At 57.5% G+C, this 110,252-nt stretch carries 112 protein-coding genes, 1 tRNA gene and 1 pseudogene; 66 read left to right on the forward strand and 48 right to left on the reverse strand.

The features are described from left to right. Nucleotides 1-279 precede the first annotated feature (279 nt). Nucleotides 280-555 (reverse strand): hypothetical protein, encoded by a 276-nt coding sequence (locus ACTYEO_RS06985; RefSeq protein WP_449323012.1) that lies wholly within the window; start codon nt 553-555, stop codon nt 280-282. A gap of 321 nt (nt 556-876) precedes the next feature. Between ACTYEO_RS06985 and ACTYEO_RS06990 the strand changes: the two genes are divergently transcribed. The 4 genes from ACTYEO_RS06990 (at nt 877) to ACTYEO_RS07005 (ending at nt 2,378) form a co-directional block, all read left to right on the forward strand. Continuing rightward, the gene (locus ACTYEO_RS06990; RefSeq protein ID WP_449323013.1) at nt 877-1,194 is read left to right on the forward strand and encodes a DUF3303 domain-containing protein; all 318 of its coding nucleotides are present in this window, start codon (nt 877-879) and stop codon (nt 1,192-1,194) included. Nucleotides 1,195-1,279: 85 nt separating this feature from the next. After that, nucleotides 1,280-1,654, forward strand: a complete 375-nt coding sequence (locus tag ACTYEO_RS06995; protein WP_449323014.1) for a cupin domain-containing protein — start codon at nt 1,280-1,282, stop codon at nt 1,652-1,654. Nucleotides 1,655-1,686: 32 nt separating this feature from the next. Next, nucleotides 1,687-2,058: a nuclear transport factor 2 family protein gene (locus tag ACTYEO_RS07000; protein WP_449323015.1), complete on the forward strand. Its 372-nt coding sequence runs from the start codon at nt 1,687-1,689 to the stop codon at nt 2,056-2,058. A 56-nt stretch (nt 2,059-2,114) separates the two neighbouring features. Beyond that, nucleotides 2,115-2,378, forward strand: coding sequence for a hypothetical protein (locus tag ACTYEO_RS07005; RefSeq protein ID WP_449323016.1), 264 nt, complete (start codon nt 2,115-2,117; stop codon nt 2,376-2,378). Between the two features lie 65 nt (nt 2,379-2,443). Here ACTYEO_RS07005 and ACTYEO_RS07010 read toward each other — a convergent pair. Continuing rightward, nucleotides 2,444-2,593: pseudogene (locus ACTYEO_RS07010) on the reverse strand (integrase core domain-containing protein); the annotation flags it as partial. Nucleotides 2,594-2,947: 354 nt separating this feature from the next. Between ACTYEO_RS07010 and ACTYEO_RS07015 the strand changes: the two are divergent. The 4 genes from ACTYEO_RS07015 (at nt 2,948) to ACTYEO_RS07030 (ending at nt 7,943) form a co-directional block, all read left to right on the forward strand. Then, the gene (locus tag ACTYEO_RS07015; RefSeq protein WP_449323017.1) at nt 2,948-3,496 is read left to right on the forward strand and encodes a hypothetical protein; all 549 of its coding nucleotides are present in this window, start codon (nt 2,948-2,950) and stop codon (nt 3,494-3,496) included. 216 nt (nt 3,497-3,712) lie between these two features. Next, complete coding sequence (locus ACTYEO_RS07020) at nt 3,713-5,047, forward strand: ADP-ribosylglycohydrolase family protein (RefSeq protein ID WP_449323018.1); 1,335 nt, start codon at nt 3,713-3,715, stop codon at nt 5,045-5,047. A 926-nt stretch (nt 5,048-5,973) separates the two neighbouring features. Beyond that, complete coding sequence (locus ACTYEO_RS07025; protein ID WP_449323019.1) at nt 5,974-6,522, forward strand: recombinase family protein; 549 nt, start codon at nt 5,974-5,976, stop codon at nt 6,520-6,522. Further along, entirely contained in the window at nt 6,522-7,943 is a 1,422-nt protein-coding gene (locus tag ACTYEO_RS07030; RefSeq protein WP_449323020.1) for a hypothetical protein, read from the forward strand. The genes ACTYEO_RS07025 and ACTYEO_RS07030 overlap by 1 nt, the downstream gene beginning before the upstream one ends. A 396-nt stretch (nt 7,944-8,339) precedes the next feature. On the opposite strand, the gene ACTYEO_RS07035 is transcribed toward ACTYEO_RS07030, so the two are convergent. The 3 genes from ACTYEO_RS07035 to ACTYEO_RS07045 all read right to left on the reverse strand — a co-directional run bounded on the left by ACTYEO_RS07035 (nt 8,340) and on the right by ACTYEO_RS07045 (nt 10,983). Further along, nucleotides 8,340-8,765 carry a GFA family protein gene (locus ACTYEO_RS07035; RefSeq protein ID WP_449323021.1) on the reverse strand — a complete coding sequence of 142 codons (426 nt, stop codon included), beginning with the start codon at nt 8,763-8,765 and terminating at the stop codon, nt 8,340-8,342. 269 nt (nt 8,766-9,034) lie between these two features. Next, complete coding sequence (locus ACTYEO_RS07040) at nt 9,035-10,735, reverse strand: hypothetical protein (RefSeq protein WP_449323022.1); 1,701 nt, start codon at nt 10,733-10,735, stop codon at nt 9,035-9,037. A gap of 158 nt (nt 10,736-10,893) precedes the next feature. Further along, nucleotides 10,894-10,983 (reverse strand) — tRNA-Ser (locus tag ACTYEO_RS07045). A gap of 211 nt (nt 10,984-11,194) precedes the next feature. Between ACTYEO_RS07045 and ACTYEO_RS07050 the strand changes: the two genes are divergently transcribed. The 9 genes from ACTYEO_RS07050 to ACTYEO_RS07090 all read left to right on the forward strand — a co-directional run bounded on the left by ACTYEO_RS07050 (nt 11,195) and on the right by ACTYEO_RS07090 (nt 19,366). Continuing rightward, nucleotides 11,195-12,100: an SPOR domain-containing protein gene (locus ACTYEO_RS07050; RefSeq protein WP_449323023.1), complete on the forward strand. Its 906-nt coding sequence runs from the start codon at nt 11,195-11,197 to the stop codon at nt 12,098-12,100. Nucleotides 12,101-12,118: 18 nt separating this feature from the next. Then, entirely contained in the window at nt 12,119-13,306 is a 1,188-nt protein-coding gene (locus tag ACTYEO_RS07055) for a D-alanyl-D-alanine carboxypeptidase family protein (protein WP_449323024.1), read from the forward strand. After that, nucleotides 13,306-13,938, forward strand: a complete 633-nt coding sequence (gene tmk / locus ACTYEO_RS07060; protein ID WP_449323025.1) for a dTMP kinase — start codon at nt 13,306-13,308, stop codon at nt 13,936-13,938. Before ACTYEO_RS07055 ends, tmk begins: the two co-directional genes overlap by 1 nt. Next, the gene (locus ACTYEO_RS07065) at nt 13,935-15,056 is read left to right on the forward strand and encodes a DNA polymerase III subunit delta' (protein WP_449323026.1); all 1,122 of its coding nucleotides are present in this window, start codon (nt 13,935-13,937) and stop codon (nt 15,054-15,056) included. The genes tmk and ACTYEO_RS07065 overlap by 4 nt, the downstream gene beginning before the upstream one ends. A gap of 24 nt (nt 15,057-15,080) precedes the next feature. Next, the gene (locus ACTYEO_RS07070) at nt 15,081-15,887 is read left to right on the forward strand and encodes a TatD family hydrolase (protein WP_449323027.1); all 807 of its coding nucleotides are present in this window, start codon (nt 15,081-15,083) and stop codon (nt 15,885-15,887) included. Nucleotide 15,888: 1 nt separating this feature from the next. Beyond that, nucleotides 15,889-16,686 carry an MBL fold metallo-hydrolase gene (locus tag ACTYEO_RS07075; RefSeq protein WP_449323028.1) on the forward strand — a complete coding sequence of 266 codons (798 nt, stop codon included), beginning with the start codon at nt 15,889-15,891 and terminating at the stop codon, nt 16,684-16,686. Further along, the gene (locus tag ACTYEO_RS07080) at nt 16,687-17,619 is read left to right on the forward strand and encodes an AEC family transporter (protein WP_449323029.1); all 933 of its coding nucleotides are present in this window, start codon (nt 16,687-16,689) and stop codon (nt 17,617-17,619) included. 295 nt (nt 17,620-17,914) lie between these two features. Continuing rightward, nucleotides 17,915-18,562 (forward strand): response regulator transcription factor, encoded by a 648-nt coding sequence (locus ACTYEO_RS07085; protein ID WP_449323030.1) that lies wholly within the window; start codon nt 17,915-17,917, stop codon nt 18,560-18,562. Nucleotides 18,563-18,859: 297 nt separating this feature from the next. Next, a complete protein-coding gene (locus tag ACTYEO_RS07090; RefSeq protein WP_449323031.1) occupies nt 18,860-19,366 on the forward strand; it encodes a hypothetical protein in 507 nt (168 codons plus the stop codon). 24 nt (nt 19,367-19,390) lie between these two features. Here ACTYEO_RS07090 and ACTYEO_RS07095 read toward each other — a convergent pair whose 3' ends face one another. From ACTYEO_RS07095 to ACTYEO_RS07110, 4 genes are read right to left on the reverse strand one after another with little or no spacing between them, the layout of a single operon-like run. Next, entirely contained in the window at nt 19,391-20,176 is a 786-nt protein-coding gene (locus ACTYEO_RS07095; protein WP_449323032.1) for a heme ABC transporter ATP-binding protein, read from the reverse strand. A 3-nt stretch (nt 20,177-20,179) separates the two neighbouring features. Next, the gene (locus ACTYEO_RS07100; RefSeq protein ID WP_449323033.1) at nt 20,180-21,250 is read right to left on the reverse strand and encodes a FecCD family ABC transporter permease; all 1,071 of its coding nucleotides are present in this window, start codon (nt 21,248-21,250) and stop codon (nt 20,180-20,182) included. Continuing rightward, nucleotides 21,247-22,113, reverse strand: coding sequence for a heme/hemin ABC transporter substrate-binding protein (locus ACTYEO_RS07105; protein WP_449323034.1), 867 nt, complete (start codon nt 22,111-22,113; stop codon nt 21,247-21,249). Before ACTYEO_RS07105 ends, ACTYEO_RS07100 begins: the two co-directional genes overlap by 4 nt. Next, entirely contained in the window at nt 22,110-23,180 is a 1,071-nt protein-coding gene (locus ACTYEO_RS07110; RefSeq protein ID WP_449323035.1) for a hemin-degrading factor, read from the reverse strand. The genes ACTYEO_RS07105 and ACTYEO_RS07110 overlap by 4 nt, the downstream gene beginning before the upstream one ends. Nucleotides 23,181-23,431: 251 nt before the next feature. Here ACTYEO_RS07110 and ACTYEO_RS07115 point away from each other — a divergent pair, with 251 nt between their 5' ends. The 7 genes from ACTYEO_RS07115 to ACTYEO_RS07145 all read left to right on the forward strand — a co-directional run bounded on the left by ACTYEO_RS07115 (nt 23,432) and on the right by ACTYEO_RS07145 (nt 29,223). Beyond that, entirely contained in the window at nt 23,432-25,465 is a 2,034-nt protein-coding gene (locus tag ACTYEO_RS07115) for a TonB-dependent receptor domain-containing protein (protein WP_449323036.1), read from the forward strand. Nucleotides 25,466-25,476: 11 nt separating this feature from the next. After that, a complete protein-coding gene (locus ACTYEO_RS07120) occupies nt 25,477-25,926 on the forward strand; it encodes a hypothetical protein (RefSeq protein WP_449323037.1) in 450 nt (149 codons plus the stop codon). Next, on the forward strand, nt 25,923-26,621 hold the full coding sequence (locus ACTYEO_RS07125) for a MotA/TolQ/ExbB proton channel family protein (protein ID WP_449323038.1): 699 nt from the start codon (nt 25,923-25,925) through the stop codon (nt 26,619-26,621). Before ACTYEO_RS07120 ends, ACTYEO_RS07125 begins: the two co-directional genes overlap by 4 nt. Continuing rightward, nucleotides 26,614-27,006 carry a biopolymer transporter ExbD gene (locus ACTYEO_RS07130; RefSeq protein WP_449323039.1) on the forward strand — a complete coding sequence of 131 codons (393 nt, stop codon included), beginning with the start codon at nt 26,614-26,616 and terminating at the stop codon, nt 27,004-27,006. Before ACTYEO_RS07125 ends, ACTYEO_RS07130 begins: the two co-directional genes overlap by 8 nt. After that, nucleotides 27,003-27,377: an ExbD/TolR family protein gene (locus ACTYEO_RS07135; protein WP_449323040.1), complete on the forward strand. Its 375-nt coding sequence runs from the start codon at nt 27,003-27,005 to the stop codon at nt 27,375-27,377. The genes ACTYEO_RS07130 and ACTYEO_RS07135 overlap by 4 nt, the downstream gene beginning before the upstream one ends. After that, the gene (locus ACTYEO_RS07140) at nt 27,374-28,159 is read left to right on the forward strand and encodes a TonB family protein (protein WP_449323041.1); all 786 of its coding nucleotides are present in this window, start codon (nt 27,374-27,376) and stop codon (nt 28,157-28,159) included. Before ACTYEO_RS07135 ends, ACTYEO_RS07140 begins: the two co-directional genes overlap by 4 nt. An 83-nt stretch (nt 28,160-28,242) precedes the next feature. Further along, complete coding sequence (locus ACTYEO_RS07145) at nt 28,243-29,223, forward strand: GDP-L-fucose synthase family protein (RefSeq protein ID WP_449323338.1); 981 nt, start codon at nt 28,243-28,245, stop codon at nt 29,221-29,223. 67 nt (nt 29,224-29,290) lie between these two features. Here the strand turns inward: ACTYEO_RS07145 and ACTYEO_RS07150 are convergent, their stop codons facing one another. The 3 genes from ACTYEO_RS07150 to ACTYEO_RS07160 form a co-directional block, all read right to left on the reverse strand. Then, on the reverse strand, nt 29,291-31,795 hold the full coding sequence (locus tag ACTYEO_RS07150; protein ID WP_449323042.1) for a TRAP transporter permease: 2,505 nt from the start codon (nt 31,793-31,795) through the stop codon (nt 29,291-29,293). Nucleotides 31,796-31,932: 137 nt separating this feature from the next. Then, nucleotides 31,933-32,928 (reverse strand): TAXI family TRAP transporter solute-binding subunit, encoded by a 996-nt coding sequence (locus ACTYEO_RS07155; protein ID WP_449323339.1) that lies wholly within the window; start codon nt 32,926-32,928, stop codon nt 31,933-31,935. Between the two features lie 307 nt (nt 32,929-33,235). After that, the gene (locus tag ACTYEO_RS07160; protein ID WP_449323043.1) at nt 33,236-33,694 is read right to left on the reverse strand and encodes a YidB family protein; all 459 of its coding nucleotides are present in this window, start codon (nt 33,692-33,694) and stop codon (nt 33,236-33,238) included. A gap of 200 nt (nt 33,695-33,894) precedes the next feature. Between ACTYEO_RS07160 and lysM the strand changes: the two genes are divergently transcribed. Continuing rightward, nucleotides 33,895-34,305 (forward strand): peptidoglycan-binding protein LysM, encoded by a 411-nt coding sequence (gene lysM / locus ACTYEO_RS07165; RefSeq protein ID WP_449323044.1) that lies wholly within the window; start codon nt 33,895-33,897, stop codon nt 34,303-34,305. A 59-nt stretch (nt 34,306-34,364) separates the two neighbouring features. Here lysM and ACTYEO_RS07170 read toward each other — a convergent pair whose 3' ends face one another. Both ACTYEO_RS07170 and ACTYEO_RS07175 read right to left on the reverse strand, forming a co-directional pair. After that, a complete protein-coding gene (locus tag ACTYEO_RS07170) occupies nt 34,365-35,708 on the reverse strand; it encodes a sigma-54-dependent transcriptional regulator (protein ID WP_449323340.1) in 1,344 nt (447 codons plus the stop codon). Between the two features lie 2 nt (nt 35,709-35,710). Then, nucleotides 35,711-37,597: a sensor histidine kinase gene (locus ACTYEO_RS07175; RefSeq protein WP_449323045.1), complete on the reverse strand. Its 1,887-nt coding sequence runs from the start codon at nt 37,595-37,597 to the stop codon at nt 35,711-35,713. 114 nt (nt 37,598-37,711) lie between these two features. Between ACTYEO_RS07175 and ade the strand changes: the two genes are divergently transcribed. The 8 genes from ade (at nt 37,712) to ACTYEO_RS07215 (ending at nt 44,665) form a co-directional block, all read left to right on the forward strand. Further along, complete coding sequence (gene ade, locus ACTYEO_RS07180; protein ID WP_449323046.1) at nt 37,712-39,406, forward strand: adenine deaminase; 1,695 nt, start codon at nt 37,712-37,714, stop codon at nt 39,404-39,406. A gap of 61 nt (nt 39,407-39,467) precedes the next feature. Further along, a complete protein-coding gene (locus tag ACTYEO_RS07185; RefSeq protein ID WP_449323047.1) occupies nt 39,468-39,797 on the forward strand; it encodes a hypothetical protein in 330 nt (109 codons plus the stop codon). Between the two features lie 83 nt (nt 39,798-39,880). Continuing rightward, nucleotides 39,881-40,558: a Crp/Fnr family transcriptional regulator gene (locus ACTYEO_RS07190; RefSeq protein ID WP_449323048.1), complete on the forward strand. Its 678-nt coding sequence runs from the start codon at nt 39,881-39,883 to the stop codon at nt 40,556-40,558. Between the two features lie 144 nt (nt 40,559-40,702). Continuing rightward, nucleotides 40,703-41,137: a YeeE/YedE family protein gene (locus ACTYEO_RS07195; RefSeq protein WP_449323341.1), complete on the forward strand. Its 435-nt coding sequence runs from the start codon at nt 40,703-40,705 to the stop codon at nt 41,135-41,137. A 4-nt stretch (nt 41,138-41,141) separates the two neighbouring features. After that, nucleotides 41,142-41,582, forward strand: coding sequence for a DUF6691 family protein (locus ACTYEO_RS07200; RefSeq protein ID WP_449323049.1), 441 nt, complete (start codon nt 41,142-41,144; stop codon nt 41,580-41,582). A gap of 25 nt (nt 41,583-41,607) precedes the next feature. Further along, nucleotides 41,608-42,492 (forward strand): MBL fold metallo-hydrolase, encoded by an 885-nt coding sequence (locus ACTYEO_RS07205; protein ID WP_449323050.1) that lies wholly within the window; start codon nt 41,608-41,610, stop codon nt 42,490-42,492. A 34-nt stretch (nt 42,493-42,526) separates the two neighbouring features. After that, nucleotides 42,527-42,862, forward strand: coding sequence for a TIGR01244 family sulfur transferase (locus tag ACTYEO_RS07210; protein ID WP_449323051.1), 336 nt, complete (start codon nt 42,527-42,529; stop codon nt 42,860-42,862). A 66-nt stretch (nt 42,863-42,928) separates the two neighbouring features. Continuing rightward, complete coding sequence (locus ACTYEO_RS07215; protein ID WP_449323052.1) at nt 42,929-44,665, forward strand: SulP family inorganic anion transporter; 1,737 nt, start codon at nt 42,929-42,931, stop codon at nt 44,663-44,665. 81 nt (nt 44,666-44,746) lie between these two features. Here the strand turns inward: ACTYEO_RS07215 and irrA are convergent, their stop codons facing one another. After that, nucleotides 44,747-45,169 (reverse strand): iron response transcriptional regulator IrrA, encoded by a 423-nt coding sequence (irrA, locus tag ACTYEO_RS07220; protein WP_449323342.1) that lies wholly within the window; start codon nt 45,167-45,169, stop codon nt 44,747-44,749. 191 nt (nt 45,170-45,360) lie between these two features. On the opposite strand from irrA, the gene fabA reads away from it, so the two are divergent. From fabA to ACTYEO_RS07235, 3 genes are read left to right on the forward strand one after another with little or no spacing between them, the layout of a single operon-like run. Next, entirely contained in the window at nt 45,361-45,870 is a 510-nt protein-coding gene (gene fabA, locus ACTYEO_RS07225) for a bifunctional 3-hydroxydecanoyl-ACP dehydratase/trans-2-decenoyl-ACP isomerase (protein ID WP_449323053.1), read from the forward strand. Between the two features lie 38 nt (nt 45,871-45,908). Continuing rightward, entirely contained in the window at nt 45,909-47,138 is a 1,230-nt protein-coding gene (gene fabB / locus ACTYEO_RS07230; protein ID WP_449323054.1) for a beta-ketoacyl-ACP synthase I, read from the forward strand. Between the two features lie 8 nt (nt 47,139-47,146). Then, the gene (locus tag ACTYEO_RS07235) at nt 47,147-47,935 is read left to right on the forward strand and encodes an enoyl-ACP reductase FabI (protein WP_449323055.1); all 789 of its coding nucleotides are present in this window, start codon (nt 47,147-47,149) and stop codon (nt 47,933-47,935) included. An 85-nt stretch (nt 47,936-48,020) separates the two neighbouring features. On the opposite strand, the gene ACTYEO_RS07240 is transcribed toward ACTYEO_RS07235, so the two are convergent. Next, a complete protein-coding gene (locus tag ACTYEO_RS07240) occupies nt 48,021-48,449 on the reverse strand; it encodes an FKBP-type peptidyl-prolyl cis-trans isomerase (RefSeq protein WP_449323056.1) in 429 nt (142 codons plus the stop codon). A gap of 179 nt (nt 48,450-48,628) precedes the next feature. Here ACTYEO_RS07240 and ACTYEO_RS07245 point away from each other — a divergent pair, with 179 nt between their 5' ends. Genes ACTYEO_RS07245 through ACTYEO_RS07255 form a run of 3 tightly spaced genes read left to right on the forward strand, consistent with a single transcriptional unit; the run spans nt 48,629 to nt 51,143 of the window. Further along, complete coding sequence (locus ACTYEO_RS07245) at nt 48,629-49,336, forward strand: haloacid dehalogenase type II (RefSeq protein ID WP_449323057.1); 708 nt, start codon at nt 48,629-48,631, stop codon at nt 49,334-49,336. After that, nucleotides 49,336-50,169 (forward strand): alpha/beta fold hydrolase, encoded by an 834-nt coding sequence (locus tag ACTYEO_RS07250; protein ID WP_449323058.1) that lies wholly within the window; start codon nt 49,336-49,338, stop codon nt 50,167-50,169. Before ACTYEO_RS07245 ends, ACTYEO_RS07250 begins: the two co-directional genes overlap by 1 nt. After that, complete coding sequence (locus ACTYEO_RS07255) at nt 50,166-51,143, forward strand: threonine ammonia-lyase (protein WP_449323059.1); 978 nt, start codon at nt 50,166-50,168, stop codon at nt 51,141-51,143. Before ACTYEO_RS07250 ends, ACTYEO_RS07255 begins: the two co-directional genes overlap by 4 nt. Here the strand turns inward: ACTYEO_RS07255 and ACTYEO_RS07260 are convergent. The 6 genes from ACTYEO_RS07260 to ACTYEO_RS07285 form a co-directional block, all read right to left on the reverse strand. Continuing rightward, nucleotides 51,140-52,360, reverse strand: a complete 1,221-nt coding sequence (locus tag ACTYEO_RS07260) for a TCR/Tet family MFS transporter (RefSeq protein WP_449323060.1) — start codon at nt 52,358-52,360, stop codon at nt 51,140-51,142. The two genes, ACTYEO_RS07255 and ACTYEO_RS07260, sit on opposite strands and share 4 nt — an antisense overlap. A gap of 36 nt (nt 52,361-52,396) precedes the next feature. Further along, nucleotides 52,397-53,743 carry a lyase family protein gene (locus ACTYEO_RS07265; RefSeq protein WP_449323061.1) on the reverse strand — a complete coding sequence of 449 codons (1,347 nt, stop codon included), beginning with the start codon at nt 53,741-53,743 and terminating at the stop codon, nt 52,397-52,399. Next, nucleotides 53,740-54,516 (reverse strand): 3-oxoadipate enol-lactonase, encoded by a 777-nt coding sequence (gene pcaD, locus ACTYEO_RS07270; protein ID WP_449323062.1) that lies wholly within the window; start codon nt 54,514-54,516, stop codon nt 53,740-53,742. Before pcaD ends, ACTYEO_RS07265 begins: the two co-directional genes overlap by 4 nt. A 143-nt stretch (nt 54,517-54,659) precedes the next feature. Then, on the reverse strand, nt 54,660-55,427 hold the full coding sequence (locus tag ACTYEO_RS07275) for an FCD domain-containing protein (RefSeq protein WP_449323063.1): 768 nt from the start codon (nt 55,425-55,427) through the stop codon (nt 54,660-54,662). 98 nt (nt 55,428-55,525) lie between these two features. Continuing rightward, complete coding sequence (locus tag ACTYEO_RS07280) at nt 55,526-56,179, reverse strand: OmpA family protein (protein WP_449323064.1); 654 nt, start codon at nt 56,177-56,179, stop codon at nt 55,526-55,528. 160 nt (nt 56,180-56,339) lie between these two features. After that, entirely contained in the window at nt 56,340-57,188 is an 849-nt protein-coding gene (locus ACTYEO_RS07285) for a methylated-DNA--[protein]-cysteine S-methyltransferase (RefSeq protein WP_449323065.1), read from the reverse strand. A gap of 108 nt (nt 57,189-57,296) precedes the next feature. Between ACTYEO_RS07285 and nth the strand changes: the two genes are divergently transcribed. Beyond that, a complete protein-coding gene (gene nth, locus ACTYEO_RS07290) occupies nt 57,297-57,941 on the forward strand; it encodes an endonuclease III (RefSeq protein WP_449323066.1) in 645 nt (214 codons plus the stop codon). Beyond that, the gene (locus ACTYEO_RS07295) at nt 57,938-58,936 is read left to right on the forward strand and encodes an adenosine kinase (RefSeq protein WP_449323067.1); all 999 of its coding nucleotides are present in this window, start codon (nt 57,938-57,940) and stop codon (nt 58,934-58,936) included. Before nth ends, ACTYEO_RS07295 begins: the two co-directional genes overlap by 4 nt. A 130-nt stretch (nt 58,937-59,066) precedes the next feature. Here the strand turns inward: ACTYEO_RS07295 and ACTYEO_RS07300 are convergent, their stop codons facing one another. After that, nucleotides 59,067-59,885, reverse strand: a complete 819-nt coding sequence (locus ACTYEO_RS07300; protein WP_449323068.1) for a sulfotransferase family protein — start codon at nt 59,883-59,885, stop codon at nt 59,067-59,069. 143 nt (nt 59,886-60,028) lie between these two features. Here ACTYEO_RS07300 and ACTYEO_RS07305 point away from each other — a divergent pair, with 143 nt between their 5' ends. Together ACTYEO_RS07305 and ACTYEO_RS07310 are read left to right on the forward strand one after the other, a co-directional pair. Next, nucleotides 60,029-61,606: a DUF5928 domain-containing protein gene (locus ACTYEO_RS07305; protein ID WP_449323069.1), complete on the forward strand. Its 1,578-nt coding sequence runs from the start codon at nt 60,029-60,031 to the stop codon at nt 61,604-61,606. Nucleotides 61,607-61,620: 14 nt separating this feature from the next. Beyond that, nucleotides 61,621-62,001, forward strand: coding sequence for an HIT domain-containing protein (locus ACTYEO_RS07310; protein WP_449323343.1), 381 nt, complete (start codon nt 61,621-61,623; stop codon nt 61,999-62,001). Here the strand turns inward: ACTYEO_RS07310 and ACTYEO_RS07315 are convergent. The 3 genes from ACTYEO_RS07315 to ACTYEO_RS07325 all read right to left on the reverse strand — a co-directional run bounded on the left by ACTYEO_RS07315 (nt 61,998) and on the right by ACTYEO_RS07325 (nt 64,982). After that, complete coding sequence (locus ACTYEO_RS07315) at nt 61,998-62,741, reverse strand: maleate cis-trans isomerase family protein (RefSeq protein ID WP_449323070.1); 744 nt, start codon at nt 62,739-62,741, stop codon at nt 61,998-62,000. The two genes, ACTYEO_RS07310 and ACTYEO_RS07315, sit on opposite strands and share 4 nt — an antisense overlap. Further along, nucleotides 62,738-63,934, reverse strand: a complete 1,197-nt coding sequence (locus ACTYEO_RS07320) for a M24 family metallopeptidase (RefSeq protein ID WP_449323071.1) — start codon at nt 63,932-63,934, stop codon at nt 62,738-62,740. The genes ACTYEO_RS07315 and ACTYEO_RS07320 overlap by 4 nt, the downstream gene beginning before the upstream one ends. 85 nt (nt 63,935-64,019) lie before the next feature. Continuing rightward, entirely contained in the window at nt 64,020-64,982 is a 963-nt protein-coding gene (locus ACTYEO_RS07325) for an ABC transporter ATP-binding protein (RefSeq protein WP_449323072.1), read from the reverse strand. A gap of 87 nt (nt 64,983-65,069) precedes the next feature. Between ACTYEO_RS07325 and ACTYEO_RS07330 the strand changes: the two genes are divergently transcribed. From ACTYEO_RS07330 to ACTYEO_RS07340, 3 genes are all read left to right on the forward strand, one after another. After that, complete coding sequence (locus tag ACTYEO_RS07330; RefSeq protein WP_449323073.1) at nt 65,070-65,258, forward strand: zinc-finger domain-containing protein; 189 nt, start codon at nt 65,070-65,072, stop codon at nt 65,256-65,258. A 117-nt stretch (nt 65,259-65,375) separates the two neighbouring features. After that, entirely contained in the window at nt 65,376-68,195 is a 2,820-nt protein-coding gene (gene polA, locus ACTYEO_RS07335; RefSeq protein ID WP_449323074.1) for a DNA polymerase I, read from the forward strand. Continuing rightward, entirely contained in the window at nt 68,192-68,788 is a 597-nt protein-coding gene (locus ACTYEO_RS07340) for a pseudouridine synthase (RefSeq protein ID WP_449323075.1), read from the forward strand. Before polA ends, ACTYEO_RS07340 begins: the two co-directional genes overlap by 4 nt. 90 nt (nt 68,789-68,878) lie before the next feature. Here the strand turns inward: ACTYEO_RS07340 and ACTYEO_RS07345 are convergent, their stop codons facing one another. The 8 genes from ACTYEO_RS07345 to gap (ACTYEO_RS07380) all read right to left on the reverse strand — a co-directional run bounded on the left by ACTYEO_RS07345 (nt 68,879) and on the right by gap (ACTYEO_RS07380) (nt 76,908). Continuing rightward, on the reverse strand, nt 68,879-70,171 hold the full coding sequence (locus ACTYEO_RS07345) for a pyruvate dehydrogenase complex dihydrolipoamide acetyltransferase (protein WP_449323076.1): 1,293 nt from the start codon (nt 70,169-70,171) through the stop codon (nt 68,879-68,881). Nucleotides 70,172-70,183: 12 nt separating this feature from the next. Continuing rightward, nucleotides 70,184-71,563, reverse strand: a complete 1,380-nt coding sequence (locus ACTYEO_RS07350; protein WP_449323077.1) for a pyruvate dehydrogenase complex E1 component subunit beta — start codon at nt 71,561-71,563, stop codon at nt 70,184-70,186. 15 nt (nt 71,564-71,578) lie between these two features. Continuing rightward, entirely contained in the window at nt 71,579-72,598 is a 1,020-nt protein-coding gene (pdhA, locus tag ACTYEO_RS07355) for a pyruvate dehydrogenase (acetyl-transferring) E1 component subunit alpha (protein ID WP_449323078.1), read from the reverse strand. A gap of 183 nt (nt 72,599-72,781) precedes the next feature. After that, nucleotides 72,782-73,075 (reverse strand): FtsB family cell division protein, encoded by a 294-nt coding sequence (locus ACTYEO_RS07360; RefSeq protein ID WP_449323079.1) that lies wholly within the window; start codon nt 73,073-73,075, stop codon nt 72,782-72,784. A gap of 138 nt (nt 73,076-73,213) precedes the next feature. Beyond that, the gene (locus tag ACTYEO_RS07365) at nt 73,214-74,389 is read right to left on the reverse strand and encodes a phosphoglycerate kinase (RefSeq protein ID WP_449323080.1); all 1,176 of its coding nucleotides are present in this window, start codon (nt 74,387-74,389) and stop codon (nt 73,214-73,216) included. A 163-nt stretch (nt 74,390-74,552) separates the two neighbouring features. Then, nucleotides 74,553-75,554 (reverse strand): type I glyceraldehyde-3-phosphate dehydrogenase, encoded by a 1,002-nt coding sequence (gene gap, locus ACTYEO_RS07370; protein ID WP_449323081.1) that lies wholly within the window; start codon nt 75,552-75,554, stop codon nt 74,553-74,555. Between the two features lie 156 nt (nt 75,555-75,710). Continuing rightward, complete coding sequence (locus ACTYEO_RS07375; protein WP_449323082.1) at nt 75,711-75,854, reverse strand: hypothetical protein; 144 nt, start codon at nt 75,852-75,854, stop codon at nt 75,711-75,713. 49 nt (nt 75,855-75,903) lie between these two features. Continuing rightward, nucleotides 75,904-76,908 carry a type I glyceraldehyde-3-phosphate dehydrogenase gene (gene gap / locus ACTYEO_RS07380; RefSeq protein ID WP_449323083.1) on the reverse strand — a complete coding sequence of 335 codons (1,005 nt, stop codon included), beginning with the start codon at nt 76,906-76,908 and terminating at the stop codon, nt 75,904-75,906. A 187-nt stretch (nt 76,909-77,095) separates the two neighbouring features. On the opposite strand from gap (ACTYEO_RS07380), the gene ACTYEO_RS07385 reads away from it, so the two are divergent. Then, a complete protein-coding gene (locus ACTYEO_RS07385) occupies nt 77,096-78,070 on the forward strand; it encodes a DUF808 domain-containing protein (protein WP_449323084.1) in 975 nt (324 codons plus the stop codon). Between the two features lie 257 nt (nt 78,071-78,327). Here ACTYEO_RS07385 and tkt read toward each other — a convergent pair whose 3' ends face one another. Continuing rightward, nucleotides 78,328-80,343 carry a transketolase gene (tkt, locus tag ACTYEO_RS07390; RefSeq protein WP_449323085.1) on the reverse strand — a complete coding sequence of 672 codons (2,016 nt, stop codon included), beginning with the start codon at nt 80,341-80,343 and terminating at the stop codon, nt 78,328-78,330. A gap of 259 nt (nt 80,344-80,602) precedes the next feature. Between tkt and ACTYEO_RS07395 the strand changes: the two genes are divergently transcribed. Then, on the forward strand, nt 80,603-81,340 hold the full coding sequence (locus ACTYEO_RS07395; protein ID WP_449323086.1) for a hypothetical protein: 738 nt from the start codon (nt 80,603-80,605) through the stop codon (nt 81,338-81,340). Next, the gene (locus ACTYEO_RS07400; RefSeq protein WP_449323087.1) at nt 81,340-81,762 is read left to right on the forward strand and encodes a cell division protein ZapA; all 423 of its coding nucleotides are present in this window, start codon (nt 81,340-81,342) and stop codon (nt 81,760-81,762) included. The genes ACTYEO_RS07395 and ACTYEO_RS07400 overlap by 1 nt, the downstream gene beginning before the upstream one ends. Nucleotides 81,763-81,774: 12 nt before the next feature. Here the strand turns inward: ACTYEO_RS07400 and ACTYEO_RS07405 are convergent, their stop codons facing one another. Further along, nucleotides 81,775-82,443 (reverse strand): SDR family NAD(P)-dependent oxidoreductase, encoded by a 669-nt coding sequence (locus ACTYEO_RS07405; protein WP_449323088.1) that lies wholly within the window; start codon nt 82,441-82,443, stop codon nt 81,775-81,777. A 143-nt stretch (nt 82,444-82,586) separates the two neighbouring features. Between ACTYEO_RS07405 and ACTYEO_RS07410 the strand changes: the two genes are divergently transcribed. After that, the gene (locus ACTYEO_RS07410) at nt 82,587-83,183 is read left to right on the forward strand and encodes a biotin transporter BioY (RefSeq protein ID WP_449323089.1); all 597 of its coding nucleotides are present in this window, start codon (nt 82,587-82,589) and stop codon (nt 83,181-83,183) included. A 101-nt stretch (nt 83,184-83,284) separates the two neighbouring features. On the opposite strand, the gene purF is transcribed toward ACTYEO_RS07410, so the two are convergent. The 3 genes from purF to radA all read right to left on the reverse strand — a co-directional run bounded on the left by purF (nt 83,285) and on the right by radA (nt 86,896). Next, the gene (gene purF, locus ACTYEO_RS07415) at nt 83,285-84,781 is read right to left on the reverse strand and encodes an amidophosphoribosyltransferase (protein ID WP_449323090.1); all 1,497 of its coding nucleotides are present in this window, start codon (nt 84,779-84,781) and stop codon (nt 83,285-83,287) included. 126 nt (nt 84,782-84,907) lie between these two features. After that, nucleotides 84,908-85,504, reverse strand: a complete 597-nt coding sequence (locus ACTYEO_RS07420) for a CvpA family protein (protein WP_449323091.1) — start codon at nt 85,502-85,504, stop codon at nt 84,908-84,910. 24 nt (nt 85,505-85,528) lie between these two features. Further along, entirely contained in the window at nt 85,529-86,896 is a 1,368-nt protein-coding gene (radA, locus tag ACTYEO_RS07425; RefSeq protein ID WP_449323092.1) for a DNA repair protein RadA, read from the reverse strand. Between radA and ACTYEO_RS07430 the strand changes: the two genes are divergently transcribed. Together ACTYEO_RS07430 and ACTYEO_RS07435 are read left to right on the forward strand one after the other, a co-directional pair. Beyond that, nucleotides 86,871-87,188: a hypothetical protein gene (locus tag ACTYEO_RS07430; protein WP_449323093.1), complete on the forward strand. Its 318-nt coding sequence runs from the start codon at nt 86,871-86,873 to the stop codon at nt 87,186-87,188. The two genes, radA and ACTYEO_RS07430, sit on opposite strands and share 26 nt — an antisense overlap. Before the next feature lie 97 nt (nt 87,189-87,285). Further along, the gene (locus ACTYEO_RS07435) at nt 87,286-88,560 is read left to right on the forward strand and encodes an autotransporter domain-containing protein (RefSeq protein WP_449323094.1); all 1,275 of its coding nucleotides are present in this window, start codon (nt 87,286-87,288) and stop codon (nt 88,558-88,560) included. Here ACTYEO_RS07435 and ACTYEO_RS07440 read toward each other — a convergent pair. The 8 genes from ACTYEO_RS07440 to pyrC all read right to left on the reverse strand — a co-directional run bounded on the left by ACTYEO_RS07440 (nt 88,550) and on the right by pyrC (nt 96,313). Beyond that, on the reverse strand, nt 88,550-89,005 hold the full coding sequence (locus ACTYEO_RS07440) for a paraquat-inducible protein A (RefSeq protein WP_449323095.1): 456 nt from the start codon (nt 89,003-89,005) through the stop codon (nt 88,550-88,552). The two genes, ACTYEO_RS07435 and ACTYEO_RS07440, sit on opposite strands and share 11 nt — an antisense overlap. A 39-nt stretch (nt 89,006-89,044) precedes the next feature. Continuing rightward, a complete protein-coding gene (locus tag ACTYEO_RS07445) occupies nt 89,045-89,746 on the reverse strand; it encodes a DNA repair protein (RefSeq protein ID WP_449323096.1) in 702 nt (233 codons plus the stop codon). A 369-nt stretch (nt 89,747-90,115) separates the two neighbouring features. Beyond that, nucleotides 90,116-90,862 (reverse strand): ABC transporter ATP-binding protein, encoded by a 747-nt coding sequence (locus ACTYEO_RS07450; RefSeq protein ID WP_449323097.1) that lies wholly within the window; start codon nt 90,860-90,862, stop codon nt 90,116-90,118. Further along, entirely contained in the window at nt 90,859-91,644 is a 786-nt protein-coding gene (locus ACTYEO_RS07455) for an MlaE family ABC transporter permease (RefSeq protein WP_449323098.1), read from the reverse strand. The genes ACTYEO_RS07450 and ACTYEO_RS07455 overlap by 4 nt, the downstream gene beginning before the upstream one ends. After that, nucleotides 91,641-92,684, reverse strand: coding sequence for an alanine racemase (alr, locus tag ACTYEO_RS07460; protein WP_449323099.1), 1,044 nt, complete (start codon nt 92,682-92,684; stop codon nt 91,641-91,643). The genes ACTYEO_RS07455 and alr overlap by 4 nt, the downstream gene beginning before the upstream one ends. Nucleotides 92,685-92,797: 113 nt before the next feature. Beyond that, the gene (locus tag ACTYEO_RS07465; protein ID WP_449323100.1) at nt 92,798-94,297 is read right to left on the reverse strand and encodes a replicative DNA helicase; all 1,500 of its coding nucleotides are present in this window, start codon (nt 94,295-94,297) and stop codon (nt 92,798-92,800) included. 234 nt (nt 94,298-94,531) lie between these two features. Continuing rightward, a complete protein-coding gene (locus ACTYEO_RS07470; protein WP_449323101.1) occupies nt 94,532-95,212 on the reverse strand; it encodes an orotate phosphoribosyltransferase in 681 nt (226 codons plus the stop codon). A 60-nt stretch (nt 95,213-95,272) separates the two neighbouring features. Further along, nucleotides 95,273-96,313: a dihydroorotase gene (gene pyrC / locus ACTYEO_RS07475; RefSeq protein WP_449323102.1), complete on the reverse strand. Its 1,041-nt coding sequence runs from the start codon at nt 96,311-96,313 to the stop codon at nt 95,273-95,275. A 187-nt stretch (nt 96,314-96,500) separates the two neighbouring features. Here pyrC and ACTYEO_RS07480 point away from each other — a divergent pair, with 187 nt between their 5' ends. The 8 genes from ACTYEO_RS07480 (at nt 96,501) to ureG (ending at nt 101,849) form a co-directional block, all read left to right on the forward strand. Further along, on the forward strand, nt 96,501-97,334 hold the full coding sequence (locus tag ACTYEO_RS07480; RefSeq protein ID WP_449323103.1) for an urease accessory protein UreD: 834 nt from the start codon (nt 96,501-96,503) through the stop codon (nt 97,332-97,334). A gap of 11 nt (nt 97,335-97,345) precedes the next feature. Then, nucleotides 97,346-97,648, forward strand: a complete 303-nt coding sequence (locus ACTYEO_RS07485; protein WP_449323104.1) for an urease subunit gamma — start codon at nt 97,346-97,348, stop codon at nt 97,646-97,648. A 24-nt stretch (nt 97,649-97,672) separates the two neighbouring features. Then, nucleotides 97,673-98,014 carry a hypothetical protein gene (locus ACTYEO_RS07490; RefSeq protein ID WP_449323105.1) on the forward strand — a complete coding sequence of 114 codons (342 nt, stop codon included), beginning with the start codon at nt 97,673-97,675 and terminating at the stop codon, nt 98,012-98,014. Next, nucleotides 98,011-98,316: an urease subunit beta gene (locus ACTYEO_RS07495; RefSeq protein ID WP_449323106.1), complete on the forward strand. Its 306-nt coding sequence runs from the start codon at nt 98,011-98,013 to the stop codon at nt 98,314-98,316. Before ACTYEO_RS07490 ends, ACTYEO_RS07495 begins: the two co-directional genes overlap by 4 nt. A gap of 53 nt (nt 98,317-98,369) precedes the next feature. Beyond that, the gene (ureC, locus tag ACTYEO_RS07500; protein WP_449323107.1) at nt 98,370-100,079 is read left to right on the forward strand and encodes an urease subunit alpha; all 1,710 of its coding nucleotides are present in this window, start codon (nt 98,370-98,372) and stop codon (nt 100,077-100,079) included. A 13-nt stretch (nt 100,080-100,092) separates the two neighbouring features. Continuing rightward, a complete protein-coding gene (locus ACTYEO_RS07505) occupies nt 100,093-100,536 on the forward strand; it encodes an urease accessory protein UreE (RefSeq protein WP_449323108.1) in 444 nt (147 codons plus the stop codon). Next, nucleotides 100,502-101,170 carry an urease accessory protein UreF gene (locus ACTYEO_RS07510; protein ID WP_449323109.1) on the forward strand — a complete coding sequence of 223 codons (669 nt, stop codon included), beginning with the start codon at nt 100,502-100,504 and terminating at the stop codon, nt 101,168-101,170. The genes ACTYEO_RS07505 and ACTYEO_RS07510 overlap by 35 nt, the downstream gene beginning before the upstream one ends. A gap of 67 nt (nt 101,171-101,237) precedes the next feature. Beyond that, a complete protein-coding gene (gene ureG / locus ACTYEO_RS07515; protein ID WP_449323110.1) occupies nt 101,238-101,849 on the forward strand; it encodes an urease accessory protein UreG in 612 nt (203 codons plus the stop codon). An 18-nt stretch (nt 101,850-101,867) separates the two neighbouring features. Here ureG and ACTYEO_RS07520 read toward each other — a convergent pair whose 3' ends face one another. After that, complete coding sequence (locus ACTYEO_RS07520) at nt 101,868-102,812, reverse strand: phosphoadenosine phosphosulfate reductase (RefSeq protein ID WP_449323111.1); 945 nt, start codon at nt 102,810-102,812, stop codon at nt 101,868-101,870. A 130-nt stretch (nt 102,813-102,942) separates the two neighbouring features. On the opposite strand from ACTYEO_RS07520, the gene ACTYEO_RS07525 reads away from it, so the two are divergent. The 6 genes from ACTYEO_RS07525 (at nt 102,943) to ACTYEO_RS07550 (ending at nt 110,248) form a co-directional block, all read left to right on the forward strand. Further along, entirely contained in the window at nt 102,943-103,842 is a 900-nt protein-coding gene (locus tag ACTYEO_RS07525) for an AAA family ATPase (RefSeq protein ID WP_449323112.1), read from the forward strand. Nucleotides 103,843-103,921: 79 nt separating this feature from the next. Next, nucleotides 103,922-105,187: a vWA domain-containing protein gene (locus ACTYEO_RS07530; protein WP_449323113.1), complete on the forward strand. Its 1,266-nt coding sequence runs from the start codon at nt 103,922-103,924 to the stop codon at nt 105,185-105,187. 21 nt (nt 105,188-105,208) lie between these two features. Then, nucleotides 105,209-106,180, forward strand: a complete 972-nt coding sequence (locus tag ACTYEO_RS07535; protein WP_449323114.1) for an XdhC family protein — start codon at nt 105,209-105,211, stop codon at nt 106,178-106,180. Continuing rightward, complete coding sequence (locus ACTYEO_RS07540) at nt 106,177-107,178, forward strand: molybdopterin-binding protein (protein ID WP_449323115.1); 1,002 nt, start codon at nt 106,177-106,179, stop codon at nt 107,176-107,178. Before ACTYEO_RS07535 ends, ACTYEO_RS07540 begins: the two co-directional genes overlap by 4 nt. Before the next feature lie 102 nt (nt 107,179-107,280). After that, nucleotides 107,281-107,766: a (2Fe-2S)-binding protein gene (locus ACTYEO_RS07545; protein WP_449323116.1), complete on the forward strand. Its 486-nt coding sequence runs from the start codon at nt 107,281-107,283 to the stop codon at nt 107,764-107,766. A gap of 115 nt (nt 107,767-107,881) precedes the next feature. Beyond that, entirely contained in the window at nt 107,882-110,248 is a 2,367-nt protein-coding gene (locus ACTYEO_RS07550) for a xanthine dehydrogenase family protein molybdopterin-binding subunit (protein WP_449323117.1), read from the forward strand. The last annotated feature ends 4 nt before the right edge of the window (nt 110,249-110,252 follow it).

The following is a 110,252-nucleotide window of genomic DNA, read 5'->3' on the forward strand; positions in this document are numbered from 1 at the left end:
CAACACCAAGCGACCACACAGTGCATTGGGCTACCGCCCACCAGCGCCCGAAGCCATCATCCCGATGGACCAAAGGCCGATCATGCACTAACTTTCAAATTGGACCACTCATGTGGGGCTGCTCAGTATCGTTCAGGCACGGCTCATGGCTGGTTAATCCAGATGACCCAAAGGTATGCGTTTAGTGGGGCCGCAGCGGCTCTGAGAGCGTGGCAGGGTGGGGTGTTGAGTACTCAAGGCGTAGTTCACACTATTTCAGTTTGCACGCGACCCGCTTAGTCATCCAATTGTTCGATCAATTAATCCGAAATCTCGATTAGTCGGCATACAGAAAAGACACTGACCATCACTGGCATCAGCCCAAACGGCCCCAATCTGTCGCTTTACCGCCTCTTCTTCGTAAAGATGTTGCCCTTTGTATTCGACAACAAGAATGCGCCCGTCGGTAAGCATCGCTACAAAATCGGGATAGAACTTGGCGTTAGGTAGTTGCAGCCAGAAAGAAGATTTCTTTCCTTCGACATTTCGAATCCCGCCTCCTCCGCCACTTTTCATATTAAATACTTGTTTTAATTTAGTTATTTTCCAAAGCGATAGTCTTACCTACTCTCCAGCCAACTCACAGTGAAGGTGGTTGAACGCAGGTTAAGGCCCAGCGTGGACGCGCAGGTGTGTCATGGCCGTTTGGGCTTGTCGCGCATCTCTAGGGCTGGCCGAGGTGGCGGTCACAGGCGCCATGGTCCGGGCCATCCTTGCCGCGATCCGTCGATTGCGAGCGCCACCGTCATGTGCATGTCGCAGAATCAGGCGATCTTGACGTCAGAGGGTAGGCCACTTGGGGAATGTCGGATCCAATCCAGTGATAGAGCTTAACTAATGGAGGGTAACATGATTTTTATGTGTACTTATCACGTAGATCGGGACAAACAGGCTGATACTCAGGCATTTTTTGCGAACATGACTGATGAGCAAATTGCAGGAGAACATCCCGATGGCGTCACACAAATTGGTCGATGGCATGATGTTCCAAATGGTAATGGCTGGATAGTTGTAGAGGCCAATGATCAAGAAGCGTTAACTTCTTGGATTATGGGTTGGTCAGGGCAATGCACATTCCCAACAGTGACGCCAGTTGTGGAAGACGACACAGCTCGGAAGTTATTAAAGGCGATGCTTGCTTCTCAACAAGGCTAACTAACTGCCACTAAGTTAAAAAGAACCTTGTGCAGTGCGAGTCTGCTCAAGGGTAGAATTTCATTAATCAACCAGGAGAGAACCTATGGCTACGCTGGAGACAAGATCTTGGAACAACCCAGATGACGTACAAACACCAGACAAAACACATGCCGCAAGTATCAAACTTGGGGGTGTCACATTAACAAAAGCGAATGCTCAACCAGGATGGAAATGGTCTGAATGCATTAAACCTCACGTTGGAACAGAAAGCTGCCAGGCAGGACACATTGGTGTTCTACTTCAGGGGAAAATCCACGTTTTATCAGACGATGGATCAGAAATTACAATTAACGCTGGTGAGGCATACCGTTTGGCACCAGGCCATGATGCTTGGGTTGTTGGAGACGAACCCGCAGTAAACTTGGAGTTTTCTACCGATAGCAAAGAGTTTGCAGCTTGGACACGTGGTGAAAGTTAGTGGGCTGAAAATATTAAAGAAGGAGGAATTCAATGACACCTAAAGAAGTGGTACAAAAAGGATATGATTGTTTTGCATCAGGCGACATGGAAACATTCGTAGGGCTGTTCCATGAGGATTGTACGGTCACGATTAACGGTATGCACAAATTTTCTGGAACCTATAATGGAATAAAAGAGTTTGTGGGCGTATTAGCATTGATACCATCCCACTATGATAATTTTTCTGTGACTGTAGCGAATATGATTTCTGAAGGAGATCAAGTCGCAACTCAACTGGACGCATCTGCTGATGGTATGGAAGCCAAATTTGGGCATTTCCATAAAATTGAAGAGGGTAAAATAAAGGAGTTTTGGATTTACGATGATAGCCAAAAAATGGCGCATGCAATGAAAGCCGTTTGATTTCATTTAATGGCTGGGCAAATTGCCCAGCCACACCCACCTAAAGGAGGCATAAGATGAACATATTTATGCACGGAACAGTACAAGCTGGTTTTGATGTTTTAAACACTAAGCTTGAAGGCGACATGGCAGGTCCAGCAGGAGAATTTGTTGATGCGTATCGCCTCGCTCATCTTGGTAGTGGTGAATTTGTGTTTTGCGCACAGGTGAATGATTTTGGAAAAATGGGGGCATTCATGAGTGACCCTGCCGAAGTGCAGTGGGACGAAGACCACGGTTGTGTTTACAAAGTTTATTCAGTCGAAGAAATGCAGGATTAATTTACAGGCTGAGCGATCAGCCCCTCAACCCTGAGCAGCCCCACTTGAGTGGTCCAATTTGAAAGTTAGTGCATGATCGGCCTCTGGTCCATCGGGATGATGGCTTCGGGCGCTGGTGGGCGGTAGCCCAATGCACTGTGTGGTCGCTTGGTGTTGTGGTGTTTCCTCCAGCTTTCGATAATAATTTGGGCTTCCCGCAGCGAATAGAAGATTTCGCGTTCAGCAACACCAGCAGTAGAATGACCACCGTTTGAACATTGCTATCCTTGACGCTTATTAGTTTCGGTGGTCTCATTCTTGGATGAAGCACCGTATTAGTCAAACCGCAATCGCCACACTTCTAGCCGCAACTTCAGCTACGGCACAGGAGTTTTAGCGCTTGCAGGATGTAGCTGACCAAGCATTTCCTGCATATCGGCCCACTCGCTGCGCCGCGCTAAACCAAGCGATCAAGTACTACGCTTGGGAAAAGAGAATGGTGAGTGATCTGTTCCGCCGATCAAATGAAATTCGAAGCAACTTTATAGTGATCGCAGTTCTTGTGTCTCAAAATATCTGGGTGTCACAGGATGCTTAAATACGCAGTGATCTTAATGCTGTTGTTTCCCTCGTACTCCCACGCCGAGGCAACAGAAAACATCCTCGAATTCATCTTAGAAGGCTACCAAGCCGAATGCATAGCCGCCCAAGAGGAGCCTATGGACTCGGTATCAGATGATGAAGGCTCCAGTGTTGCTGCAATAACGCTTGATGAGAGCAGTATTTACAACATCGACATCACCGCTGACGGGAGGGAGGCTACGGTCCTCTATGCTAATCCTCGGTGTCCACAGATTGGCTCAGCGTGGTGCGGTACGAGTGGTTGCACAACTTACGTAATCGTGGACGGTATCATCTTTCAGACAGCAGGGTTTAAGCCTGTGTCTGTTACCATAGGTGAAAACAGCGTTGTCGTCATTGTTCCACGTGCAGGTCGTGCATGTGTTAACGCGGATGGCCAAACGCAATCAAATAACGTGAGTTGCTATGCTGCGGCTGTCTGGGATGATGAGGCAAACACATTTAACAGCATTGGATCAGATGACCCCGTCTTCAGACTGAGTGACTTAATGCCATGACAGAGATGGATATCCTTCTTCACCCAGCCAATCGACACAAGCAGAGATGCCCCAGATGTCAGTCACCACTGAAAACCGTGGTCGTGCATGGGCATGAGCAATGTGCGATATGTAAGTCCAACATCTTCGAGTGCTGCTCAGGGGATACGTGTGATACCGACCACAATCTGAGTATTGGGTATAAAAGGGGCTAATGCAGGCGTAATGAACCTCCGAATGAAAATGTTTCACGACGCCAATGCCCCGCTTGCTGATGGCTTTCGTAGGAAAGAACTCCTGTCGATCAGTAATGAGGACTTTGAAAGCAGTCACGGCTTCATACAATGGGCTTTCCCAACACCAGAAAGCAGCAATCAGGTTTCAACTGCTCCTGTTCTAGATTTGGAGACAGCCGTTTGGCTGGCAGAAAAACCAGAGGTTTCCACTTTCTTAGAAGCTATGACGGTTAGGTTCTTGGAATTTCTTTCTATCACTGAACATTGGAAACAAAGTTACAACCATAATCACTTGCGCATTAGTCGAGCGATTCAGAGCTTGAGGCTCTTACATAGTTGGGAACTGGCAGACTGGTTTTACAATAAGGTTAAAGAGTTTGCTGGTGATAGTCTCCCTGTGATGGAAAGGGCTGACCATTACTGGGCTTACTATGCTTCTCCCGCCCATGATCATATTGCTGGAGCGTTCGTTGGCCTCGCCATTGGAGATGCACTGGGCGCACCCGTAGAGTTCGCTGATAGGGGGACCTTTGAGCCTGTGACTTCATATAGATCAGGTGGTCGCTTCAATCTTCCAGCAGGTGCGTGGACTGACGATACTGCAATGGCTCTGTGCTTGGCTCAAAGTCTGATTGAACAAAAAACTTTGGACAATAAGGACCTACTCAATAAATTTTGTGACTGGGCTGAAAATGGTACAAATACCAGCACGGGTGTTGCTGTCGGCATTGGTCAGAACACTTTAAGGGTCCTAGGTGACTTCCGTAGAAATGGTTATCTAGAAGCCCTACCGTTCGGAACAAAGAACGATGGTAATGGTTCACTTATGCGGCTAGCGCCTGTGGCTTGCTTCGCTAAAGACAACGTTGAAGAAGCTCTAGCTTTAGCTAGCGTTCAGTCTAGGGCAACTCATGCCTCCCGTCACGCTGAACAATGCTGCCAAATACTCTCTGAACTGCTTTGTCATTTAATTAATGGAAAGCCACTCATGTGGGCAATGGAACAAGCTAACAATAAACTGAGGAACCACGAAATCAGTATGATGATGTGCCGTAACATTGTTGAGGAAAGTGAATGCGACATACAATCAGGTGGATACGTTATTGACACTCTCCATGCTGCGCTTTGGTCTACCCTAACAACAGATAACTTCAAGAGCGCTGTCTTAAGGGCGTGTAACTTAGGTGATGACGCAGATACAACTGCGGCTGTGGCAGGGCAGATAGCAGGTGCGATGTATGGCTATTCCAACATATCCCAAGAATTGAAAGAGGGCTTGAAAGATGAACGTAAGTTGTACGTGACATCGCAGTTTTTGGGCCTTTCCCATTACTAAATCTTTGCCTTGGATTCATACAGGCAAATCAAGCGGGACGAGTATTCCCCTCAAAAATTAGCGGTGTTCAAAAGTAGAATTTTCTCGGCAAGATATCTGAGGAGGTTTACGATGAAGAATGGATTCACAACAACGAGCCACCCAACACGGAGGGATCAGCAATGATGTGGTGTGACATTGGTCCGATTGAGGGTGCGCCCTATGCGCATCTGTGGTACAGCCTGAACACTCACGAGCAGATCTGCCTGCTTGACTACTGGGTGAGGACGCTTCAGACCTGCTCCCCTGAAAAGTCCGGTGTTTTGATTTAGCCTGTTCTCCAACTGAGGACTGTAGCCTAGACAGATCCGCGGGACACTTGTTGTTCTATTGTAGCTTGTCTCTGAGAGCTTCTACGATGATGACAGGATCACCGTTAGCGGAACCTTGGCAGACATTGAGTACACTGATCTGGTACAAAACTGGGCATATTATGAGCGGGGTGGAACTTCCGCAGCTGAATATGTTTTTGGTGCTAATGTTATCGTGAGAAACGCAACGATTACTTTAGACGACTAACGTATCCAGAAAACGGCTTTAATGCGATACAGAGCTAGGCGGGCTGATGCGAGTATGGCAGCTAAACACGCCAAGCACGTAAGCTCTCTAAATACAAAAGCCTCGTGCGTGTGTGACAGCATATACACATATCCCAGCAGGGGTGGGTGGCCCATGCGTGGTACTCTCAAACTCAAAGCAGCGCTCTAGTTAAGCAGCAGGTTTAACTGCCGAATGAGTGTCTCATTTGGGTGTAGGCATTCTGCGCTAGCATTTCATGTGTGAAATCTATCTCATATGTAGTTCTTGTATTGTCTTATTTGGATTTCTATCTAGACTCTAGATGCATAGAGACACCGCTATGCTGATAGACAGGATGGGAACGGCAGATGATCGTAGGGTATGTGAGGATTAGCTCTGATAGCCAATCTATGGAGCGCCAAGAGTTACCTGATGCAGAGCGCATCTTTGAGGAGACTGAAAGCGGAGCTAAGCGGAACAGGCCACAGCTTCAGCAGATGCTCGACTTTATCCGTGAAGGCGATGTGGTTCAGGTGCATGAGCTATCACGACTGGCCAGATCGCTGCGTGACTTGCAAGAGATCGTAGAGGTCATTCTCAAGAAAGGCTGCAGCGTATCCTTCCTGTCTGAGAACCTGACGTTCAAGCCAGATAGCGAAGACATCTTTGCTACGTTCCAGATGCAGGTGCTTGGTGCATTCGCAGAGATGGAGCGAAAGCTGACACGCAAACGTCAGACAGAGGGCATTCGTAAAGCTAAAGAGGCAGGACGATATAAAGGGCGCAAGGCAACTATTGACGCTGACAAGATTATTGATCTGCACAAGAAAGGTCTGACAGCAGAGCAGATTGCCAAGTCTTTGGGAATCTCACGTGCGAGTGTCTACAGGTACTACGGTGTCTTGGGGATTAACTAATGTCTGGCAAATGGATAGATGGTTGGCTTGGCGGTATGCCTGCATTGCCTGAAGTGGTATTCTTTCAGCCTGTCTGGGAGCCTTACAACGCTGCAGCAAAGGAACTCGTACAGTATGTTCTCAAGCGTTTTGATTTACGTAGTTTAGGCAAGACAGGACAGAAGCATCAGACTGTTGTTGCCAGTATACTTCAGGCTGCGAAATCGCTTGATGCAGAAGGTTACAGGACGATTGCATGTAGCCGCAACTCAAACGCATTCACAGGTTATTCGAATGGCGTTGGGCGCATCTCAGTTTGGCAGGTGGTTGATGCGCTTGATGGCATTCTATTGCAGCGTGTTGAGGGGTCTGGTGCGTGGACAAAACACACGAGTGATTACCTCAAGATGGCTGGCATGGAGTTCACATATGCTCAGGTCACGCATTACAAGTTTAATCCCGATTATGAGATTAAGACCAAGCTGCCACAGGCAGTGTTCATCCAAGCCCATGCCAAGCCTGTCGCTGTCAATAAGGCGGAGACACGTGGTGAACGCTATGATCGCAAGCAGTCAGACAAGAAGACGCCACGTTTGAGGCATACAATGGCGCAACGGTTATTTGGGCGTGACTTGCAGATATTGGAACACGAAGTCAGGCAGCTTAACGCATACTATCTCAAGCATCCGCTCCAGCTTCCTCAGCAGGGTAACAAAGCATCTGACTTAGTCGCTGCAACATATCGGGTCTTCCACGATGGCAGGCTTGATGCTGGTGGGAGGTTCTACGGTGTATGGACAGGGATGCACGAGACACAACGCTTGGCTTGCAAGATAGATGATGAAGACGTTGTCAGCTTAGACATTAATGCTTCCCAGCCATTCCTGTTCTCCATGCTGATGGGGATGCATTTACGTCTGCCAAAGTCTACATGGTTTGACCTGTATGCAGAGATATTGGGCGAAGCTTACACTGAAGAAACAAGAGACAAGCTGAAGATTGTGGCTATGGAAGTGATTGGCTCAGGCAATCCCAGCAAGGCTGCACCATCAGATAAAAAGAAACACTTGTTCAGCGCAGGGCAGTGGGAAGAGTATCGTGATCTTTTGCTGGCACATGTTCCTGCTCTCAAGCATCTAGATAACGATCACATGAATGGGCATGGCTTCATAGCTTATCACGAAGCGGAGATACTCAAGCAGACCCTGTTCACGCTCATGAAGAAAGACATCCCAGCCTACTCTGTTCATGACTGCATTCTTGTCAAAGCATTACAGATGGCGGGGGCAATGTCGGTCTATCGTGACACTGTGAACACTTATGTCAAAGTACATTGCATAAAGCACAAACGGGTCAGTGTCATGGATTGCTATCCTGCCATGAAGCTAACTCGTAAAGGCAAGATGTCAGAGCGTGTAATGGGTAGCCAAGACAGTCTGTGACAGCGTTCTTATGCCTTAAGGAAGGTAGTGAGGCATTAAGCAGACGTTTTGATGTAAGCTATTGATAAAAATATAATAGTTAATTCTCCAAACCACACGCTGAAAGTTTTCTGAGGCTGATTGCAAACTCTGTCAGCCACTGAATGCTGTGTGAAATTTTAGCTGGTAGTCGAAGAGCTAAATGGATTGCACCTACGATTACACCTACGCAAGCACTACGGCTGCACCTAAAACTGCACCTAAAAAGGATGAGTTAGAGTGGCGAGATCATTGGCATGAGTATGCAGAGCCAAGTATCTCATTGATACGTGGCAAGTGGCATTGCAGCGTGCCGCTCACTCATTAGTTTTGCTCGCTTCGTGTCTTCATGCATTTGAGTTGCGCAATGACTGTTTATTAAATTAGTTCGCTGCTTCCACCTTGTTTTCTAACTTTGCGCCCATCTTTGAAAGCAACATGCGGTAATGCTAACTCTCCCCATCTTCCTTCATTCAAGTTGATTGCGTACCGCTGGTCTATCGTGCCTAACGGAACAAATTGACCATCTGGAACCCTCTCCACAAGCATTTCAACGGGTGAACCGCAATTTGAGCAAAAACGATTGACCATTTTGAAGCCGTGTTCAGTTTTTTTGTCCACAAATTCTGATACGGCACTATCAGAGTAGTTCACTTTGCCCATGTCAAAGACAGCAAATGCACGTGCAGCGCCACCAGTACTTTTCTGACACCAGTTGCAATAACATTCAAAAACCCAACGTGGCTCGCCCTTGGCTTCGTAAGTAACAGACCCACATAGACAGCTACCTGTATAGATCGACATGTCTTACTCCTATGATTAAACTTCAAACCCGTAATCATTATAGGGCTGCCGCCACCATTCACGTAAGAGTTTTCTTGGTAGAAAACAGATGAATATTGCCGCTGACACCATCAGATGTCGTTGCAGGAACTCGTAAATGATTATGGTGGCAATGTCAGTGTGGACATGAATGGCGGCAAAGTGGCGATCATTACAAGAGAAGGAAGATACTGCAGCCGTGTAGCAAATGCAGAGAACGCTAGACGCAAGCTGCGGTGGAAACCGAAGAGCTAGAGTTCAACATACCTGTGCATCGTCTTCTCCAGCCAAGGATGTTGCAGTGTGTCCAATGCTTCCAGTCTCACTTCAAGAGAAGGGCCTTCTCCGTAGTCATCACTACCTGTGTCGCCAAACTTATGACCAGTTAGATGCAAACGTGTATCTGGAGGTACTTTATTAGTTTTGCACAGGTCTACAAACGTGCCTCTTAAGCTGTGTACCACTTTGCGATCATGTTGGGTCACCTGCCTGATGAATGGCATTAATCTCTTAGATGCTTCATTCTCAGATTTACCATCTTTATCTAGCTTATAGTCGAACAACCGCCCTTCAGAAGGCTCGCCTAATAAAGGCTTTAGTATTGTCGGCACTGGCACTTTACGCATTGAGCCTACGTTCTTTACCTTTAGCTTCTGATCAGGTTCTGCCTTATGCGGCAGAAGTGAGAAGATAAGAATGTCTTTGTCTACAAAGATACGATCCCATGTCATCAAAGCGGCTTCATCCAGTCGCATACCTGTTGTGATAAGGATTGCGAGAAGTAGATATTCTTGCTTCGGCATCTCTAGAGAGAACAGGGTTAGTAGCTCGTCATCTTCTAGCTTAAGGTAGCCACGTTTCTCTTTGCCGTAGTCAGCGAGTTTCAGGCTAGTCCAAGGGTTGGCATGTAGATAAGGCTTTCCAGTAACAGGATTGCGGTTCTCAGTCGCCCATATAAACAAGCCTCGTCCGTAAGTAATCATCTTAGCTATCTGGCTATTCGAGAAGCCTAGAGCCGCCATATGTTTAGCCATCTCTGTGGCGTGTACCTTGTCATAGTCGTCCAGCGGTTTGTCACCGATGTACTCTAAAACTCGCTCACATGCTTTAATCCGCTGACTATGTTGTTTGCTTGGCTCTTGTGCAAAAGACATCAAGTATGAATTGATAAGGTCTGAATAGAGTGGTGTAGTTGAGGTGATGACCAAAACTTCAGGGTCATTGTTTAGATTTGCGTCCTGTTCCCATGCTTTGCCTAAGGGGGTTGAGGCAAAGTTAGAATTTTTAAGCAACTTTATCATCAGGGTGTGATCAGACTGCTTAGGTTGCGTTAGTGGTTTAAGTTCTTTTAACTCAATGTTGTTAAGATAGCGAAGGCACTCTTCTGGGATGCCATTACCTAGTCTTGATGCAACCCACGCTAGTCCAACTCGTCCTGTTACAAGATGGCCTTCTCTGTACTTAAGCCAGAAGTCGTCAGTACTTGGACGATCAAGTGTGCTTAACGTTTCTGCGATTTGCATCAGTTTGGTGTCATGGTCTTTGTAGTACAAAGAGGTTATCTCAGGCTTGCTGTCGAGGTCTTGTGCTGTGACCTCTAGCTTGCCCTTGGTCACTTCCCACAGCCAAGTATGCTCTTTGGTAAACTGCACATCCAATTCACCATGTGTGTACCAGTGGTTGATGGCGATGCCATTAGCTTCGAAGATGGGCCTCAATGCTTCAACAAAAGGGTCTAAAGACGTGGCCTTATGAATGAAGTCACCCTTCGCCTTGTTTAGTAAGGCAGGTACTCTCTTCAGCGCTAAACTTTTGTCGGGTGTTCGTGTGGATAAACGCTTCCGTCCATCTGCGTACAAGTGGGCTAGAGAGGTTGGAACTTTGATGGATACATTCCACATGCCTCGTCTAGAGATCAGCGTCCAATCAAGTGCTTCATTATCATCATACATTGACACACAACCCTCACGGAGAATCTCGCTGGGTACTAATTTGGGTACTAATTTGGGTACTTAATCAGTATGCTTTAGTCAATATACGGAGGATAAAAAGCCTTATATTATTGATTATAAACGATAATATGATAGGCTAGCCACTGGCTTGGAAATGATGGCGGAGGAGGTGGGATTCGAACCCACGGTAGACTTTCACCTACGTCGGTTTTCAAGACCGGTGCATTCAACCACTCTGCCACTCCTCCGACCCGATGGGGCTTAGCGGGTCAAATCCGATTCTAAAAGCATGTGCAGCATGTTGCCGATTGCGTGAGAGTGGGTTTTCAGAACGCGCTTTACGCTGTATCCTTCGGCCCAAGCGGTTTTGCGCCGTTTGAGGGAACGACAAATAACAAGAACATATGCGTCAGCAGCCGGATTATGCCGGATGGCGCAAGGGCAGAGCAGGACATCCATATGATGACGGGAAGATTCCAAAGGTCCGGCGGCGTTTATGCGTTGCTCTTTGTGGCAGCGATTTCGGTTTCTGCCTGCCAGATGCCTTTTGGGCAAAACGGGGCAAGTGGCGCGACAGGTGGCGGTGAGCAGGGCACGCAGCTTGGCACAACGCGGCTGGTGGAGCGCGATGTCGAGGTGCCCGAGATTTTTCAGGTCTCCGAAGATGGCCTTTGGGATGGTCGGCCTTCGCTTGGCGGGGTCTGGGTGGCCCATCCAAGTGCCACTGATCCCGAGCGTGTGATCATCCGCAACGAGGCCAATGGCCGTTTCGTGATCGGCGCGCTTTTCCGTCGTGAGCGGGACAATCCAGGGCCCGCGCTGCAGGTCTCCTCGGATGCGGCGGCGGCATTGAATATGCTGGCAGGTGCACCCACAAATCTGAATGTGACGGCTTTGCGCCGCGAAGAGGTGCCTGAGGCTTTGCCCGCGCCCGCAACCACAGCACCGGGTGAGGAAACGACCACCAGCCTTGCGGCAGGGACCATTTCCGCCGCTCCGCTAGATGATCCGATTGAGGCCGCAGCCTCGGCGCTGGATGCGCTGGAGGCCGAAGATGCAGCCCCTGCCGAGGTGGCCGCCGCTCAAGCCCCTGCGCCTGCTGCCGATCCCGCGCCCGTTATCGCCTCAAATCTCGAACGGCCCTTCATCCAGATCGGTATTTTCAGCGTTCAAGAAAACGCGAATAATACGGGTCAGGCCTTGCGCACGGCTGGCATGTTGCCCACGATCTATGATCAACAAAGCAATGACCGCCGTTTTTGGCGCGTTGTTGTCGGGCCTGCAGCCACGATCGAGGAGCGCGCAAGATTGCTGGACGCGGTCAAAGATCTTGGCTTTGAAGACGCCTATTTCGTAACCAACTGAGGAATTTCGGGAAAAAACATGTTCAAGGCTCTCAAACGAACAGCGCTGATTTTGGGCTTTGCTCTCGGGCTTCCTAGTGTGGCCATGGCACAGGCTTTCGAGACGAATGCAACAGCCGCTTGGGTTATTGACCACAATACGGGCCAGATCCTTCTCGATCACAATGCCGATCTTCCCCTTCCGCCTGCCTCCATGTCGAAGATCATGACCTTGAACATGACCTTTGAGGCCTTGGAGGATGGACGGCTCAGCCTTGATACTATCCTGCCTGTCAGCGCGCATGCCATGAGCTTTGGCGGGTCTACGATGTTTCTCAACACTCGCGACAGAGTCTCGGTCGAGGATTTGATCCGCGGGATCATCGTGCTCTCGGGCAATGACGCAACGGTTGTTTTGGCCGAAGCGCTCAGCCCTGATGGCAGCGAAGAAGGCTTTGCAGCCCTGATGACGGAACGCGCCCGCCAATTGGGCATGATGAATTCGACTTTCCGCAATGCCAGTGGCTGGCCCGCACCCGGCCATGTCATGAGCATGCATGATCTGGGCATTCTGGCCGAGCGTCTGATCACCGAGTTCCCGCAATATTATAGCTATTTCGCCGAGCGTGAGTTTGCCTTTGATGGCCGCGCGCCTGATAACCGCTTCAACCGTCACCCGCTTTTGCCGCTCAATATCGGGGCCGATGGCCTCAAGACGGGCCATACCGAGGAAGCGGGGTATGGTTTGGTCGGCTCGGCCGTGCAGGGGGATCGTCGGGTGACCTTTGTGATTTCGGGCCTGCAAAGCGCCCAACAACGTGCGACTGAATCCGAGCGGATCGTAAACTGGGCTTTCCGCCAATTTGCCGAGCGGACTCTGGTCGAACAAGGGTCGGTCGTGGCCCGTGCCGATGTCTTCATGGGCGATAGCCCCGATGTGGGCCTTACTGTTGCCGAGGATTTGACCATGCTGGTGCCTGCTCTGGCTGCCCTTGGCGAAGGCGTGCAGGCCGACGTGGTTTATGATGGCCCGCTTGAAGCCCCGATTGCGCAAGGCCAGCAAATTGCCGAATTGGTCATCGCGCTTGAAGGGTTCGAGGATCGCCGCGTGCCGCTGGTGGCCGCCGAGGCTGTTGAACAGGGCGGCATCATTTCGCGCATCGGGGCTGCCGCTGAAACGGTGCTGCGCAATTTCCTGAGCAATACCCCTATGGGCGATCAAAGCTGATGAATTCTGCGCCACGCGGCATGTTCATCAGCCTTGAAGGCATTGATGGCGCTGGAAAATCCACGCAGTTGCGTATGCTGGCCGAACATCTTGGCGCGCAGGGCCATGAGGTCGTGCAAACCCGTGAACCCGGAGGTGCGGCAGGGGCCGAAGATATCCGCCGCCTTCTGGTGGAAGGGGAGCCTGACCGCTGGTCGCCCGAGACCGAGATCTTGCTTTTCACCGCCGCCCGCCGTGATCATTTGGAGCGCACAATTCGCCCCGCTTTGGCAGATGGCAAGATTGTCCTGACCGATCGTTTCGCGGATTCCACCCGCATCTATCAAGGTGCCACGCGGGGTGATCTGCGCGCGCTGGTCGATGATATCCATGCCCGCGTGATCGGGGTGGAGCCTGACCTGACCTTGATCCTTGATATGGACCCCAGTGCGGCGCTGTCGCGTGGTCTGGCGCGCAAATCGGGCGAGGACCGCTTTGAGGATTTTGGCCTCGCTTTCCAAGAGAAATTGCGCGCAGGCTTTTTATCCTTGGCCAAGGATAACCCCGACCGCTGCGTGTTGATCGATGCAAGCCGCGCGCCCGAGAGGATTGCCGCCGATATCGCCGATGCGGTAGATATGCGCCTGTCATGAGCGATGAGAGCCCCCCAGAAGCTGACAAAATTGATGGCGCCCCCCATCCGCGTGAAACAGCGCAGCTGATCGGGCAGGGCGCGGCAGAGGCGGCGTTTCTGGAGGCGTTTAATTCGGGCCGTCTGCATCATGCATGGCTGATCACAGGGCCGCGCGGTGTGGGCAAGGCCACCTTGGCATGGCGGCTGGCGCGTTTCTTGGTCGCCAATCCACCCGATGAGGGCGATGCCCTTTTTGCCCCGCCCAAACCCGACAGCCTTGGCATTGCGGAAGACCATCCCGTCATCCGTCGTATCCAAGCCATGTCCGAGCCGAGCGTCATGCTGCTGCGCCGTCCATGGGATGAGAAAACCAAACGCCTGCGCGCCGAAATCACAGTGGAAGAGGTGCGCAAGCTCAACAGCTTTTTCGGGTTGTCTTCGGTTGATGGCGGGCGGCGTGTGGTGATTGTGGATGCGGCGGATGAAATGAATGTCTCGGCCGCCAATGCGCTTTTGAAAGTGCTGGAGGAGCCGCCCAAGAACACCACGCTTTTGTTGATCTCCCACCAGCCCTCGCGGCTTTTGCCGACCATCCGTTCGCGCTGCCGCAGTTTGCGGCTTGGCCCTTTGGGCCCGCAGGATATGGCGCAAGCGCTGGAGCAGGCGGGGATCATGGCCGAGGATGCAGCCGCTTTGGCCGAGCTGGCCGAAGGCTCGGTCGGGGAGGCCGCGCGGCTTTGTGATCTGGGCGGGCTCGCCCTTTACGGCGATCTGGTGGGTCTGTTTTCCTCGTTGCCGCGCATGGATCGCGCCTTGGCGGCGCGTTTGGCCGACGGAACAGCGGGTAAAGGGGCAGAGGGTCGGTTTGATCTGACGCTGGTCTTGCTGGACCGTCTTTTGTCGCGGCTGGCGCGCAGGGGCACTTTGGGCGATGCGCCGTCCCAGATCGTCGCGGGTGAGGGCGAGATGCTTGCGCGTCTGGCACCTGATCCGCTGATGGCGCGGGCATGGGCCGATCTCTCGCAATCCCTGACGGCGCGCGCGCGGCGTGGCAAGGCGGTCAACCTTGACCCTGCCGCGCTCATCCTTGATATGTGTTTTGACATTGAAAAGACGGCGGCGCGCCTTCCCGCCTGAGCCTTCCGGACCAGAGCGAGAATTATGACCAATACCCCCCAGATCGTGGACAGCCATTGCCACCTAGATTTCCCCGATTTCGCGGATGAATTGGGCGATGTGATTGATCGTGCGGTCGCCTCGGGTGTGGCGCGGATGGTCACGATTTGCACCAAGCTGCGCCTTGCCGAACAGGTGCGCGCCATTGCCGATCAATATGCGCCTGTCTTCTGGGCCGCAGGCACCCATCCGATGAGCGCCGCAGATGAGCCTTTGGCCTCGGTGGAGGAGCTAGTTGCGCTGGCCCAACACCCGAAATTCGTAGGGATTGGCGAGACGGGGCTGGATTACCACTATACCGCCGAGAGCAAGGATATTCAGCAAAACTCGTTGCGCATCCATATCGAGTCCGCGCGTCAAACGGGCCTTCCGCTGATCATCCATGCCCGCGCCGCTGATGAGGATATGGCGCGCATCTTGGCCGAAGAACATAAGGCAGGGGCCTATAGCTGCGTGATGCATTGTTTCAGCTCATCGCCCGAATTGGGCCGTGCGGCCCTTGATTTGGGCTTCTATCTGTCGATGTCGGGCATTGCGGCCTTCCCCAAATCCACGGAATTGCGCGAGATTTTCGCAGCCGCCCCCGTTGAGCGTATTCTGGTTGAGACCGATAGCCCCTATCTCGCGCCGCCGCCTTTCAGGGGCAAACGCAACGAGCCCTCCTATAGCGTGCATACCGCACGGGTCGGGGCCGAGTTATTCGGCCTGAGCGAGGCTGAGTTTGCCCTTCAAACCACACAGAATTTCGACCGCCTGTTCTGGAAGGCAAAAGAGTGGAGGCAGGCTGCCTGATATGGCCGAGTTACGCTTTACCATTCTGGGCTGTGGATCATCGGGGGGCGTCCCGAGATTGGGGAATGTCTGGGGCGATTGTGACCCATCAGAACCCAAAAACACCCGCCGCCGTTGTTCCATGCTGGTGCAGCGCTTTGACGAGGGGGGTGAAACCTCGGTCCTGATCGACACCTCGCCCGATCTGCGAATGCAATTGCTGGATGCGGGGATCGGCAAGCTGGACGGGGTGGTTTTTACCCATGGCCATGCCGATCATGTCCATGGGATCGATGATTTGCGGATGATCGTGTTCAATATGCGCGCGCGCCTGCCTGTCTGGGCCGATGGCGCGACGCAAAATGATCTGCTCAGCCGCTTTGGCTATGCCTTTGTACAACCGCCAGGCTCGGCCTATCCGCCGATCCTTGATCTCAATGCGATGGCGCCTGAGGTTGTGATCGCCGGGGCAGGGGGTGCGATTACTTTGCGGCCCTTCGAGGTCGAGCATGGCAATATCCATTCCCTTGGCTTTCGGATCGAAGATATGGCCTATCTGCCCGATGTCTCGGATATTCCCGCAGATGCATGGCCGATGCTTGAGGGCTTGGATTGCTGGGTGTTGGATGCGCTGCGCCGCACGCCCCATCCCAGCCATGCCCATCTGGAGCGCTCGCTGGAGTGGATCGCACGCGCGGCCCCGCGCCGTGCCGTGTTGACCAATATGCATATCGATCTCGACTATCAGACCCTGCTTGAGGAAACCCCCGCCCATATCGCCCCCGCTTTTGACGGGATGGCGATTTCCTACGAGGTGTGAATGTCCGCTCTTTTGGAAGTGGTTTTGCCCGTCTTTCTCGTGATCGGGTTCGGGTATCTTGCGGTATGGCGCAAGCTTTTTGCCGATGCGCATGTCGACGGCTTGATGAAATTCACCCAGAATTACGCCATCCCCTGCCTTTTGTTCAGCGCGATTGCCACGCTTGATCTGGGCCAAGAGTTCAATTGGGCAATATTGCTGAGCTATTATACAGGCTCTGCATCAGTATTTTTTGCGGGCATGATCGGCGCGCGCGTGTTCTTCGCGCGCCCTTGGGCGGATAGCGTCGCCATCGGGTTTTCAGCCCTATTCGCCAATTCGGTGCTGTTGGGGCTTCCCATCATGGAGCGCGCATACGGGCCTGACAGCCTGAACGGCAATTTCGCGATCATCGCGATCCATGCGCCGTTTTGCTACCTGCTTGGCATTACCACGATGGAAATCGTCAAGGCTGATACCGCATCGCCTCTGCGCTTGGCGGGGCTGGTTGGGCGGGCCATGTTCCGCAATGCCCTGACCATCGGGATCGCTCTTGGCTTTGTGGTAAACCTCACGGGGCTGGTCCTGCCAATGGTTGTTTGGGATGCGGTTGATCTCATGGTGCGGGCCGCCCTTCCCGTTGCGCTGTTCGGCTTGGGTGGGGTTCTGTATCGTTACCGCCCTGAAGGCGATGCCAAAGTGATTGCCATGGTCTGTGTGCTTGGGCTGATTGTCCATCCGCTGATCGGATGGTCCTTGGCCGCAGGGCCGCTTGACTTGGACCAAGAGGCCTTGCGCTCGGTCACGATAACGGCAGCGATGGCACCTGGGGTGAATTCCTATCTCTTTGCCAATATGTACGGTGCTGCGCGTCGTGTGGCGGCTTCGGCTGTTCTGGTCGGAACGGCTTTGTCCGTTGTGACTGTTTCGGCTTGGCTGATAATTCTGGGATAGGGCGAGCATTGTTCAAAAATTTTTGAGCCTTTCAGCGAGTCTCCGCTGCCGATGGTTCTAGGCTCGGCCAAAGCCAGCTTATTGATCGGCCGATCGTTATTTCAATTAAATTTAATATTTTGAGTGAGTTAGTCTGTATTTCGGGTCAGATTTTTCACCTACGGCGCCTCAGGGTCTTCAAAGGTTGAGATATTGATCTTTTGAGATCAAATTATCTTCGGATTTTTTCATTTTGCGAAAGTCTTGATGCAATAGTGCCCTGGATAGATCATAACTGATCTGTAGGAGTAAGCAGGTGCAAAAAGTGCTGAATCAGAAAAATAATTCCAAAGCCGCTAGCGTAAGGGTGCTTGTTGTTGACGATCAGACCATGGTTGTTGACGCGCTTCGTGTGTCAGATCACGTAATTGGCAATTTCGAGTGGGTACAAGCAGCGTCATGTTCCAAAAGCATGGAAATGCTAAAGGGTCAAGAATTCGGACTGGTACTTGTTGACCCACAATCCATCTTTAACTCCCGCCTGCCCTCGATAGAAAAGTTGCTGGAAGCGGCTGGGGATTTGCCGGTTGCGATCTTCTCAGACGAGCCGGATATCCCGCTTTTGGCGGCCTGCATAGAGCGCGGAGTTAGTGGTTTTATAAGTAAAAAAATGCCCATTGGTGGTGTTTTGAGCGCGCTAACGATTATGATGCTGGGGCAGCGGTTTTTTCCAAGTGAAATCGTTAAGACCTTGCTCGAAAATGAGTCTGAAACTGTTTTGACATCCTTTCAAAAGAGCGTTTTGAAGCGGGCTTCTGAGGGCTTCAAAAATAAGGAGATCGGTAGTGATCTTGGTATCAGCGAGTCTCAGGTGAAAAGCCATATCAACATAATTCGGAAAAAGCTGGCCGCGAGTAATCGGGCTCATGCAGTGGTGATCGCACAAAAGTTGGGGCTGCTCTAGAGCAGGGTCATTTCGCAGTCGGAAGTGGAGTGACCCAGTCTCCTTTGGGCTTCTAATAGGTTTTTGGCATCTAAAAATTTAACCAAAGTGATACTTTTTTAAAACGCTGTCTGGGTTTTGATGCGGGCTGAAGGAATTTTGCTATTTGGGGTTCTAGATAGCCAAGACTGAGCGAAAGTAAAAAAGGGGCGGCTCCCAATGTTTAAGCGGTATGATGGTATAGATGCTCAAAGGACTGGGCCTGCGCACGTAGAGGGCGGTGGCAATTCAGAGCGAAATGATGCTCTTTCGCACTCCTTGTCGGCTCTATCTTCTCGGCGCCAAGAGGCGAAAAAAACAAAACTGCAAACTAGGGCTGAGTTTGGTGCGACGGATCGTTTTCTCGTCGGGCCAAATCTGGGGGATTACCGGATCATCTGCATTGGTCAGCTGACCAGCCCGATCTGGGCGCATTTTGATTGGTTGGGTGATGTCGCGATCAGCATAACCTCGTCGATTGATCCGATGGCGGGCTTGGTGCGGGCCTCGAAATTTCCGCCGAACCGTCTGCTCTTGCTCTGCGATATTGATGGCTTTGATGAGTTAGAGAAGGCCGTCGAGGCTTTGGTTCAATTTCGGCGGGACCACCCCGATGTCACCGTGGTGGTGGCATCAAAAGGTTTCGGCGCGCATGATTTTGGGGTTGAGCGGGCGATGCTGGCTGATGCCAGCGTCAAGCTGCCTACAGGCAAGGTTGCGATGGGGCTTGCTCTGGGGGCTGCGATTTCGAACCACAGAGTGATCCAATCGCGTAAATCGGCCTGAACCCCAATCATTGAGACCAGCCATTCAGGCCACACGGCGCGCATGGTGGGGCAGTACAAAGGGGGCTTTGCCTTCTGGTGCCAGATTGACCTTGAGCGCACATCGATACGCATCTGACAGTGTGTCATCACAGATCACGTCCTGCGGGCTGCCTTGGGCCAATATCTGGCCATCGGCCATCAGCACGATCCGGTCTGCATACATGGCGGTCAGGTTGAGATCATGCATCACTGCCACCACACCGCCGCCCGCAGTGGCAAAATCCTTGGCCGTTTGCATCACCTTAAGCTGATGCCCGATATCAAGGCTTGAGACAGGTTCATCCAGAAATAACCAGCGCGGCCTGCCCTGATCCAGCGGCTCCCACACTTGGGCCAGAACGCGGGCCAATTGCACGCGCTGTTGCTCGCCACCTGACAGGTCTTGGTAGTAGCGCCCCTCAAAACCTTGCAGGCCAACGCGGGCTAGCGCCTGTTTGGGCAAGCTGCTTTGCGCGCCATATCGCCCTGCCAGCAGCCCCAGCCGCACAATCTCCAGCACTGTGAAGGGGAAGGCAATTCTTGAGGCTTGCGGCAGGACCGCACGCAGAATGGCCAGATCGGCGGGCGGGATTTTGGCGATATCCTCGCCCCCCATCGTCACGCGGCCTTTATAGGGAATTTCTTGGGTAATAGCGCGCAGCAGGGTGGTCTTGCCCGAGCCGTTCGGCCCGACAATGGCGGTCAGCTCAGCGGCGCGGGCCGAGAAACTGACCCCTTTCAGAACATCCACCTGCCCGAGTTTTACATGGAGATCAGTTGCATGAAGCATGGGTCATAAATCCAACATGGAGCGGTTGCGCAGGAGTATCCAAAGAAAGAACGGCCCGCCGATCATCGCGGTGATGATCCCGATAGGCAGCTCGGCAGGGGCCACGATCAGGCGGCTGATGATATCGGCCGCCACCAAAAGGCTGGCCCCAAGCAGGCCTGCGGCAGGCAGAAGGAAGCGGTGATCAGGCCCGATGGCAAGGCGAAGCAGATGCGGCACAACAATGCCCACAAATCCGATGGCCCCTGTCATGGCAACTGACGCGCCAACCGCGCTGGCCACGGAGAGAATGGCGATGGATTTCATCCGTTGCACAGGGATGCCCAGATGTTTGGCGGCCGCCTCCCCGAGGGCCAAACCGTTCAGGGCATGGGCAAGGAAAGGGGCTGTGGCAAGACCTGCGGCAATCAAGGGGGCGGCCAGCAAAACCTTGCTCCACGTGGCGCCTGCAAGTGATCCGAGCCCCCAAAAGGTCAGATCGCGCAATTGCTGGTCATCGGCCATATAGACCAGAACACCCGAAAGGGCCCCCGCCAAAGCCCCAAGCGCAATGCCCGCCAAAAGCATCACCGCCACCGAGGTGCGCCCGCCCTTGGTCGAGACATGATAGAGCATCAAGGTGGTGACCCAGCCGCCTATAAAAGCCGCAAGCGGCACAAGGCCTGTCCCCAGCCAAAGTCCCGCGGGCAGGGCCGCGCCAAGCACAATCGCGCAGATCGCGCCAAGCCCTGCGCCCGCACCAACCCCCACCAAACCAGGATCGGCCAGCGGGTTTCGGAACAAGCCCTGCATCACGGCCCCCGAAACGGCCAAAGCCGCACCCACCAACAGCCCCATTGTCAGGCGGGGCAGGCGGATATCGAACAGGATCACATGATCGCGCAGGCTGATCGCCTCGCCCCGCGCCAAGGCAAAAAGCCCCTGCCAGAGCGAGGTGCCCGAGGCCCCTGTCGCCAGTGACGTCACGCTGATCACGGCCAAAAGTGCTGCAAGCAGAACCAGAACCGCGCGCGCGCGCGCTTGCCGGTCACCGGCTGGGGCCTGCATTTGCGGGCTGTCCACAAGGCTGGTCATGACTGGCCCAACTCGGCAAAGGCGCGGGCCAGATCGGTTACGGCTTGCGGCGTACGCGGGCCGAACCCAAGCAGAAACAACCCGTTCATTCGGATCACTTGGCCCTGTTGCGCGGCAGGCGTGGTCGATAGGGCGGGATGGGCAAACAGGTCGCTATCCTCCATCGCGTGATCGCCCATGCGGTCCATCATCAAGATCACATCAGGGGCGGCGGCCAGAACGGCTTCATCGGTCACGGGCAGATAGCCCTCGAATGCGGTAAAGGCATTTTGCCCGCCCGCCATGGTGATGATCGCATCCGCCGCCGTGCCACTGCCCGAGGCCATCACCCGCCCGCTTTGCATCGACAGGATGAACAAAACACGCGGCGCATCAGGCCCGATAATGTCTGAGGCCGCTTGCAATTCTCCGTCGATCTGATCGGCCAATATCGCGCCGCGATCTGTCACCCCCAAAGCTTGTGCCACGGCCTCTACTTTGGTGCGCAATGCCGCGCCATCAAAGCCTTCGGGGATGGTGACAAATGCGATGCCCGCATCATTCAGCACATCTATGGTTTCAGGAGGGCCCGCGCCTTCTACGGCGATGATCAGGTCAGGCGCGATCGCCAGCACCCCCTCGGGCGAGAGGGCACGCATATAGCCCACATCGGGCAACTCCGTCACCTCGGGTGGAAAATTCGAGGTGGTATCGCGCCCGATCAGGCGATGCTCCATCTCAAGCGCATAAACGATCTCGGTCACCGCCCCTCCGATGCTCAATACGCGCAACGGGGGCGTGTCTTCATCGGCCATCGCTTGGTTCACACCCAAGACAACCAGCATGGCCAAAAGGGTGAGGTTTATGAACTGCCACTGTTTCATACGCGGGTCTCCTCGGCCAAAGGCAGGCTGCGCATCACCTCAAGGAAGGCTGCGGAATGATCAGGGCCGTTTTCACGGTGCAGACGGAAGATTTGCAGGATCAACTCGCCTTGGGCATCAAAGGCCTCAAGCGAGACAGCCGCGCCGCGCGCGGTTGGTTTCTCGACAAGCCAGAGCTCGGCCACATGATCCATCCGCAGATGCAGGTTGAAGCCTTCATCAAGGATATTTTGCCAAGGCCCCATGGGTTTGAGGCGGTGGATTAGCCCTGAATGGATCTGGATACAGCCGCGATTGCCCACGAAAAGCATGATTGGAACGGCGCTATCGGCAAAGGCCTGCAGCGCCTTGTTCAAAGCGCTGGGGGCAAGCTGTTGTGCAAAGGGCGCCCCCACGATCCGATGCGCCCCTAAACGGTTCATGCCCAGTTTGGCGATCATCGCGGGGAAATGATGCGTATCGCGCAAGGCCGCCCATTCGCGGCGCAACGCGTCGCGCTGTTTCGGGACCGAGATCGGGGCCTCTACACGTGGGCGCGCCTCGAATGCAGGGCTTTGGGGGGCGCTGTCATCGGCAAGCACCGTCACCAGCCTTACCCATGCATCTATATCGGAGTTCTCGCGCAGATAGGTCTTGTGAACCGCGTCACCTGCCGCATCAAAAACCTGTACGGAGCGCATGATTGTGCCGTCGTCCTTGGGGGTTTCCATGGCATAGGCATGGACCCAATGGGCAGGGAAGAACCGCAGATCAAGATGCGGGGGCAGCACCATCGAGGCCCGCTTGCCCGTGCGGTAGCCGCCATAGGTGCCGATCATTTCATGCACGACATGATCATTACGGGTCAGCGCCATGACCTCACCCAGATCGCCGAAAAGTGGCACAAGCTGGTCGGGATGGGCGCGCAATGCGCGCACACCAAAACCGATTTGCGCGGCGACCAAAGCCGCCTCGGGCAGGCCGAGTGTATCGGCCAGATCGCGGGCGCGCATTTTGGGGTGATCCTTGATCGCTTGCCGAATTTCATCGGGCGACAAGGCGGGGGCGGCTCTATCAATTGCGTTCACGTGTGGAACCTCCATCGGAGCGAGTTGCATATCTGATCGGGGACAACTGGCTGCGCCGAAGAAGGCGTTGCTGGTGAGGCGAGAGGCTTTCGGAGCATCACCTGAAATTTATTCTTGACTCTTTTAGTCGGATAAATTAGCGGATGCAACACTTGTCGAAAGCAGCACCCCAAAAAAATGTGCAATGCTTTTGGGCCAGCGCTACTCCGCCAGCCAATTTCCTGAAAACAAAAAAGAAATGCGGAGGGCTTATGCCTTATCTCAACCAATCAGCATGTCTTGCGGCCTCAACAGCGATGGCGATGGTCATGGCTCTGTCAGCCACGCCTGTGCAGGCGCAAGACCTTACCACACCTTTGGGCCGGATCGTTTTGGGTTGGGGCACAAGTCAGGTTGCCATCGACACGCCACAAGCCGTCACCGTGATCGACGAGGCCGAGCTTGAGCAACAACAGGCCACCACATTGGCCGAGATTTTCGACACCGTTCCTGGCATGCAGGCGATTGGCAGCGACCGTGTCGCGGGCATGAGCTTCAATATCCGCGGGATAGGTGAACTGGCCTCGGCGGATGAGAGCCGCATTATCGTGCAGGTTGACGGGGTTTCCTCGGTTTATGAGCAATATCGCATGGGGTCGTTCTTTTCCGACCCCGAACTCTTCCGCCAAGTCGAAATCCTGCGTGGGCCAGCCTCGGCCACGCTGTATGGCTCGGGCGCGATTGGCGGGGTGGTCCGCTTTGAGACCCGCGATCCTCAGGATTTCCTTTCGGAGGGCTCCGAGAATGCCCTGCGGTTCCGATTGGCGGGGGAAAGCAATGGCGAAGGCGCGCTGGCCTCGGTGATCTATGCCACCGCCCCGAGCGAGCGGTTTGATGCGCTGGTCGCGCTCAATTACCGCCGGAGCGAAGAATATGTGGATGGCAATGGCACCGAGATTGAGGGCTCGGCCTTTGATGCAAGCTCTGGCCTGATGCGCGGGCGTCTGCGTTTTGGCGATGATCTGGAGCAAAGCCTGACCGCGAGCTATCGTGTCTGGGACAGCCAATTGGATGATACCGCCTATTCGCAGACAGGCACCCAAGCCTTCGGCACGGTGGACCGCGATATCCGCGACCAATCGGTTTCGCTGCGCTATCAATATGATGCCAGCGCGCCTTGGCTCAATCTGGATGCCACGCTCAGCTATACCGATACGCAGGTTGAGCAGAGAAATGCCTCCTCGACCACGCCATCCGTTTTGTTTGACGATAGCGAATATGCCTATCGCACCCTTGCTTTGGATGTCGTCAACACAACGACCAGCGCGGGGGCAGGCTGGGAGAATACACTGACCTATGGGCTGCAAGCCTCGCAACAAGATCGCGTGGCTATCGCGAGTTCTGGTGCCGTAAGTTTCCACCCCGAGGGTCTGGACACGCGCTTGGGGCTGTTTGTTCAGAGCGAGTTTGCACTGGATAACGGTCTGACCATCATTCCAGGTCTGCGGGCTGACTTCATTGAACAAGAACCCTCTGCGGCCTCGATTGCCGAGGGCGCGCGGGATAGGGATGATGTGGTCTTTTCCCCGAAAATTGCCGCCCAATACGACATCAACGGGGAATGGTCTGTTTTCGGCTCGCTTGCGCGGACCGAACGCGCCCCGACTTTGGATGAGCTGTTCTCCTATGATGCCGATGAAGACCCCAGCTTGCAGCTTGTGGCCGAAACCGCCGATACGATTGAGGCGGGCTTTACATGGTCGCGCGGTGGGGTGTTCACGAGCAATGATGCGCTTGATCTGCGCTTTACGGCTTTCCATTCCGATATCTCGGACATGATCACGCGCTCCAATAATGCCAGCACGCCATACCATGTGAACATCGGTGCGGTCACGACCTCGGGCTATGAGATTGAGGCGGCCTATGAGGCTGAGGCGCATTTTGCGCGTCTGGCCCTGTCGGATGTCTATGGCGAGGATAAGGCCACAGGTCTTACCCCCACATCAATCCCGCAGCGCAGCCTGTCCATGACCATTGGGCGCCGCTGGCGTGAGCAAGGGCTTCAGATCGGATGGCGTGGGCTGTTCACAGACGGGATCGAATATAGCGCGACCGACCAATATGGCGGCTATGCGGTGCATGATCTCTTTGCTGAATGGCAGCCGCAATCGGGGCCATTGGAAGGGATCGCTGTGCAATTCGGCATCGATAACATCGCCGACCGCACTTATCGCAACAGCCTGAGCCAAGATAATGGCCGCGGGCGCAGCTACCGCGTGGCCTTGACCCGCGCTGTGCAATGGTAAGGGGGCGGCTGATGATATGGCATCGCCCCATCGGGCTTTTTGCAGGGCTGTCCATTGCGCTTGCAGGGGGTGCCGGCGCGCAGGAGGCGGGGGTTTCCCCCCGCTTGGCGCTGGAGCTGAACCGTCTGGAACAGGTTGAGGCCAGTTGCCGTTTGACCTTTCTGGCCCAAAACCAGCTTGGTCATGATCTGGACCAAGTGGTGCTGGAGGCGGTCCTGTTTGACCGCAATGACAGGGTTGAGCGGTTGAGCCTACTGGATCTGCAATCCTTGCCACAGGCGGGCCAAAGGGTCAGGCAATTCGACCTTGCGGGACTGGCTTGCGCCGATCTGGGCGCGGTTCTGATCAATGGGGTTGCGGCATGTGTGGCCTCTGACCCCCAAGGCTCGGGCATCGGCGAGGCCTGCGCGCAGGGGCTTGAGCTTTCCAGCCGAGTTGAGACCGTGGAGATGCATCAATGACCCTTTCAGGTAGTATGACAGCGATCACCGATTTGATGGAACTGGGCGGGCCAGTGGTGATGCTGCTGGCCTGTATGTCGGTGCTATCCTTGGCGGTGTTTTTGACCAAGCTGGCGCAATTCATGCAGCTTGGTGTGGGGCGTCACAGGCATCTGAAAATGGCATCCGACCTCTGGGATCGGGGCCAGTCAAGCCAAGCTACTCTCGCAGCCCGAAATGCAGGAACCTATCTTGGCCCCGTTCTGGCCGAGGCAATGCAGCGCTTTGCACAACCCCATGAGGCCCGCGCCTTTCAGGCCCGTATCGAGGGCGAGATGGCCGAGCGGTTTGACACGCTGGAGCGCGGGTTTCGCCTACTTGATAGCATTGCCCAAACCGCACCGCTTTTGGGGCTTTTTGGCACCGTCTTGGGCATGATTGATGCCTTTCAAGCCCTGCAAGGCGCGGGGGCGGCGGTTGATCCATCGGTTCTGGCAGGCGGCATCTGGGTTGCGCTTTTGACCACCGCGGCAGGGCTTGGGGTGGCCATGCCCACGGCGCTGGCCCTGACATGGCTGGAAACCCGAACCGAGGCCGAACGGGCCATCGCCGATAACACGATCCGCCGCCTGTTCTGCCCGCTTGAGAAGGCACCACAAGGCGTGGCCCCTCTTGGCAATGCAGGTAAATCGCAAGGGGTTCCCTTTCTTGGCTGACCTGCGGAAACCGCCACGCCGCCGCGCGCTCTCGATGACATCCCTGATTGATGTCATCTTTCTTTTATTGCTGTTTTTCATGCTCAGCTCGACCTTCACGCGCTTTGCCGAGTTGGAATTGGGCAGTGCCGCGCAAAGTGCGCGCGCAGCAACTGAGATCCCGCCTGTTTTGCTGCAATTAGGCCAAAGCGAGATCCGCCTGAATGCAAACCCCGTGGCCTTTTCCGAGCTTGGCCCCGCATTGCAAAGCCTTGGGGCCGCGCAGGTTTTGATCTCGCTTGGCGCAGATGTGGAGGCGCAAAGGCTGGTTGATCTGCTGGTGGCCCTGTCAGGTCTGCCTGATCTGCCCGATCTAACTGTCACGGTGTTGGAGCCGCGCCCATGAGCCTGCGCCGTATCAAACCCCGCCGCCCGCGTGAGGCGACGATTGCCCTGATCAATATCGTCTTTCTGATGCTGGTTTTCTTCCTGATCGCAGGCTCGATTGCGCCGCCGCTGGATGCACGGGTCACGCTGGTGGACACGACCGATCTGGAGGGTCGCCCCCCGCCTGATGCAGGCGTTCTTTTGCCCGATGGCACGCTGCTATGGCAGGGTGCGCCGATTACGGCGGCTGAGTTGGCAGGCATGGGGCTTGAGCCGCGCGTGATCCCCGACCGCGCGGTGCCTGCGCATCTCCTTGTCCGCATGGCGGGGCAAATCCGTGCAGCAGGAGCACACCGCGTCTGGATCGTGACTGAACGGGGGCTGCAGTGAGCGTGCCGCGTCTGTCTTGGTCCATCGCCATGCTGGCGGTCTCGGTGGCGCTTCATCTTGGGGCGGTGCTGGCCTTTGGCGTGTCCACCCGCCCTGTTGAGATTGAGGGTGGCGGTCACGCAAGCGCGGCGCAGCTTGGAGCGTCATTTGCGGATATGGTGGCAGGGCAGGCAGGGGCCGCCAGCCCAAACCCGCCTGATATGGCAGAGCCCGTCACGGCGCAAAGCGTTGCACCCGTGCCTCCTGTGCAAACGGCACCTTCGGTTGCAGCTCCGCTGCCCGCGCCAATGGCCGCGCCCTCGGAGGTCGCGCCGAGCGTCGACGCTACGCTGTCCCCAAATCAGCCACGCATCGAGACCCCGACGCCTGAGCAACGCCCGCAGGCCCGCCCCGCGCGCGCCACGGCGCGGGCCAGTGGCAATGCCACCCGCGATGCGCAACGCGGCGATGCGACAGGCGAAGAGGCGGCTGCGGAAGTATCGGCGGGCGAAAGCCAAGAAGCACGAGCCACATCAGGTCAGGCCGAGGCGCGCCGTTTTCCCAGCCTTGTCCTGCGCCAAATCCAGCGGACCCGCCGCGACAGGATCAATGCGCGTGGGATGGTGGTTGTGGCCTTCTCTATCGGGGGAGGGGGGCAATTGGCGGGTCTGTCAATCGCGCAATCCTCGGGCTCGCCCGAGTTGGACCAAGCCGCGCTCAACCATTTGCGCCGCGCAGCCCCTTTCCCGCCGCCCCCCCCGCAGGCACAACGACAGTTCAGTTTCGAATTCATGGGCCGCTAGGGCGAATTTTGTGCCCTCTTAGGACGGTCTTAACCTTGCTCCCGCAGCTTGATGCGCATCTGGGCTATCAGAATGAGGGCAAGATGCGGATATTTGTGGCAGGGCATGGCGGGATGGTGGGGCAGGCCCTTCTGCGTGCCTTGAAGGCGCGTGGTCATGACGAGGTCATAACCGCCCCCCGTGCGGCGCTTGATCTACGCGATATGGCGGCACTCAGGCGGTTCTTGGCAAAAACGCGCCCTGAGGCTGTTATTCTGGCGGCGGCGCGGGTCGGCGGCATTTGGGCCAATCAAAGCTATCCTGTCGCCTTTTTGCAGGACAATATGCGCATCGCTTTCAATGTGATCGAAGCCGCCCATGAGGCGGGCATCACACGCCTGCTCAATCTGGGTTCATCCTGCATTTACCCGCGCGACGCGCCGCAACCGCTGGCCGAGGCGGCTTTGCTCTCTGGCCCGCTGGAGCCCACCAATGAACCCCATGCCATCGCCAAGATCGCGGCGATCAAGCTTTGCGAAAGCTATAACCGCCAATATGGCACGGATTTCCGCTCGCTCATGCCTGCCAATCTGTACGGGAGGGGCGATAATTTCCACCCGCAGGAGGCCCATGTGCTGCCTGCTTTGCTGGCCCGCTTTCATGAGGCTGCCCGCTCGGGCAAGCCTGTCGTCCGCGTTTGGGGTACGGGGCAAGCGCGGCGGGAATTTCTGCATGTGGATGATCTTGCGCAGGCCTGCCTTTTTGCCTTGGATTTGCCGCCTGCGACCTATTCCAGCATGACGGAGCCACAGCGCTCGATCCTCAATATTGGCACGGGGCAAGATGTTTCAATCGCCGATCTGGCGGTGATGATTGCCCAAGTCACGGGGTTTGAGGGGCGCATTGAATTTGACCCTTCCAAACCTGACGGCACAGCGCGCAAATGCCTTGATGTCATGCGGATGACCAGCTTGGGCTGGCAAGCGCAGGTCGGTCTGGAGGAGGGGATTGCGCAGACCTATGACTGGTTCCTGCGTCAATCACGCGGAGGGCTTCGTGGATTGCCGCTGCCGCTCTCGGCTTGAGAAGGGGTTGGGCAAAGAAAAAGGCGGCCCCGAAAGGCCGCCTCGTTTTCAGTTTTATGCCAGAGGCTTAGTCAGCGCCGCTTACGCGGATCGACGTATCGGCTGAGGGATTCACAAACTTCTGGATAAAGTAGATCAGGCCAGCCGCCACGATCCCGATCAGATCGGTGATCAAACCGCCCGAGATCATGCAGAGTGCTGCCGCAAAAAGGCCCACACGCAGGAACCAGACCGAACGTTGGCCCATGAACCAGCCCTGAACCCCAGCCGTAAGAAGGAAGACACCGAAGATCGCCGTCGCACCTGCGCGGATGATCTCAAGGGTATCGCCATCCATCAGGAGTGCGGAGTTGTAGAAGAACATGAAGGGCACCACAAAGGCCGCGATCCCGATCTTGAAGGAGGCCACAGAAGTCTCCATCGGATTGGCCCCTGATATCCCCGCCGCCGCATAGGAGGCCAGCGCAACCGGTGGTGTGATCGCCGAGACAACAGCGAAGTAGAACACGAAGAAATGCGCAGTCAGGTTCGGGATGCCGATCTCGATCAAACCAGGTGCCACGACCGAAGCCGCAACCGCATAGGCCGCCGTGGTGGGCATGCCCATCCCCAGCAGGATCGCGATACACATCGCAAAGAACAGCGCCAGAATTTGGCTTACACCCGCCAGATCAAGCAGCAGCGAGGAGAAGCGTGCGCCAACACCAGTCATCGAGATCACCCCGACGATAATGCCCGCACAGGCACAGACCGCGATGATCTGGATCGACATGACACCCGCCAGTTCCAAGGCTCGCACCATGCCCTTGAGGCCAAGCGCAATAGTCTCGTCGCCTTTGGTGAACTCAAGTACCGAAATCAGCACAAAGCCCGCCACAACGATCAAACTTGTGACCAAGATCAACACATCCAACAGCGATGTTGTTGCATTGGCTGCAGTGGTGATTTCAGGCGTTGGCGTCGTCAGCCAAACAGCGGCAATGACCAGCGTCAGGGCTGCCACGGCCAGCACCAAAAGGCGCTGAAGCGACCAAGGATGTTTGCCACGGAACATGAAATGCTCAGGTACCGCCCAAGACACAACCACCGCTGCGATCGTGGCCAAGGTTCCCGCACGGATAACCGAGTATCCCAAGAACAAGGCAAAGATCAGGATGATGATCGGCAGGAAGAGGAAAACCTTCTTGGCCATTTCACGGAATTTCGGAAGCTCCTCGGGGCGCATGCCGCGCATCCCCAGTTTAGCCGCTTCGAAATCGACCATGAAATATATCGATACGAAATACAGGATCGCAGGGATGATCGCCGCAATGGCGATGTCTTGGTAGGGAATGCCTGTGATCTCGGCCATGATGAAGGCACCAGCGCCCATGATCGGCGGCATGATCTGTCCACCTGTGGAGGCTGCGGCCTCAACCGCGCCCGAGGTCTTTTTGTCATAACCGACTTTTTTCATCAGCGGGATCGTAAGCGAGCCAGTCGCCACAACATTACCCGCGGATGTGCCGTTGATCATGCCCATCAGACCCGAGGCGAAGATCGCCACTTTTGCAGGGCCACCGCGTGCACGGCCAGCGGCCGCGAAGGCGAAGTTCACAAAGTAATCGCCCACTTTCGACGCCTGCAAGAAGGCCGCGAAAATGATGAACAGGATAATATAGGTCGAGGACACAGCCGTGGTTGGCCCGAGGATACCTGCATCGGTGTAAAGAAAGCCGAAGAAACGCTGCCATGTATAGGGCGTCTGTACCGCCAGAAGGCCGGGCAGCAAATGCGCGGTGAAGGTATAGACAAGGAACACCGCCGTGATGATGACAAGCGCCAGACCAGCCACGCGGCGGGTCAACTCAAGGATCATTGCCGAGCCCGCAGTTGCGGCAAAGGCAACACCGATGGGAACAAAGGTTGTCCCAACCGAGTTACGTGCCGCGGTCGAATAGATTGGCACCAGATAAAGCGCCACAAGCACCGCACAGGCGCATAGCACAATATCGGAGGTCGCAAATCCGTCGCGGTCGCGTTTTTCAAACCAACCAAGGATAATTGCGCCGAGCGTGGCGACCAGCAGCGGCAGACCATACCAATACGTTTCACTGTTGTAGATCGGCGTACCTGGGAAAGATGCCCAAGTCGGAAGGCCGCTCATTTCAGGCAAATCACCCGAATTGACCAATTGCAAAAAGCCCAAGACCGTCCAGAATGCGATCGCTGCGGGGATCAGCAAGGCATATCCCGCAAGGCTCAGCATGCGGGTCTGCGGCTTGTCTTCATTCGAGAAGGCATGCGCAGAAAATAACAAGAACCCGAGCACCAAAGCGCCCGCGATATGCACGATACGGAAGTTCCACGTCTCGAGCGGGAATTGCGGCAAAAAGGGAAGTTCGATCCCTGTATAGGCGCTGATCGAAACACCATTCAATGCAGCCATGTGAAAGCCTGCATAGAGGATCGAGATCAATGCAACGATCAGCTTGGCACGGCCTGTAAAGAGGCGGCGGTTACTTTCAACGGGTTCCTCGTCAACACCTTCTGCGATGACCGGTCCCTCGGTCTGGGCAGTTTGCTCTGTCATGGGGTAATTCCTTCGATGCGGTGTATCCCCTCTTGTTACGGGGCATGTCTCGCAGGTCTGTATGAAAGAGGTCGCGCCCTGAGGCTCAAGGCGCGACCAGAGAGTAGTTTGTGGCGGAAAAAACCTCCGCCAGACGCTTACATTGCGCTGTGGATCATGTCGTCGGCGATGGATGCGCCGCCGTTTTCATTGAACCAACGTGCCGCACCTGGGTGCCAGTTCAGAACGCCGTTTTTGTCCCAGTTTTCGGGAACGGTCGAACGAGCTGCGCCGTGGATGTTCAGCATACGCTCGTTATCCGACATAACTGTGTCTACAACTGCGTAGACAAAGCTCTCTGGCAGGTCGCAATTTGCGATCGCGAAGTTCCACATGGAAACCGAACGGGCAGGTGCTTCCAGAGTAGTGTAGGCATCAGCCGAGATGTCGTACTGGGATACAGGGAAAGCTTCCATGATCTGGGCTTGCTCTGCTTCAGTGAACTCGATGATGTTGATCTCTGTCTGAACTTCCAGCTGAGAAACAGCAGGAACAGGAACACCAGCTGCGAATGCGATCACGTCCAGCAGGCCATCCTGAAGCTGGCTGCCGAGATCGGTCCAGCCGCCATTGCGACGATCAAACTCAACACCAAGCTCTTCCATCATGCGTGGGAAGTAAGTGTCGGAGGTCGAACCCGCAGGGCCAAAGCCGATGCGTGCGCCGGCAGGGATATCTGCAACGCTTGTGATGCCCGAGGAGGACAGAGCCGTTACGGAGAACGGTGTCTGGTACATTGGGAACATCGCGCATGCATTGGTCATCTGAAGACCAGGTGCGATTGGGTTGGTGCCTGCAAGCGATTCAGCCGCTGGACCCATTGTGGTCATGCCGAACTGTGCTTCGCCAGTGTGAACCAGCGCCATGTTCTGCATTGGGCCACCAGTGACTTCGCCACCGCCGGTCAGACCGAGCTCTTCTGCAACCAAGTTTGCCCAACCGGAACCGTAAGCGAAATATGTGCCGCCCTGCGACGCAGTACCTACGGTGAAAGTCTCAGGCCAATCTGTGCGGTCCTCATGGCCATCAGCGAAAGCAGCAGTAGCTGTGAGCGCTGTGGTCATAACCAGAGCTGTCAATTTAGTGAGTTTCATAAAAGGCTCTCCCTTGTATTTTTTACAATCGGAGGAAAGCGTGTGGCACGCCGAAAATCGCATGACCCATTTCCCCCCTTTTGCTTGTGCAGCCAAGGCTCCCTCCTTGGATCTGCAACGAGTTACCCCGTCGAGGAATTGAATTCCCCAAGAGAGAGTGGCGCACAATCGACTCGCCTTCAGAAATTTTAAGAAGAGCGGAGAAAATTTTCACGATTGGCGGATTCCGACCCATCGTGCATAAATCCGTGTGTGGAAAGCTCCCCATCCGACCGATGAGCTGGCCGGATGGAGGGTTCAAGGGGGCTTAGCGCCCCAAAACATTGCCCAATAGGGACATGATATTGTCGGCGCTATCTGCGCCTGCATCCTCGGCTGAGCCTTGTGGTGTCAGCTTGTCGATCATCTCGGGCAGAAGCTGTGCCAGAAGATTGGGTGCCTCTTCCTGTGCAACACCCGCTTGCGAAGCGAAATTCGAGATCGCATCTGACCCGAGTGCCGCTTCAATCTGGCTCGGCTCAACGGCTTGGTTATCGCCTGTGCCAATCCAGCTTTCAGCGATATCGCCCAGACCCGCCGATTGGAACTGACCAAGCATTCCTGCCAAGCCACCGGATTGTCCGCCAGATTGACCGCCGCCCAAAAGGCTTGCCGCTGCTTGCAGAACGGCTGGATTGCTGGTTGCCATCTCGGCCAATTGGCCAAGCCCGCCATTACCGCCTGCGCGGCCAGCCAATGCGCCAACCAGATTATTAAAAAGTGACATGTCGTTTCCCCTAAATATTCAGCAAAAAATTCATTGATCCCCCAGAGACGGGATCGCCGCACTGGATTGCGGCCTATGGTACAAAAAGTCTTTCGATATGTATTATCAAAACTTTTGCGCTTGGCATAGTCTTTCGGATGGGGTCTTGTCGGTGCGCGCGTTTATGTATCGCGCCACAGAATTTTCAGGAAGGACATCAGATGGGATTGATTAGTTTTATCTCTAATGCGGGCAAAAAACTGTTCGGCGGAGATGAAGAGCCAAGCGCCGCAGCGCTTGAAACCGAAGTGGCTGATTTGGGCTTGGACCTCAAAGGCACTGAAATCAGTGTTGAGGGCGACAAGGTCACCCTGTCAGGTGGTGATTTGAGCGCTGAGGAGCGTGAAAAGATCATCGTGGCCGTGGGCAATGTCGAAGGCATCGCCTCGGTTGAGGCGGATGCAAGCGATGATATTTTCCACACCGTGGAAAAGGGCGACACGCTGTCGGCAATCGCCAAGAAAGCCCTCGGCAACGCCAATCGCTACCACGAGATTTTTGAGGCCAACAAACCAATGTTGAGCCATCCTGACAAAATCTATCCCGGTCAGGTTTTGCGCATCCCGCAATAAAACCGAATGGGGCAGGGCGCATCCGTCGCCCTGCCTATACCCAGCGCGATCCAGCGGGTTCAGGCGGTGAAATCGCCCTTATCCAATCCGTATTTCTGCATTTTCTCGTAAAGAGATTTTCGGCTCAGCCCCAGCATTTCATATGTCGCCTTGAGCGAGCCGCCATTGGCCGTGAGGCTGGCCGAGATCAATCCACGTTCATGCTCTGCCATCTGGTCTGATAGGGTTTGGCTTGTCGGGGCCACGTCTGCTGGTGCCGCGCTGGTCTCCACGGGCAGACCAAGCGCGAAGCGGTCAGCGGCATTGCGCAATTCACGCACATTTCCAGGCCAGGCGCGTGCTGTGAGGCTGGTCAGCAGCGAAGAGGGCACATCGCGGGGCGCAATGCGGTAGCGCGCGGCGGCCTGATCCACCAATTCTACAAACAGCCTTGGAATATCCTCGCGCCGCGCCGAAAGGGGGGGCATGCGCAAGGTGATGACATTCAGGCGATAAAGGAGATCAGCGCGGAACTCGCCCATGCTGACGGCCTCTTCAAGGTCGCGTTTGGACGCCGCCAAAAAGCGCACATCAAGGCTGACAGGATCATTCGAGCCAAGCCGCGTGATGACGCGGTTTTGGAGGGCATTGAGCAGTTTTGCCTGAAGCCCGATCGGCAGGCTGTCAATCTCATCGAGAAAGACGGTGCCGCCGCGGGCATGTTCGAATTTTCCGAAACGGGTCCGCATGGCCCCTGCGAATGCGCCTGCTTCATGTCCGAACAGTTCGCTTTCGATCAGATCGGCGGGCAGAGCCGCGCAATTGATATGCACAAAGGGTTGGCCGGAGCGGTTGCTGGCACGGTGCAATGCCCGCGCGGCGACCTCCTTGCCAGTCCCTGTCTGGCCCTCGATCAGGACATCGGCATCCGTTTCAGCCACGGCGCGCAAATGCTGGCGCAGGGCCATAATAGCGTCGCTGCGACCCGTCAGGCGCGCCTCGATCACATCGCGCTGCCCGACCTTGCGGCGCAGGGAGCGGTTTTCCAGTGTCAGCCGGCGCTTGTCAAAAGCGCGGCGCACGGTTTCGACAAGGCGGACAGGATCATAGGGTTTTTCCAAAAAATCATAAGCCCCATCGCGCATGGAACTGACCGCGAGTTCAACATCGCCGTGGCCTGTTACAAGGATCACGGGGAATTCTGGGTCAATCTCCAGCACTTTGGCCATCAAGGTCAGCCCGTCCATGCTTGGCATACGGATATCGGTGACCAGAACGCTGGCGGCCTCACGGCTGACATGGGCTAGTGCGTCCTCGGCGGCGGCGAAACATGCGACTTCCAGATCGGCCAATTGAAGCGTCTGCTCTGCGGCGAGGCGCAGATGTTCTTCATCATCAACAAAGAGGGTTTTTTCGAGTGTCATGGTCATTCAGCCGCAAGGTCAGGTCCCGCCTCTTCCTTAAGGGGTGCGGCTGTGCTGGCAAGGGTTAGTGTGAAAATTGCGCCACCTTCAGGATGGTTGGTGGCCTCGATCCGACCGCCGAAATCGCGGATGATGTTATAGGAAATCGACAGGCCAAGCCCCAAACCCTTGCCAGGTTCCTTGGTGGTGAAAAAGGGATCAAAGGCCTGATCAAGCGCGGCTGTTTCAAGCCCCGCGCCGTGATCGCGCACGATTATACTGACCTCGTCGCCATCGCGGGCGGCATAGCTGATCTCGATCAGTGGCTCATCTTGTTGCGCCATTGCATCCAGCGCGTTGGACAAAAGATTAACCAGAACCTGTTGCAGGCGCACGCGCCCGCCTGTCACCCAAATCTCTGAGCGAGGGAAGTCATGCCGGATCACCTGCGCTTTCGCTTGGCGCAAACGCGCCTCCATCAGGTCGGCTGCATCTTGGATCACCGCCAAAAGGGGGATCGGACCGATTTTTTCCTGTGGGCGGCGGGCGAAATTCCGCAAGTGTTTCGAGATGGAGGCCATCCTATCCGCCATGCCCGAGATGCGGGTGACATTCTCGCGCGCCTCTGTCGCGCGGCCCCGATCAAGGAAGGTAGCAGCGTTTTCGGCATAGGCTTTCACAGCGGCCAAGGGTTGGTTGAATTCATGACTGAGCGCTGCCGACATCTGCCCCAAAGCGGCCAGCTTGCCCGCTTGGACCAGCTCGTTCTGGGTTTGGCGAAGCCGCTGCTCGGTGGTGCGGCGATCTTCAACTTCTTGGACGAGTTGGCGGTTTGCCACATCCAGATCGAGGGTGCGTTCGCGCACGCGGCGTTCGAGTAATTCCTGCTGGCCACGCTGTGCTTCCAGCCGTTCAACCAATTCTGCACGGCGCTGAAGCAAGACCGCCACGATCAAACCGATCAGCAAAACCAGCAATGCCAGCACCGAAAACGCCACCAAAGCTTGCGCGCGTGCGGGCCCCGTTGGTGTCAGAACCTTGATCCGCCATCCCGCCAAGGCAATCAGCCTCTCCTGCATCACAAAGGTCTCAGTCGCTCCAGCTTGGGAAATGGTCAATTCTTCCAGCCCGTCCAGAATGCCTGATTGCTCGAAACTCAGCGTTTGCAATTGCGCGATCGGATATTGCCGCGTGGAGGCGATGGCCTCGATGGCAGATTCGTCCAAAGCGCCGATCGTATGGAACAGCCAGTCTTGTCTATCGGTCATGAAGATCACGTCGTTTGCATCGCCCACGATGACAGTGCTGATACTTTCACCCCATGCGTCCTCATATCCATCGAGCGTGATTTTTACGGCGACGACACCCGTAATTTCAGTTCCATCTAAAACGGGGGCGGCGAAGTAATATCCGCGCTGCAGTGACGTCGTTCCAAGCGCGTGAAAACGTCCGACCCCGCCTGCAAGGGCATCGGTAAAATAGGGGCGGAAGGCAAAGTTTCGGCCCATAAAGGACCTTTCCAACCGGTAATTGCTGCTGGCAACCGTGGTGCCATCAACATCCATTAAATAGATGTCAGACACACCCAGAGAGAGCGCGGTCTGGCGCAATTGCTCATTTGCAAAAGGGACGAGCCCCGAATTGTCAGGTTCACGCAGCACTTGCGCCAGAATTGGGCGCTCTGCCAGCAAAACGGGCAGGGCTTCCGTGCCCGCAAGCACGCCCCGCAGAACCTCGGAGACAAGGCGCAAAGTGGCTTCATCCTGACGGGCATTCTGGATCATGAAATACCGCTCGATCCGAGGGATGGCCGCAACCGCCAATGCCAGTGAGACCAGAACAACAAGCGTCAGCGCGGAAAGAGATTTCCGGCTACTCTTGGCGGGTCTTTGGGCATAGGTCTCGGTCATTGCACATTTATGCGCGTCTTGGGGCGCAAGTTCCAGTGGTATGCGCCGCTTTGGCTGGACAGTCGCGTGCGGCTCAGGTCTGCTGGGGGCAACACCGCAGAGGGGAAGTTTACCATGGCCGAACTTGAACGTCGCATTTCACAAGGGCGCGGCGATGCCCCCGCCGATCTGGTTTTGCGCGGCGGGCAGGTCTTTGACCTGATCACAGGTAGCATGATCACGGGCGATGTCGCGATCTGCGGGGATATGATCGTCGGAATTGGCGAGGCCTATGAGGGCGTCGAGACGGTTGATGTCACGGGCCTGACCTTGGTTCCGGGCTTTATTGATACCCATCTGCATGTGGAATCGAGCCTTGTGACACCGTTCGAGTTTGACCGCTGCGTGACCCCGCGCGGCGTGACCACCGCGATTTGTGATCCCCATGAGATCGCCAATGTGATCGGCCCTGACGGTATTCGGTATTTCCAAGCAGCCTCGGAAAGGGTCTTGATGGATATGCGGGTGCAATTATCCTCCTGCGTGCCCTCGACCGATATGGAAACCGCAGGTGCCGAGATCGGCGCGCGTGATCTGGCCGAGTTGATGGGCCACCCTTCAGGCATCGGTCTGGCGGAATTTATGAATTACCCCGGCGTGATCCACCGCGACCCCGAGGCAATGGCCAAGCTGCGCCTGTTCGAGGGGGGGCATATCGACGGGCATTGCCCGATGCTGTCGGGCCGCGACCTCAATGCCTATATCGCTGCAGGCATCCGCACCGAGCATGAGGCAACCAGCGCCGAAGAGGCGCTTGAAAAGCTGCGCAAAGGCATGCGCGTTTTGATCCGCGAAGGCTCGGTTTCCAAGGATTTGCACGCGCTCCAGCCCGTGCTGACAGAGATCACGGCCCCTTATATGTGCCTGTGCACTGATGACAGAAACCCGCTGGATATCGCCGAACATGGCCATCTTGATTACATGATCCGCACCCTGATCAGCCTTGGCTGCGCGCCTTTGGCGGTGTACCGCGCGGCCTCGCTCTCGGCGGCGGAGGCCTTTGGCTTGAAGGATCGCGGGCTGATCGCTCCGGGCAAAAGGGCCGATATCGTGGCGATCGACAGCCTTGAGGGATGCAATGCCGCCAAGGTCTGGGCGGCGGGGCATTTGGTGGATGACGCGGCCTTTGATGCGCGCGATCTTATCGCCCTTGTCGGACGCAATTCGGTCAAAGCTCCGCGCGTGACCGCGTCTGATTTCCGAACCCGCGCCAATCGCCCCGAGACGGATGTCATCGGCATTCTGGAGGGCAAGATCATCACCGAACATCTGCGCGAGGTGATTGAGATCGAGGATGGCGATAAAGCCCCCGATCCAGCGCGCGATCTGGCGCGGATCACCGTTATTGAAAGGCATGGCAAGAACGGCAATATCGCTTCGGGGTTTGTGAAAGGCTTTGGCCTGAAGGCGGGCGCGATTGCCTCGACCGTTTGTCATGACCATCACAATATCGCCTGTGTTGGGGTGGATTACGGCGATATGGCGCTGGCGGCCAACAGGCTTTCCGAGATTGAGGGCGGCTTTGTCGTGGCCTCGGGCGGCAAGGTTCTGGCCGAGTTGTCTTTGCCCGTCGCGGGCCTGATGAGCCTTGAACCTTTCGAGGTGGTCCGCGACGCTTTGGTCGATTTGCGCGCGGCGGCCAAATCCCTTGGCGTGACCTTGGAGGAGCCGTTTTTGCAATTGGCCTTCCTCGCCTTGCCCGTCATTCCCGCTCTCAAGATCACAGATCGGGGAATGGTCGATGTCATGCGATTTGAATTGATCCCTTAACCCCGCCTCAACCCCTCTGCGCTAGCCTTGCCTCATTGGATCGGCTGTTGCGGAGGGTCGCATGCGAAGTCACAGGAATCTCAATTCGCTGCTTCTGTTTTTGGCGCTTGCGATGGTGTTGACCTTGTTGAGCCAGCGTGTGGCTTGGGCTGATCCTGCATCGCTCAGGGCCTGTTTTGTCTCGGTCACGCAAGCCTGCAACACACAATCGGATAATCCCGCAATCTGTATCCATGACGGCCAAACCGCCTGCGAGGCCGAGGCAGGCCCAAGCCCGCCCGATGTCACCCGCGCCATGACGGATTGGTCATCGCCGCCAATCAATTCTGCGCGCGCGGTGGTGCTGGGGTTTCTTTTGGGATTGATCAAGGGGCAGACCAGCCTGCCTTAGGCGCGCGACAGGTGTGATTGCGCTTTGGCTTCTTTCCCTTATGCCTGCACTGGCCTATCTATGTTGGATGGAGGCCCGCTGACATGGTTGCGCAGATCGCTCAAGAAAACTGGATTGACCGCTTTATGGGGCTGTCGCGGCTGGAACCCGCGATCAAATCGCTTCTGGTGGAGCGGTCCAATGTGGTGGATATGCCCGAAGGCTCGGTGATTTTCGGGCCAGGTAAAAGCCCTGAAAACCTGCTTTTGCTGCTGGATGGCACGGTGCGGGTTCAACAAATCTCGGATGCGGGGCGCGAGGTTGTGCTTTACCGCGTGCATGCGGGCGAAAGCTGCGTGCTGACCACCGCCTGCCTTCTGGCCTATGAGGATTATTCGGCCGAGGGCATTGCCGAGACGCCAGTGCGCGCGGTGGCGATCCCGCGCAAGGTTTTTGATGATCTGATCAGCCAATCCGAGGCCTTTCGCAATTTCGTCTTCTCGGCCTATTCCAAGCGGATCACCGACCTGTTCCATGTCATCGACGAGATCGCCTTTCGGCGCATGGATATTCGTTTGGCGCAAAAGCTGCTGGAACTGGAAAAAGACGGGATCGTCAAATCCACACATCAGAAAATGGCCGCCGAGCTTGGAACCGCGCGCGAGGTGATCTCGCGCCAATTGTCGGAATTCCAACGGCGCGATTGGGTCGTGCAAACCCGTGGCCAAATCGAGTTGAAAGACCCTGCTTCGATCAAGAAACTGGCTTTGACCGAGGCGTGATCGGCACATTGTGTGACATCGTCACTGAAAGATTGGCGGCTTTGTCGTAGATACAATCAAACGATGACACCAAAGGACGCGTTTCATGTTGAAAATAAAAGACAAAACTTTGCGACTCACCACAAGTTTCACAAGAGGTATCTGCTGATGGAAACCGTATTCACACCGTTCCAATCGCTTGGCGGCGGGGTCCTGATCGGGCTTGCTGCCGTATTATTGATGCTGAGCTTGGGCCGCATCATGGGGGCCACAGGCATTCTGGCAGGCATCCTTGCGCCAGCTTCTTCTTCGGATTTCACATGGCGGCTGGTCTTGCTGGCAGGCATGGTGGCAGGCCCCGTGGTCGTGCTTTTGGCCACTGGCGCGCTGCCTGAGGTTTCCGTGCCCGTCTCGACACCCGCCTTGATCATTGGCGGCTTGTTGGTGGGTGTCGGCGTGACCTTCGGGGCAGGGTGCACCTCGGGTCATGGCGTATGCGGGATGGCGCGGCTGTCCAAGCGGTCCATCGTGGCCACACTGACTTTCATGTTGACGACAGGGATCACTGTCTTTGTCATTCGCCACGTCATCGGAGGCTGAATTCATGCGTCTTATCTCTATCTTCGCGATTGGTTTGATCTTCGGGATCGGCATCTCCATCTCGGGCATGGCAAACCCCGCCAAAGTTATCAATTTCTTCGATATCGCAGGGTCTTGGGACCCAAGCCTCATGTTCGTTATGGGGGGGGCTTTGATCACCACCTTTATCGGCTATCGCCTTGTTCTGCCGCGCCCCACCGGCCCCATCTTCGAGAGCAAATTCCAATTGCCCACAGCAACGGATCTTGATGCGCGGCTGATCGGTGGCTCGGCCATCTTCGGGATCGGTTGGGGCATCGCGGGCTTTTGCCCCGGTGGTGCGCTGCCAGCGCTTGGCACGGGCCGCTCGGAAGTGTTCATCTTTGTGGCGGCCCTGATCGTCGGCATCTTTGTGGCCCGCGCGGCCAATACCGCCCTGCGCAGCCGCCAAGCCGCCCATTCGTAATATCTGTTAGGAAAAGGAGACGACCATGTCTGATTATCCTGTAAATATGCAGCTTACGCCGCAGGTGACGCCTTTCTTCGATGCCGCCACAAATACGATTTCCTATGTCGTGAAGGACCCGAATTCGACAGCCTGCGCGGTGATCGATAGCGTCATGGATATCGATTATGCGGCGGGTCGGATCACCTATGATAATGCCGATGAGATCATCGCCTATATCAAGGAAAACGGCCTGACACTTGAATGGCTGATCGAGACCCATGTCCATGCCGACCACCTTTCGGCGGCCCCCTATATCCAGCAGGAATTGGGCGGGAAAATCGGCATCGGTGACCAGATCACCGTGGTGCAGGACACCTTCGGCAAGATCTTCAATGAAGGCACCGAATTCCAGCGCGATGGCAGCCAGTTCGACGCCTTGTTCAAGGATGGCGACCGCTACAGCATCGGCGGGATGGAGGCTTTTGTCTTGTATACGCCCGGCCATACGCCTGCCTGCATGACCCATGTGATCGGCGATGCCGCTTTTGTGGGGGACACCTTGTTCATGCCCGATGGTGGCTCGGCCCGCGCCGATTTCCCGGGTGGGGATGCGGGCGTGCTCTACGACTCGATCCAGCGTGTACTGGCCTTGCCCGATGAGATGCGCCTGTTCATGTGCCATGATTACGGCCCCAATGGCCGCGACATCCAGTGGGAGACCACGGTTGGCGAGGAAAAGGCCCATAACATCCATGTGGGGGGCGGAAAGAGCAAAGAGGATTTCGTCAAATTCCGCACGGAACGCGATGCAGGCCTTGATGTGCCCAAGCTGATCATCCCCTCCCTGCAGGTAAATATGCGCGCAGGCGCGGTTCCCACTGATAAGGATGGCCGCCCCATGCTAAAGGTTCCGCTGAACGGGCTCTAGGCCCGTTCAGGCTGCTATTTTTTGGAGACAGGTTATGACGATCAAAATGCTAACCCCCGATTTCGCGGTTTCCCCGCAAATCACCGCTGACGAGATTTCGGCCATCGCGGCGGAGGGGTTCAAATCCATCATCTGCAATCGCCCCGACGAGGAAGAAGCGGGCCAGCCCCAATTCGAAGAGGTGGCAGCAGCCGCCAAGGCCGCAGGGATCGAGATCCGTTATCTGCCCTTCACCTCGGGCGCGATGAGCGCGCAGGATGAAGAAGAATTCGCCGATCTCATGGTGGAATTGCCACGGCCCATTCTGGCCTATTGTCGCTCGGGCGCACGCTCTAGCAATCTGTTTTTGTCCTATCAAGCCAAGGTTTGACAGGGCGGATGACCTGAGCATGGCAGGCGCGAAAACCGCGCCGCCTTTGTGGGAAAGACCCGTCATATGGCCCTGAAACTCGCGCAATATATGCCCGTCCTCGATTGGGGACGGCGCTATGATCGCACTGCCTTTTCAAATGACATGATGGCAGCGGTGATCGTGACGATCATGCTGATCCCGCAATCGCTGGCCTATGCGCTTTTGGCGGGTCTGCCGCCCGAGGCGGGGCTATACGCCTCGATCGCGCCGGTCATCCTTTACGCCATTTTCGGCACCAGCCGTGCCTTGGCAGTGGGGCCTGTTGCGGTTGTTTCCTTAATGACGGCGGCAGCCGTGGGGCAGGTGGCCGAGGCGGGCACCGCAGGCTATGCCATCGCGGCCCTGACCCTTGCGCTGATGTCGGGGGTGATGCTTTTGGCTTTGGGGGTGTTGAAACTTGGGTTTCTCGCCAATTTCCTGAGCCATCCTGTCATTGCGGGTTTCATCACGGCCTCGGGCATCTTGATTGCGGCCAGCCAGCTCAAGCATATCCTCGGGATTGATGCGAGCGGGCATACTCTGGTGGAATTCCTGATTTCATTGGTGGAGCATTTGCCCCAGACGAATTTTGTGACCCTGATCATCGGTGTCACGGCCACGGCTTTCCTGTTTTGGGTGCGCAAGGGGCTCAAACCCTTTCTGATCCAGCGCGGGCTAAGCCCGCGCGCGGCCGAGATTGCCCAAAAAGCAGGCCCTGTGGGGGCGGTTTTTGTGACCACTTTGGCGGTGTGGTTGTTCGGCCTGTCCTCTTGGGCCGATGTGGCGATTGTGGGCGAGGTGCCGCAAAGTCTGCCGCCTTTGACCATGCCCGACCTCTCCTTTGACCTGCTGAGCGCGCTTTTCGTGCCCGCCCTGCTGATCTCGGTGATCGGCTTTGTCGAATCCATCTCGGTCGCGCAAACACTGGCCGCCAAAAAGCGCCAGCGGATCGATCCTGATCAGGAATTGATCGGGCTTGGCATGGCCAATATCGGGGCAGGCTTCACGGGCGGCTATCCTGTGACGGGCGGCTTCGCGCGGTCGGTCGTGAATTTCGATGCAGGCGCCGAGACGCCAGCCGCGGGCGCGTTCACGGCGGTGGGGCTGGCCATTGCCGCCTTGGCGTTGACGCCTTTGGTCTTCTTCCTGCCCAAGGCCACTTTGGCCGCCACCATCATTGTTGCGGTGCTGAGTTTGGTCGATTTCTCGATCCTCAAGAAAACCTGGCGCTATTCTACCGCCGATTTTACGGCCGTCAGCGCCACGATCCTGCTGACCTTGGGGTTCGGCGTGGAAACGGGGGTTTCGGCGGGGGTGATCCTGTCTATCCTGCTGCATCTGTACAAAACCTCGCGCCCGCATGTGGCCGAGGTGGGGCTGGTTCCCGACACGCAGCATTTCCGCAATATCGACCGCCATACCGTCAGAACCGATCCGGGCCTTTTGACGATCCGCATCGACGAGTCGCTCTATTTCGCGAATGCGCGTTTCCTTGAGGATTACGTGCTGGACCGCGTGGTTGAGGATTGCCCGATCAAGCATGTCGTCTTGATGTGCTCGGCGGTGAACGAGATCGACATGTCCGCCCTTGAAACGCTGGAGGCGCTGAATTCGCGGCTCAAGGATATGGGGGTGACGCTGCATCTATCCGAGGTGAAAGGCCCCGTCACCGACAGGCTGGAGCGCACGCATTTCCTTGAGGAGATGACGGGCGAGCTGTTCCTGTCGCAATATGATGCTTGGGTTGCTCTCGCCCATCCCGCGATCAGCACATCCCGCTAGAGAGCCGCACCTGACAACGCAAAGGCTGCATCAAAAAAGCCCCGCGATTGGCGGGGCTTGTTGTGGCGCGTGAGGCCTTGATTACGAGGATTTGCGCCGCAGGCGGATCACGACATCAACCTTGGCCACTTCATAGCCTTCGGGAACTTCGGGAAGGGATTTGATCTCGAACTCGGCGGCGGGCGCGTCGGTCAGGCTGCCGTCATCTTCCATGAAGAAATGCGGGTGGTCATCCATGCGCGTGTCGAAATAGCTGCGGGTGCCATCAACGGTGACTTCCTGCATCAACCCCGCATCGCAAAAGGCGCGCAGGGTATTATAGACGGTTGCCAGCGAAACACGGTCGCCCGCGACCAGCGATGAGGCATGCAAACCTTCTGCTGTTACATGGCGGTTATGGCCATCGCCAACCAGCAAGGTTGCCAGTGACAGGCGTTGCCGTGTGGGTCTGAGATTGGCCTGTGCCAGCCATTTTGTTCCGCGCTCAAGCGCCTGAGGGGTCATCATCTGGGTCATTCCTAGTCGACTACAGTTATTATAGGGCTGTTGGGCCCTGTTTTTCAAATGGAATCCGTTCCCTGCGACGCTGCGGCAGACAGGAGGCCTGCTGCGCTTGCAAGGCTGGGTAGGCAAATGCTAGACGAAAGCGGCAAAAGTTAGATAGCAATGACCAGCAAAAGAACAGGCAGGCCCGAATGACAACATACCCCACCAGCTTTGACAGGGACGATCTTTTGAAATGTGCACGCGGCGAATTATTCGGCCCCGGCAATGCACAGCTTCCCGAGCCGCCCATGTTGATGATGGATCGCATTACCGATATTTCGGGCGATGGGGGCGAGCATGGCAAAGGCCATGTGGTGGCCGAGTTTGATATCAAACCTGATCTGTGGTTCTTCGAGTGCCATTTTCCCGGCAACCCGATCATGCCGGGCTGTCTGGGGCTTGACGGCTTGTGGCAATTGACGGGCTTCAACCTTGGCTGGCGCGGCTGGGAAGGGCGCGGCTATGCGCTTGGTGTCGGTGAAGTAAAGCTGACAGGCATGGTGCGCCCCGAGCGCAAAATGCTGACCTATTACGTCGATTTCACCAAGGCCATTCAAACCCGTCGCCTTACCATGGGTGTGGCCGATGGCAGGGTGGAAGCCGATGGCGAAACCATCTATCTTGTCAAAGAGATGAAAGTCGCTCTATCCGCGACCTGATCGCGGGCGATTAAGAAATAGAATTTATGGAGAGCGCCATGCGCCGAGTGGTTGTCACAGGGTTGGGTATCGTCTCACCCATCGGAAATAACGCAGCCGAGGTCACGGCCAGCCTTAAGGCGGGCAAATCCGGCATCGAAGCTGTGCCTGCCATGGCCGAGCACGGGTTTCGCAGCCAGATCGCGGGCACCCTGAAGATCGATGTGGCCGAGCATGTCGACAAGCGCACCCTGCGCTTCATGGGTCCGGGCGCGGCCTATGCCCATATCGCAATGGCCGAGGCGATTGCCGATGCGGGGCTTGACGAGAGCTTGGTCAGCAATCCGCGCACAGGCGTGATCGCAGGCTCGGGCGGGCCGTCCACCAGCGCGATGTTTGCCGCGCATCAAACAGTTCTCAGCACAGGCGCCACCAAGCGCATCGGCCCATTTGCCGTGCCGAAATGCATGTCCTCGACGGTCTCGGCCAATCTTTCGACGGCCTATAAGATCAAGGGTCTTAACTATTCGATAACCTCTGCCTGCTCTACCTCCTTGCATTGTATCGGGGTGGCGAGTGAGCAGATCATGATGGGCAAGCAGGATGTGATGTTTGCGGGTGGCGGCGAGGAGCTGGATTGGACGCTGTCCTGCCTGTTCGATGCCATGGGTGCGATGTCGTCGAAATATAATGACGCACCTGAGCGCGCGAGCCGCGCCTTTGATGCGGATCGCGACGGGTTCGTGATTGCAGGCGGCGGTGGCATTGTTGTTCTGGAAGATCTGGACCATGCCCTTGCGCGCGGTGCGAAGATCTATGCCGAAGTGACGGGTTTTGCCGCCACATCTGACGGGCATGACATGGTTGCCCCCTCAGGCGAGGGCGGTGAGCGCGCGATGCGCTTGGCGCTGCAGTACCTGCCCGAGGATCGCAAGGTCAGCTATATCAACGCGCATGGCACCTCGACCCCTGTGGGCGATGTCGGTGAGGTTGAGGCGGTGCGCCGTGTCTTTGGCGAGGGCAGCACGCCGCCGATCTCCTCCACCAAATCCATGACAGGCCATAGCCAAGGTGCCACTGGCGCGCAGGAGGCGATCTATTGCCTGTTGATGCTGGAGCATGATTTCATCGCGCCCTCGATCAATGTCGAGTCGCTCGATCCCGCCCTTAATCCTGAAGAGATCGCAACCTCGCTGGTCGAGGGGGCAGGGCTTGATACCGTCATGACGAATTCTTTCGGCTTTGGAGGCACAAATGGCTCCATGCTTCTTTCAAAATATAACGGGTAATCAATTTTATGGCTGATTTGATGAAGGGCAAGCGCGGATTGGTCATGGGCGTTGCCAATGAACGATCCATCGCTTGGGGTATTGCAAAAGCCCTGCATAACGAGGGGGCGGAGCTGGCCTTTTCATATCAGGGTGAGGCATTTGGCAAACGGGTTGAGCCGCTGGCGGCCTCGCTTGGATCCACCTTGATGGTGGATGTGGATGTGATGGATGATGCCTCGATGGAGGCCTGTTTTGACAAGCTGAAGACCGAATGGGGCGGGCTGGATTTTGTGGTTCATGCCATCGCTTTTTCGGACAAGAACGAATTGACGGGGCGTTTCATCAATACCTCGCGCGATAATTTCCGCAATTCCCTGACCATCAGTTGTTACTCGTTCATTGATGTGGCCAAGCGCGCCTCGGAATTGATGCCTGAGGGCGGCACATTGCTGACCTTGAGCTATCAGGGATCGAACCGCGTCACACCGTTTTACAATGTGATGGGTGTGGCCAAAGCGGCGCTGGAAAGTGCGGTGCGTTATTTGGCCAATGATCTGGGGCCACAAGGCATTCGGGTGAATGCCATCAGCCCTGGCCCGATGAAGACACTGGCAGGGGCCGCGATCGGCGGCGCGCGCAAGACCTTCAAGACCACCGAGGCCAACGCGCCGTTGCGCCGCAATGCCTCGCTTGAGGCGATTGGCGGCACGGCTGTTTATCTTGCCTCGGATTATGGTGCGGATACCACGGGTGAGATCATCACGGTTGATGGCGGCTATCATGTTTTGGCCATGGCACAGCCTGAAAATCTCTGATTGATCACATTTTCCTAAAATTAAGGCCGCCCGAGGGGGCGGCCTTTTTTCGCCTTCGGCGATCGTATTTTTGGAAAGATGAAGATCAGCCGATCGAGACCAGTTCCACCGCGAAGGTCAGGTCTTTTCCCGCCAGAGGGTGGTTTGCATCAAGCGTGACTTCTTCCTCGGTGACAGCTGTCACTGTGACGCCCATGGTTTGGCCGTCAGGGGTTTGGACTTGAAGCTCGGTGCCCAGATCAAGCGGGATATCGGCAGGGATCGCCTCGCGCGGGACGTTCTGGATCGCCTCGGCATGATGGGGGCCGTAAGCCTCATCGGCGGGGATTGTGACGGTTTTCTTTTCACCGACGCTCATGCCGTCAAGCGCTGCATCAAGCCCCGCGATGATCTGGCCCGAGCCCAATTCGAAGGTCAGCGGATCGCGGCCTTCAGAGCTGTCAAAGGTTGCGCCATCGGCCAAAGTGCCAGTGTAGTGAATGGATAGGGTATCGCCCGCTTTTGCTTGCGCCATGATGAACCTCAAAAATGTTGGAGGGGTGGATTTGGCGCGGGACCGCAGGTCATTCAGATTTGCAACATGTCACAGCGCGTTGGATTCGGGACAAGATATGGGTCTGGGGCCATGAGGGAAACCCCCGTTTTCCGATCCGAATTGTAGCAGGCATATCTCTGTGCCACTCTCACCCCAGAATGAGGGAGAGTCGCGTGGCCAAAATCACAACCTGTATCTTTGATGCCTATGGAACTTTGTTTGATGTCAATGCAGCCGCACGTGCGGTGGCCGCCTCGGGCGCGCATGAGGGCTTTGCCACGATATGGCCCGCGGTTTCGGCCCATTGGCGCAGCAAGCAACTGGAATACACATGGTTGCGCAGCCTGATGGGGGCGCATGTGGATTTCTGGCAGATCACGCAGGATGGCTTGGATTGGGCGCTTGAGGCCAATGCCTGCGAGGGCCCCGAATTGCGCGAGGCTTTGCTAAGTGTTTACTGGACCCTGCCGTCTTTTCCTGAAGTGCCTGTGATGCTTGAGAGCCTGAAACAGGCGGGGTTCCAAACGGGAATTCTGTCCAATGGCTCCTTGGATATGCTGGCAGGCGCGGTGACCTCTGCGGGGGTGGGGGCGCAATTGGATGCGGTTTTGAGTGTGGATGAGGTCGGCATCTTCAAGCCGCGCGCCGAAGTTTATGATCTTGTGGGCCAGCATTTCGGCTGTGCGCGCGATGAGGTGTTGTTTGTGTCCTCCAATGGATGGGACGCGGCGGGGGCGGCGCATTACGGGTTTCGCACGCTTTGGGTGAACCGTATGGGCCAGCCTCAAGACCGCTTGGGCGTCTCGGCCGATGCCGAGGTCAAGACGCTCGTGGATGTGCCGCAGATCGCGCAAACGGGGGTGTAATGGCCTATGTCACCACCCCTGATGGATTGCGCCTTGGCTATGATGACCACGGTGCGGGGGTGGCTTTGCTTTGTCTTCCGGGCCTGACGCGGAACAGGGATGATTTTTTGCCTTTGCTGGAGGCGTTCAAGACACGCGCGCGGATCATCCGGATGGATTTTCGCGGGCGGGGCAGTTCGGATTTCGCGCCTGACCCGATGAGCTATACCGTCGCCCAAGAAGCGCAGGATGTGCTGGCTTTGCTGGATCACCTTGGGCTGGACCGCGTGGCCATTCTTGGCACATCGCGCGGGGGATTGGTGGCGATGATGCTGGCGGCCATGGCACCTACACGCCTGCTCGGGGTTTGCCTGAATGATATTGGCCCCGAGATCATGGCTGAGGGGTTGGCCGTAATCATGACCTATATCGGACGCGCGCCCACCTATCGCAGCTATGCCGAGGCCGCCGCTGATATGCCTGCGCGCAACCCTGCCTTTCGTGATGTGCCGCCTGAGCGATGGGAGGCCCATGTGCGTGCGCTGTGGCGCGAAGACGGGGGGCAGTTGCATTTGCGATATGATCCGAGACTGCGCGATGCGGTTGAAGCAGGGTTTGATCCGGAAGCCAGCCCGCCTGATCTTTGGCCGCTTTTTGACGGGCTGAAGGGGCTGCCCGTGGCCCTGTTGCGCGGGGGGCAGTCGAATATCCTGTCGCGCGAGACGGCGGATAAAATGCGCGCCCGCAGGCCCGATATGCGCTTTGCGGAATTGCCGGATCGTGGCCATGTGCCTTTCCTTGATGAGCCGAAATCCGTTCATCTTATCAATGCTTTCCTAGGGGATATTGAATGAGTGATATTGCTATGATCGAGGCCGCCGCCGACCGTTTCAGCGCTGTCGGGCGGATCACGCCTTTATTATCCTCGCCTTTTCTGGACGAGATCGCGCGGCGGCGGGTTTTTGTGAAGGCGGAGGTCCTCCAGCATACGGGCAGCTTCAAGTTTCGCGGGGCATGGTCGGCCATCTCTGCCCTTGCGCCCGAGACCCGCGCCAAGGGGGTGCTGGCCTTTTCCTCGGGCAATCACGCGCAAGGCATTGCGCGGGCGGCGCAGCTTCATGGGGTGCCTGCCACCATCATCATGCCCAAGGATGCGCCCGCGCTTAAAATTGCCAATACCCGCGCGCTTGGGGCCGAGGTCGTGCTCTATGACCGTAAGGGCGGTGAGGATCGCAATGTGATTGGCGAGCGTTTGCGCCTTGCGCGTGGCCTGACCTTGATCAAACCTTTTGACGAGCCGCAGGTGATCGCGGGGCAGGGCACTTGCGGCTTGGAGATTGCCGCGCAAGCCACTGAGCTTGGGATTACGCAGGCCAGTGTTCTGACCTGTTGCGGCGGCGGTGGATTGACGGCGGGGATTGCGATTGCGCTTGAGGCCAAAGCCCCTGCCATGGTGGTGCGCCCTGTGGAGCCTGAGGGGTTTGATGATGCGGCGCGGTCGCTGGCCTCGGGCGAGATTCGCCGCAATACGGGGCCGGAGTCTGGGTTTTGTGATGCCATCCTCACCCCTGCGCCAGGCGAGATCACCTTTCCTATCATGCAAAGATTATGCGGGGCGGGCATCGTGGTAACCGAGGCGCAAACCCGCAAGGCGATGCGTGAGGCGTTTTTGCGTCTCAAAATCGTGCTTGAACCCGGGGGTGCGGTGGCTTTGGCGGCGGCACTTTATCATGGGGATAAGCTGGAGCATGACGCGGTGATTGCCACAGCCTCGGGCGGCAATGTCGATGCGGCGCTTTTTGCGCAGGTCTTGGGCGAAGGCGGTTAAGCCTCTTTCGCTTGGCCTGCTTGCGCCGCGGTCACCGTGAAAATGACCAAGGACGCGCCCATCAAAACCGTGGCGACAAGGAAGGGCGCGCCTGGCAGAAACAAGCTGGCCCCGTCGCGGGTGAACCAGAAAAAGGCCTGCGTCATCACCAATGGCGAGATGATCATCGACAGCGCCGCGATCGAGGATAAAACGCCCTGCAATTCGCCCTGTTGGTCATTGCCTGCCGCGCGCGACATGAAGGATTGCATCGCTGGTGCCACCACTGCGCCAAGCGCCGAGATCGGGATCAGGAACCAGATGATCCAGCCTGCGCTGGCAAATCCGAAAGCAACGAGGGAGACGATATTCAAGGCCAGCCCGTATTGGATGGCCCGCATCTCTCCTAGGGTTTTCATGATCGGGCTGATCAACACGCCTTGGGTGATGGCCATTGCCACGCCATAGGCCGTTAGCGACAGGCCGACCATGCGCACATCCCAATCAAAGGCGGCTTGGGTGTAATAGGCCCAGATTGCGGGATAGACATAATTGGAAATCTGATAGGCCAGCATAACCACCAGCAACCATTTCACGCCAGGCAATTTGCCTATTTGCTGCAGGCCGCCCAAAGGGTTGGCGCGTTTCCATTGAAAGGGGCGGCGGTTTTCATCGGCAAGGGTTTCGGGCACGAGGAACCACCCTAGCAACAGGTTCGCCCCTGCAATGCAGGCGGCCGCAATAAAGGGCGCGCGCAGGTCGAACCCGCCCAAGAACCCGCCAATGATCGGCCCCAGAACAAAGCCCACGCCAAACCCCGCCGAGATCAGCCCGAAGTTTTTCGCGCGTTTCTCGGGCGCGGAGATATCGGCCATATAGGCCAGCGCCGTGGATTGGGTTGAGGCCGCGCCACCCGCGATCAGGCGGCCCAGAAGAAGCAGCCAGATCGAGTCTGCAAATGCCAGCACGATGTAATCCAGCATCATCACAAAGAGCGAGAGCAGCAAGACAGGCCTGCGCCCGAAACGGTCCGACAGATTGCCGACAACGGGCGAGAACAGGAATTGCATCACCGCATAACTCGCCGCCAGAACACCGCCCCAAAGGGCCGCATCCGACAGGCTTGCGCCCTGCACATCCTCAATCAGGTCGGGCATCACGGGCAGGATCAAACCGATCCCGATCGAATTGATGACAACAGTGATAAGGATGAAAACAGTTGGTAAATTATGGCGCATGGTGGCCGATCTACTCAAAACAGGAATAACAATTCCTCAAGCTTTAGTGTGGCTGAGGGCCTTTGTCACGTCATCCGCAAAGCCGCGCGCCTCTGCGGGGGCTTGGCCCAACAGGGCTGTGATCGGGGCCTGTGCTGCATCGGCAATCTCGGGATGGGCCTCGGCCACCAGATCGGGCAGGGCGCGCCCTGTCTCCTGCGCGGTTTTGCACAGGGCTTTGATGGCGGCTTGGGCCTCGGGGCGGGGCATATGGGCGGCAAGGGCAAAGCTTAGCCCTTCGGCGCGGATCAGCCCCAGCGGGTCTGCCAGCCGCGCGGCCATTGCATCGGTATCGGGGGTCATGCCTTGGGCCAACTCGGCGCTGATTGCCGCCGATTTGGCGGCGGCCATCACCAAAGGCGGCAGAGACAACCATTCGGTGAACCAAGCCGCCCCATCGCGCGCCTCGGCATGCAGGGCCGCGCCTTGCATCACATGCGCCATCGCTTGGCCATGACGGGCCAAAGCCACAAGGGCGGATGCCGCGACTGGGTTTTGTTTCTGCGGCATGGTCGAGGAGCCACCCGCCTTGGGCAACCGCAATTCGGCCAGTTCGGATCGGGTCAGAAGGATCAGATCAGTGCCCATTTTGCCCAAACTGCCCAATAGGCCTGACAGAAGGCTTGCAAATTCCGCCATGCTATCCCGCTCGGCATGCCAGCTATGGCCCGGGTCACGCAGCCCGAGCGCTTTGGCCAATTCCGCGCGCAGGGCAGGGGTTTGCGCGCCCCAGACAGCGCTTGTACCTGCCGCGCCCGAAAGGGAGAGGGTGAAAAATTCCTCCGAGAGGGTGTTCAGCCGTGCTTTGTGGCGCAGCAAGGGCCGCCCCCACGCGGCAACCAATGCACCAAACGCGCTTGGGGCCGCGATCTGACCATAGCTGCGCGCGGCCATGGACGTGTCGGCATGGGTTCGGGCCAGCGCGGCCAAGCCGCTTAATATGTCATCCAAACGAGCCTCGATCAGGGATGTGGCTTGGCGCAGGCGCAGCATCAAAGCGGTGTCGATAATATCTTGCGAGGTCGCGCCCCAATGCAGATAGGCCGCGTGATCAGGGGCCTCCATCGCCTTGCGAAACGCGGCGACGAGGGCGGGCACAGGCACGCCGTTCTGCCCTGTTTCCTGCGCCAAGCCTGACGGATCGATCTGCACCTCCATCGAGGCGCGATGGATTGCTTTGGCGGCGGTCTCGGGGATCATTCCAAGCGCGCCTTGGGCTTTGGCCAGCGCCCCTTCCACGATCATCATCGCGCGGATCTCGGCGCTATCGGTAAAGAGTTTCGCCACATCCCGATCTGTGAAGAGATCACGGTAAATCGCTGAATCAAAAGCGCTAATACTCATATCTTTGCCTCTATATGGCCGATCTTGGATAGAAACTCGGTCAGGCAGGCAGCATAGAGCGCGGGCTGCTCGACACAAGGCAGATGGCCCACGCCACGGAAGAGTTTGAAATCGGAGGCGGGGATCATATCGGCCATTTCGCGCATCAGATCAGGCGGAGTAGAGCCATCCTGATCGCCCGTGATCACCAATGTGGGCAGGCGCAACGCGGCTGTGGTTGTGAAGAAATCGGTTCCTGCGATGGCTGCTGCGCAGCCGATATAGCCCTCGGGTGGCATGCTCTCCAACAGATCGCGCCAAGGCGCATGCCGCCCCTCAGAGCGGAATTGTTTGGAAAATGAGCGCTCCATCACTGTGTCCGACAGGGTTTTGACCCCGCCTGCGCGCACCGCGTCAATACGGTCTTCCCACATAGCGCGGGTGCCGATCTTGGGCGCGGTATTCGACAGAACCAAAGCGCGCACCAGATCAAGCCGCTTGGCGGCCAGACCTTGGGCAACCATCCCCCCGATCGACAGGCCCACAAAGACGCAATCCCTGACCTCCAACGCCTCCAGCACGGTTTCGGCGTCACGGATCAAGGCACCCATGGAATAGGGTGCTGCGGGGCAATCGGACAGGCCATGGCCACGAGTATCATAGCGGATCAGCCGCAGCCCGTCTGGCATCAAGGGAATAATCCCGTCCCATAGCCGCATATCTGTTCCGAGCGAGTTTGAGAACACCACGGGCGCGCCTGCAGGGTCTCCGTCTTCGCGGATGTGAAGGCTCACGCCAGTTGAAGTGGTCACATGGGGCAAGGGGGCACTCGAAAGGTGGCGGGTTCGGCCCCGTTTTCAACCAAAAGCGCGCGCGCTGCAATGGTGGACCCGTTGGACATGCCACTGGCGGGGCCAGCGATCAGGGCGTTTTGTGCTTAACGCTCGGTCTCATGAGCGTAACGCAGGCGCGCAATCTCTTCGTTTTGTTCGAATTTCTTCTGTTTATGCAGGTCATCTTCGACATAGCTCAGATGCGTGCTGATCGCCTCTCGTGCGGCAATCGGGTCGCGTGACTGGATCGCCTCATTGATCGCGCGGTGATGATCCAACAGCAAATCGCGCGTGGTGCGCTGTTTGAACATAACCGAGCGGTTATAGAACACGCCCTCGCGCAGCAAATCAAACATCGATCGCATCATATGCAGCATGATCACATTATGGCTGGCCTCAATGATCGCCATATGGAATTGCGCATCCAGTTCCGCCTCATCGGCAGGGTTGCGCTTGGTATGGGCGGCTTCCATTTTTTTGAAAATCGTGTCGATCACGCGAAGATCGGTGTCCGAGCCAAGCACGGCGGCGCGTTCGGCGGCCAGTGCCTCCATATCGCGGCGAAAGGCGACATAGTCGAAGACAGCCTCGGAATGATTGGCGAATAGCTTGGTCAAAGCAGGCGAGAAGGCCGAGCCCAAAACATCGGCCACATAGATGCCAGCGCCTGCCCGTGTGGATAACAAGCCGCGCTCATGCAATTCGGCCACAGCCTCGCGCAAGGACGGACGCGAGACGCCAAGCCGTTCGCTAAGTTCCCGCTCGGAGGGCAAACGTTCCCCCGGGCGCAGAATGCCACGCAGGATCAATTGCTCGATCTGGCGCACAACCGAATGCGAGAGCTTTTCCGCCTCGATACGCTGAAATGGCATGGTATCCTCCCCGTATTGGTCAAATCATATGACCACGGGGGCAGTTAGTCTAGGCCGCACCACTTAGGCGCGGCCTGAAACCTCTGGGGCTGTGCCGTTTATGCGGTAGGGCGGATAATGATCTCGACCCTGCGATTTTGCTGGCGGCCTGTTTCGGTCAGGTTATCTGCAATCGGTTCCTGCTCGCCGCGGCCAAAGCTGCGCACGCGCCAAGGATCAACCCCTGCTTCGAGCAAAACACCCGCAACCGAGGAAGAGCGCCGCGCCGAGAGGTCTTGGTTATAGGAGGCCGAGCCCGTGTTATCGGTATGGCCGATCACATCCACAGTGCTATCGGGATATTGCTGCAGGTTATTGGCAAGCGCCCTGATATCAGCCTGAAGGCTGGGGCGGATCGCGGCGCTGTCGACATCGAACAAAATGCCCTCGGGCATGGTGACGATCAGCTCTTCGCCCGTATTGTTGATCTGGATCTGGTCATTGCTGAGCGAGCCGCGCAAATCTGCGGCCTGACGGTCCAGCACATTGCCGACAATGCCACCCACGGCTGCGCCCGCTGCCGCACCCAACACGGCATTGCGCCCACGGTTGTCATCATTGCTGACCGCCCCGAGGAAGCCGCCAAGCATGCCCCCTACGATGGCTCCATCGCGGGTGCGGTTGGCATTTGGGTCCGTATTGGTTGGCACACAAGCGCCCAATCCAAGGGCCGCGATCGCAAGCAGCGCGGCTGCGCGGTGAGTGATATTCATAGGTTAAACCCTTTCCCGATAGGTATCTGCTTTGGTTGAATCCAAAGCTTTGTCTGCAGGTGATATAACACCACAGGCGGGTTTGCTCATCTATAAAAGGTTTAAATGGCGGATTATTGCCGCTTTTGTGAAGGGCGCGGCAGGAGCGACAGCGGCCAGATCAAGCGCTTTGCCTGTGGTCCTCGCCCGCGCTTTCCCAAGCCAGCATTGCGCGTTTGACAGGCAGACCCCAATGATACCCCCCAAGCGCGCCCGATTTGCGCAAGGCGCGGTGACAAGGGATCAGGAAGCTGACCGGATTGCGCCCCACAGCCGTGCCAACCGCCCGCACGGCCTTCGGTTTGCCCACGGCCTGCGCGATATCGGAATAGGTCGAGACATGGCCCGACGGGATTTGCAACAGCGCCTCCCAGACCTTGATCTGGAAAGGTGCTCCGATCATGTGAAGCTGGGTATGCCCGCGCAACCCGAATGCGGCCTCGACCCAAGGTGTGATCGCTGAGGCGTCTTCGATGTAATCCGCCTCGGGCCAGCGCGCCTCTAGATCGTCAAAGGCCGCCTGCCGCCCCGTCTCGGAGGTGAAGGCCAAACCGCACAACCCGCGCTCGGTCCCCATCGCAAGGGCCTCGCCAAAGGGGCTGTCAAACCAGCCAAAACGGATGGAAAGCCCTGCACCCTTTCGGGCAAATTCGCCGGGGCTCATCGCCTCCCAAGTCACAAAAAGATCATGCAACCGGCCCGAGCCTGACAGGCCCGTCTCGGCGACCGTGTCGATCATGCTATGACGCTCGGCCAACAGCTGTTTGGCATGATCCAGCGTCAGATACTGGCCATATCGCTTGGGCGATACCCCCACCCAACGCGAAAACACGCGTTGCAAATGCGCAGGGCTCATCTGCAAGTGCGCGGCCAGCGCCTCCAGCGACAAAGCGGGCTCGGCACCATCGATGATATCGATGGCGCGGCGGATGACATTGAAATGATAGCTCTGGTCGCCTGTGTCGGTCATGGCTCTCTCCTTACCTGTCCCAACCTATTGAGGCCTGCTTGCAATGACGACCCGAAACTTGCGCCTTCAGACTTGCCCGCACAGGCAGGGCAGGCCAAAAGGGGCGTCATGGCAAAGCAACTCGATTATCATACGATCCACGAGATATTTTCGCGCTTTCAGGCCGCCGAGGCGGAACCCGAGGGCGAATTGAACCATGTGAATGTCTACACCCTCTTGGTGGCCGTGGCGCTTTCCGCGCAGGCCACGGATGCGGGCGTGAACAAGGCAACGGCCGAGCTGTTCAAGATTGCCGACACCCCCCAGAAAATGCTGGATTTGGGCGAAGAGGGGCTGATCCAGCATATCAAGACCATTGGGCTGTTTCGCAATAAGGCCAAAAACGTCATCAAGATGAGCCGCATCCTTGTTGAGGAGTATGGCGGCGAGGTCCCTTCCAGCCGCGCAGCACTTCAATCCCTGCCGGGGGTGGGGCGCAAGACGGCCAATGTCGTATTGAACATGTGGTGGCGTCAGCCCGCACAAGCCGTGGATACCCATATTTTCCGTCTGGGAAATCGCGCAGGCATCGCGCCTGGCCGTGATGTTGATGCGGTCGAGCGCGCCATTGAAGATAATATTCCCGCTGAATTCCAGCTTCACGCGCATCACTGGATGATCCTGCATGGACGCTATATCTGCGTGGCGCGCAAACCAAAATGCGGAGCCTGTATCATCCGCGATCTTTGCCAATTTGAGGATAAAACTGAATGACACACCCCTATGATCTGGTCGGCATCGGCAATGCGATTGTCGATGTTATATCGCAAGGCGATGACAGCTTTCTCGACAATATGGGCATCACCAAGGGCATCATGCAATTGATCGAGCGTGACCGCGCGGAGCTGCTCTATGGGGCGATGTCGGATCGGGTACAAACGGCAGGTGGCTCGGTGGCCAACACCATCGCGGGGGCAGGGACCTTGGGGCTGAAGACGGCTTTCCTTGGCAAGGTCAAGGATGACGCGCTTGGCCGTTTCTATGCCCAAGGCATGGAGAGCGAAGGCACCGATTTCCCGAATGCACCCGTGGCAGGGGATATCCCGCCCACATCGCGCTCGATGATCTTCGTCTCGCCCGATGGGGAGCGGTCCATGAATACCTATCTCGGGGCAGGCGCGGATTTCAGCGAAGCGGATGTCGACCCACAAGTGGCAGGCAATGCGCGCTGGTTGTTCCTTGAAGGGTATCTCTATGACAAGGATGAGGGCAAAGCGGCCTTCACAGCAGCGGCCAAACATTGCCGCGCGGGCGGGGGCAAGACAGGTATTACGTTGTCGGACCCATTTTGTGTCGACCGCCACCGCGCCGATTTCCTGACCTTGATCAAGGATGAGATGGATTTCGTCTTGGGCAATGAGGAAGAATGGCTCTCTATGTATCAATCCGAAAATCTGGATGACGCACTTGGTCAGGCCGCGGCGGTTTGTGAAATTGTGGTCTGCACCCGCTCTGGCGATCCAGTTGTCCTGATCAGGGGCGAGGAGCGCGTGGAGGTCCCTGTTGAGCGGATCACCCCCGTCGATGCCACGGGCGCAGGCGACCAATTCGCGGCGGGTTTCCTATATGGTATGGCGACAGATCGTGATCTGGAAACCGCAGGCAAAATGGGCGTCGCGGCCGCTGCGGAAGTGATCCGCCATATGGGTCCACGCCCCAAGCGTTCTTTGACTGAAATCTTCAAAGATGCGGGCCTTCCAACATCGTGATAGGGTAGCGACTTCGTATTTAAAGAAAGATGAAGGATGGGAGCGCGCCTCTCCTTCATCTTTCCAAAAATACGAAGGCCGCAGGCCAATTGTGGGAGAGGGCCTTTAATGGCCCTGTTCCGCAAACCCCTCAATCGCCGAGCTTGGCATGCACCTCATCAAGATCGATCTCACCGATCGGCATCTTGTTGGAGGGGTCTTCAAAATCATATTTGAAGAGCTGGAAATCTTTCTTGTAGATTTCATAGACCAGATGCATCGACAGATCATCGAAATAATCCTCGACCGGATGGGCGCGTTTGGGCCCATGCCCCTCAGATTCATTGAAACGGGGGACATCGGCCAAGCTTACCGGTTTTTGTGTCTCGATGCTGTCGAGCACGGATTGCATGCCGTCATTGAACTTTTCAGTCCAAAAGATGTTGTCATAACGACCGCCATTCACAATGAAGGTCGAGACATGGCCTGACATCGCGGACCAATGAATATCGGGGTCCATCGGGCGGCGCCAGCGGATGGTGTCGCGCGCAAAAAGAAGAAAGCGGCGGAAGCTCTGGATCTGGTCAAACTCGCCCTTACCATCATCGCCGCCAACTTCGATGCCGTATTTCTGGATCAAGAGCGGCACAAGGTTCCCACGATAGCGGTTTCCATTGCGCTGGATGCCGCAGATCTTGTCGAAAAAGGAGGACAGGATGCGGGTATAGGGGTTGCGAACGCAGGTGAAGGCGTAGGATTTATGCGTGGTCACATTCGACGTGATTTTGGGCTGGGCGGCTTCTTGTGCCCATTTATACATGCCCGATGTGGCATCATGGATGTCGCCATCGAAAAATTCACCATTGTCAGAGTAATACATAATCTGACCAATCGTCGAGCAGGCGCATTTCGGCACCACGCGATATACTACGCTCTCGCTCTCGGTCATCCAGGTTCCAGGAAACCCCATGCTCGAGCAACCTCCATTTATACATCTTCCCGCGTCTATAGCGCGTCTGCTGGTGGTCAAAAAGCAAAGAACTGGGCTTTATTCAAGATCAGTTAGCGATTATGCCTCAAGATTAGCAAAAGATTGAGGCGACCTGTTCCGAAATGGCAAAAATTGCCTTTATTCTCCTGTGTCACAAAAACCCTGAAGGGATCATCCGTCAGGCGATACGCCTAACGGCGGGTGGCGATTTTGTCTCAATCCATTTCGATGCGCGGGCCAATCCCGCGCATTATGCGCAGCTCACCCAAGAGCTTGGCAGCAATCCCGGTGTGGTTTTTGCCAAGAAGCGGATCAAATGCGGCTGGGGGGAGTGGAGCTTGGTCCAAGCGACCTTGAGCGCGCTTGAGACCGCCGAGGAGGCCTTTCCACAGGCCACGCATTTCTACATGCTCTCGGGCGATTGCGTGCCGATCAAATCGGGTGATTTCGCCCGCGACATGCTTGACGCAAATGATATCGACTATATCGAGAGCTTTGATTTTTTCGCCTCAGATTGGATCAAGGTTGGCATCAAGCGCGAGCGGTTGGTCTATCGTCATTTTTTCAATGAGCGTAACACCAAATGGCTGTTCTATCTGTCGATGAATTTGCAGAAACGATTGGGTGTTGAGCGCAAAATTCCATCGGACCTTCAGATACAGATCGGCAGCCAATGGTGGTGTTTGCGTCGCCGCACCGTGGAAAAAGTGTTGGAGTTTTGCCGCGAGCGGCCTGATGTGATCCGGTTTTTCCGCCGCACTTGGATCCCTGATGAAACCTTTTTCCAGACACTGGTGCGCCATTTGGTGGCCGATAAGGAAATCGAGTCGCGCACGCTGACCTTCCTTGTCTTCTCGGATTACGGGATGCCTGTTACCTTTTATAATGACCATTATGACCTGCTCTTGAGCCAGGACTACCTTTTCGCACGGAAAATCAGCCCTGAGGCGCATTTTTTGGCCGAACGTCTGGGGGCGCTTTGGGCGTCTGGCCGCAAGGATTTCGCGATCTCGGGCGGGGGGCGCAAGCTTTATAATTTCATGCGCGAGCGCGGCCGCGTAGGGCGCCGTTTTGCCACGCGGTTCTGGGAACAAGAGGCCTCTTTCGGGCAGGAACGCCAGCTTTTGATGGTGGTGTGCAAAAAATGGCATGTCGCCAAACGGTTGATGCATTCAGCCTCACAGCATGCGGGCATCCATGGTGTGGAATATCTCTTTGATGAGGATGATTGCGGCATTCCCCATTTGGGCGGGCTGGAGCGCACATTGGAGAAGCGCAACCGCCACCGCCGCGCGCTGGTGCGTATGTTGTTTGACTATTACCAGACCGACCGCCTGATGATTTGTCTTGATCCCAATAATATCAACCTGATGCGCGATTTCAGCGCTGATCGGACCAGTGCCAAAATCCTCGAATTGCAATGCGATTTTGATGATGACTATCTCAAAGGCCATGCCTATCGCGTGGGCCTTGCCTCGCCTGATACCTCGGAAGAGTTGATGGAGAAAATGCTGCCGACCCTGCGCTATGAGTTCGAGTTCGAGACGGTGCGCATCCGCAATGCCGAGTTCGAGAACCATTACCGCGTGCGGCAAGGCAAGGAAGAATGGGAAAATGCAGCCGTTTTGAGGGATTTCTTCGCGATTGGGCCCGATGCGGCCCGCACGATTGCGCAAACGCCTTACCTCTTCGATGATTGATGGGAAAAACACCGATGGCCTATATCTATGACGATCAGAATATCTTCGCCAAAATCCTGCGCGGGGAAATTCCCAATCAAACAGTTCTCGAGACGGAGCATACTCTGGCCTTCAACGATATCGGCCCGCAAGCGCCGATCCATGTTCTGGTCATCCCCAAAGGGAAATATGTGACCTATGACCATTTCGCGGCTGAGGCCTCAGATGCGGAGATCGTTGATTTCCATCGCGCTTTTGCGAAAATCTGCGCCGATCTTGGCGTTGAACCGGGGCAAGGCGGGGCAGGGTTTCGGGCGATCAGCAATGCAGGCGCGGATGCGGTGCAAGAGATTCCGCATTTCCACATGCATATCTTGGCTGGCAGGCCTTTGGGGCGGATGCTCGAAAAAGGCTAAGGCGCTTTGAACAATTGGCCCGGTGCAGACGAGGCTGCGCGTTGGCCCGTTTCGCGCAGCATATGCCAAGCCAAAACCTGATTGCTGGAGTGAACGGGCAGACCCAATTGCGCCTCCAATGGTGCGATTGCCGCGAGCGTGCGCAGGTTTGTGCAGGATAAAAACAGCGCATCAATGCCGCCCGTTTGGGCCAAAGATTCCGCCGCGGTCATGATGGATTGCGTGTCGATGCGCACAACGCGGGCCTCTTCGGCGACATCGAAGCTGCCAAAGACGGGCGTGTCTATGCCCTCATCCGCCAAGACATCCTGCAGGCGCTGCGATACCTGCGCGATATAGGGCGAGAGCATGCCCAATCGGGTCACGCCCAGATGACGACAGGCCGCGACTAGCGCGGTTAATGGGTTGGTGACCGCTTTGGTCTGCGTGGCCCCTTTGATGAGCTCTGCCACCCGCGCGGGCCCGATCTGGGCCGAGCCTGAGGTGCATCCATAGCCGACGGCTTCAAATTTGGCTGCTTGCGGGAAAAGGCTTGCGGCCTGTCCCAGATGCCCCTCCATCGCGGCAAGTGTTTCCGAGGTGACCTGCTGCGATGAAGGCACGCGGCTGACGAATAGCTCGATCTCGGGCGGCACAAGCGCGCGGAAATCCATCTCTATGGTTTCGTCGCTTTGCAACACAACAAGCCCAAGCTGTGCTGCGCGCGTGGCCTCAAGGTTATGGGGGAAGGGTGCTGTCATATCACGATCATCTCCGCTTCGGCGGGTTGGGAAAGCCATTCTGCACCGCTTTCGCGGATCACGATGTTTTCTTCATGCACCATGATCTGGCCTTGCGATAGGGTGATCGAAGGCTCCAGCGTCAGCACCATTCCCGCCTGTAAGGACGAATGATCATCAGGAATGAGCGAAACCCCTTCGGTCAATTGCATGCCCAACCCATGGCCGAAACGCCCCGCCTCAGCCCCGCTTTGGCCACCCGTTAACACGCGGTCCATGGCGTGAAACAGATCGGCGGGGGTGGCACCGATGCGGGCTGCTTCAAAGCCTGCTTGGGTGGCTTCGATCAATGTAGCATGGGCGATTTGCGTCTCGGGCTGTGGCGGGCCAATGGAGAAATTCCTGTCGAAATCGCAGAAATATCCGTTCCGCACGAGGCCCGTATCCAGCATCAAGACATCGCCGCGCGCCAGTGGCTGATCCGAGGCGGGCGAGATCACATCGCCATACCCCCCTTGCCCCGCGCCACCCGCAAGATAGGCAACCCAATCGGCCCCTTCTTCTAGGCAGAGGATCTGGAAGCGGCGAAACACATCGCTGAGAGGCACACCTGAGCCCGCAATCTCGGGGACCCGCGAAAAGGCGCGCGTGGCTATCGCGCAAGCCGTTCGAATGGCCTCGATCTCGGCTTCGGATTTCACGGCGCGCAGGCGCTGCATGATCCCATCATCTTGCGTGAAGTGATGGTTGGGCAGGCTTGCGCAAAGCTGCTGCCAGCCTGCCAGCGGCATGCGCAGATGGGTTTCCAGCCCGCTTGGCACGCCGATTTTCGAGGCGGGCGGGGCAAGCTCGGCGCAGGCCTCGGCCAAAAGCGATACGCCATCATCCTCGTAATTCGGGGCGGCCCATGTCCTGATATCGGTGATCCAGCTTTGCCCCATCAGATGCGCCCCGATGGAGGGGATCACCGCAACAGGATCACCGCTTGCAGGGACAAGCAAAAACCACGGACGTGTCGGGCTTTCCCAAAAACGGGTCAGAAAACCTGTGAAATACCGGATATCGGGTTCCGTGGTCAGCAAAAGGGCGGCAAGGCCGGTGCGCGCCATCTCGGTTTGCGCCGCGTGTAATCGGGTGCGATATTCGCGGGTGTCGAAAACGGGGCTCATCTGGGGTCTCTGGCGCAAGGGGGCTTTGGATGGATGCTGCACCATTTATGCGGGTCTGGGCAGGGCAAATCCGACATATTCGGGCAAAGCAGCGCTGCCTGCGGCCCGCGTTCCGTGTCTGAGCGACAGATCAGGCGCTTTTATTGGAGGTGAGGGCGACAAAAACATCCTCAAGATGCGGCTCTTCGGTTTTGACATCGCGGATTGTGATGCCTGCGGCATGGACCGCCTCAAGGATCACACCCGTGGAGACATCTTTCGGGGAATAGGAAAAGACCAGCGCGCCATCCTTACGGCGGCTTAGGGCCACATGCTGAGGCGCGGCCATCTCGGTGCTTGTATCTTCGGGCAGGATCACAAGCGTCTTGGCATCCATCTGCGCCAGCAGGTTCTCGGTGCGGTCGCGCGCGATGACCTCGCCATGATTGATAATCGCGATCTCGTCGCACATTTCCTCGGCCTCTTCGAGGTAATGGGTTGTCAGGATGATCGTCATGCCGCGTTCCTCATTGAGGCGGCGGATATTGGTCCAGAGCATCTGGCGCAATTCGATATCAACGCCTGCGGTGGGTTCGTCCAAGACAAGGATTTGTGGGTTATGGATCAAAGCTTTACCCAGTAAAAGGCGGCGCCGCATTCCGCCTGAAAGCGTGCGGGCATAGGCCTCGGCCTTATCCTCCAAACCGATCAGGCGCAGCACCTCATCGGTTTTGCGCTGTGCTTTGGGCACGCCATATAGGCCTGCCTGAACCTCCAGCGCGCCGCGCGGGGTGAAGAAGGGATCAAGGTTCAATTCTTGCGGCATCACACCGATGGCGGCACGCGATTGGCGCGGGTTCACATCTTGGTCGAAGCCCCAGATATTCACCTTGCCGCTGGTTTTGGTCACTAGCCCCGCAAGGATATTGATCGTGGTGGATTTGCCAGCGCCATTGGGCCCAAGCAGCCCGAAAATCGAGCCGCGCGGAATGGAAAGATTGATCCCTTTGAGCGCCTCTTTCGGCGCTTCCCGCCGTGAGGCCGCATAGGTCTTGCGCAAATCTGCAAGCTCGATGGCATTTTGTGACGTTTTCACGCTGTTTGACCCTCCCATCGGACTTGCCCGAGCGCGGGCAAACTGCGATATGGGGGCAGACTTACGCCCCAGTTGCGGGCCAGACAAGCGCAAGGACGACCGAAAATGAGTATCGACGCCCCCGAGACCGAGATTGTCACCACTTGGCGCGTTGCCTGTGATGGCGGTGAAGGCGCGCTTGGCCATCCCCGTGTTTGGCTTTCAATCCCGCAGGATACGGGTTCGGTCGAATGCGGCTATTGCGACAAGCGCTTTGTGCATCAATCCTTCGCGGATGACGCCGCAAAAGGCTGATTTTCCTGTCTCGATCTGGGGACGTCCGAAATAATGACAAAACACAGGGTCGCGCTGGCGAGGCGGGCGGGTTAAAACCGTGCGGCACGCGTATCTTTGCGCCATCGGGAGAGTGACATGAGCGAGACCAAATTCGGCAAAGGCAGCCATCTGAGCCTTGTAGACGGGTCCGCCTTCATTTTCCGCGCCTATCACGCGCTGCCACCGCTGACGCGCAAATCCGACGGGCTGCCGATTGGCGCTGTGGCGGGGTTTTGCAATATGATCCACAAGATGATCGAGGCCAATACAGGCCCCGATGCGCCCACCCATGCGGCTGTGGTGTTCGACAAGGGCAGCCATACTTTCCGCAATGACCTCTATGATCTCTACAAGGCCAATCGCGATGAAATGCCTGAGGATCTGCGCCCGCAGATGCCGCTGACGCGTGAGGCGACCCGCGCCTTCAACCTCGCCTGCCTCGAATTGGAGGGCTATGAGGCCGATGATATCATCGCCACCTTGGCCCGTCAGGCACGTGAAGCGGGCGGGCGCTGCACGATTATTTCCTCGGATAAAGACCTGATGCAGCTTGTGGGCGGGGGTGTGGAAATGTTCGACGCCATGAAAAACCTGCGCATTGATCGCGAGGGCGTGGAGGCCAAGTTTGGCGTGGGGCCAGAGCGAGTGATCGACGTGCAGGCTTTGGCGGGCGACTCTGTGGATAACATTCCGGGCGCGCCTGGCATCGGGATCAAGACCGCAGCGCTTTTGATTAATGAATACGGTGACTTGGACACACTTCTTGAACGTGCAGGCGAAATTAAACAGCCAAAACGCCGCGAAACACTTATCCACAATGCCGATCAGATCCGCCTGTCCAAAACGCTCGTCACCCTTGATACGAACACACCGATTGATGTGACGCTTGAAGCGCTGGAAGTGCGCGAGCCCGAGCCTGAAATCCTGTTGGATTTCCTGAGCCGGATGGAGTTTCGCACCCTGACAAAACGCATCTCAGACCAGTTCGGGGTCGAGGCACCCGCCATGCCCGAGCCCGCGATGAAACCCGTCGAAGGGGCAGGCGATGCGCCTGATCTGCCTGAGGCCGCGCCCTTCAGCCATGACGGCTATGAGGTGGTGCGCGATATGGAGGCCTTGCGCGCTTGGATCGCGCGCGCCCATGCCTGCGGCTATGTCGCCGTCGATACCGAGACCACCAGCCTTGACGAGATGAAGGCGAAACTGGTGGGGATCAGCCTGTCCACCGCACCGAATTTGGCCTGCTACATCCCGCTGTTGCACCGTCAGGGCGGTGATGACCTTTTCGGATCGGAGGCTTTGGAAGACGGTCAATTGCCACTGGATGAGGTGCTGGCCGAGATCAAACCGATGCTGGAGGATGCAAGCGTCCTCAAGATCGGGCAGAATATGAAATATGACGCCAAGATTTTCGCGCGCCACGGCGTGGAAGTCGCGCCGATCGATGACACGATGCTGATGTCCTATGCGATGAATGCGGGCCTGCACGGGCATGGGATGAATGCGCTGAGCGAGCGGTATCTGGCGCATGAGCCGATTGCGATTAAGGAATTGATCGGCTCGGGCAAAAGCCAAGTGACCTTTGATCAGGTGAAAATTGCGGATGCAGCCCCCTATGCGGCCGAGGATGCCGATATCACCCTGCGCCTGTGGCAGCGGTTCAAGCCGCAACTCCACCGCGAAAAGGTGACCACGGTTTATGAAACCATGGAGCGGCCCTTGGTGCCTGTTCTGGCGCGTATGGAGATGGCGGGGATCAAAGTGGACCGCGATGTTCTCAGCCGCATGTCCAACAGTTTTGCGCAGAAAATGGCGGGGCTTGAGGCTGAGATCCATGAATTGGCAGGCCGCAGCTTCAATGTCGGCTCGCCCAAGCAATTGGGTGAAATCCTGTTTGATGAAATGGCGCTTGAGGGCGGCAAAAAGGGCAAGACAGGCGCTTATGCGACAGGGGCGGATGTGCTGGAGGATTTGGCAGCGCAAGGCCATGATCTGCCCGCACGCGTGCTGGATTGGCGGGGCCTGTCCAAGCTGAAATCGACCTATACCGATGCGCTGCAGGACCATATCAACCCTGAGACGGGCCGCGTCCATACCAGCTATGTGATCGCGGGGGCTAATACGGGGCGTCTGGCCTCAAGCGATCCGAACTTGCAAAATATCCCCGTCCGCTCCGAAGAAGGCCGCCGCATCCGCGAGGCCTTTATCGCGGATGAAGGTAAGGTCTTGGTCAGCCTTGATTATTCCCAGATCGAATTGCGTATTCTGGCCGATATTGCGGGGATCGACGCGCTGAAACAGGCTTTCCGCGAGGGCCAAGATATTCATGCCGCCACCGCCTCGGAGATGTTCAATGTGCCGCTGGACGAGATGACGCCCGAGGTCCGCCGACAGGCCAAGGCGATCAACTTCGGGGTGATCTACGGCATCTCTGGCTTTGGTCTCAGCCGCAATTTGCGCATTCCACGCGCCGAGGCGCAGGGCTTTATCGACCGCTATTTCGAACGCTTCCCCGGCATCAAGGATTACATGGAGGCGACCAAAGCCTTCGCCAAGGAAAACCATTATGTTCAGACCATGTTCGGGCGCAAAATCCACACGCCCGAGATTAATGCAAAAGGGCCGGGGGCGGGTTTTGCCTATCGCGCCGCGATCAATGCGCCGATCCAAGGCACCGCCGCCGATGTGATCCGCCGCGCGATGATCCGCATGGAGGGGGCGATCAAAGATTTGCCCGCCAAAATGCTGCTGCAGGTCCATGACGAGTTGCTGTTCGAGGTTGATGAGGCCGCGGTTGATACGCTGATCGCGCGGGCGCGCGAGGTGATGGAAGGCGCGGCCGAGCCTGCGGTGAAGCTTTCGGTGCCCTTGACGGTGGATGCGGGCCAAGGTGCCAATTGGGCGCAAGCGCATTGAGCGGGGGTCGCTCCAGACCACGCCCGCGGGCCAAGGTGAATTCCGGCCCGCCGCGCTTGGTGGCCTTCAACAAACCCATGGATGTGCTGAGCCAGTTCACCGATGAGGGCAAATGGCAGGGACTTGGCCATCATCTTGAGATGCCGGGCATGTACCCCGCAGGGCGGTTGGATCGCGACAGCGAAGGGCTTTTGCTGCTGACCAATGATGGCGGTCTGCAAGCGCGCATCACCTCGCCCAAGACGCGCACGCCCAAAACCTATTACGCCCTTGTCGAAGGCGTGCCCGATGAGGTGGCCCTTGAGGCCTTGCGCAATGGCGTGGAGTTGAAAGATGGCCCCACCTTGCGCGCGCAGGCCGAGGCCGTGGAAGCCCCTGATTGGCTCTGGCCGCGCGTGCCGCCTGTGCGGGTGCGCAAATCGATCACCGATAGCTGGATCAAGCTGACCATCTATGAGGGGCGCAACCGACAGGTGCGTCGCATGTGCGCCCATGTGGGATACCCCGTGATCCGCCTGATCCGTTGGCAGGTGGGGGAGTGGTCGCTGGACGGCCTCGCGCCCGGGGAATGGCGTGATCTGGGGGCGTCTTGATGGCTCGGCTTTTTCTGGACAGAGGATAGGCCAAAATCAAAGGGCCCGCGACATGCGCGGGCCCTTTTTAATTCATATGGCAGATGTGGCTTAGGCCAGCATGCCGATCGGGTTTTCCAGATTGTCGACAATGGCTTGCAGCAATTCCGCACCAAGCGCGCCATCGATCACGCGGTGATCAACCGACATGGTCACCGACATCACGGTGGCCACGGCCAATTCACCATCTGCGCCCACGACAGGCTTTTTCACGCCCGCGCCAACAGCCAGAATGGCCCCATGCGGCGGGTTGATCACAGCGTCGAAATTCTCAATCCCGAACATGCCGAGATTGGAGATCGCGAAGCTGCCGCCTGTATATTCATGGGGGGCAAGCTTTTTGTTGCGCGCGCGCCCTGCCAGATCCTTCATCTGTGCCGATAGGGTCGAGAGGGATTTGCTTTCGGCATCCTGCAGGACAGGCGTGAACAGGCCGCCCTCAATCGCGACGGCTACAGCCACATCCGAGGGCTTGAGCCGCAAGATACGGTCACCCGCCCAAACGGCATTTGCTGCAGGCACTTGCTGAAGCGCCAAGGCGCAGGCCTTGATGATGAAATCATTCACCGACAGCTTCACGCCACGCGCTTCCAGCGATGTATTCAACTGGCTGCGGAAGGAGAGAAGCGCGTCCAGTTTGATGTCACGGCGCAGGTAGAAATGCGGGATGGTCTGCTTGGCCTCGGTCAGGCGTGCGGCCACAGTCTTGCGCATGCCATCCAGCGCAATCTCTTCATAGTCGCGGCCTTCATACATGCGGATGACCTGATCAGCGGCGGGGCCTGTTGGCATTGTGGCTTTTGCCGGTGCAGCTGATGGTGCGGCAGGCGCGGTGGCAGTGGCGCTTGTGCCTTCCACATCGGCCTTGATGATCCGACCATGCGGGCCTGAGCCTGCGATCTGGGTCAGATCAATCCCTTTATCCTTAGCGATCCGCCGCGCCAGTGGTGAGGCGAAAACGCGTGTGCCGTCACTGGATTGCGGGGCTGCAGGGGCGGGGGCTGCGGCTGCGGCCGTTGGCGCAGGGGCAGCGGCGGGCGCTGCCTCGGGTGCTTTGGGGGCTTCGGCAGGCGCGGCCACAGGTGCCGCCGACATATCTTCGCCCGCTTCACCAATGATCGCGATGGCTGTGTTGACCTTCACGCCCTCGGTGCCCTCAGCCACAAGGATTTTTCCGATTACACCTTCATCTACGGCCTCGAATTCCATCGTGGCTTTGTCGGTTTCAATCTCGGCCAGAAGGTCGCCCGATTGTACGGTATCGCCCTCCTTGACCAACCATTTCGACAGCGTGCCTTCCTCCATCGTGGGAGACAGGGCTGGCATCAGGATTTCTGTAGGCATCAGCTGCTCTCCTTACCTGTAGGTGACTTTTTTGACTGCATCGATCACTTCCGCGGTCGAGGTCAGAGCCAGTTTTTCAAGGTTTGCTGCATAGGGCATGGGCACGTCCTTGCCTGTGCAATTGATGACGGGAGCGTCGAGATAATCAAACGCGTTTTCCATCAAATAGGCCGAGAGGTGATTGCCGATCGAGGCGACGGGGAAGCCTTCCTCGACGGTGACGCAGCGGTTGGTTTTCATCACAGATGCCAGCAGCGTGTCATAATCGAGCGGGCGCAGGGTGCGCAGGTCAACCACTTCGGCGCTGATGCCGTCCTCGACCAGCTTTTCAGCTGCTTCCAAAGCATAGGTCATCCCGATGCCGAAGCTGACGATGGTCACATCCGTGCCCTCACGCCAGATTTTCGCCTTGCCGAAGGGCACGGTGAAATCATCCATCACAGGCACATCAAAGCTGCGGCCATAGAGGATTTCGTTTTCAAGGAAGATGACAGGGTTCGGGTCACGAATGGCCGTTTTCATCAGGCCTTTCGCATCCGATGCCGAATAAGGCATGACCACCTTCAATCCAGGGATTTGCGCATACCATGCTGCGTAATCCTGCGAATGCTGCGCGCCCACACGGGCGGCGGCGCCATTGGGGCCACGGAACACAATCGGGCAGCCCATCTGGCCGCCTGACATATAAAGCGTCTTGGCGGCGGAGTTGATGATCTGGTCAATCGCCTGCATGGCGAAGTTGAAGGTCATGAACTCGACAATCGGGTTCAATCCACCAAAAGCCGCACCCACACCGATACCTGCAAATCCATGCTCGGTGATGGGGGTGTCGATCACGCGTTTTGCGCCGAATTCGTCCAGAAGACCTTGGGAGATTTTATAGGCGCCCTGATATTCGGCCACCTCTTCACCCATGAGGAAGACGTTTTCATTGCCGCGCATTTCTTCGGCCATGGCGTCGCGCAGCGCTTCGCGCACTGTGGTTTGCTTGACCTCGGTGCCCTCGGGCCAGTCCAGCTCAACGCCTTTGGCGATAGGTGCTGCAGGGGCGGGGCTGGCGGCAACGGGTGCGGCCGCGGGCTCGGCGGCTGCCGGCGCTTCCGTCGGGGCCTCTGCTGGTGCAGCGGCTGCGGCCGCCGACATGTCTTCGCCAACTTCGCCGATGATGGCGATGGCGGTGTTCACTTTCACCCCTTCGGTGCCTTCGGCGATCAGGATTTTGCCAATCACGCCTTCATCTACGGCCTCGAATTCCATCGTGGCTTTGTCGGTTTCGATTTCAGCGATGATATCGCCTGATTGAACGGTATCGCCTTCCTTGACCATCCATTTGGACAGGGTGCCTTCTTCCATTGTCGGAGAGAGGGCGGGCATAAGAATTTCAATAGCCATTGGTGGTGTCTCCCCTCAAGCGCTCGTTGGCGCGTCGGCGTAAATATCGGTCCAAAGTTCGCTGAGCGCAGGCTCGGGGCTTTCCTTGGAGAATTCCGCCGCCTCATTGACGATTGCCTTGATCTCCTTGTCGATCGCTTTGAGATCATCCTCGGAGGCATGGCCGCCTGTCAGCAACATCTGGCGCACATGTTCGATTGCATCGCGCTTCTCGCGCATTTCCTGCACCTCTTCGCGGGTGCGGTATTTCGCAGGGTCCGACATGGAGTGGCCGCGATAGCGATAGGTCTTTACCTCAAGGATATAAGGCCCTTTGCCCTCGCGGCAGTAGGCAACGGCGCGTTCGCCCGCTTCCTTGACGGCCAGAACATCCATTCCGTCCACTTCCTCGCCCTTGATCCCATAGGCCGCGCCGCGTTCCCACAGGCTTGGCGATTTGGTTGAGCGCTGGACCGATGTGCCCATGGCGTATTGGTTATTCTCGATTACGAAGATCACGGGCAGGGACCATAGCTCGGCCATGTTATAGGTCTCATAGACTTGGCCTTGGTTGGCTGCACCATCACCGAAATAGGTGAAGGTGACGCGGCCATTGCCCTTGTATTTATCCGCGAAGGCCAAGCCCGCGCCAAGCGGGACTTGGGCTGCCACAATGCCATGGCCGCCATAGAAATGCTTCTCCGTGGAGAACATATGCATGGAGCCGCCTTTGCCTTTGGAAAAGCCGCCCTCGCGCCCTGTCAATTCGGCCATGATGCCCTTGGGGTCCATGCCGCAGGCCAGCATATGGCCATGATCGCGATAGGAGGTGATGCGCTTGTCGCCTTCCTCGGCGGCGGCTTCCAAGCCGACCACAACGGCCTCTTGGCCGATATAGAGGTGGCAGAACCCGCCGATCAGGCCCATGCCATAAAGCTGGCCTGCCTTTTCCTCGAATCTGCGGATCAGCAGCATTTCACGGTAATATTCTTTCAGCTCATCTGCAGAAACATTTGGTTTTGCAGCAGATTTCGCCACGGGCTTCTTTGCGGCCATGCCGGTCACTCCTCCCAGCTCAACTAGATAGTTTAACGTTGAACTATCTCTTATCAGAGAGCTGCAAAGAATGCACCCATGCAAATTATCGGATGGTGCAATTTGAGAGATAATACCAATTTACGGGGGATTTGAGCAATGGAATTGCTCAATTAGCGGGCATTTTACCCGAGTAGATTAGGTTTAGGGGATGACGATTTCGTCGGCGCGGACATAACCCAAAATCTCGCGCGCTTGTTCGTCCAGCAGGTCGAGATCAAGGAAATCATCCGACAGGCGGCGGGTCAGAATTTCCATCCGCTCGGTCTGTGCCTGCAATTGCGCCAGCTCCAAGCGCAGCTCATCTGCTTCGGCATCAACCTGAATACGGCTGAACAGCCCGTAATCCCCTTGCACAGCGGCAAAGGTGAAATAGGCCCCCACCATCAGGAGCGCCAAGGGGAGAATAACCCCAGAAAGGGAGCGTTTACGCGTCATGGAACCGTTCAACTGCCTCAACTCAGCCCGCATCTTACGACGGGTCAGGACAATAGATTCGCACATCCCGAATCAAATGTGAATCCCCTGAATTCAAAAAGAGAATCGAGCGGCCTATCTTGTTGCTTGAGGGCTGATTTAGCCGAGTGCGGCAACGCCTGGCAGGGTTTTGCCTTCCATCCATTCAAGGAAAGCCCCGCCCGCGGTGGAGATATAAGTAAACTGCGCGGCAGCGCCTGCCTTGTTCAATGCAGCCACGGTATCGCCGCCGCCTGCGACCGAAATCAGCGCGCCTTTGGCGGTTTGATCGGCTGCGGCTTTCGCGGCGGCATTGGTGGCCGTGTCGAAAGGCGCGATCTCGAATGCGCCAAGCGGGCCGTTCCAGACAACTGTCTTGGCGGTCTCAAACGCGGCCTCGATCCGTGCGACCGTTTGGGGCCCTGCATCAAGGATCATGGCATCGGCGGGAACTTCATCGGTGCCTACCACCTCGGAGGCTGCACCTTCCTTGAATTCGCGGGCGATGACGACATCTGTCGGCAGCAAAATCTCGCAGCCACATGCATTTGCTTTGGCCGTGATCTCGCGCGCGGTATCGGCCAGATCATGCTCGCAAAGCGATTTGCCGACATCTACGCCTTGGGCGGCAAGGAATGTATTGGCCATGCCCCCGCCGATCACCAGCATATCGACCTTGTCGATCAGATTGCCCAAGAGATCGAGCTTGGTGGACACTTTGGCCCCGCCGACAACCGCGACCACGGGGCGGGCAGGGGTGCCAAGCGCGGCATCGAGTGCTTTGAGTTCGGCCTCCATCAAACGCCCCGCGCAAGAGGGCAAGAGATGCGCGACCCCTTCCGTTGAGGCATGCGCGCGATGTGCTGCCGAGAAGGCATCATTGCAAAACACATCCCCCAGAGAGGCAAGGAAGGCCGCCATTTGCGGATCATTGGCTTCTTCCATAGGGGTGAAGCGGGTGTTTTCGACGAGCACGACACTGCCTTCGGGCAGGGCGGCGATCTCGTCGCGCGAGGGGCGTTCGATGAAGTTGACGGATTGTCCAAGCGCGGCTTCCAATGCGGGAAGGGTGATGCGCAGGCTCATCTCGGGCACGGGTTTGCCTTTGGGGCGGCCGAAATGGGCCAGAAGAACAGGTTTGCCGCCCTTGGAAAGGATATCGGTGATGGTTGGCACGATCCGTTCGATCCGCGTGGCATCTGTTACCTTGCCAGCCTCGACCGGCACGTTGATATCCACACGTGTGAGCACGATTTTTCCAGCAAGATCGAGATCATCGAGGGTTTTCCAAGTCATCTGAGGCTCCGTCAGGTTTGCTTTGCGCGGGTGTTATCACGGGAAAGGGCCGCTCGGCGAGAGGCAGGAGGAGGGATTTCGTATTTGTAGAAAAGTGAAAGGGCCGGAACAATTTGATCTAAACTGTTCCGGCCCTGTTCATGAGTGTCCTGTCTTGCGCGGCTTAGAGCAATTTGCCCATGGCAACGGCCGTATCGGCCATGCGGTTCGAGAAGCCCCATTCATTGTCATACCAGCTTAGGATGCGACACATATTGCCATCCATTACCTTGGTCTGATCGAGATGGAAGATCGAGGAGCGTGGATCATGGTTGAAATCCATCGAGACATTCGGCTGGTCGGTGACGCCCAGAATGCCTTTGAGCGGGCCTTCGGCGGCTGCGGTGACGGCGGCGTTGATTTCCTCGACGCTTGTGTCGCGGGTCGCCTCAAACGTCAGGTCAACCACCGAGACATTTGGTGTGGGCACACGGATTGCCACGCCATCGAGCTTGCCGTTCAATTCGGGAAGAACAAGGCCCACGGCACGGGCGGCGCCCGTTGATGTGGGGATCATGCTCATGGCGGCGGCACGGGCGCGGTAGAGGTCTTTATGCATCGTATCCAGCGTGGGCTGGTCGCCCGTATAGCTGTGGATCGTGGTCATGAAGCCGCGCTTGATGCCGATGGCATTATTGATCGCGAAAGCCACAGGGCTGAGGCAATTGGTGGTGCAGGAGGCGTTTGATACGATCAGGTCATCTTTGGTCAGCGTGTCATGGTTCACACCATAAACGATGGTTTTATCAGCCCCATTTGACGGCGCGGAGACCAGAACGCGGCTGGCCCCGTTTTCCAGATGGATCGCGGCTTTGGCCTTATCGGTGAAGATGCCCGTGCATTCGAGCACGATATCCACATGCGCCCAAGGCAGCTCGTCTGGGTTGCGGATGGCAGTCACTTCGATTGGGCCGCGGCCCACATCAATGGTGCTGGCCGTGGTTGTCACCTCGGCAGGGAAGCGGCCATGGACACTGTCAAAGCGCAGCAAATGCGCGTTTGTCTCAACCGGTCCGAGATCATTGATCGCGACGACCTCAATGTCGGTCCGTCCCGATTCAATGATGGCGCGCAGAACATTGCGTCCGATCCGTCCGAACCCGTTAATGGCGACTTTGACGGTCATGCTACCCTCCTGATGGTATGGCTTTCTGTAAATTAGACGTCGCAATACAGCCAATTCTCTCAATAAAATCAGCTTTGTTAGCGGTAACGCCTTCTAACATATCTTTAGAGGAAGGGAAGGGGGCAAAACGGCAATTTCTTCGGAAAACGCGGGTCTTTAACGCCAGAAGGCCAGCCATTCCAGAATGCGCAGGAAGTGGCGGCCAACAAGAATGGGCAGATCAATATCGAGGAAGAGCGCATCTGCCACGAAAATCGCGACGATGATCCCCCCAATCCACAATGCCAATGTATTTGTCATGCGGGTCTTTTAGCGCCGATCTGAAGACTGCGAAAGGCGCAATGACCGCTCAGTGAAGCAGACGCCCCATCGCGGCAGAGACATCGGCCATACGTGCCGAGAAGCCCCATTCATTGTCATACCATGCCAGCACACGCACCGTGCGCCCGCCAACAACCTTGGTCTGATCTGGTGCGAAGATCGAGGAATAGGATGTGTGGTTGAAATCGATCGAGACCTTTGGTTCGGGATCATAGGCAAGGACCGAGCCCATATGGCCGGCTGCCGCTTCACGCATGATCTCGTTCACATCATCGGCGGTAACGTCTTTGCCAGCCTCGAAGGTCAGGTCAACACAAGACACATTCGGTGTGGGCACCCGCATTGCGGTTCCGTCAAGGCGGCCTTCCATCTCGGGCAGAACCTCTTTCAGGGCTTTGGCAGCGCCTGTCGAGGTGGGGATCATGGCCATGGCGGCGGCCCTTGCGCGGTAGAGGTCGCTATGGCGGCGGTCCAGTGTGGGTTGATCGCCTGTATAGCTGTGGATCGTCGTCATGATACCGCGCTCAATCCCGATGGCATCATTGAGAACCTTGGCGAGGGGGGCGAGGCAATTGGTTGTGCAGGACCCGTTCGAGACGACCTCATGCGAGCTGCGGAGATCGCGGTGGTTCACGCCGTAGACGACAGTTTTATCGGCGTTCTTCGCAGGGGCTGAGACGAGCACCCGCTTGGCACCGCGTGTCAGATGCACTGCGGCGGCCTCACGCTCGTTGAATTTACCCGTGCATTCAAGCACGACATCGCAGCCTTCCCAATCTAGCTCGGCAGGATCATAGCTGGAGAAGACCTTGATCGGTCCGCGGCCCAAATCCATCTCATCGCCCGAGATGCGAATGTCGCTACCAAAGCGGCCATGCACGGAGTCGTATTTCAACAGATGGGCATTGGTTTCGATCGGGCCTGTGGCGTTGAGCTTGACCACTTGAACGTCATTGCGCGCGGCCTCGGTGATATGCGCCAAGGTGCAGCGCCCGATCCGTCCAAAGCCGTTGATGCCGATGGTGATGGTCATGATCTGTATCTCCGCGAGTTTGGGCCGTCTCAATCCCCAGCTTGCATACAGGGGCCCGCCCCAATCGAAAAGATAAAAAGCGCATGTTTTTCAATATGTTGGCGCAAACATTCGGTGTTGGCGCTAACGGGTTGCGGTGTGGGGTGGCGTGGCTATGCTCGGGCAGGGGTTTTAGGAGATCAGAATTATGAGCGGTTTACTGGCATTGCTGGATGATGTGGCGGGGATCGCCAAAGTCGCGGCCTCCTCGGTGGATGATGTTGTCGGACAGGCGGCCAAAGCAGGGGCCAAAGCGGCAGGCGCAGTGATCGATGATGCAGCGGTCACACCCAAATATGTGCAGGGCTTTGAGGCCAAGCGCGAATTGCCGATTGTTTGGAAAATCGCGCGGGCATCAATCTTTAACAAACTGGTAATCCTGCTTCCCATTGCCTTGCTGTTATCGGCCTTCGCCCCTTGGGGTATACCGCCGCTTTTGATGCTTGGCGGGGCCTATCTGTGTTATGAAGGCGCTGAAAAGATCTGGCATGCAATGGTGCCCGTGCATGAGTTGGACAAGCCCATAGATGAAGGCTTGGCAGATGCTGCGCATCTCGAAGAGGAAAAGGTCAAAGGCGCGATCAAGACGGATTTCATTCTATCCGCCGAGATCATGACGATTGCGCTGGCGGCATTGGAAACGGATTCGATTGTTTTCGAGGCGGCCGCGCTTGCGATTGTGGCGATCGGGATCACGGTTTTGGTCTATGGCTCGGTCGCAGCCATCGTGAAAGCCGATGATATCGGGCTCCATATGGCGGGGGAAGGGCGTTTGGCCCTGACCCGAAAGCTGGGGCAAGCGATTGTGCGTGGCATGCCGGGGTTTCTTAAATGGCTGACCATTGTCGGCACAGCCGCCATGCTTTGGGTCGGCGGCTCGATCATCGTGCATAGCTTGGCCGAATTGGGCTGGCACGCGCCTGAGGATATCATCCACCATGCAGCGGATCTCGTTGCGCATGCGCTGCCGATGCAATTGGCGGGCTTTGCCGAATGGGCTACAAAAGCCGTGATTGACGGTATTTTGGGATTGGCCTTGGGGCTCTGCCTCATCCCAGTTGTGGCATGGGGGCTGACGCCAGTGATGAAGGCGCTTGGGCTCGGTGGCAAATCGGCACATTGAAGTAAGGTAAGGGATGGAGGCTCTGCCCCCAGACGCAAAATGCGTCTTCCCCCGAAGTATTTGTGAAGCAAAGATCGGAAGACACAGTTTCTTAACCAAGCGGCGTTACTCCTGCGGTTGCGGTACAGGCGGAGGCGCCGATGGCCGTAAACGAAGAAACCCCCGTTGGCTTTGCGCCATCGGGGGTATTCTTTGTTTTCAAAATACCTCGGGGGAGGCGGCGTAGCCGGCGGGGGCAGAGCCCCCACCGCGTCGCATTACAACATCGCTTTGGCAGTTGCCGCGATATTCTCGCTTGTTATGCCGAAATGGGTATAGAGCTCACCCGCTGGTGCAGAGGCACCAAAGCTCGACATTCCAACGAATGCGGCCTTCTTCTCTCGACCACGCTCGCCCAGAAGCCAGCGATCCCAGCCTTGGCGCACAGCCGCCTCGACGCCGACGCGTACGGGGCCCGCAGGCAGCACACGTTTGCGGTAGGCCTCATCCTGCTCAGCAAACAACTCCATCGATGGCATGGACACCACGCGGGTGCCGATCCCCTCAGCTTGCAGCGCCTCGCGGGCGGCCATCGCGATTTCCACCTCGGAGCCTGTCGCGATCAGGATCACCTGACGCTTGCCCTCGGCCTCGGCAAGAATATAGGCGCCTTGCGAGACAAGGTTCTTGGTCTGGTGCTTGACGCGTTGTGTGGCCAGATTTTGACGTGTGAGCGCAAGGACCGACGGGCGGTCCTTCTGGGTAAGAGCCACTTCCCAAGCCTCTGCCGTCTCAACGGCATCGCAGGGACGCAGCACCAAGCAATTGGGTGTCGCGCGCATCATCGCCAGATGCTCGACGGGTTGGTGGGTTGGGCCATCCTCGCCCACACCAATGCTGTCATGCGTCATGACATATTGCACATTGATCCCCATCAAGGCCGAAAGGCGCATCGCGGGGCGCGCATAATCGGTGAAGGTGAAGAATGTGCCGCTATAGGGGCGCACGCCGCCATGGAGGGCCAAGCCGTTCATTGCGGCGGCCATGCCGTGCTCACGAATGCCGTAATGCACGAAACGTCCTTTGCGGTTTTCAGGTGTGAAAATCCCCATATCTGCCGTCAGCGTGTTGTTGGACCCCGTCAAATCCGCCGAGCCGCCCATGGTTTCAGGCAGAACAGGGTTGATTGCGGCCAAAGCCATTTCGCTTGCCTTACGGGTCGCAACCTTAGGCTGGCCCTCAGACACGGATTTCTTCAGCGCTTTGATGGTTGCCGAAAGCTTTTTGGGCATTTCGCCTGCAAAGGCGCGAGTGAACTCGGCCTGTTTGCTATCGGACAGAGTTGCGAAACCCGCTTCCCATTCGGCGCGTGCGGCACTGCCTTTGGCGCCGATCGCTTCCCATTGCGATTTGAGATCAGCGGGGATTTCAAAGGCAGGCGCGGTCCAGCCATAGGCGGCTTTGGTATCTGCAACGACGGTCGGGTCGGTCAAAGCACCATGGCCCTTGGACGTGTCCTGTGCGGCCGAGCCGATGGCGATATGTGTTTTACAGGCAATCATGGCAGGGCGCGGGCTGGCCTTGGCCGCGACAATCGCCGCGTCAATGGCGACGGGGTCATGCCCGTCGCATTCAAACACATCCCAACCCGACGCCTTGAAGCGCGCAACCTGATCGGTGCGGTCCGACATATCAACGGTGCCGTCGATTGTGATGTTGTTATTGTCCCAGAACACGATCAGGCGGCTCAGCTCATGGCGGCCTGCAAGCCCGATGGCTTCCTGACTGATGCCTTCCATCAAGCAACCGTCACCCGCCATGCAATAGGTATAATGGTCAATGACCTTCTTGCCCCATTTCGCGCGCAAGAACTCCTCGGCCATGGCAAAGCCCACGGAATTGGCGATGCCTTGGCCAAGCGGGCCAGTTGTTGTTTCAACGCCGTCGACATGGCCGTATTCGGGGTGGCCTGCCGTGATCGCGCCCAATTGGCGGAAATTCTTGATCTGCTCCAAGGTCATCTGCTCATAGCCTGTGAGGTAGAGCAGCGAATAGATCAGCATCGAGCCGTGACCGGCCGAGAGGATGAAACGGTCACGATTGGGCCAATTAGGAGCCTTTGCATCAAAGTTGAGATGCTTTTCAAAAAGAACCGTTGCAACATCCGCCATACCCATGGGCATACCGGAATGGCCGGAATTGGCCGCAGCGACGGCATCAAGTGTCAGCGTGCGAATGCAGGCGGCACGGCGCCAATGCTCTGGATTGCGGGCGGCGAGGGCAGTCAGGTCCATTGTCGAATTTCCTTTGAGGCAGCATCTTGTTAGGCGGGGTGATAGCAGGGCCGCCAATAAGTGCAAGCTGGCGCAGGCCTGCTTGGGCGCTTGGTTGGGGAAAAATCGCGCTCAAAAGGGGGGATTGCTTGGAAATGGTTGCAAAATCAGTCTGGATGGGATTCGCTATAGACGTGCCGCGCAGGCGCGTGGCCTTGCGTGAAACCGACAATATTGGAGCAGCGCAAAGCTGCCTGACAACATAAGGGCGGACCGAGCAATGAGCGATCCGGCAACATTTGAGAAAATCACCGCACTTGAAGGACGGCTTGCTGTCGCATTGGAGAGGATTTCCCAAGCTGTAACAGAGGGATCGGCTCCGGCCAGTGATCCGGCTGAGCTTGCGCAAATCAAGGCCGAGCTAGAGGCGGAAACAAAGACCCGTAAAGAGATTGCTGAGCAACTCAAAGCGATAGAAGCGGCGCGTCAGGCTGATCGTGAAGAGGCGGCCCGTCAGAGTAAGGCTGCAGACGATAAGGCCGAGAAGCTGGCTGCGGAATTGGAAGCGCTGAAATCTGCCAAGGCCGCGGCCCCTTCTCAAGCTGATACTGCCGAGAGTGCCACCAGCGATGACGCCTCCTCCGAGGGGGAATTGCTGATCCTGCGTCGCCGTGCTGCGCGCTTGCGCGAAGAACGCAATGAAGCCCGCCGCGAGCGCGATGAAGCGCGCGATGAGTTGGACGAGATCGCTGCCCGCACCACAGGGGATGCGATTGAGGAAACCGCGCGTGTTGCGGGCCTTTTGGAACAGATGCAGGCAATGAAAGCAGCTAATGCCAGTCTGACTGACGTGCTGGAAGAGATGCGCAGCGCTGCTGGCGCGCCGGATGAAGAACTGGCAACAGCCGGGCTCGAGGCCGAATTGGCCGCGCTGAAAGCGGAACGCGCTGCTGAGGTAGAAGAGTTGAATGAAATTTTGGTTGAGCTTCGGCCAATCCCAAGGGGAGGAGTAGCCTGATGCCCGAATTGATCATCAAAATTGGCGGGCGTGATTTCCCCGTGGCCTGTCAAGAAGGCGAAGAGCCGTTCCTGCAATCTGCGGCAGGGATGCTCGACAATGAGGCCGCTGTGATTTTGGGGCAAGTGGGGCGGATGCCTGCGGAGCGGATGCTTTTGATGGCGGGCTTGATGCTGGCCGATAAGACCGCCGCTTTGGAAGAAGATCTGCTCAGCGCCAATGAAAAACTGGCCCAGATAGAGCAAACATTGACAGCGGCCGAAGAACGTTTGGCGGATCGTTCGCGCAGGATTGCCGAGTTGGAACAGGCCGCCCCGCCCGCGCAGGTTACTGTCATTCCCGATCAGGTCACCGATGGGCTGTCCGAGTTGGCGGCCCGTGCCGAGGCTTTGGCCGAGCGGCTGGAAGCAGATAGCGCCTGATAGGCGGCGCGCCTAGCTTGTCTTGAACACAGGGCCAAGCAGGCGGGCCGCTTCCGCATTCGGATCGGCAAGCTTTGCGCGATCTTCCCCTGGATAGAAGCGTGCGCGCACGGCCGTGGGCATTGCGGCTGGCTTGAGCAAATGCACCTCAGGCCCGCTTTTGATGTTTTCTTCCTGCCAGCTTGCAATCAGGGCGCGCTGGGCGGCTTTGGACATTGCATAGCCGCCTGCGAATTTGGTGTCCCAATCATCATCAAAGAAAACGGCCCTCGCCTGATCCGAGGGCGCGATCAGCGGATCAACCATGCTGATCAAACGCGAAAACGCACGGATATTGGTGGCGATCACCTTATCTAGGTCTTTGGCGGTCAGATGCGGGGCAGGGGTCAGGGCGCTGACATGGATGGCGGAATGAACCCAGATATCGGCTTTGCCCCAACGGTCATGGATCGAGCGGCACAGATGCGCCATGGCGGCGTCATTGGTGACATCCATCGGGGCAAGCGTGGCAGCCCCGCCTGCGGCCTGAATGCGATCATCAAGTTCTTCCAGCCCGCCTGTGGTGCGTGCGACAGCCACAACATGGGCGCCGCGCTCGGCCAACCATAGCGCGCTTGCTGCTCCGATCCCGCGCGAGGCGCCGGTGACCAGAGCGATCTGTCCATCAAGTATCTTTTTCATGGCGCCCTCATGGCCCGCGAATTCGCAATTGGCAAGCCTTCCTGTAGCGCAGCTTGCTTGACTTTAAAGGTTAGGCAAGGTCAAAGATCGTATCGACGCATCGCTATGCGAAGAAAGAACATCTCGATGAAAGAGGACAGATAATGACCCGTGCCCAGACTTTGAGCCAAGCTCTTCCCGGACAAGACAGCATGCTGCGCAAGGCGCTGCTGGTGATCGGAGGCTCGGCCTTCATCGCAATCGCTGCGCAGATCTCGGTGCCTATGTTCCCCGTGCCGATGACACTCCAGACCCTCGCGATCCTGATGGTGGGCTTCGCTTATGGCTCGCGCCTCGGGGCGGCGACCCTTCTGGCCTATATCGCACAAGGCGCCGCTGGCCTGCCTGTTTTCGCAGGCGGATTGAGCACAATGGCGCTGGTTGGCCCGACTGCAGGCTTCCTGATCGGTTTCGTTGCCATGGCGTGGCTTGCTGGTTTCGCGGCTGAGCGTGGCTTGGCGCGCGGCTTTATCGGCACGGCGCTGACAGCCATCGTAGCCTCGGCCATCATCTACATTCCCGGCGTTGCATGGCCGATGTTCGTCTCCTCCGCCATCGGCATTGAGGCAGGCTGGGTCGGCTTGGGTGCAAGCTCGGTATGGGCAGGCTTTGTTGCCCCCTTCCTGATCGGTGATGCGGTCAAGGCGGTTCTCGCGGCCCTGATCGTGACAGGCGCATGGAAAGTGCTCAAGCGCGGCTAATTTAGCCAGCCCCTAGAAGATACGAAAAACGCCGCTCCGAAAGGGGCGGCGTTTTGCATTTGGAGATATGGATGCGTGACCGTGCCGTCACGCCGCGCCTGTTACTCGGCAGGCTCTTTCATCTTGAAACCCTTCGCCATCATATCGGTCGGATTGACGGGGTATTCGCCTGAGAAACAGGCATCGCAATAGCGCGGGTTCTTTGCGTCACGGCCATTGGCCTCGCCTGCTGCGCGGTACAGGCCGTCCAGCGAGACAAAGCGCAGGCTGTCCACACCCAGATGGCGGCGCATCTCGTCTTCGGTCATGGTGGCGGCCAGCAGCTTGTCGCGCTGTGGCGTGTCGACACCGTAGAAACAGGGCCATGCCGTGGGCGGGCTTGCGATGCGGAAATGCACTTCGGCCGCGCCCGCATCCAAGATCATCTGTTTGATCTTCTGGCTGGTGGTGCCGCGCACAACGGAATCATCCACAAGGATCACCCGCTTGCCCTCAATCAGCGCGCGATTGACATTGAGCTTGAGGCGCACACCCATATTGCGGATCTGCTCGGTCGGCTCGATGAAGGTGCGGCCCATATATTGGTTGCGGATAATACCCATCCCGAAGGGGATGCCACTTTCAAACGCATAGCCGATCGCCGCAGGCGTGCCGCTATCGGGCACGGGGCAGACCAGATCGGCATCCACAGGGGCTTCGCGGGCCAATTCCACACCGATCTGGCGGCGCGTTTCATAGACGGAACGCCCGCCAAGGATGCTGTCAGGCCGCGAGAAATAGACATGTTCGAAAATACAGAAACGGGGTTTCTTGGGCTCGAAAGGCATATAGCTCTCGATGCCCTGCTCGGTGATCACCACCATTTCACCAGGCTCGACCTCACGAACGAATTCCGCGCCGATGATATCAAGCGCGCAGGTCTCGGAGGAGAGCGCCCAACCATCGCCGACCTTGCCCAGAACCAACGGGCGCACGCCAAGCGGGTCGCGCACACCCATCAGTTTCGTGCGCGTCATCGCTACAACCGAGAAGGCACCTTCAACGCGGCGCAGCGCGTCTTTCATGCGTTCGGGAATGGTCTTTTGGTAGCTGCGCGCCATCAGATGAATGATGCATTCCGAATCCGAGGATGACTGGAAGATCGAGCCGCGCCCGATCAATTCGCGGCGCAGTTCATCGGCATTTACGATATTGCCATTATGCGCAATCGCGGCACCACCCATGGCAAATTCGCCAAAGAAGGGCTGGACATCGCGGATCGCGGTCGCCCCTTTGGAACCGGCCGTGGAATAGCGGACATGCCCGATCGAGATTGAGCCGGGCAGGGTTTCCATCAGCTTTTGCGAGGTGAAATTATCGCGGACATAGCCAAAGCGTCGGGCCGATTGGAAACCCGCTTCGGGGTCATGCGTAACGATCCCCCCCGCTTCCTGACCGCGATGCTGCAAGGCATGCAGGCCAAGGGCTACGAAATTTGCCGCATCCGTGACCCCTACGACACCGAAGACACCGCATTCTTCATGCAATTTGTCACCGTCGACCGGATCAAAGGGATGGGATGGAAACCGAGCGTCATTGGCAGCGTCGGAATTATGCATCAGGTGCGCTCCTGCAGGCGTCAGGATGAGCCGCCGAATCCCATCGGCCGCTTTCGAGTTCCGTGTAGGACAACACGGGCGCGGTGTCACGCCCGCTGTTACCTCTTCGTTACATTTCCTGACAGCTTAGCCGTCGCTGCTTGGTGTTTGGGCAGCAGGCGTCTCATCAGGCAGATCGCAAGTGCCGATCAATTGCTCATAGCGCTGCAAAATCCAGCCTGGCGCGTCTTCTGGGATTTGCTCGTCGATGGAGCCTTGCGCTTGCCCGAAGATCATCGCGGTGCGGCTCTCGGAGACCATCGCGATCGGCTCGGAGCCTGCCACGCGGTCATAGGCCACAAGCGCCACAACAACCAATAGCACGCCGCGCAACACGCCGAAGAAAAAGCCAAGCCCTGCATCAAGGCCACCAATGGCCGAGCGTTGGATGGCCGAAGAAAACAGAGGCGTGAACAAGGACACGATCACCAAGGCGATGGCAAAGACCGCCGCGAAGGCAAGGATGATCGCCAATTCACAGCTTTCGCCGACGAAATCGCCCACAACGGGAATTTCACCGATCAAAGGCGACGCGGCAGGCGCAAAGAGAAAGGCCAGAATGGCGGCCACGACCCATCCTGCGATCGACATGATCTCGCGCACGAAGCCTCGCGAATAGGCGAGAATGGCCGATATCACGATGACGGCTGCGACGATGCCGTCGATGATTGTGAAGCCTTCCATGCGTATCCCCGTTTTCGTTCGGACCTATTCGGCCCCGAATGTTTCACCCACGAAGCGTGTCAAATCTGGCATCAAATCCAGCTTCATGCCCGCTCCATCCCCGAATTTGCACCCTTGGGGTGCGATGGCGCTGGTGAAACCAAGTTTCTGCGCTTCTTTCAACCTGTTTTCGGCCTGAGAGACAGGACGAAGGGCCCCAGACAGGCTTAATTCGCCAAAAATCACCGATGTGGCGGGCAAAGCAGCATCTTCGCGCGCCGAAAGAAGGGCGGCGGCCACGGCCAGATCGGCGGCGGGCTCGCTGATGCGCATGCCGCCTGCAATATTGAGATAGACATCCAGACCCGCAAAAGAGATGCCGACGCGCGCCTCCAGAACCGCCAAGATCATCGACAAGCGCCCGCTATCCCAGCCCACCACCGCGCGGCGCGGCTGGCTGAGCGAGGAGGGTGCGACCAAGGCCTGAATTTCGACCAGCACGGGGCGGGTGCCCTCCATGCCTGCGAACACCACAGATCCCGGCGCGGGCGTGTCACGGTCGGTCAGAAACAGGGCCGAGGGGTTGGGCACTTGCGCCAAGCCCGCGCCCGTCATCTCAAACACGCCGATCTCGTCTGCGGGGCCAAAGCGGTTCTTGACCGAACGCAGGATGCGGAATTGATGGCCGCGCTCGCCCTCGAAATAAAGCACGGTATCGACCATATGCTCGACCACGCGCGGGCCTGCGATCTGGCCCTCTTTGGTGACATGGCCAACCAAAACAATCGCTACGCCGCGCTGTTTGGCAAAACTGACCAATTCATGGGCCGAGGCGCGGACCTGACTGACCGAGCCGGGCGCGCTGTCGACGGTATCGAGCCACATCGTTTGGATTGAGTCGATGATCGCCAGATCGGGGCGTTCCTCATCCAAGGTGGTCAGGATATCGCGCAGATTGGTTTCGGCGGCCAGTTTGACCTGCGCATCGCCCAAGCCAAGCCGCTGCGCGCGCATGCGTACTTGGGCGGTCGCTTCTTCGCCTGAGACATAAATGACCTTCATACCCTGTTTGGCAAAGCTGGCCGCTGCCTGCAAAAGCAGCGTGGATTTCCCGATACCAGGATCGCCGCCCACAAGCGTGGCTGAGGCAGGCACCAAGCCGCCGCCAAAGACGCGGTCCAACTCGTCCATCCCTGAGCCGCTGCGCGGGGGCGGGGCTTCTTCGGTGGCCAGATCGCTGAGCGCCATCTTGCGCCCTTTGGCAGCGCCCAAGCCCGACTTCTTCGGCCCCGCAGATAGAGGGGCTTCTTCCTGTATCGAATTCCATTCGCCACAGCCATCACAGCGCCCCGACCATTTCTTATGGGTGGTGCCGCAGGCCGAGCAGATGAATTGGATCACAGGTTTTGCCATGGTCTTGGATTACCCCGACTGGCGGAGTTGTGCCACAGCCGATTTTGGTGGCCGTGAGTCGCAATTCGCAGCTCCGATTCTAATGAGATTCGGCGCGAAAGTTGAAAAATTGGCATCTTTAAGGGGTGGTGTGACCCTCTTTCGACGAAAAAATGTCCGAAATGTGGCACGAAAAACCACGCTTTCTGTAGCGGGTGGCGATTTGGCGAACCACAATCTGTTGTGGATCGCCCGAAAATATAGGCCTTTCGCTCAGGTCGCTTTGCGAGCTGCGCCACAAAATTTACTTTGATTTCGGCGCGTAACTTGTTCACAAAATGGCAAAAATAAGACGCAGGGCCTCCGACCCAAAAACAAAAATGCGGAGGTCGTTAGGGGCAGAGCAGAATATGGCACTCAGGGCTATCACCCGGGCAGGTGCGCTATTTTTGGCGACCAGCGGACAGGCATACTCACAAGACACGCAGCCTGCGGGCGCCTTCACCTATTTGGAAGGCTCTATGGTGCAGGGCGATGCGGGCGTGACGGCGCTGCCATCAGGCAGGCTGCAATCCTCGCCCTTCATGCTGCATGTCACCGATAGCACTAATTTCATGTCGCGCATGTCGGTCGAGAATGACCAAGGTATGTTCAGCCATCTGGCATTGTTCGGCGAGGCGCTGGCAGAGTTCCGCGAGGCGACCAGCCAGACCAATGGGCGCACCCGTCTTGATAACAATGATGACGGCTATTCCTTCGTGCTGCAGATGATCACGGACCCTGCAATGCTGCAGGCGGGATCGGAAATGCAGATCGAAATGGCTGTTGAAAGCCATGATCCCGAGGTCGTGCTTGGTTGGGCCATTGGCGTCATGCAGGGTGGGTATTTCATGCCCTATAGTGCCGAGGATGCAGCGCAGGTTGCCACGGCCTTGGCCGCAGCCCAAGCACAGCAAGCCGAGCAGGAGCAGACCCAATTTGTCGTCACTGTGGATGGCACGGGCCGTTTGATCGTGATCGATGCCAGCACCGTAACCCGCAGTTTCGCGCAGCAAAGTTTTGTGGCCCGTGACCAAGCGCTTGGCTTTACGCGCTTCACGGGTCCCGAGGGCGAGATCGAGGTTGTGGCCTCGCATATGAATGCACCAGGTTTGGTGGGCGGGCTTTATACTTGGGTAGAACTCAGCGGCTCGGCCAGCCTGCTTTATGGCGAGGGCGAATATACCCAAACGGCGGCTGGTGGCACGGGCGAGGGCGATTTGCGCCTCAGCTCGATCAGCCTTGAAGGCGGGCGCGATATTGCCTTGGGTGACGGCGTGACGCTAACCCCGACCCTTGGCCTGACCTATGGCGAGGTCGAGACCACAGGGCGCAGCGGCACCTTGGCCGGAACTGGCACCACCGATAGCCAATTCACTCAAAGCTCGATCGGTGCCCGTCTGAGCCGCACTGTGGCATGGGGCACGGTCACGGGCGGTCTTTTTATTGACCATGTGGATCGTTCGACAAATAATGTCGCCGTGAACGGTTTGATCAATGATGACGGCGTCTCGGGCCGGGTTGAGATCGGGCTGGAAGGGATGATCGGGAACCGCACGGGCGTGAATACCTCGCTCGAAATCAGCGGGATCGGTCAGGATATGCAGCAAGCGCGTGGCGGGGTACGTTTCTCGCTCAGCTTCTGAGCTGGCGGGCTGTGGCAATCGAAACGGCGAGCGAGCCCAAGACGCAAGCCGTGAAGAGCCACAGCCCCCAAGCTGTTTCCAGCCGCCCGACGGCAAGACCTTTTCCAACCATAATATAAAGCGAAATCAGAAAGATATCCGCCATAGCCAATTTGCCCAATAGGGTGGCTATGGCCAATGTTCTGTCGGATAGCCTATCGGCCAGTTTGCCCAGATGCAGCAGCATCAAGGCAAGGGTTTTGGCGATGGGGGCCAGCAAGGCGAAGATCGCGATCAAGATCGCCAAGACCCATTCGCCCCCTTCCCATAACGCAGAGAGGCCGGTGAGCACTGAAATCTCCTCCAACCCGAACCAAGGCAGCAGGCCTGCGCGCATCAAAGGCGCGGCCCATGCCACTGGAAACAGGATCAAAAGGATAAGATTGGCCCAAAACAGAATACGCATAACCGAGGAGATGGGCCTTTCGCGCCTCAGGCGCAAGCCTTACTCGGCAGGCGCCCCAAAGCCGGCATGCATGGCGATCACGCGGTTGCGGCCCTCGCTGGGGTCTTTATCACCGCTCACGCGCACAGGTTTGGGCAGTTCGGTCGCGCTGATCGGGCGATGGCGCAGCTCGAAGCCCAATTCAACCAAGGCTGTGCGCAGTTTTTCCTCAACCTCGCGGCGCTTTTCGCCAAGCTTGATCTCGTCATCCTCGATCTTCTCGGCAAGCGCGCTCAATTCAAAGCAGGAGTTGCGGGCGCGTTCCAAGGTTTGTTCAAACCCTGCAATCTCTTTCTGGCGCTGCTTGAGGAAGCTGCGCGCGCGCTCAACCTTCTCGACCGAGAATGTCTGCGAGAGGTGATGGCTTTCGATGCTCATTTGTGATGCAATTTCAAGAATTTGCGGCTCGAGTGTTTCCAGCTCGGGATGCTCCTGCAAAAATGCCATCCGTTCCCGCACCGCATCAAATTCGCGGCTGAGTTGAAAGAACCCTTCGCGATCGGCGGCATGACAGGCGGCATAGGCTTGGCCCACATCTTCCATCGAAATCCGGAAATCGCGGTGACTTTCTTCCAGACGCAGCATGCGGCTATAGGCAGGCAGGATCGAGCAGAGGCAGATGATCACGGCGGTCAGGCCGATCTGCACATACATCCCGCCTTCGGGGATCAAGATGTCACCAAATTGTAGAGGCAGGGTCAACCAGGGCAAGACGCCAAACGCGCTGAGCATGGTGACACAGAGAAGACCAACACCAAAGAGCACCAAGAGGTAAGAGAATGTTCTTTGAAGCAGCGATAAAAAAGATACTAAAATTCCAGCAGTCGAATTCGACACGATAATTCCCCATAGGCCCCCAAAGCCCTCTCTTGTTAATCATAAATGGGAGGAGTTTTGAGCAAAAATATGCCGAAAAGGCCCAATTATTTGAAAATGGCCAGATTTTGTGGCGCAATGGAATTGGCTCCACAATCAGTTGACGCTTGGGTGGAAACAGAGACGGGCATGCTTGAAATTGTTCATCTTTGGGAAACAGAGCTCAAAGCAGTTTCGGCGAGGCGATTCTCTGGCTCAGCGAACGGCTTCGATAGGCCCTTCGGCCGAGCCCGAGATGAACTGGCGCAGATAGGGATCATCGGCGCTGTCCATTTCCGCAACAGGGCCTGCCCATTTGATCACTCCATCATGCAGCATCGCGACACGGTCGGCGATGGCGCGCACGCTGGACATGTCATGGGTGATGGTCATCGCCGTGGCGCCCATTTCTACGACGATCTCGCGGATCAGGTCATTGATCACGCCCGACATGATCGGGTCGAGGCCAGTTGTCGGTTCATCAAAGAAGATCACATCGGGTTGCGCCGCGATGGCGCGGGCAAGGCTGACGCGTTTTTGCATGCCGCCTGACAACTCGGCTGGGAATAGATCGGCCACATCGGGTTTAAGGCCAACGCGGCGCAGCTTTTCGATGGCAATTTCGCGGGCTTCTTCCGCAGGGCGCTTGAGGCTGCCGCGCAAAAGCCTGAAGGCCACGTTTTGCCATACGCTCATGGAATCGAACAAAGCGCCGCCTTGGAACAGCATCCCGAAACGGGCCAGAAAGGCATCGCGTTCCGCTTGTAATACATCCTGCCCCTCAAGCGCGATCAGGCCTGTGTCATGTTTGACCAGCCCCAACACGCATTTCAGAAGCACCGATTTTCCTGTGCCTGACCCGCCAATGATCACCACGCTTTCGCCCTTGGCGGCCGATAGGTTCACGCCGCGAAGAACATGTTTGCTCCCGAAGGATTTATGGACGTCGCGAAGCTCGATCATGCTGTGAAAAACAACTCTGTCAGAAGGTAATTGGCCGCAAGGATCATGATCGAGGCCGAGACCACCGCATTGGTGGTGGCTTTGCCCACGCCGCGCGCGCCTTTGCCCGAATTCATGCCGTGATAGCAGCCCATAAGCGCCACGATAAAGCCGAACACGGCGCCTTTGATCATGCCTGAGGTGACATCCCAGACCTCAAGGAAATCGACCGTATTTTGCACGTAATTGGCAGGGTTAAAGCCAAGCCGTGTGGTGCCCACGAGATAGCCGCCGAAAATGCCGATACTGTCGCCCACGGCTACCAGAAGCGGCAGGCTCAAGGTGGCGGCCAGAACGCGCGGCACGGTGAGGTATTTCATCGGATTGGTCGAGAGCGTGACCAACGCATCGATCTGTTCGGTCACGCGCATGGTGCCGATCTCGGCCGCAATTGCCGAAGCGACACGGCCTGCGACCATCAATCCGCCAAGCACTGGCCCCAACTCGCGCACCATACCGATGGCCACAATCGAGGGCACAACGGATTCGGCATTAAACCTTGCGCCGCCTGCATAGATTTGCAGCGCCAGTGCACCGCCAGTGAAGAGCGCCGTCAGCCCCACCACCGGCAAGGACAGCCATCCGATCTGAACGATCTGGCCCCAAATCTCGCGGAAATAGAAGGGGGGGCGAAAAAGATGCGACAGGGTCTGCCCGCAATAGATCGCGATCCGCCCGATAGCCGCGAGCATCGCCAAGGTGGACCGCCCAATGGCCGCAACAGGCGAGAGGACCAAATTCATAGCGCTTCCCCTGAATAAATCCGCCGATAGCGCGGCCCCAGTGAGGTCAGAATTTCATAGCCAATCGTGCCAGCGACATCCGCCAATTGATCAACGGTTTGATGGGGCCCCAGAATATCCAGCGCCTCGGGGATCTCATCCAGATCGGTCACATCCACTGTCAGCAAATCCATCGAGACACGGCCTGCCAATTGGCAGGGCTGCGCGCCTGCGTAAAGCAGGGCTTTGCCGCTCATCGCGCGGATCAAGCCATCGGCATAGCCTGCCGAAAGCGTCGCGATCTTGCGCGGGCCTTGGGCGGTATAGCTGGCCGAATAGCCAACGGTTTCGCCATCCACCAAATCGCGGACCTGCACCACGGGCAGCGACAGGCGCACCACGGGGCGGGCATCGGCAAAGGGAAACCCGCCATAAAGCCCGATGCCTGGGCGGGTGAGGTCGAAATGATAGTCTTTGCCCATCAATATGCCGCCCGTGGCCGCAAGCGAACGGGGCGCGGAGATACCGTTTGTCATCTCGCTGAACTGGCGCAATTGATCGGGGTTTTGGGGATGCTCGGGCGCATCGGCGCAGGCCAGATGGCTCATGACCAACGTGATCGGGCCGGCCAGCAGGTCACCACGCAGCGCCGCCCATTCTGCGGGTTCCATCCCCAAACGGTTCATCCCGCTATCAAGCTGCACCCCATAGGCGTGATCTGGCAGCGCGCTTTGGTGGCGGGCAAATTGGGCCGCGCTATTGAGCATCGGCGTCAGGTCGTGATCGCGCAACAGGGCTGCATCGCCCTCCATATGGCCAGAAAACACATTGATTTCGGGGCCCGCCCCAAGGGCTTTGCGCACTGCTTCGCCTTCCTCGGCGACCGCCACGAAAAAGCGCCGAGCGCCTGCTTTGGCCAAGGCTTTCGCCACGCGGCCTGCATCCAGACCATAGCCATCAGCTTTGACAACGGCGGCCGTCTCGGCATTGGATTTTGCGTCCAATGCCCGCCAGTTGGCCACCAGCGCATCAAGGTCGATATGAAGTATTCCGCTTGCCATGATCTTCTGTCGCGTCTCTGACCCGCGGGGTCAAGAGGGCTCTGCCCGCAAGGCCATAACGGCTGCGAAGCTGATGTTTTTTGACCAAAATAACGATGTTTCGGCAGGGCCTATCAATAGCCGCTGTCTTCGGCCCCTTGCTGCCAAGGTTTGACCAGATTGCCAAAGCGGGTGAAGCGACCCTCAAAGCTCAATTCGATCGAGCCGACAGGCCCGTGACGCTGCTTACCGATGATCACCTCGGCCTTGCCATGGAGTTGCTCCATATCCTGCTGCCATTTGGTCATCGCCTCGAGGTTCTCCTCGCCGGGCTTTTCACGTTCCTTATAATATTCGCCACGATAGACGAACATCACCACATCGGCATCCTGTTCGATCGAACCCGATTCACGCAGGTCCGAGAGTTGCGGGCGTTTATCATCACGGCTTTCAACCTGACGCGAGAGCTGCGACAGCGCGATCACAGGAATATTGAGTTCCTTGGCGATGGCTTTGAGGCCTTGGGTAATCTCCGAGACCTCATTGACGCGGTTTTCGCTGCGGCCCGAGCCTCGCAAAAGCTGCAAATAGTCGATGATCAGCAAATCCAGACCTTGTGGGCTGCGCTTGAGACGGCGCGCGCGGGCGGCGACTTGGGCGATTGGCAGGGCAGGCGTGTCATCAATATAAAGCGGGCAATTTTCCAAGTCTTGCGCCGCGCGCAGATAGCGCTGGAATTCCTGCGGGTTCAGATCCCCTTTGCGGATTTGCTCGGAGGGCACTTCGGCGGCTTCCGACAAGATCCGCTGTGCAAGTTGGGCCGCCGACATCTCGAGGCTGAAGAACCCGACCACGCCGCCATCCACCGTGCCTTCGCTGCCATCGGTTTTTGCACCGCGCTTGAAGGCTTTGGCCACGTTGAAGGCCACATTGGTCGCAAGCGAGGTTTTCCCCATCGAGGGACGTCCCGCAAGGATCAGCAAGTCCGATTTATGCAGGCCACCAAGCATTCGGTCGAGTTCCGTCAGACCGGTAGACACCCCCGCAAGGCCACCGCCACGGTTATAGGCGGCATTGGCCATATCGACCGCATCGGTCAGCGCGCGCAGGAAGGATTGGAACCCTTTGGAGGTCGTGCCTGTTGAGGCCAGTTTGAACAAATCCGATTCAGCCTCGATGATCTGATCATCGGGGGTGGCGTCATCGCGCACGGTTTGGGCGCGGTCTGCGATGGATTTGCCAAGATCGATCAGCGAGCGGCGGATCGCGAGATCATGGATCAATTGCGCGTAATCCCGCGCCGCCGAGGTGGCCACCGCTGAGAGCTGCAGCCTGAGCAGATATTCCGCCCCACCCAAGGTCTTGAGACCCGCATGATCGGCCATGAAATTCTTGAGCGTGGTCGCGTCGGTTTGCTGGCCCTTCACGATGCGTGCGGCGGCCGTGGCAAAGATATCGGCATGGACGGGATCATGGAAATGGTCGGGCTTGACCAGATCATCCACACGGTCGAGCACATCATTGGAGGCGAGGATCGCACCCAGCAATTGCTGCTCGGCCTCGATATTATGGGGCAGTTCGGGTGGGGTGCTCTCATCGCTTTGGGGCGGTTGAAAGGCTGCGATCTCGTTCATTTAGGCGATGTCCCCCGACTGCTTTTTATAGATTTTTCTCTGTCCCAAACCCCTACAGAACAGGGCTACGACGGGTCAATCTTGATAAGACTGTGGATAGCCTGTGGGCAGGATTGCTGTGGCCTATCTTGCGGGGTTTCGGGGCTTTTCGTCAAGATATGGTTGGTTTAAGCGCGGCTCTAGGCAAAACCGCGCTTGAAAGAATTTTTACGCTTTGCGAATTTCAGGCCCCTGTCATGACAGCCCGCGCGAGGTGCGCCATTCTTCGGGGTCTTTCAAGAATCGCTCAACCTCATCCAAGGTTTCCGCGTCGAAATCGCCCGCGCGGCGGGCCTCGGCGATGACATCGGCCCAAGTGCATAGCCAATGCAGCTCGATCCCATGGGCGCGCAGGTTCGGGATCGTTTCATCGAAAATTCCGTAATAAAACACCACAGCTGTATGGCCACAGCTGGCGCCTGAGTCGCGGATGGCATCGACAAAGCTGAGCTTTGATCCGCCATCGGTGGTGAGGTCTTCGACCAGCAAAACCCGCTCACCTTCCGACATCGCGCCCTCGATCCGCGCGCCTTTGCCATAGCCTTTGGGCTTCTTGCGCACATAGGTCATGGGCAAGCCCATACGCTCGGCCACGAGGGCGGCGAATGGGATGCCTGCGGTTTCCCCGCCTGCGATATTGTCGAAGGCTTCAAGCCCTGCATTGCGCATGACCGTGCAGGTCAGAAAATCCATCAAAGTGGCGCGAATGCGGGGGAAGGAAATGATGCGGCGGCAATCGATATAGGTGGGGGCCTGTTTGCCGCTGGCATGGGTGAAAGGCTCGCGCGCGTTGAAATGGACGGCTTTGATATCAAGCAGCATCCGCGCGGTCATCTGGGCGATGGTGGCTTGGTCAGGGTAGGTTGCAGGGATCATGGCGCGTCGCTCCTTGGGGCCGGATGCCTCCGGCGGAAGTATTTTTTAAGCAAAGATGGATCAGGCAACCCGCCAATAAAGCGGATGACCGGGATTGAAAACGGTGACGGGCCCATCTTCGGTGTCGATTTTATTGGGATATGAGACGGGATCGGCCTCCTTGACCAATGTGATCATGCTGTCATTGGCAGGCAGGCCGTAGCGGGCGGGGCCATGCAGCGAGGCAAAGCCTTCAAGCTTGTCGAGCGCGCCTTCTTCCTCAAAGACATGGGCGAGGCAGGCCATTGTATTGGTGGCGGTGAAACAACCCGCGCAGCCGCAACTGGTTTCTTTATTGTCATCAGTATGGGGCGCGCTGTCGGTGCCAAGAAAGAAGCGCGGATTGCCTGAGGTCGCGGCTTGGCGCAGGGCCTTTTGATGGGTGGCGCGCTTGGCCACGGGCAGGCAGTAATAATGCGGGCGGATGCCGCCCACGAGGATATGGTTGCGATTGATCATCAGGTGATGGGTTGTGATCGTGCCTGCGATATCGCCATCGGCCTGCGTGATATACTCAATGCCATCGCTGGTGGTGACATGTTCGAGCGTGATTTTCAGCTCGGGCAGGCGGCGGCGCAGTGGGTCGAGCACCGTATCAAGGAAGACTTTTTCGCGGTCGAAGATATCGACATCTGCCGTAGTCACTTCGCCGTGGAAGCAAAGCGGCAGGCCGATTTCGGCCATTTTCTCAAGCACGGGCTGGACCTTGGCCAGATCACGCACGCCGGAAGCGGAGTTGGTGGTGGCGCCTGCGGGGTAGAGTTTGACGGCTGTGATCAGCCCTGCCGCATGGGCTGCGGCGACATCCTCGGGGTCGGTTGTCTCGGTCAGGTAGAGCGTCATTAGCGGTGTGAAATCCATGCCTTGGGGCAGGGCTGCAAGGATGCGGTCGCGATAGGCGGTGGCATCTGCGCTGGTGATCACGGGCGGGACCAGATTGGGCATGATGATCGCGCGGCCGAAATGGCGGGCGGTCTCGGGCAGAACGGCGCGCAGCATGGCGCCATCGCGCAGATGCAGGTGCCAATCATCGGGGCGGCGAAGCGTAAGCGTTTGTGTCATGGTTTCGAGCTACAGCCTTCCGCGCGCGGGAACAAGATGGCGCTGATCCAAAGCCAGCGGAGGGCGCATTATTTGGCTGCATAAAAATTAGGCATCATGCCCATTTTGGCGGCGGATGGGGGGTGCGTCGCAGCTGCTTTGGCGCTGCGCCTTGCCCCTGCTTTAGGGCAGGACATAGCCTCGTTTCATGTTGGATTCCCTCGCTCCGAGCGCGCCGTTGTTGCAGCGCACCAAAGGTGAAGCCCGCGTCCGTTTCGGGGCGGGCATGCCCGCGCGGCTGCTTGGGCTGCGGCAGGCGGGCTCGGCCAAGGCGATTTTGCCCAAAATGCATGGGGCAGCGCCCGAGATTGTGTTTCTCAATACATCAGGCGGGCTGACGGGCGGGGACAGGCTGCATTATGAGTTGGAACTGGGCGAGGGCGCGGATGCTGTTGCGACCACCCAAACCGCCGAGCGCGCCTATCGCGCCAGCGCGGGGCGGGCCGAGATCAAGGTTGATTTGCGGCTTGGCGCGGGAGCCGAGCTGTTCTGGATGCCGCAGGAGTTGATCCTGTTTGACGGTGCCTCGATCGCGCGGGATTTGCGGGTTGAGATGGGGCAGGGCGCAAGGCTGATTTTGCTTGAATCGCTGGTATTTGGGCGCGGCGCGATGGGGGAGACGGTCTCGCGTCTGCATCTGCGCGACCGCCGCGAGGTCTGGCGCGAGGGCAAACGCGCCATGCTGGAAGCCATTCGGATGGATGATCACGACCTGAGCCGGCAAGGCGCTGCGGGTTTGGGCGCGCATCGCGCCGTGGCCTCGCTCAGCCTGTTTGATGCGGCTGCCGAGGATCGCTTGGCCCCCTTGCGTGTGGTTCTGGATGATCTGCGCCTGATGGGGATCGAGGCGCGCGCCTCGGCTTGGGAGGGGCGCATCACGCTGCGCCTTGCTGCCGCCGACCCTGATCTGCTGCGCAAAGCGATTGCGATTGCCACCAAAACCCTGTCGGGCCGCGCCTTGCCGCGCGTCTGGCCTGTTTAAGAGGACACCTTATGAACCTGACACCGCGTGAAAAGGACAAGCTGCTGATTTCGCTGGCCGCCATGGTGGCGCGCAATCGGCTGGCGCGGGGCGTGAAGCTCAACCATCCCGAGGCGATCGCGCTGATCACGGATTTCGTGGTTGAGGGCGCGCGCGATGGCCGGTCTGTCGCCGACCTGATGGAGGCGGGCGCGCATGTCATCACCGCAGAGCAATGCATGGAGGGCATCCCCGAGATGATCCATGACGTGCAGGTCGAGGCCACTTTTCCCGATGGCACCAAGTTGGTGACCGTCCACCACCCGATCCGTTGATGAAAGCTATTTTGGAGTAACCTTATGATTACAAACCTTATTCTAGGCGCAATTGCGGGTTTTCTTACCCCGATGGCCGAGCCCTATATCCGCAAGGCGATGAGCCAGTTGGCACTCAGCGATATTCCTGTTGGCGAGACCGAATTCGATGTCTTGAGCCTTCTGACCATGTTGATCGCGACCTCGATCCTTGTCGGGGTTCTGGGGGCCAATAGCATGGCCTTTCCTTTGCTGCTTGGCGCGCTTGGCGGCTTGTTTGGCAAGCGCTTTGTGGCGGCCGTCAAAGGCACGGCAATGGGCTCCAAATCTGCTGAAACAGCATCCGAGGCAGCAGCGGATGACATGTCAGGCGAGGGCGAGAAATGATCCCCGGTGAGGTTATGCCCGCTGAGGGCGAGATCATCCTGAATGCAAGCAGCACGCCCTTAACCCTTGCGGTGGCCAATACGGGCGACAGGCCCGTGCAGGTTGGCTCGCATTACCATTTTGCCGAGACCAATCCGGGGCTGGAGTTTGACCGCGTGGCGGCCAAGGGCATGCGGCTCGATATTCCTGCAGGCACCGCTGTGCGCTTTGAGCCCGGCCAATCCCGCGATGTGACGCTGGTGCCTTTTGGCGGCGCGCGCGAGGTCTGGGGTTTCAATCAGAAGGTGATGGGCAGCCTCTAGCCTTCACGCCAGTTTCTTTGGCCATTCCGGCCCCCGTTTGACGGAGATTACCAATGCCTAATGCCATTCCCCGCACCACCTATGCCGATATGTACGGCCCCACCACGGGCGATAAGGTCAGGCTGGCCGATACCGATCTGATCATCGAGGTCGAGCATGACCTGACCAGCTATGGTGAGGAGGTCAAATTCGGCGGCGGCAAGGTGATCCGCGATGGGATGGGGCAAAGCCAGATCACCCGCGCAGGCGGGGCCGTTGATACCGTGATCGCCAATGCGCTGATCGTGGATCATTCGGGCATCTACAAGGCCGATGTCGGCTTGAAAGACGGGCTGATTGCGGGGATCGGCAAAGCGGGTAACCCCGATGTTCAGGATAACGTTGATATCATTGTCGGCCCTGGAACCGAGGCAATTGCCGGCGAGGGGCGTATCCTCACGGCGGGCGGGTTTGATGCCCATATCCATTTCATCTGCCCCCAACAGATCGAGGATGCGCTGCATTCGGGCATCACCACCATGCTTGGTGGCGGCACAGGGCCTGCGCATGGCACATTGGCCACGACCTGCACGCCCGGCCCATGGCATATCGGGCGCATGCTGCAATCGCTTGATGCCTTTCCGATGAATTTCGGCATCTCCTCCAAGGGCAATGCCAGTCGGCCCGAGGCTTTGGTCGAAATGGTCAGCGCAGGCGCTTGCGCCATGAAACTGCATGAGGATTGGGGCACAACACCTGGCGCGATTGATTGCTGCCTGTCTGTCGCCGATGACATGGATGTGCAGGTGATGATCCATACCGATACGCTCAATGAAAGCGGCTTTGTCGAGAATACGCTTGCCGCCATCAATGGCCGCACGATCCATGCCTTCCATACCGAGGGCGCGGGCGGGGGCCATGCGCCCGATATCATGAAGGTGGTGGGTTATGACCATATCCTGCCAAGCTCGACCAACCCGACCATGCCCTATACGGTCAATACCATCGAAGAGCATCTCGATATGCTGATGGTGTGCCACCATCTCGATAAATCCATCCCCGAAGATGTGGCCTTTGCCGAAAGCCGCATCCGCCGCGAAACCATCGCAGCCGAGGATATCTTGCATGATATGGGGGCCTTCTCGGTGATGGCGTCCGACAGTCAGGCCATGGGCCGTGTGGGCGAGGTGATCCTGCGCACATGGCAGACCGCCGATAAGATGAAAAAGCAGCGCGGTCGGCTGAGCGATGAGACGGGCGATAACGACAACACCCGCGTCAAACGCTATATCGCGAAATATACGATCAACCCTGCGCTTGTGCATGGGATCAGCACGCATATCGGCTCGATCGAAGTTGGGAAACGTGCCGATCTGGTGCTGTGGAGTCCCGCCTTTTTTGGAGTGAAACCTGAGATGAGCCTGATCAGCGGCACCATCGTTATGGCACAAATGGGCGATCCCAATGCATCCATCCCGACACCGCAGCCTGTATATTCACGGCCCATGTTCGGGGCGTTTGGCCGCTCGGTCGAACGCTCGGCGGTGCTCTTTGTAAGCGAGGCCGCGCAGGCGGCGGGGATCGGGGCCAATCTTGGCTTGGCCAAGGACACGCTTGCGGTGAAAGGCACCCGCAATATTGGCAAAAAAGACATGATTCACAATAACTTCACCCCAGAGGTCCATGTCGATTCCGAAACCTATGAAGTGCGCGCCAATGGGGAATTGCTGACTTGCGAACCCGCCTCGGAACTGCCAATGGCACAACGCTATTTCATGTTCTGAAGGACGCTCGAAGATGCTCACGGCGCATATCATCCACCGCAAGGGCCAATGGTCCGCGGCCCCGAAACACAAGCTCCTGCTTGATTACGAGGGGCGATTTTTGCGGCGTAAAACGGTCTCGACCGAAGGCGGGGCCGATATCTTGATTGATCTGGCTGAAACGGTCTCGCTCAATCACGGGGATGCGCTGGAATTAACCTTTGGCGATCTGGTCGAGGTTTCGGCCGCACCCGAGCCGCTTTTGAAGGTCACGGGTGATCTGGTGCGGCTGGCATGGCATATCGGCAATCGCCATACCCCCTGCCAGATCGAGGCAGAGCACCTGCTGATCCGCGCCGATCATGTCATGGCCGATATGCTTGCAAAACTGGGGGCCGAGGCCACGCCGCTGATTGCCCCCTTCACGCCCGAGGGCGGGGCCTATGGTCACGGCCGCACCCATTCCCATGCCCATTGACGCCACCGATATATTGCGGCTGACGCAATGGCTTTCCCCGTCATTCCCCGTCAGCGCCTATGCCTATTCCCATGGGCTTGAGGCTGCGATTGCGCGCGGAGATATCCGCAAATCAGATGATCTGGCCGCATGGATCCATGCGGTTTTAGAGGCGGGAGCCGGCAGAAATGATGCAATCCTTCTGGCCCTCGCGCATCGCGGCGAGATGGAGCTGGAAGAGCTGATCGATCTCGCCGAGGCGCTTTCCAGCTCGCGCGAGCGGCTTGAGGAAACCCGCGCCCAAGGCCATGCCTTCGCGCTGACCCTTTCAGCGATTGAAGATATCGACATCCCGCCAGCCCCTTACCCCGTGGCCATCGGCATCGCCGCGCGTGGTCTGAGCCTGCCAAGCGAGGAGGTTATCAAACTTTTCCTCCATGCCTTTGCCTCAAACCTTGTTTCGGTGGCTGTCCGCTTTGTGCCGCTTGGCCAATCCGAAGGGCAGGCCGTTCTGTCCCGCCTGCACGGCCCCATCGCGGCAACGGCAGACAACGCGGCCAAGGCAGGGGTGGATGATTTGGGCGGATGCGTTTTCGGCGCTGATTTGGCGGCGATGGAGCATGAGGATATGGAGGTACGGATTTTCCGCACATGACCTGTGGATAACTCGTATTATTTAATTTTAAGAACGGCTTAGGCCTGAAAACAGAAGTGGATAACATATGCCAAGTCCCAACGGCCCGCTGCGCGTGGGCATCGGTGGCCCAGTAGGTGCTGGCAAGACAACCCTGACGGAAAAGCTCTGCCGTGCCATGGCGGCGGAGTACTCCGTCGCGGTCATCACCAATGATATCTACACCTCCGAGGATGCCGAGTTCCTGCTGCGCGCCCAAGCCCTGCCTGCCGAGCGTATCAAGGGCGTCGAGACGGGCGGCTGCCCCCATACCGCCATCCGCGAGGATGCCTCGATCAATCTCGCGGCCGTGGCCGAGTTCCGCAAAGCCATCCCTGATCTTGATGTGATTTTCATTGAATCAGGCGGCGATAATCTGGCCGCCACCTTCAGCCCCGAATTGGCCGATATCACGCTTTATGTGATCGACACCGCCGCAGGGCAGGATATTCCGCGCAAAAAGGGGCCAGGCGTCACGCGCTCGGATATGTTGATCATCAATAAAACCGATCTCGCGCCGCATGTGGGCGTTGACCCCGTTCTGCTGCATTCCGATGCACAGGCCGCGCGTCAAGGCCTGCCTTTCGTGATGGCGGCGCTGCGCCATGGCCAAGGTGTTGATGAGGTCGTGGGGTTCATCAAACGCGCAGGTGGTCTCTAAGCCACTGGAGAAATTGAATTATTGGGCTTTTTGCCCTTCCGAGGCGATGTGGCGGGCAAAGATCGGGTCATCGGTCACCGCCGCGCCATGATGGGCCACGCGCAGCGCCAATCTGCTATGGTTGCGCTTGATCGCCTCGACCATCAGGGTCTTGAGATAGCCCGCGTCAAGCCGCGCACGGTCTGACAAGATCTCGCGCAATTCTTTGATCGTCTCGGCATCATCGCCCGCCAAAGCCTCGATCACTGGGGCAATCCCTTCGCCCGTCAGGATCAAACGCTCCAGATGCGGGCCTAAACGCGGCAGCCCGATACGGTGGATATGCGCGCCCCTGAACAAGGCGGCATGGGCGGCGGGCAACCCACCCGAGGAATCAAACAGAACAAAGGCGCGCAAAGCGGCATCCAGCAGCTTGGGCGCAAAGCCGTAGCGTGATTTAAAATCCATACGTCTGGCCTTGGCGAAACGCGACTCAAAGGGGACATCCGCGCGCTCGAGCGTTGCCACGGGCGAGCTTGCCAAAACCTCTGCCCCAGGCGCGACGACAGAATAGGCACACGCCGCATGGCCCGCCGCAGGGCCGATGCCCAGAAAAATGACCCTCTCGAATTGCTCGAAAAAGCCCTCATCGCCCAAACCGTCGAAAAATTCATATACTTTAGCTGAACGGAACCAAGTCGCGCCTTCGGCATAAAGGGCGAGCATCGAATATTCATGCTCTTCCACCATCTCAAAGCCAACAGGAAACCCGTCAGGCCCCATAGGTTTAAGGCGCTGCGCATTGTCACAGGTCACCAAAAGCGTGTCGCCCTCTTCAATGAAAAGGGCGCTATGGGCAGGATCAAGCGCACGGAAAAACCCATGCGCCTGGCCAATGGCCTGCATCCGCTCGGTCCATTCCGCGCCCGTCTCAACGGGTTGAGGATGATTTTGCTCGTTCATCGCGCGCTCGTTTTGTTCCATCACCAATACTCTAACACAATTCACCGCAAGCTCGCCCGCGAAAGACGACCTTACGGCGCAGATAGCGGCTGCACCCTTGACCCCCCGCCTCAGGCAGGCCTTCATGGATACAGCACGGGAGGGCTCTTATATGCAATCAATCGATGCCGTAACTAAGGCGCTGGCGGAGCAAGATTATGTTTGCGGCCGCGCGCTCTCAACAGTGGCGTTTTTATCGCTCAAACTCGGCCGCCCCTTGTTTCTGGAAGGAGAGCCTGGCACGGGAAAAACCGAGATTGCCAAGGCCCTTGCCGCAGCACTCGATCGCCCCCTGATCCGCCTGCAATGCTATGAAGGGCTTGATGCAGCCTCGGCAGTGTATGAGTGGAATTTCGCGGCACAAATGATCGCCATTCGCGCAGCCGAGGCTGCAGGCAGTGCCGATAAACAGGCGCTGCGGCAGGAATTATTCTCCTCCGATTACCTGATCGAACGCCCGCTTCTACAAGCCATGCGCCCCAGCTCGCAGGGCGCGCCCGTGCTCTTGATCGATGAATTGGACCGCACCGATGAACCCTTTGAGGCCTTTTTGCTCGAAGCGCTGTCTGATTTTCAGGTCACCATCCCCGAGCTTGGCACCATAAAAGCGCCCGAGCCTCCGATCGTGATCCTGACCTCCAACCGCACCCGCGAAGTGCATGACGCGCTCAAGCGCCGCTGCCTTTATCACTGGGTCGACTACCCCGATTTCGAGCGCGAGATGGAGATCATCCGCGCCCGCATCCCCGAGGCCTCCGAGGCGCTGAGCCGCCAGATCGTGGGTTTCGTGCAAAGCCTGCGCACTGAAGACCTTTTCAAAAAACCCGGCGTTGCCGAAACCATTGATTGGGCCAAATGCCTGCTGGCCCTTGATGTGATCGATCTCTCACCCGAGGTTATTGCCGATACGCTCGGCGCGATCCTGAAATATCAAGATGATATCCAGAAACTCCAAGGCTCCGAGGCCAAGCGCATCCTTGATGAGGTCAAGGCCGAGGTCATCAATGCCTGATCCCATCTTTGCTTGCCAAATACTTTGGGGGTCTGGGGGCAAAGCCCCCATGCACTTGCACCAAGGCATGGCCTAGATCATGCCTGAATACGCCCCCCTCGATCTCCCCGAAAAGCCCAAGCTTGCGCAAAATATCACCCATTTCGCGCGCGCCCTTAGGGTCGCGGGGCTACCAGCAGGCACGGGCCGTGTTCTGGATGCGATCCGCGCCGTTGAGGCCGCAGGTTTCTCGGACAGGCTGGCTTTTTTCTACACATTGCGCGCCTGTTTCACCTCGCGGCCCGAGCATCTGCCCGTTTTTGCACAAATCTTCCGGCTCTATTGGCGTGACCCGCGCTATCTGGAGCACATGATGTCCTATATGATCCCCGCCGTGCGCGGCGTGGCCGAGGAGCGCAGTGCCAAACCCGCCGAGAAACGCGCCGCCGAAGCCTTGCTGGACGGGGCCAATCAAGACATCCCCGAACTGGACGACAGCCCGCAGGATCAAGGCACCGAGATCGAGATCGACGCGACTCTCACCATGAGCCGCGAAGAACGCCTGCGCAGCCTTGATTTCGAACAGATGTCCAATGCAGAAATGGCCGAGGCCAAACGCCTTTTGGCGCGGATGGATTTGCCCATCCGTCCGCTTCAAAGTCGCCGCACCCAAGCCGCGCGCCATGGGGCCATGCCCGATTGGCGCAAAACCATGCGAAATTCGATGCGTTTCGGCGGCGAGATCACGGGGTTCGAGACCAAAAACCGCCGTGAACGCTGGCCCGAACTGGTCTGCCTTTGCGATATTTCAGGCTCCATGTCGGCCTATTCCCGTGCGGTTTTGCATTTTCTACATGCGGTCTCGAACCAGAAAGGGGCGGGGGGCTGGTCCAAGGTGCATGCTTTTACCTTTGGCACCCAACTTACCAATATCACCCGCCATCTCTCTCACCGCGATGTGGATGCGGCTCTGGCGGCGGCGGGCGCGCAGGCGCAGGATTGGGAGGGGGGCACGCGGATCGGTTCCTGCCTTGCGCAATTCAACCGCGATTGGTCGCGCCGCGTTTTGGGGCAGGGGGCGGTTGTGCTTTTGATCACCGATGGTCTCGACCGAGACGAGCCCGAAATCCTTGAAGCCGCGATCGAGCGGCTGCATCTGTCTTGCAAACGTCTGATCTGGATCAATCCTTTGCTGCGTTGGGACGGATTCGCGCCCAAGGCCACGGGTATCCGCGTGATGCTGCCCCATGTTGATGTGTTTCGCGCGGGCCATAATATTGCGGCGCTGCAAGGGCTTGCAGAGGCGCTCTCGCGGCGCGAGGATACGGGCGAGAAGGCGCGGCTGATGCGGATGCTCAATGCCTGACGGCCCCAAAAGGAAAACCCGATGACCCAGATGCTCGAAAACATGCCTGAACTGGCGCTGGATTGGTATCGCGCAGGCAAAGGCGCGGCCCTTGCCACTGTGGTGGAGACATGGGGCTCGGCCCCGCGGCCTGTGGGCAGCCAATTGGTTGTCTCGGGCGATGGCGAGATGGAGGGCTCCGTCTCGGGCGGCTGCGTCGAGGGCGCGGTGGTGATCGAGGCGATGGAGGCCGTGCAAACGGGCGAGGCGAAGATGCTGGAGTTTGGCGTCTCGGATGATGAGGCCTTTGCTGTTGGTCTGGCCTGCGGCGGGCGCATCCGCGTGCTTGTGGAACCCGTGGGCGCATCCCTGCCTGAACCGCTTCTGGCTGATCTGGTTGCCGCCCGCGCTGCGCGCCAGCCCGTGGCCTATATCACCGATCCCGATCACGGCAATAGCCGCCTTGCAGGCCCCGATGAAAGCCATCTGGCCGAGCGGTTTCGCAAGGATCAATCGGGCATGGAAGGCAGTGAGTTTATCGCCATTCATAACCCGCCTTTGCGGATGATCGTGGTGGGGGCCGTGCATATCGCGCAGGCGCTTTTGCCGATGGCGCGGATGGCGGGCTATGACCCGATCTTGGTTGATCCGCGCCCTGCTTTCGGCTCGGAAGCGCGGTTTGAAAACCAGCGGATTGTCGAGGATTGGCCAGATGAGGCGCTGGATGCCTTCGGGCTTGATACCCGCACAGCCGTTGTCACGCTAACCCATGATCCCAAATTGGATGACCCCGCGATCACACGCGCGCTCGGCTCGGATGTGTTCTATCTGGGGTGCCTCGGTTCCAAGCGCACCCATGCAAAACGGGTGGCGCGTTTGCAGGAGGCGGGTTTCTCGGAAGAACAGATCACCAAAATCCACGCACCCGTGGGCCTCGATATCGGTGCGCGCGGCCCGGGTGAGATTGCGATCTCGATCATGGCGCAGATCACCCAAAGGCTGAGGCATCCATGAAATTCGGCCCCGTCCCGACCGCGCAAGCCGAAGGCGCTGTGCTGGCGCATGCGCTGCAATTGGCGGGTGGCAAATTGAAAAAGGGGCATCTGCTACAGCCTGAGGATATCGCGGCCCTTCAAGCAGAAGGCGTAGCGGATGTGATCGTGGCGCGTTTGGAGGCGGATGATGTGGCTGAAAACCTTGCAGCCACAGAGCTTGCCCATGCGATTGTTCCAGATGAGGGCGTGGCGGGTCTGAGTATCGAGCCTGCCTTTACAGGTCGGGTGAATTTGCGCGCGAAAGCTGCGGGAATTTTGCGCGTTGAGGCAGAAGCGATTGCCGCGATCAATGCGGTTGATCCCATGATCACGCTGGCCTGTTTGCCGCCCTTTCAAAGGGTCACAGCGGGCATGATGGTCGCCACCGTCAAGATCATCCCCTATGCGGTGCCGCAAAAATCGCTCAACCAAGCCTGTGATGTGGCGCGCAATGCCTTGTCGCTGATTGAGCCTGTGATCACCTCGGCGCGGCTGATCCTGAGCGAGGTCGCGGGCCAAAAGCCAAGCCTGAATGACAAAGCGGTATCCGCGATCAGCGGGCGGCTGGATGCGCTTGGCGTGGTCTTAACTCATGTCGAGACCGTGCCCCATACCCGCGCGGCCATGGCGGCTGCGATCAAGGCGGCGTCTGAGGATTTGGCGCTGGTGCTGACGGCCTCGGCCACCTCGGATATCGAAGATGTCATGCCGGGTGGTTTGCGTGATGCAGGCGGGCAGGTGATCCGCTTTGGGATGCCTGTTGATCCGGGCAATCTTCTGGTGCTTGGCAGGCGCGATGCGCAATCTGTGATCGGCTTGCCCGGATGCGTGCGCAGCCCTGCCTTGAACGGGGCGGATTGGGTGCTGGAGCGGGTGATTTGCGGGGTGCCGCTTGGGTCGCATGATATTGCGGCGATGGGGGTCGGCGGGCTTTTGAAGGAAATCCCGACACGCCCGCAGCCGCGTGAGGGCAGATAGCACGGGCGCAAAGCCTCTAACGCTGCGTCGAAATCTCAAACTTTCCGTTTGCGTTTCCGCGTTTCCGTGTTTGGATAGGGTTAATCACTAAGGGAGGACTGAATGGCTCAAGTCAAAATGACCGTGAACGGTAAATCCGTATCCGGCGAGGTGGAAGGCCGCACGCTGCTTGTGGAATTTCTGCGAACCACTCTGAAAAAAACGGGGACCCATGTGGGCTGTGACACCAGCCAATGCGGGGCGTGTGTTGTGCATGTGAATGGCGATGCGATCAAAAGCTGCACCGCTTTGGCGGCCGATCTGGATGGCGCCGAGGTGCGCACGATTGAGGGCATGGCGAATGCCGATGGCTCGCTTTCGGTGATCCAGCAAGCCTTTCAAGACCATCACGGCCTGCAATGCGGCTTCTGCACGCCGGGCATGATCATGAGTGCTGCGGCGCTGCTGAAGGAAAATCCCAAGCCGACCGAGCAAGATGTGCGGGCCTATCTCGAAGGCAATATCTGCCGCTGCACGGGCTACCACAATATTGTCAAAGCGATCCTTGCCGCATCTGGTCAGGATGTCTCGGCGATCGCGGCTGAATAAATGCGTAAGCGGCACCCCGCGATGGAAACGACGCGGTAGCCTTAGGTAATGACGGTTTGCACGGCGGGCTCTGGAGGAGGAGGCCACATGCAGAACCCACCCAGGGAGGAAGATTATGCCCAAAGATCATGGCATTGGCGCAAGCTCGAAGCGCCGCGAGGACGTCCGGTTTCTGACAGGACGCGGCAAATATACCGATGACATCAATCTGCTTGGCCAGACACATGTCTATTTCCTGCGCTCCGATATGGCGCATGGCAAAATTAACAAGATCGACACCAGCGCGGCAGAAAACATGCCCGGTGTGGTCCGTATTTTCACGGGCGCGGATTTTGAGGGTGTGGGCGGGCTGCCCTGCGGTTGGCAGGTGACCGACCGCCATGGCGCGCCGATGAAAGAGCCCGGACACCCTGTTCTGGCGCAAGGCAAGGTCCGCCATGTGGGTGACCCGATTGCCGCTGTCGTGGCCGAAAGCCTCGCCGAGGCGCGAAATGCCGCAGAAGCCATCGATCTTGATATCGACGAGCTGCCAGCGGTTGTGGATATGAAAAAGGCGCTCGAGGCAGGCTCGCCGAAAGTGCATGACGATCTGGATGACAACCTTTGCTATGACTGGGGCTTCGTCGAGGAAAACCGCGAGGCCGTGAATGCGGCCTTTGAGGCGGCCGCCCATGTGACCACGCTTGAGCTGGTCAACCAGCGTCTGGCCCCCAATGCGATGGAGCCACGCGTGGCGGTTGGCGATTTCGCACCCGGAACAGGTGATAGCACGCTTTATACCACAAGCCAGAACCCGCATGTGATCCGCTTGCTGATGGGCGCTTTTGTCTTGGGTATTCCCGAGCATAAGCTGCGTGTTGTGGCCCCTGATGTGGGCGGTGGTTTCGGCTCGAAAATCTTCCATTATGCCGAAGAAGCCTTCTGCACCTTTGCCGCCAAAGCGATCGAGCGTCCCGTGAAATGGACCTCCAGCCGCTCCGAGGCCTTCATGAGCGATGCCCATGGGCGCGACCATGTCACCAAGATCGAACTGGCCTTGGATGCCGAGAACAACTTCACGGCTTTGCGCACGGATACTTACGCGAATATGGGCGCCTATTTGTCCACCTTTGCGCCTTCCGTGCCCACTTGGCTGCATGGCACATTGATGGCGGGCAATTACAAAACCCCGCTGATCTATGTGAATGTGAAGGCAGTGTTTACCAATACGGTGCCCGTGGATGCCTATCGGGGCGCGGGACGTCCAGAGGCGACCTATCAGCTTGAGCGTGTGATCGACAAAGCCGCGCGTGAATTGGGTGTCGATCCGATTGCGCTGCGTCGTCAGAATTTCATCACCGAGTTCCCCTATGCCACACCTGTGGCGGTGGAATATGACACGGGCGATTATGAGGCCACGATGGCCAAATTGCTTGAGATCATCGACCGTGACGGCTTTGAGGCGCGCCGCGCCGAGAGCGCATCCCGTGGCAAGCTGCGCGGGCTTGGCATCAATTGCTACATCGAGGCTTGCGGTATCGCGCCGTCAAATCTTGTGGGCCAATTGGGCGCCCGTGCAGGGCTTTATGAAAGCGCCACAGTGCGGGTCAATGCCACGGGTGGTCTGGTGGTGATGACGGGCAGCCATAGCCATGGTCAGGGCCATGAAACATCCTTTGCCCAAGTGGTCGCCGATATGATCGGCTTGGATGAAAATATGGTCGAGATCGTACATGGTGATACGGCCAATACACCAATGGGCATGGGCACCTATGGCTCGCGCTCGCTGGCGGTTGGTGGCTCGGCCATGGTGCGTGCGACCGAGAAGATCATCGCCAAAGCCAAGAAAATTGCGGCCCATCTGATGGAAGCCTCGGAAGGCGATATCGAGTTGAAGGATGGCCAGTTCTCTGTCGCAGGCACCGATAAATCGGTGGCTTGGGGCGATGTGACCTTGGCCGCTTACGTCCCGCATAACTACCCGCTGGAAGAGCTGGAGCCGGGGCTAGAGGAAACGGCCTTTTATGATCCTGCGAATTTCACCTATCCCGCGGGCGCTTATGCCTGTGAGGTTGAGGTCGACCCCGATACGGGCAAGGTACAGATTATGTCCTTCGCGGCGGCTGATGATTTCGGCAATATCGTCAACCCGATGATCGTGGATGGTCAGGTGCATGGTGGTATCGGTCAGGGCATTGGGCAGGCGCTTCTGGAGGGGGTGAGCTATGACGAGAATGGCCAGATCATGTCGGGCAGCTTCATGGATTACGCCATGCCGCGTGCCGATGACCTGCCGTTCTATCAGGTGGATCATTCCTGCCAGACGCCATGCACCCATAACCCGCTCGGCGTGAAAGGCTGCGGTGAGGCGGGCGCGATCGGATCGCCGCCTGCGGTGGTCAATGCCGTGGTGGATGCGATGCAGCGCGCGGGCAAGACCCATGTGACCCATATCGACATGCCGCTTTCGCCCTCGCGCGTGTGGCAGGCCATGCAGGAGTAAGCTT

It is taken from the genome of Rhodophyticola sp. SM2404 (assembly GCF_053570515.1).

Excerpts from the sequence above, each read along its gene's own strand:
- ACTYEO_RS07190 (WP_449323048.1), top strand. The coding sequence starts at position 39,881 with ATGGTTGCGCAGATCGCTCAAGAAAACTGGATTGACCGCTTTATGGGG.
- ACTYEO_RS07215 (WP_449323052.1), top strand. The coding sequence starts at position 42,929 with ATGGCCCTGAAACTCGCGCAATATATGCCCGTCCTCGATTGGGGACGG.
- ACTYEO_RS07490 (WP_449323105.1), top strand. The coding sequence starts at position 97,673 with ATGATTACAAACCTTATTCTAGGCGCAATTGCGGGTTTTCTTACCCCG.
- ACTYEO_RS07105 (WP_449323034.1), bottom strand. The coding sequence starts at position 22,113 with ATGAAACAGTGGCAGTTCATAAACCTCACCCTTTTGGCCATGCTGGTT.
- ACTYEO_RS07420 (WP_449323091.1), bottom strand. The coding sequence starts at position 85,504 with ATGGAAGGCTTCACAATCATCGACGGCATCGTCGCAGCCGTCATCGTG.
- ACTYEO_RS07115 (WP_449323036.1), top strand. The coding sequence starts at position 23,432 with ATGCCTTATCTCAACCAATCAGCATGTCTTGCGGCCTCAACAGCGATG.
- ACTYEO_RS07450 (WP_449323097.1), bottom strand. The coding sequence starts at position 90,862 with ATGATCGAGCTTCGCGACGTCCATAAATCCTTCGGGAGCAAACATGTT.
- ACTYEO_RS07375 (WP_449323082.1), bottom strand. The coding sequence starts at position 75,854 with ATGACAAATACATTGGCATTGTGGATTGGGGGGATCATCGTCGCGATT.
- ACTYEO_RS07300 (WP_449323068.1), bottom strand. The coding sequence starts at position 59,885 with ATGGGGTTTCCTGGAACCTGGATGACCGAGAGCGAGAGCGTAGTATAT.
- ACTYEO_RS07485 (WP_449323104.1), top strand. The coding sequence starts at position 97,346 with ATGAACCTGACACCGCGTGAAAAGGACAAGCTGCTGATTTCGCTGGCC.
- ACTYEO_RS07150 (WP_449323042.1), bottom strand. The coding sequence starts at position 31,795 with ATGACAGAGCAAACTGCCCAGACCGAGGGACCGGTCATCGCAGAAGGT.
- ACTYEO_RS07495 (WP_449323106.1), top strand. The coding sequence starts at position 98,011 with ATGATCCCCGGTGAGGTTATGCCCGCTGAGGGCGAGATCATCCTGAAT.
- ACTYEO_RS07400 (WP_449323087.1), top strand. The coding sequence starts at position 81,340 with ATGCCCGAATTGATCATCAAAATTGGCGGGCGTGATTTCCCCGTGGCC.
- ACTYEO_RS06985 (WP_449323012.1), bottom strand. The coding sequence starts at position 555 with ATGAAAAGTGGCGGAGGAGGCGGGATTCGAAATGTCGAAGGAAAGAAA.
- ACTYEO_RS07070 (WP_449323027.1), top strand. The coding sequence starts at position 15,081 with ATGACCAATACCCCCCAGATCGTGGACAGCCATTGCCACCTAGATTTC.
- ACTYEO_RS07540 (WP_449323115.1), top strand. The coding sequence starts at position 106,177 with ATGAAATTCGGCCCCGTCCCGACCGCGCAAGCCGAAGGCGCTGTGCTG.
- ACTYEO_RS07285 (WP_449323065.1), bottom strand. The coding sequence starts at position 57,188 with ATGACCGACACAGGCGACCAGAGCTATCATTTCAATGTCATCCGCCGC.
- lysM (WP_449323044.1), top strand. The coding sequence starts at position 33,895 with ATGGGATTGATTAGTTTTATCTCTAATGCGGGCAAAAAACTGTTCGGC.
- ACTYEO_RS07020 (WP_449323018.1), top strand. The coding sequence starts at position 3,713 with ATGAAAATGTTTCACGACGCCAATGCCCCGCTTGCTGATGGCTTTCGT.
- ACTYEO_RS07095 (WP_449323032.1), bottom strand. The coding sequence starts at position 20,176 with ATGCTTCATGCAACTGATCTCCATGTAAAACTCGGGCAGGTGGATGTT.
- ACTYEO_RS07545 (WP_449323116.1), top strand. The coding sequence starts at position 107,281 with ATGGCTCAAGTCAAAATGACCGTGAACGGTAAATCCGTATCCGGCGAG.
- purF (WP_449323090.1), bottom strand. The coding sequence starts at position 84,781 with ATGCATAATTCCGACGCTGCCAATGACGCTCGGTTTCCATCCCATCCC.
- ACTYEO_RS07185 (WP_449323047.1), top strand. The coding sequence starts at position 39,468 with ATGCGAAGTCACAGGAATCTCAATTCGCTGCTTCTGTTTTTGGCGCTT.
- ACTYEO_RS07465 (WP_449323100.1), bottom strand. The coding sequence starts at position 94,297 with ATGAACGAGATCGCAGCCTTTCAACCGCCCCAAAGCGATGAGAGCACC.
- ACTYEO_RS07125 (WP_449323038.1), top strand. The coding sequence starts at position 25,923 with ATGACCCTTTCAGGTAGTATGACAGCGATCACCGATTTGATGGAACTG.
- tkt (WP_449323085.1), bottom strand. The coding sequence starts at position 80,343 with ATGGACCTGACTGCCCTCGCCGCCCGCAATCCAGAGCATTGGCGCCGT.
- ACTYEO_RS07435 (WP_449323094.1), top strand. The coding sequence starts at position 87,286 with ATGGCACTCAGGGCTATCACCCGGGCAGGTGCGCTATTTTTGGCGACC.
- ACTYEO_RS07325 (WP_449323072.1), bottom strand. The coding sequence starts at position 64,982 with ATGGGAGGGTCAAACAGCGTGAAAACGTCACAAAATGCCATCGAGCTT.
- ACTYEO_RS06990 (WP_449323013.1), top strand. The coding sequence starts at position 877 with ATGGAGGGTAACATGATTTTTATGTGTACTTATCACGTAGATCGGGAC.
- ACTYEO_RS07320 (WP_449323071.1), bottom strand. The coding sequence starts at position 63,934 with ATGGTGCAGCATCCATCCAAAGCCCCCTTGCGCCAGAGACCCCAGATG.
- polA (WP_449323074.1), top strand. The coding sequence starts at position 65,376 with ATGAGCGAGACCAAATTCGGCAAAGGCAGCCATCTGAGCCTTGTAGAC.
- ACTYEO_RS07025 (WP_449323019.1), top strand. The coding sequence starts at position 5,974 with ATGATCGTAGGGTATGTGAGGATTAGCTCTGATAGCCAATCTATGGAG.
- ACTYEO_RS07455 (WP_449323098.1), bottom strand. The coding sequence starts at position 91,644 with ATGAATTTGGTCCTCTCGCCTGTTGCGGCCATTGGGCGGTCCACCTTG.
- ACTYEO_RS07505 (WP_449323108.1), top strand. The coding sequence starts at position 100,093 with ATGCTCACGGCGCATATCATCCACCGCAAGGGCCAATGGTCCGCGGCC.
- ACTYEO_RS07055 (WP_449323024.1), top strand. The coding sequence starts at position 12,119 with ATGTTCAAGGCTCTCAAACGAACAGCGCTGATTTTGGGCTTTGCTCTC.
- ACTYEO_RS07520 (WP_449323111.1), bottom strand. The coding sequence starts at position 102,812 with ATGGAACAAAACGAGCGCGCGATGAACGAGCAAAATCATCCTCAACCC.
- ACTYEO_RS07360 (WP_449323079.1), bottom strand. The coding sequence starts at position 73,075 with ATGACGCGTAAACGCTCCCTTTCTGGGGTTATTCTCCCCTTGGCGCTC.
- ACTYEO_RS07260 (WP_449323060.1), bottom strand. The coding sequence starts at position 52,360 with ATGCGCCATAATTTACCAACTGTTTTCATCCTTATCACTGTTGTCATC.
- ACTYEO_RS07135 (WP_449323040.1), top strand. The coding sequence starts at position 27,003 with ATGAGCCTGCGCCGTATCAAACCCCGCCGCCCGCGTGAGGCGACGATT.
- ACTYEO_RS07310 (WP_449323343.1), top strand. The coding sequence starts at position 61,621 with ATGGCCTATATCTATGACGATCAGAATATCTTCGCCAAAATCCTGCGC.
- ACTYEO_RS07200 (WP_449323049.1), top strand. The coding sequence starts at position 41,142 with ATGCGTCTTATCTCTATCTTCGCGATTGGTTTGATCTTCGGGATCGGC.
- ACTYEO_RS07035 (WP_449323021.1), bottom strand. The coding sequence starts at position 8,765 with ATGTCGATCTATACAGGTAGCTGTCTATGTGGGTCTGTTACTTACGAA.
- pdhA (WP_449323078.1), bottom strand. The coding sequence starts at position 72,598 with ATGGCCGCAAAGAAGCCCGTGGCGAAATCTGCTGCAAAACCAAATGTT.
- ACTYEO_RS07170 (WP_449323340.1), bottom strand. The coding sequence starts at position 35,708 with ATGACACTCGAAAAAACCCTCTTTGTTGATGATGAAGAACATCTGCGC.
- ACTYEO_RS07305 (WP_449323069.1), top strand. The coding sequence starts at position 60,029 with ATGGCAAAAATTGCCTTTATTCTCCTGTGTCACAAAAACCCTGAAGGG.
- ACTYEO_RS07005 (WP_449323016.1), top strand. The coding sequence starts at position 2,115 with ATGAACATATTTATGCACGGAACAGTACAAGCTGGTTTTGATGTTTTA.
- ACTYEO_RS06995 (WP_449323014.1), top strand. The coding sequence starts at position 1,280 with ATGGCTACGCTGGAGACAAGATCTTGGAACAACCCAGATGACGTACAA.
- ACTYEO_RS07245 (WP_449323057.1), top strand. The coding sequence starts at position 48,629 with ATGAGGGAGAGTCGCGTGGCCAAAATCACAACCTGTATCTTTGATGCC.
- ACTYEO_RS07100 (WP_449323033.1), bottom strand. The coding sequence starts at position 21,250 with ATGACCAGCCTTGTGGACAGCCCGCAAATGCAGGCCCCAGCCGGTGAC.
- ureG (WP_449323110.1), top strand. The coding sequence starts at position 101,238 with ATGCCAAGTCCCAACGGCCCGCTGCGCGTGGGCATCGGTGGCCCAGTA.
- ACTYEO_RS07430 (WP_449323093.1), top strand. The coding sequence starts at position 86,871 with ATGAATTGGATCACAGGTTTTGCCATGGTCTTGGATTACCCCGACTGG.
- ACTYEO_RS07120 (WP_449323037.1), top strand. The coding sequence starts at position 25,477 with ATGATATGGCATCGCCCCATCGGGCTTTTTGCAGGGCTGTCCATTGCG.
- ACTYEO_RS07145 (WP_449323338.1), top strand. The coding sequence starts at position 28,243 with ATGCGGATATTTGTGGCAGGGCATGGCGGGATGGTGGGGCAGGCCCTT.
- ACTYEO_RS07175 (WP_449323045.1), bottom strand. The coding sequence starts at position 37,597 with ATGACCGAGACCTATGCCCAAAGACCCGCCAAGAGTAGCCGGAAATCT.
- ACTYEO_RS07470 (WP_449323101.1), bottom strand. The coding sequence starts at position 95,212 with ATGATCCCTGCAACCTACCCTGACCAAGCCACCATCGCCCAGATGACC.
- ACTYEO_RS07385 (WP_449323084.1), top strand. The coding sequence starts at position 77,096 with ATGAGCGGTTTACTGGCATTGCTGGATGATGTGGCGGGGATCGCCAAA.
- ACTYEO_RS07040 (WP_449323022.1), bottom strand. The coding sequence starts at position 10,735 with ATGTATGATGATAATGAAGCACTTGATTGGACGCTGATCTCTAGACGA.
- irrA (WP_449323342.1), bottom strand. The coding sequence starts at position 45,169 with ATGACCCCTCAGGCGCTTGAGCGCGGAACAAAATGGCTGGCACAGGCC.
- ACTYEO_RS07410 (WP_449323089.1), top strand. The coding sequence starts at position 82,587 with ATGACCCGTGCCCAGACTTTGAGCCAAGCTCTTCCCGGACAAGACAGC.
- ACTYEO_RS07000 (WP_449323015.1), top strand. The coding sequence starts at position 1,687 with ATGACACCTAAAGAAGTGGTACAAAAAGGATATGATTGTTTTGCATCA.
- ACTYEO_RS07265 (WP_449323061.1), bottom strand. The coding sequence starts at position 53,743 with ATGAGTATTAGCGCTTTTGATTCAGCGATTTACCGTGATCTCTTCACA.
- ACTYEO_RS07330 (WP_449323073.1), top strand. The coding sequence starts at position 65,070 with ATGAGTATCGACGCCCCCGAGACCGAGATTGTCACCACTTGGCGCGTT.
- ACTYEO_RS07050 (WP_449323023.1), top strand. The coding sequence starts at position 11,195 with ATGATGACGGGAAGATTCCAAAGGTCCGGCGGCGTTTATGCGTTGCTC.
- radA (WP_449323092.1), bottom strand. The coding sequence starts at position 86,896 with ATGGCAAAACCTGTGATCCAATTCATCTGCTCGGCCTGCGGCACCACC.
- ACTYEO_RS07530 (WP_449323113.1), top strand. The coding sequence starts at position 103,922 with ATGCCTGAATACGCCCCCCTCGATCTCCCCGAAAAGCCCAAGCTTGCG.
- ACTYEO_RS07395 (WP_449323086.1), top strand. The coding sequence starts at position 80,603 with ATGAGCGATCCGGCAACATTTGAGAAAATCACCGCACTTGAAGGACGG.
- ACTYEO_RS07295 (WP_449323067.1), top strand. The coding sequence starts at position 57,938 with ATGACACACCCCTATGATCTGGTCGGCATCGGCAATGCGATTGTCGAT.
- ade (WP_449323046.1), top strand. The coding sequence starts at position 37,712 with ATGGCCGAACTTGAACGTCGCATTTCACAAGGGCGCGGCGATGCCCCC.
- ACTYEO_RS07065 (WP_449323026.1), top strand. The coding sequence starts at position 13,935 with ATGAGCGATGAGAGCCCCCCAGAAGCTGACAAAATTGATGGCGCCCCC.
- ACTYEO_RS07235 (WP_449323055.1), top strand. The coding sequence starts at position 47,147 with ATGGCTGATTTGATGAAGGGCAAGCGCGGATTGGTCATGGGCGTTGCC.
- ACTYEO_RS07525 (WP_449323112.1), top strand. The coding sequence starts at position 102,943 with ATGCAATCAATCGATGCCGTAACTAAGGCGCTGGCGGAGCAAGATTAT.
- ACTYEO_RS07510 (WP_449323109.1), top strand. The coding sequence starts at position 100,502 with ATGGTCACGGCCGCACCCATTCCCATGCCCATTGACGCCACCGATATA.
- ACTYEO_RS07345 (WP_449323076.1), bottom strand. The coding sequence starts at position 70,171 with ATGCCTACAGAAATCCTGATGCCAGCCCTGTCTCCCACGATGGAGGAA.
- pyrC (WP_449323102.1), bottom strand. The coding sequence starts at position 96,313 with ATGACACAAACGCTTACGCTTCGCCGCCCCGATGATTGGCACCTGCAT.
- ACTYEO_RS07075 (WP_449323028.1), top strand. The coding sequence starts at position 15,889 with ATGGCCGAGTTACGCTTTACCATTCTGGGCTGTGGATCATCGGGGGGC.
- ACTYEO_RS07440 (WP_449323095.1), bottom strand. The coding sequence starts at position 89,005 with ATGCGTATTCTGTTTTGGGCCAATCTTATCCTTTTGATCCTGTTTCCA.
- ACTYEO_RS07240 (WP_449323056.1), bottom strand. The coding sequence starts at position 48,449 with ATGGCGCAAGCAAAAGCGGGCGATACCCTATCCATTCACTACACTGGC.
- tmk (WP_449323025.1), top strand. The coding sequence starts at position 13,306 with ATGAATTCTGCGCCACGCGGCATGTTCATCAGCCTTGAAGGCATTGAT.
- ACTYEO_RS07280 (WP_449323064.1), bottom strand. The coding sequence starts at position 56,179 with ATGAATATCACTCACCGCGCAGCCGCGCTGCTTGCGATCGCGGCCCTT.
- fabB (WP_449323054.1), top strand. The coding sequence starts at position 45,909 with ATGCGCCGAGTGGTTGTCACAGGGTTGGGTATCGTCTCACCCATCGGA.
- ACTYEO_RS07255 (WP_449323059.1), top strand. The coding sequence starts at position 50,166 with ATGAGTGATATTGCTATGATCGAGGCCGCCGCCGACCGTTTCAGCGCT.
- ACTYEO_RS07080 (WP_449323029.1), top strand. The coding sequence starts at position 16,687 with ATGTCCGCTCTTTTGGAAGTGGTTTTGCCCGTCTTTCTCGTGATCGGG.
- alr (WP_449323099.1), bottom strand. The coding sequence starts at position 92,684 with ATGGCAAGCGGAATACTTCATATCGACCTTGATGCGCTGGTGGCCAAC.
- ACTYEO_RS07365 (WP_449323080.1), bottom strand. The coding sequence starts at position 74,389 with ATGACTTGGAAAACCCTCGATGATCTCGATCTTGCTGGAAAAATCGTG.
- ACTYEO_RS07205 (WP_449323050.1), top strand. The coding sequence starts at position 41,608 with ATGTCTGATTATCCTGTAAATATGCAGCTTACGCCGCAGGTGACGCCT.
- ACTYEO_RS07405 (WP_449323088.1), bottom strand. The coding sequence starts at position 82,443 with ATGAAAAAGATACTTGATGGACAGATCGCTCTGGTCACCGGCGCCTCG.
- ACTYEO_RS07550 (WP_449323117.1), top strand. The coding sequence starts at position 107,882 with ATGCCCAAAGATCATGGCATTGGCGCAAGCTCGAAGCGCCGCGAGGAC.
- ACTYEO_RS07155 (WP_449323339.1), bottom strand. The coding sequence starts at position 32,928 with ATGAAACTCACTAAATTGACAGCTCTGGTTATGACCACAGCGCTCACA.
- ACTYEO_RS07250 (WP_449323058.1), top strand. The coding sequence starts at position 49,336 with ATGGCCTATGTCACCACCCCTGATGGATTGCGCCTTGGCTATGATGAC.
- ACTYEO_RS07030 (WP_449323020.1), top strand. The coding sequence starts at position 6,522 with ATGTCTGGCAAATGGATAGATGGTTGGCTTGGCGGTATGCCTGCATTG.
- ACTYEO_RS07275 (WP_449323063.1), bottom strand. The coding sequence starts at position 55,427 with ATGCCATTTCAGCGTATCGAGGCGGAAAAGCTCTCGCATTCGGTTGTG.
- ACTYEO_RS07210 (WP_449323051.1), top strand. The coding sequence starts at position 42,527 with ATGACGATCAAAATGCTAACCCCCGATTTCGCGGTTTCCCCGCAAATC.
- ACTYEO_RS07315 (WP_449323070.1), bottom strand. The coding sequence starts at position 62,741 with ATGACAGCACCCTTCCCCCATAACCTTGAGGCCACGCGCGCAGCACAG.
- ACTYEO_RS07480 (WP_449323103.1), top strand. The coding sequence starts at position 96,501 with ATGTTGGATTCCCTCGCTCCGAGCGCGCCGTTGTTGCAGCGCACCAAA.
- gap (WP_449323083.1), bottom strand. The coding sequence starts at position 76,908 with ATGACCATCACCATCGGCATCAACGGCTTTGGACGGATCGGGCGCTGC.
- nth (WP_449323066.1), top strand. The coding sequence starts at position 57,297 with ATGGCAAAGCAACTCGATTATCATACGATCCACGAGATATTTTCGCGC.
- fabA (WP_449323053.1), top strand. The coding sequence starts at position 45,361 with ATGACAACATACCCCACCAGCTTTGACAGGGACGATCTTTTGAAATGT.
- ACTYEO_RS07015 (WP_449323017.1), top strand. The coding sequence starts at position 2,948 with ATGCTTAAATACGCAGTGATCTTAATGCTGTTGTTTCCCTCGTACTCC.
- ACTYEO_RS07350 (WP_449323077.1), bottom strand. The coding sequence starts at position 71,563 with ATGGCTATTGAAATTCTTATGCCCGCCCTCTCTCCGACAATGGAAGAA.
- ACTYEO_RS07160 (WP_449323043.1), bottom strand. The coding sequence starts at position 33,694 with ATGTCACTTTTTAATAATCTGGTTGGCGCATTGGCTGGCCGCGCAGGC.
- ureC (WP_449323107.1), top strand. The coding sequence starts at position 98,370 with ATGCCTAATGCCATTCCCCGCACCACCTATGCCGATATGTACGGCCCC.
- ACTYEO_RS07535 (WP_449323114.1), top strand. The coding sequence starts at position 105,209 with ATGACCCAGATGCTCGAAAACATGCCTGAACTGGCGCTGGATTGGTAT.
- gap (WP_449323081.1), bottom strand. The coding sequence starts at position 75,554 with ATGACCGTCAAAGTCGCCATTAACGGGTTCGGACGGATCGGACGCAAT.